Origin of the sequence: Streptomyces zagrosensis (genome assembly GCF_014203645.1) — a bacterium.
GTDB classification, from domain to species: domain Bacteria; phylum Actinomycetota; class Actinomycetes; order Streptomycetales; family Streptomycetaceae; genus Streptomyces; species Streptomyces zagrosensis.
In genome coordinates this window covers 1-115,343 of sequence record NZ_JACHJL010000015.1, presented here as the reverse complement: position 1 = coordinate 115,343, position 115,343 = coordinate 1, and the positions used below count along the sequence as shown (strand labels likewise).

Below are 115,343 nucleotides of genomic sequence, written 5' to 3'. Positions count from 1 at the left end.
GAGCGATGGGCGGAGCGCGCGGCCGAGGCGGCTGGCGCCGCCGCCGTCGAACTGCGCAGCGCAGCGCACCGAGACGCCAAGCTGTGGCGGCGGGAGGCCGTCGCCGAGCTGAAGCAGGCCCGGGAGCGCGCGGAGGCGCTGCGCGCCGAGCAGGAGAAGGAGCACGGCGACCGCTGGGACGCGCTCGGCGTCGAGATCGCCGAACGCGAGGCCGCGCTCGAAGCCCGTATCGCGGAGCGGGAGGCGCTGAGCGAGCGCACCATGGCCGAGTCCAAGCGCGCGTACGCGGTGGCCGATGAGTCCGCCCGGCACGGCCAAGAGGATGCGGAGGCGCGGGCCGCCGAGCTGATCGCCCAGGCCCAGGTCCGGGTGGAGGGCGTGGAGCGCGAAACGGAGCGCGTACTGCGCGAGCACGCGGAGCGGCGCGAAGAGGTCAGGTCGCACATGGAGCACGTCCGCGACAGCCTGGCCGCCCTGACCGGCCGCCGCGTACCGGGCGAGCGCGAGGACGACAGCGCCAGCGACGCGCCAGATGGCGCCCTGACGCCGGGTGGCACCGACACACCGGAAGGCGGCGGGGTGTCGGCGGGCGCCGAGGGCTCGGACGCACCGCAGGGCCCGCAAGGTATGGACCGTGCAGGTGGCGCGGAGGGCGCGAGCGGTGCCGGCGACACGGGGAGCGGCGGCGCTGTGGCTGCCGCAGCCGCGGACGGGCGGCCCTGTGCGGAGAGCGCTACGAGCGACGGTGCGCAGAGCCGCCCCGCCGGTAGCTCGAACGGTGCCGGTAGCTCCAACGGTGCCGGCGGCTCGAACGGTGCCGGCGGCTCGAACGGTGCCGGTGATACCGCCGGCACCAGGAGCGCTACGGGCAGTGGCACGGGCACCGGTACGGGTTTTGCCGTGCCGCGGCCAGCGGCCGGGCCCGGCAAGCGGAAGCTCGGCGATGACGACGACACGATCGAAGTGGAGCTCCCGGCCCTCCCTCCGGCCGAGCACCGCGCCCCCTAGCTTCCGTTGCGCTTCGCTCGCTCCCGCTCGGCGTGCTCCTTCGCGGCAACGGTCCCGGGCCCGGCGTCGGGTGGCGCGGCCGACTCCGGCTCCGGTGCGGGCGCCGCGTGGGGGCGTACGGCCGTATCGGCTTCCGGCGTGGGCGGTGTCGTGCCTCCGACGGGCTCCTCCCCATGGGTGGGGAAGACGCGCGGCGCCAGCAGGATCAGTGCCAACAGGGAGAGCACGGCGGCCAGGGCTGCGCCCAGGTAGACGTAGTCCACTGAGGCGTCCATGGCGCGGCGTAGGTAGTCGGCGGCCTCGGCAGACAGTTCGCCGGGGTGCTCAAGCGCGCGGGAGACCGAGTCGAGGTCTTCCGGGAGGTCACCGGCTATCGCATCGGGGGCGTCGGCGAGCCGGGCGGCCATCGTGGCGTTGGCGACGGCGCCGAACAGGGCCGCCCCCACACTCTGCCCGACCTGGCGGCAGAACAGTATGGAACCGGTCGCCGTACCCCGCTCCGCCCAGCCCACCGACGACTGCACGCCGATGATGAGCGGAAGTTGGAAGAGGCCGAGCGCCGCGCCGAGCAGGAACATGATCAGCGCAGGCTGCCAGGGCGAGCCCGGGTAGGGCAGCAGCGGAAAGGCGAGCAGGATCAGTGCCGCCAGGCCGATGCCGAGCAGTGCGCACTGCCGAAAGCCGACGCGTAGATAGACACGGCTGCTCAGGGCGGCCGATATCGGCCAGCTCAACGTCATCACCGACAGCACGAACCCGGCGGCGGTGGGGGAGAGGCCAAGCACGGACTGCGCGTAGGTGGGCAGGAAGACGGTCGGGGCGATCATCAGCAGGCCGAGGCCGCCGAGGGCGAGATTGACGGCGGCGATGGTGCGGCGGCGCCATACCCATCCCGGAATGATCGGCTCCGCCGCCCGTCGTTCGATGGCCACGGTGATCGCCGCGCAGGCCGCGCTGGCCGCGAGCAGCGACAGCGAGGGTCCCGAAAACCACGGCCAGGCCACGCCGCCTTGCACCAGGGCGGTCAACAGCAGGGCGCCGCAGCTGAAGATGCCGAGTGCACCGGCCCAGTCCACGCGGGGTCGGGCGCGCTCGGTACGTATCGGCTCGTGCAGATGGCGCGCGATGAGCAGCAGCGCGACGAGGCCGACCGGCAGGTTGATGAGGAAGATCCAGCGCCAGTCGGCGTAGCTGGCGATCAGCCCGCCGAGGGCCGGCCCCGCCACCGATGAAGTCGCCCACACGGTGGAGAGCCTGGCCTGTATTTTCGGCCGCTCGCGGTGGGGGTAGAGGTCGGCCGCGACGGTCTGCACGGTGCCCTGGAGCGCGCCGCCGCCCAGGCCCTGGACGATACGGAAGGCGATGAGGCTGGCCATGTTCCAGGCGGTGGCGCACAGCAGCGAGCCGATGAGGAACAGCACGATGCCCACAAGGAGCACCGGCTTGCGGCCGAAGGTGTCCGACAACTTCCCGTACACCGGCAGCGTCACGGTCACCGCGAGGAGATAACCGGAGAAGAGCCAGGAGAAGACCGTGAAGCCGCCGAGGTCACCCACGATCTGGGGGACGGCCGTGGAGATGATCGTGGAGTCCAGCGCGGCGAGCGCCATGGCGAGCATGAGCGCGGCGACAACGGGGCCGCGACGGGCGGGTGGCGGGTCGGTGGCCTTCGATGGTGGGTTCTCGTCCGTATGTCGTGCGGTGCCACCCACCGTGCCCCTCCATCGCTCGTTGTAGGGTCCACCTTTCCACGGGCCGCGGCGCCACGGAACAGCCCATGCCAACCGGCCCGGTGGCCGCACCGCGTCCCGCCTGCGCCTCCCGTACGCCCCAACGCGCCCCCCACCGGCCGGCGCTGACCCCTGCCCGTCTGCCCTCGCTGTCAACCGCAGACAACTGGTCGGGCCCTTACTCCGGCCCCACTGCGCCCTCCATCGCACGAAGTAGCCCCAAGGCCTCCCGTGGTCGTACCGCGGCCTCCCGTGGTCGTACGGGCGGACCCCGCCGCGGCCTCTCGCGGTCGTACGGGCAAGGCCCCGAACCCGGCAGCCTCCGCCCCGTAGGGAACACCCGACCGGAGGGAAGAGTCCCGCGCCCGTACGAGACGTGCGTTCGCGCCCGTTTGAGCCATGGCGTACGAGGCGACTCACTTCGCTCGACAACCCTGATGACCGCGTACGTCGTAGGCCCAAGCCCCTAGGGGACGGCGGGAGCTTCCCCCTACCTCGCGTTCGTCCCGGCGGATGACGAGGTCAGGGGCCTGCATTTCCTAGGCTTGCTGTGGGCGGCACGACCATGAGGGTGGGGTTAGCCCCAGGGCGGATACGGCACTAAGCACCATCGCGATCAGGCCCTCACTCGACCAGTCTTAGGTACGCGGCAACAACCGCGAAAGACACTGACTTAGGAGACTTACCGTGACAACGGCTGTATCAATTCCCAGGACCGGGGGCAGCGGAGGGCATACGGCCGTTGCCGCACGAGCACGTCAGGTAGTCAAGGCGTACGGTTCCGGCGAGACCCGGGTGGTCGCTTTGGACCATGTGGATGTGGACATAGCCAGAAGCCAGTACACCGCGATCATGGGCCCTTCCGGCTCCGGTAAGTCCACGCTGATGCACTGCCTCGCCGGGCTCGACACCGTCACCTCGGGCAACATCTACATCAACGAGACCGAGGTCACCGGCCTCAAGGACAAGAAGCTGACCCAACTGCGCCGGGACCGCATCGGGTTCATCTTCCAGGCGTTCAACCTGCTGCCCACGCTCAACGCCATTGAGAACATCACGCTGCCGATGGACATCGCGGGCCGCAAGCCCGACCGGGCCTGGTTGGACCGGGTGGTGGACACCGTGGGCTTGGCCGGACGGCTCAAGCACCGGCCGAACCAACTCTCCGGCGGCCAGCAGCAGCGCGTAGCCGTGGCCCGTGCGCTCGCCGCTCGCCCCGAGATCATCTTCGGCGACGAGCCCACCGGAAACCTCGACTCGCGGGCCGGCGCCGAGGTCCTCAGCTTCCTGCGGCGATCCGTGGACGAGTTGGGCCAGACCATCGTGATGGTCACCCACGACCCGGTGGCAGCCTCGTACGCCAATCGCGTTCTGTACCTGGCCGATGGCCGGATCGTGGACGAGATGTACAACCCGACCGCCGAACTCGTACTTGAGCGCATGAAGCACTTCGACGCGCGCGGACGTGTGTCGTGACCGTGCTCAAGACTTCCCTGCGCAACTTCCTCGCGCACAAGGGACGCATGGCGCTCTCCGCCATCGCCGTCCTGCTGTCGGTGGCGTTCGTGTGCGGCACGCTCGTCTTCACCGACACCATGAACTCCACGTTCGACAAGATCTTCTCGGCCACCGCGCCCGACGTCAGCGTCAGCCCCAAGGACGCCCCGAGCGGCGACGATATGCAGCGGACCCGCAAGGTGCCGACGATCCCCGCGGCCAAGATCGCCGAGCTGGAGAAGGTCAAGGGCGTCAAGTCGGCTGCTGGCGACACGGTCTCCACATCCATCACGGCCGTGGACAAGAACAACAAAAAGCTCAGCCTGGTCGATGGCGCGCCGTCCGTCGCCACCAACTGGGACAGCGGCGAGCTCAAGTCGGTCGAGGTCACCTCGGGACATGAGCCGCGCGGGCCCACCGATGTCATGGTGGACGCCGACACGGCCAAGAAGAAGAAGCTGAAGATCGGCGACACGGTGCGGATCATCGCCGTGCCCGGCGACTTCACCACCACCATCACCGGCATCGCCACCTTCCAGGTCACCAACCCCGGCTCCGCCATCTTCTACCTGGACGACGAGACCGCCCAGCGCCGACTGCTCGGCGCCACCGGCAAGTACACCTCGATCGCGCTGACCGCCGCGCCCGGCGTCGGCCACGACGAGCTGAAGAAGTCCGTCATTGCCAAGCTCGGCCCGGGCAGCGACCTGAAGGTCAAGACGAAGGCCGAGACGAAGGAAGAGAACAAGGACGATCTGGGCGCGTTCCTGGACGTCATGAAGTACGCGATGCTCGGCTTCGCCGGAATCGCCGTTCTGGTCGGCATCTTCCTCATCGTCAACACCTTCTCCATGCTGGTCGCCCAGCGCACCCGCGAGATCGGCCTGATGCGGGCCATCGGCTCCAGCCGCCGGCAGATCAACCGCTCGGTGCTGCTTGAGGCGCTCCTGCTCGGTGTGGTGGGCTCCATCCTCGGTGTGCTCGGAGGCATCGGCCTCGCGATCGGCCTCATGAAGCTCATGGGCACCATGGGCATGAACCTGGACACCTCGGAACTGACGGTCAAGGCCACCACGCCCATCGTCGGCGTCGTCATCGGCGTACTGACCACCGTCATCGCCGCGTACATTCCGGCCCGCCGGGCAGGCTCGATCTCCCCGATGGCGGCGCTGCGCGACGCGGGCACCCCGGCCGAGGGCCGCGCGGGCAAGATACGAGCCGTGCTCGGCTTCCTGCTGACCGGCAGTGGCGCCGCAGCCCTGGCCGTGACCGCGAACGCCGACAAGGCCGCCGACGGCGCGATGTTCCTGGGCCTCGGTGTGCTGCTGACCCTGATCGGCTTCATCGTCATCGGCCCGCTGCTGGCCAGTGTGGTGGTCCGTGCGCTGAGCGCGGTGCTGCTACGGGCCTTCGGCTCGGTCGGCCGGCTGGCGGAGCGCAACGCGCTACGTAACCCGCGCCGCACGGGCGCCACGGGCGCGGCCCTGATGATCGGCCTGGCGCTGGTCGCCTGCCTGTCGGTGGTCGGCTCGTCGATGGTCGCATCGGCCAGCGACGAACTGGATAAGTCGGTCGGCGCGGACTTCATCATCGAGGCCGACAACGGCCCGATCAAGCCGCAGGTCGAGCGGGCGATCAAGGGCGCCAAGCACCTCAGCCACGTCACCGACTACAAGAGCTTCGAAGACGCCATCCTCACCACCCCCTCCGGGAAGAAGATCAAGGAGGAAGTGAACGCGGCCAGTCCCACTTACGCGCAGGACCTGCGATCGCCGGTGATCGAGGGCAAGTTGGTCGACGGCTTCGCCAAGAACGCCATCGCGATTCCAGAGGGTTTCGCCAAGGATCACAAGGTCGCCATGGGTGACACGCTCAGCGTGGACTTCAAGGAGGGCGGCACGGCCAAGGTCACGGTCCGGGTCATCGCCTCGGAGGACACCGCGTTCAACAAGGGCTCCATCCATATCGGCGTGGAGACGGCCAAGGCACATGTCACCGCCGACAACATGCCGCAGAACCTGATGATGTTCGCGGAGGCCAAGGAAGGCCACGACCGTGAGGCATACGAGTCGATCAAGGCCGGACTGGCCATCGACCCGAGCGTTAACGTTCGCGACCAGGCCGACTACAAGAAGCTGCTTGAGGACCAGATCGGGCAGATGCTCAACCTCGTGTACGGGCTGCTCGGGCTCGCGATCATCGTCGCCATCCTGGGCGTGGTGAACACCCTGGCCCTGTCGGTCGTCGAGCGGACCCGCGAGATCGGCCTGATGCGCGCCATCGGCCTCTCCCGCCGTCAGATGCGCCGCATGATCCGGCTGGAGTCGGTGGTCATCGCCCTCTTCGGTGCCCTACTGGGCCTGGGCCTGGGCATGGCTTGGGGCGCAACAGCCCAAAAGCTGCTGGCACTTGAGGGGCTGAAGACCCTGGAGATCCCCTGGCCGACGATCATCACGGTCTTCATCGGGTCGGCGCTGATCGGCCTGCTCGCGGCCCTGATCCCCGCATTCCGTGCGGGCCGGATGAACGTGCTGAACGCGATCGCGACGGACTAGGCCCGCTGGTGGTGGGGCAGGTTGCTGCCCCACCACGGACGGGGGTTGGACAGGTTGCTGTCCGCTACAGGGGGTTGAGCAGGTTGCTGCTGTCCCCGATACAGGGGGGTACCTCGGGCCACGGCTCTCCCAATGGCCGGGCCCGAGGCGCCTCCAGGGCCCTGGCTCCTCCGCGATCCTGGGCCCGAGGCTCCCCCGGGATCAAGCCTGTACCACCTCTCCCGGGACCCCTCCCGGGCCAAGACCGCCCCGGCCCAGCCCTTCCGAAACCCCCCGCCCTGGCGGCGCTCCTCTCCTCCCCGAGGGGCGCCCGAAGGGGGTGAAGGTTCGAGGAGTGCGGCTCAAAGGGGCGGACGTGCAAGGAAGACGTCCCAAAGGGGCGGACGTGCAAGGGGCCGGCCCTTGCTCCGTCACTTCACACCAGACCAGGCCGTACGGCCCGGCGGAGCCCATGGCTCGGCAGGGCGGACGGCCAGCAGACGGCGGGTGCCATGGGGATGGTCCGCCGCCGCGGCGGTCACCTCGGAGGCCATCCCGGGGTGACCGCCGCACCATGTGAACGCCCTGGCCCGCGCTCTTGGGGGAGCGCTTGGGCCGGGGCTTTGGTGTGTTTGGGAGCGCGTTGACGGCGTGCAGGCCGGGCTGGCGGCGGCGCCTGCGAGGGGGCCCGCCAGGCGGAGCCCCCGACGTGCGCGCCGCGCGTCGCGTTTGTTCTTGAGTACGCTCCAGGCCCTACCGTGCCCCCATGACAGACACGATCTCCGTAGCGGTGCTCGGCACCGGAATCATGGGCGCGCCGATGGCCCGCAACCTGGCCGGCGCCGGCGGGTTCGACGTGCGGGTGTGGAACCGTACGCGGGCCAAGGCGGAACCGCTAGCGGCGGCAGGGGCCCGGGTAGCGGACACCCCCGCAGCCGCGGTGGACGGCGCGGACGTCGTCCTGACGATGCTGCACGACGGGGCCGCCGCGCTCAGCGCCGTCCACAACGCGGCGCCCGCGCTGCGCGACGGCGCCCTGTGGCTCCAGTCGAGCACGGTCGGGGTGGACGCGATCGGTTCGCTGGCCGAGTTCGCCGCCCGGCAGGACCTTGGCTTCGTGGACGCGCCGGTACTCGGCACCAAAGAACCGGCCGAGAACGCCAAGTTGACCATCCTGGCGGCCGGCCCGACCGAGGTGCGCACCCGCGCCGAACGGATCTTCTCGGCGATCGGCCAGCGCACCCTGTGGGTCGGCGAGGACGGCGCGACCGGGGCAGCCAGCGCACTCAAGCTCGTCGTCAACAACTGGGTGCTCACCCTCATCAACGGCACGGGCGAAACCCTGGCTCTGGCCAAGGGACTTGGAGTAGACCCGCGCACCTTCCTGGACGCGGTCGCCGGTGGCCCGCTCGATTCCGGCTACCTCCGCGCAAAGTCCGAACTCATCCTCTCCGACACCTACCCGCCGAGCTTCACCGTCTCCGCCGCCCGCAAGGACGCCGCCCTCATCGCGGAGGCGGCCGAACGCTCCGGCGTACGCATGGACCTGGCCACCGCGGCAGCGGAGCGCTTGTGCCGCGCGGAGGAGCAGGGCCATGGCCAGGAGGACGGCGCGGCGGCGTACTTCGCGAGCTTCGGCCCGGAAGGCGAGGCGGGTCGCTAGGAGGGGCTTGGCCAGCTTCCCGAGGGCACGCCTGAAGCGGGCGCGCCGGCTCGGGGCGGGCAGTTGCGGGGCTGGGAGAGCGCTTGGGGGAAGACGAGCAGGTCGGGTCCTCGACACGGGAGTTAGAGGGTCTTGGCGTACCAGTGCTGGGCGGCGCCGTGGTTGTTGTACGGCGCGGTCTCCTGGTAACCGAGGGCCTCGTACATCGCGCGTGCCTCGGTGAGCTGAGTGTTGGTCTCCAGTACGACCCGGGCCGCCCCCAGCCCGCGGGCGGCGACTTCGGCGGCCCGCAGCAGCTCTTTGCCGAGCCCCATACCGCGCCCGGCAGGACGAACGTACAACCGCTTCACCTCCGCCGTCGCGGAAAGCCCGGCCTCCGCTGCCGCGGGCAGGCCGGCCACAAGCCGCACCCCCGCGTACCCCAGGACTGCGCCACCGTGATCGCGGGCGACGAGGAACACCCCGTGCGGCGGAGCCAAACCGCTGTGCGGGTCGTCCGCGATGGCCTTGCGCAGCTCCACCTCCGTCGCCTGCCGCCCCCACACGCGCCGGCTGACCTCGGTGGCGTACTCCCAGATCGCCTCCTCGATGCCGGCGCCATCAACGGGTGTCGGCTGAATGGTCCACGTCACCATGCCGCCATGGTCACCATCCACCCGAGCACTGTCCACGGATGCCGGGACAGTGGCCGGAACAGGCCCGGCGCGGTCACACGGTTCCAGATTGCTTCAGCGTGCGGTTTCGCCTTGTAGCGGAGCGTCTTCACGCTGCTGAACGTGCCGTCCAGTCGCTCGACCGGGGCGATGAGGCGTGGCGGGCGGCCGTGGACGAGATCCGGGGCATCATGGACGCCGCGCGTGCGCGGGTTACCGGTGGGTGACGGGGGCTGGGAGTACGACCCAGACGCGCATCACGTCATCGGGGAGACACCGAATCTCGTCTTCATCGCCCAGGTAGAGGAACGAGCCGACGAGCTAGTGCGTGCCGCAGCGGCTCTGCACCTTGACGGCACCAGCCACCAGGGCCGGTCGGTGGCGATACAGGAGGAGATCTTGCCAGGGGGCATGTTCCAGTACCTGACCCTTGTGCGACAAGAGCGCCCGCACATCGTTCAGGTTACTGCTTGGCCCTTGTGACCTCCCCGCGCAGCGCCCGGGGGTGCGGTGCTTGCGGTCGTGGGGACCCCCGGAGCCAGCCGGGCTCGCGTCGCGCTGTCACACCACCGTCGTACTCTGAAGACATCCCGGCTCGCTGGGCCTCCGGTGAGCCGGTCGGCCCTCGCCTCAATCCCCATCGAGGCCGTGCCGGGCCGTTCGCGTTGTCCAGCCCCGAGACGGAAGCCCTTCATGAGCCTGCACGGTCTGCTCGATGCCGTCGTCAAAGACTCCGCGCTCGCCGAGGCGGTGCGTGCGGCCTCGGATGGTCACCGCATGCACCTCGACCTCGTCGGGCCGCCTGCCGCGCGGCCCCTGGCCGTCGCCGCGCTCGCCCGCTCCGGGGGGCGGCCGGTGCTCGCGGTCACCGCGACGGGGCGTGAGGCGGAGGACCTGGCCGCCGCGCTGCGCTCGCTGATGCCCGAGGGCGGCGAGCACGCCGTGGCGGAGTTCCCGTCGTGGGAGACACTGCCGCACGAGCGGCTCTCGCCGCGCTCGGACACCGTGGGGCGGCGGCTCGCCGTGCTGCGGCGGCTGACCCACCCCAGCGCCGACGACCCGACCGCTGGGCCCATCAGCGTGGTCGTCGCGCCCATTCGCGCCGTGCTTCAGCCGCAGGTCAAGGGGCTTGGCGAGCTGGAGCCCGTGGCGTTGCGCAGCGGGCAGAGCGCGGATTTGGGCGAGGTGGTGGACGGGCTCGCGGCAGCCGCGTACGCCCGGGTGGAGCTGGTCGAAAAGCGCGGCGAGTTCGCCGTGCGCGGCGGCATTCTGGACGTCTTCCCGCCGACCGAGGAACACCCGCTGCGGGTCGAGTTCTGGGGCGATGAGGTGGAGGAGATCCGCTACTTCAAGGTCGCCGACCAGCGCTCGCTCGAAGTCGCCGAGCATGGGCTGTGGGCGTCGCCGTGTCGTGAGCTGCTGCTGACCGCCGATGTGCGTCACCGCGCCGCCGAGCTGGCCAAGGCCCATCCTGAGCTGGGCGAACTGCTCGGCAAGATCGCCGAAGGCATCGCCGTCGAGGGCATGGAATCGCTCGCGCCGGTCCTGGTGGACGAGATGGAGCTGCTGCTCGACGTGCTGCCCACGGGCGCCATGGCCGTGGTCTGCGACCCGGAGCGGGTACGTACTCGGGCGGCCGACCTGGTGGCCACCAGCCAGGAGTTCTTGCAGGCGTCGTGGGCGGCATCGGCCGTTGGTGGGCAGGCCCCCATCGACCTGGACGCGGCCTCGCTGTGGGGCATCGCCGACGTCCGGGACCGGGCCCGTGAGCTGGGCATGATGTGGTGGTCCATCTCGCCGTTCGCCGCCGAGGAGAGCACGCTGGACACCGCAGGCGAGCTGGCGGGCGACACCCTCACCCTGGGCATGCGCGCCCCCGAGCTCTACCGCGGCGACATCGCCCGCGCGCTAGCCGACACCAAGGGCTGGATCGCCGAGGGCTGGCGCACCGTCTTCCTCACCGAGGGCCACGGCCCCGCCACCCGCACCGTCGAGGTGCTCAGCGGCGAGGGCATCGCGGCCCGGCTCGACCCCGACCTCGCCGAGATCTCCCCCTCACTGGTGCACGTGTCCTGCGGCTCCATCGAGCGCGGCTTCATCGACCCGGGACTCAAGCTCGCGGTGCTCACCGAGACCGACCTCACCGGCCAAAAGGCGGCGGGCAAGGACGGCACCCGGATGCCCGCCAGGCGCCGGAAGACCATCGACCCGCTGACCCTCCAGGCCGGCGACTTCATCGTCCACGAGCAGCACGGCGTGGGCCGCTACATCGAGATGGTGCAGCGCACCGTGCAGGGCGCGACCCGCGAGTATCTGCTGGTTGAGTACGCCCCGGCCAAGCGCGGCCAGCCCGGCGACCGGCTGTTCGTGCCGACCGACCAGTTGGAGCAGGTCACCAAGTACGTCGGTGGCGAGGCCCCCACCTTGCACCGGCTCGGCGGCGCCGACTGGACCAAGACCAAGGCGCGGGCCAAGAAGGCGGTCAAGGAGATCGCCGCCGACCTGATCAAGCTCTACTCGGCCCGGATGGCCGCCCCCGGCTACACCTTCGGCGCCGACACCCCCTGGCAGCGCGAACTGGAGGACGCCTTCCCGTACGTGGAGACGCCCGACCAGCTCACCACCATCGCCGAGGTCAAGGAGGACATGGAGAAGTCGATCCCGATGGACCGGCTGGTCTGCGGCGATGTCGGCTACGGCAAGACCGAGATCGCGGTACGGGCCGCCTTCAAGGCCGTTCAGGACGGCAAACAGGTCGCGGTCCTCGTGCCGACCACGCTGCTGGTCCAGCAGCACTACGGGACGTTCACCGAGCGGTATGGCCAGTTCCCCGTGGTGGTCAAGGCGCTGTCCCGGTTCCAGAGCGACTCGGAGGCCAAGGCCGTACTTGAGGGGCTGCGGGACGGCTCCGTTGACCTTGTCATCGGCACCCACCGGCTGTTCTCATCCGACACCAAGTTCAAGGATCTGGGCCTGGTCATCGTGGACGAGGAGCAGCGGTTCGGCGTCGAGCACAAGGAGCAGCTCAAGAAGTTGCGCGCCAACGTGGACGTACTCACCATGTCCGCCACGCCCATCCCCAGAACGCTGGAGATGGCTGTCACCGGCATCCGTGAGATGTCCACCATCACCACGCCGCCGGAGGAGCGGCACCCGGTGCTGACCTTCGTCGGCCCGTACGAGCAGCGGCAGATCGGCGCCGCCATCCGTCGTGAACTGCTGCGCGAGGGCCAGGTCTTCTACATCCACAACCGCGTCGAGTCCATCGACCGGGCCGCTGCCAAGCTGCGCGAGATCGTGCCGGAGGCGCGCATCGCCACCGCACACGGGCAGATGGGCGAAAGCGCCCTGGAGCAGGTGGTGGTGGACTTTTGGGAGAACAAATTCGACGTGCTGGTCTCCACCACCATCGTCGAATCCGGCATCGACATCTCCAACGCCAACACCCTGATCGTCGAGCGCGGTGACAACTTCGGCCTCTCCCAACTCCACCAGCTCCGCGGCCGGGTGGGGCGTGGCCGCGAGCGCGGATATGCGTACTTCCTCTACCCGCCGGAGAAGCCGCTCACCGAAACGGCGCACGAGCGCCTTGCCACCATCGCCCAGCACACCGAGATGGGCGCCGGCATGTACGTGGCGATGAAGGACCTGGAGATCCGGGGCGCGGGCAACCTGCTCGGTGGCGAGCAGTCGGGGCACATCGCGGGCGTCGGCTTCGATCTGTACGTACGGATGGTCGGCGAGGCCGTCGCCGACTACCGGACGACCCTGGAGGGCGGGGCCGAGGAGGAGCCGCCACTTGAGGTCAAGATCGAACTGCCGGTGGACGCGCACGTTCCGCACGACTACGCGCCCGGTGAGCGGCTGCGCCTCCAGGCGTACCGGTCCATCGCCGCGGTGAGCAACGAGCAGGACATCACGGCCGTCCGTGAGGAGTTGACCGACCGGTACGGGCCGCTGCCCGAGCCCGTGGAAAACCTGCTGCTCGTCGCGGGCCTACGGCTGCTCTCCCGCGCCTGCGGCGTCGGTGATATCACCTTGCAGGGCACCAACGTGCGCTTCGGCCCGGTGGAGCTGCGCGAGTCGCAGGAGTTGCGCCTCAAGCGGCTGCACCCACGCACGGTGTTCAAGCCGGCGACACGCCAGATCCTGGTGCCCCGGCCCACGACGGGCCGGGTGGGCGGCAAGCCGGTGGTGGGGCGCGAACTCCTGGCGTGGACCGGCGAGTTCCTGACGACGATCCTGGGGTCGTAGGCCACGGGCCGCTGAGCCACAGGACCTGAGCCCCCGGTACCCGGTTTTGGCCCGGGCCCGGGGCTTGGGCAGGGGCCCGGTTCCGGTGGTGGTTGTGGTTGTTGGTTGTGTCCCGGGGCCCGGTCTTGGCTCATCAATGACCCAGGCGCCGGACCGAGCGTGACCTCGGATGGTCCGGCGCCTGGGAGCGCTGGCCCGGGCCGCCGATGTGACCTGGGCGCGGGGTGGGGTGGGTTGCGGTGCGGTCTTGGGGCGGGTGTCGTACAGGACGTGTGGGGGCGCCGTACGGGATACCCCCGAGCGGTGTCAGCCCGGCGCTGTCGCTGTGCTCGTCGCCCCTGTCGCCCCCGTCGCCGTTGGTGGTACGGCCAGCAGGCGGCGGAAGCTGATGCGGTCGTGCCCGGGGCCGTCGTAATCGCGGTGCACGGGCACGCCGTTGCTCTCGTAGTCGCCGGCATCGGGCTCGAAGCCCATGGCGCGGTGGAAGGCGATGGACGGCTTGTTCGCCGGGGAGACGATGGCCCGTACCTCCTGCCGGCCTGCCGCGGCGGCTTGGGCGAAGAATCGCTCGTACAACTGTCGGGCGACGCCCTGGTGGCGCAGCTTTGGATGGACGCCGACGAAGTGGATGTACGCGGTGCCGGGCCGATCGGGCGAGTGGAAGCCGACCAGAAACCCGGCGATGCGCTCGGTCGGTTGGGCGCTGCTCGTGCCAGGGCCGGCATCGGTGACGTCAGTGACGAGTGTGACACCTGTGGTACCTGTGGCCCCGCCTGGAGTCGGGTCCTCGGCCTCGGCTTTGACCTCGATCCCGATCCCGACCTCGTTCAGGATCAGGCTCGTCGCCGCGAAGTGCTGGAGGAAGAGTCGGGGGAGCAGCAGGGAGAGTTCGCGGGCCTCATCCGGAGTGCGAGTGTCGCCCCACCAGGTCTGGATGGCCGCCACGATGGGCGCATGGTCCGCTTCATGGGCCTGCCGGAGGGTGAGTTGTGCCATGGGTCCTCTTTTGTACGCCTCGTAGGGTGCGGGGACCGGAATCCGAAAGCGCTGGCTCGCCCCCGTACGGTCAGACGCGGTACGGAACCGTAGGGGTTGACCCGGCGCTGCCAGGCGGGCGCGCCCGCGCGCGTCCCGGCGCGCGCCTGCTCGCCCCAGCCAACGGTCAGCCGAGCAGCGGCGAGCGGGCCGCGGAGGCCGCGCAGCCGCTCCACCGGTGGTGCGCCGGGCCGTAGCGCCCAGGTCAGCCCGTTCCCGGCCACAGCCGCCGCGGGGCCGGGAACGGAGATGAGTGCGCCCTCATCGTGGCACTTCGGGTATCGAGCGGAGGGCAGGGCGCCGAGCCAGGCCGCCACACCGCCGCCGCGGCGGCGGCGGCGACCCCATGGGGTGCGCGCGCCGCCGCGGGCGTGAGGCGCCGGATCACCGCTCCGCCTTTGGCGGAGCCAGATAGGGGAATCCATCGCGCAGCACCCCCGTGGCCGCGCTTGCGTCAAGCCCCAACCTGACCGGTACGCCGAGCACTAGCTCGAACATCACCTCCGAAGTGCAGTCAGTGAGCCCGCGCCCGTTGCGCCGCTTCACCTCGAACGCGGCGTCGGTGCCCACCTCGTAGCGGAGGATGTCGGGTAGCAACAGGTCGTGTACGCGGGCCGCGTGCGCGGCGGGATCGGTGACGGCGCCGGCCGCTGCCGCGCCGCGCTTGATGGCAGCCAGTACCTCGGGCCCGTATCGCTCCCGGTCCTCGGTGGGCACCGTCGCATGGAAGCCGATGTGCTGGTCGGTGTCTGTGGTGTGTGTGGTGTCTTTTGTGTCTTCTGTGTCTGAGGTGTGTGCGGGGTTTGCGAGGTTGAAGAGGGCGTTGAGTAGCGGGGTCGCACAGCGGTTGATCTGTTGCCAGCCGCCCGCTTCGATGGCGAGCACCGTCACGCCCCAAAAACCGATCTCCGGGGCGCCGCCCAGGTCGGCCTCGGGCACCTCAAGGACGATTGCGTACACATCGGTGCCCGTGAACGAGCTGGTGGCCAACTCCCGTTCGAACTGCGCGAGGTCGGGCGCCGTGCCCTGCGCGATGCCGGTCTTGACGGCGGTGACGACCGCGTCTTCGACGCAGAGCGGGTCACCGGCCCGTCCCGCCCAGGCCCGCAGCCCGCCGTCGCGGTCTGCTACGGCTTCGGAGCCCTGCCCCGTGCCCTGCCCCGTGTCCTGTCCTGTGCCCGGCCTCGTGGCCGGCAGCACCAGTTCGGCCGGTTCCCCGGTGATGCCGCGCAGCAGGACCGTGCCATCGGCAGCGCGGTCGCGCGCCGCGTCGCCGTCGAAGCGCCGCAGCTCCCAGCGTTGCGTGCCGCGCGTGCTGAACGGCGCGAACGTGATCGGCGAGAAGGTGAAGCGGTAGGTGATGTCCTCGACCGCGTCACCATTGGTGTCGATCTTGAACTCGTACAGGCTCTCGTCGTCATGGAAGCCGCCCTGGCCGGATAGCGGGTTGACGGTGAGGGCGAAGACGGTGCCCCTGTGGCCCCGGAAGACGTAACCGTCGCTGATGTTGAGCCGAGGGTCCTGACATGCGAGAAGCGAGTCGTGGTGATGGCTCATCAACGGTCCTGTTCTGCTGTGTGGCGCCCGCGCTCCGACCAGGCACCGGCGGGGTTACGCGGACGCGTGAGTGCGACGGCTCAATGGGGAGGAAGCCGCGCTTCGCCTCATCAGGGGGGAGGATGCGGCGTTTCCGGGCCGGCCCGCCGGGGCCTTGTGTGGACAGTAGGGGGCTCGAACATCCGAAGGCGAGGAACAGAATGCACAGTCAGGGCGGTCACTGGTTGCCCACCGACTGGTGATTGAACTCCGTACGTATGTGAGGCGCATGTGTGCTTGACGCATCTGCCAGTTGCCGTGCGGCCTGCGGATGGTCTCCGACTATGCCGAGATCAGCGGGTGGGTGCGGTGAGCGTGGCTAGTGTCTCGTGGTTGCCGTGGTTGCCGTGGTTGCCGTGGTTGCCGTGGTTGCCGTGGTTGCCGTGGTTGCCGTGGTTGCCGTGGTTGCCGTGGTTGCCGTGACCGCTGTGGTTGGTGTGGGTGACTGGTCAGTCCCCGATCACAGGGTGCCGAGCGCCCGCATGGCTAGCCACAGTTCGTGTTTCGCGCTGGGCGCGTGCAGCAATGAGCGTCCCAACACCTCCTCCGCCCTGGTCAGCCGCTTGCGGGCGCCGGGCAGCGAGATCCCCAACTGCGCTGCTGCCAGCGGAAGCTTGGCGTCGGCCCGTAGCCAAGCGCGTACCGTCGCCGTGCCCGATGGCAGGTTGGCCCGTTCCAGCGGCTGGAGCCGGGCCCGGGCCCACACCTCTGTTGCCGGCGTGGCGAGGAGCGCATCCAAGGTGGCGGGCGGTTCCGTCGCTGACACCGGTACGCGCGGAGAGTTGAGCTGCAACGCCAACCAGGCGGCCGACTGGTCGGCGAGCCGGCCCAGATCGAGCCCGAGCAATTCATCGATAAGTCGTACGCGGGCGGCCAGCGTATTGCGGTGAATTTTCAGATGCCGACTGGCCGCACTGCCGAAGGTGAGCCAGGAGCTGAGCGTGCCGAGCAGCTCGTCGCCGCCGGGGTCGGCCCGGCGCGGTGGTGCGTAGTGCACGCACGGCGCCAGCAAGTCCTGGGCCCACCGGAAGCCCTGCGGCACCGCCAACGGCGACAGGTCGGAATCCCGTTGGAAACTGGCCCGCCCGCTGGGGGCGGTGCGGGCCACCGCCAGCGCGTGAAACGCCTGCCCGTAGCCGATAGGGGTCTCGCGTAGCGGCACCTCACTGCTCACGCCGATCAAACACTCGGGGACCCGTTCGGAGATCTTCCGATCGAGCCCGCGCACCCCGGTCGCGTCGTCGTCCATCATCTCAAGGCTGGCGCCAGGCCGTTGCTCGGCTCTGCCGAACGTACGGGCGGCGCCGGGGAGTTCCCCGTGCGGTGCGCGGAAGTCGCTGGCACAGTTCAGTGCTGTGTCGGCGGTCGCCGTCGTGGCCGGGACGAGGGCGATCAGATGGGTGGGGCGTACCGGACAGGGCACGATCCACGCCTTGCCGCGGGCGGCGCGAGTGATCCGGTCTGCGATCTCGTACCGTCGCTGACCAGGACATTCGATCACATACACGTAGGCGAGCTGCGGCAGGGGCGGTTGCAGCGCGGCGGCGATCCGATGCGCGGCCGGGACGCTGCCGACCATCAGCAGGTGCAGCACCGCCTCGCGGCTGTGTGCCTCGGCGGTCTCCACACGAAGCCGGTCACGCTCGGCCTCTTCGAGTCGCCAGCACAGGCTCAGAGTGCGGGCGGTGTCGGCGAGGAGTACGTGGTGCCGCTTGGAGCGGCCGGTCGGGCCGTCGAGGCCGCTGTCCGGGCCGTCCGGGCTGCCTGGACTGTCCGGGGCGATGAGGACCAGATACGGAGGCTGTCGCCGCCCGGGCCTGGGCTCTTTGTGGCCGCCACCGGCGCCGGCGGTCAGCGCCACAAGGAACACCGTGCTCCCGCCGGTGCCACGGCTCGGCTCGGCGCTGCCCGGTGTGGGGCTGCTGAGGTCGTTGCTGTGTGGTGGAGCGCTGCCTGGCCGGTCGAGGATCGCGGAAGGCGTGCCACGCCGATGCAGTGTCACCACCGCGTCCGCCGCCGCTCGCAACGTGGCGCTCGGTGCTGGCGGAGGTACAACGACCGAGGCGCCGTCGGTGTCGAGCAGCGTGGCGATGCCGCCGGTGCGGCGCCCGAGCCAGTCGAGGATGGCCCGCACGGCTCCGCGCTTGGTGGCGAGCCGGGAGAGCGTCAACACGCTGTCAACCCGGTCGTCCTGGTCAGCCCGGCCATCCCGGGGCTCGACCAGGTCCCGCTGTGCCCCCACGTGGGTGCCTGATGACGCCGATCCCATGAAGCAGCAGATTAGTCCGTCAAGGGCCGCGGCGGGACAGTGAGTTGCGCTCGGACAAGCCGATACGGCGCGTCCCCGACGTCAGTTCAGCCCGTATGGCGCAAGCGCCTCGTACTCTCGCCGCGACGAGTGCCACCGCCAGCCGCGGGACGGATCGGTACCAGGCTGTACGGGCCGATAGGGGGCCAGTAGTGAGCGGGTACGGGCTCCCTCGTGACCGAGGGCGTGGTCAGCAAGCTCTGCCCGCGCGCCCCCGCGGCCAACAACGCGCCGGGCAGCAGGGGTTGCACCACCGTGTGCGTTCGTGTTCGATGCGTGCACCGCCAGTTCTGTGAGCCGAAGGGGGAGGAACTCACCGTGACGGCGTGTCTCTCCGTCTTTACCGTGGTGCGCCGTTGCGCGTCCGCGTCTCGGCGCGCACTCCTGGTGCTGTGCGTTCTCGGTGGCTTGCTGATGCTGGCCGCCATCCACGCGGGTCAGGCGCACGCCGGGGAATCCCAGCCGGACAAGCGGGCCAAGCACGTGCCCGCGGCGGTGCCGCCGGATGATCGGGCTGTCAACCGGTCGGGGCATGGCCCCGCGCAGGGCACGCACCGGGCCTCCCACAAGGCTAGGAACCAGGCCGCGAAAGACGTGCACGGGACTTTCGCCGCAGCCGAGCACCGCCCCGCAGGAAAGACGGAACGACAGGTCGCACGCACGTCGGACCGACAGGTAGCCAGCCAAGCAGCCAAGCAGGCAGCCAAGCGTCCAACTAAGGGCGCTGGCCGAAGGGCTGACCGCGCTGACAAGCGAGATGACGGTGCGGCGCACGGCGCCACCGGCGGCCCGCGTGCCGGCCGACCCGGCCAGGGCAAGGGCGGCGCCGGCCAGGCCCAGCACGGCGCGGGCGGCCACGGCCAGGACGGCAAGGACAAGGGCGACCGCGGCCACGGTGAGAGCCAAGGCAAGGGCGATCACGGTCAGAGTAAAGGCAAGGGCGAGGGTGAGCACGATAAGGGCCAGGGCCAGGGCCAAGGCCAAGGCCAAGGTGACGGCAAGGGCGAAGCCCCCGGCAAAGGCAAGGGCGACGACCAGGGCAGGGATCACGACCAGGGCGGGCAGGCGCCTGCACGTCCGTTGCCCGTCGCCCCTGGGCTGACCGGCCCGCCCTTCGGCGCTCCGCAGTCACCTCAGACCTCGCCCGCCCCCGACGCCCCGAAGTCGCCGTCGCGACAGGAGTCGCCGTCGTCTCAGGAGTCCGATGCGTCGCAGTGCCCCGGTGGCCAGAGCCACCGCCCCGGGGACTGCGGGGCTGACGAGAGCGGGGACCGTACACCGTCCGACGCCGCCGAGGGTGCCGGACCGGCCGGACGCCACGGCGTAGCAGCCGGCCCGGGAACGCATATCGGCCCGCCGCCCGCCGTGCCCTTCACGAGCGCCACCACCCCCACTGCCACGACCCCCACTGCCACCACTCCCACCGCCACCGCCAGCATCACCATCGCCCACGCATCGCCCGGTTCCGACAAGCCGTCCTGTGACCGCGGACTGCGAGCCCGACACCCGGGCGACGATTCCGGGTGCGGGCCGAAGCGGCCTTGCCACCATGGGCCGTGCGGCCCGCTGGGGCCGGTCGCGCCGGTTGGCCATTCCGGCTGCGGCCATTCCGGCGGCGATCAGACCAAGCGAGCCGGTGACCCTCCGGGGCTGCCGGCGGCCCACCTCTTCGTTCCGCCGCGCACCACTGACGGTCGGGTGCGGGACACGGACTCTCCCCTCCACGAGCGCCCTCACGACGTCGTCGAACTCCCGGGTTAACGCTGACGCGCCCTCCAGCGCGTCACCGTCACCCTTTCGTTCGAGACAGAGAGCACACGTGATGTCCATGTGCCGTGAGCACTTAACGCCATTCGCCGAAACGCCGAACGGGCACCCGCACCAGCCGAGGTGCGACCTCCCGCACCAGCCGATGCGCGACCTCCTGCACCAGCCGAGGTGCGTACACTCCCGTCCGCCACAGCAGCCTGCGCACACCGCTGGCTCCCCTTACGCCGATGTCTCCCCGCTTGTGGAGCGGCCGGTTCGTTGCGCGGCGGTTCGCCAGGGGGTGGCGTCATGAAGATGACCGACCGGGAGATCATCGAAATCCTGGTGGCGTACGACGCCACCGAGAGCGTGTACTCGGCTGCCAAGATCGTCGGCTGCGATCCGAAGACCGTCCGCCGGTACGTGACGGCCAGGGACGCCGGACGACCGGTGACCGGCCCCTCGCGCCGGTCACGGCTGGCCGACGCGTACTCCGAGAAGATCGAGGAATGGGTGGACCGTTCCGAGGGCCACATCAGTGCCGTACGGGCGCACGAGCGGCTGATAAGGATGGGCTTCAACGGCAGCGAGCGCACGACACGACGCATCCTCGCCGAAGCCAAGGCCCGTTGGCGCAGCGGCAGCCGACGCGTCTACCGGCCGTGGGTGACCGAGCCTGGTCTGTGGCTTCAGTACGATTGGGGGCCGGGGCCCCTGGTCCCGGGCCCGGACGGTGAACCGCGCCGTACCGCGCTGTTCTCGGCCTGGCTGGCCTGGTCACGGTTCCGGCTGGTCATCCCCTGCCGGGACCGCTCGCTGGGCAGCCTGGTGTGTTCCCTGGACGCCACGCTCACGGCGCTGGGTGGCGCCCCGACGTATCTGCTCACCCGACTGCGCCAGGACACCGGAACACGTCATCCGGATGTCGTCGCCGCCGGACGCCACTACGGCATGCAGGTACGCACCTGCGTCCCGCACGACCCGGAAGGTGGTGGCACCCAGGCCGGCGTGCGCGTCGCCGCGGCGGACCTCGCACCCGTCGAGGCGGACCTGCGGGGGGAGTACGCGTCCTTCGCCGAACTCCAGGCGGCATGCCAGGAATTCGGCCAATGGTTCAACAGCCAGGTGCGCCACTGGCGAGGATTCGGAGACGGGCACGCCCGGGAATGCGATGACGGCGCGGGCCAAGGCCGCGAATACGGCCGGGAACACAGCCGGGGGCAGGGTCAGCCGGCGGACGGCGACACGCCCGCCACCCGACTGACGCTGGAGCGCGCCCGGCTGCACCCGCTACCGCCCGCGCCGTGCACCCTCGGGCTCGGTCAGCAGGCGAGAGTGAGCGGGGTGGACGCGGTGGCGTACGACACGGGTACGTACACCGTTCCCGCTGGGTTGGCCGGCGCACAGGTGTGGTTGCGTACCGCGCGCAGCGAACTGGTCGTCGTCACCGACCTCGCCACGCTGCCGCGTCGCCCCGGTCACCTGGCCGGCGTGGACGGCCTGGCGGAGGTGGCCAGGCATCGGATGCCCTCGCGTGCGCTGACGCGCTAGCGCCGCCAGCCGCAGGCCCGTTGAGCGGCGCACCTGGCGCTGCCCCCGAGATGGCCGGCCACCGGACAACCGGTGGCCGGTCGCTCCCGGCTGGCTGTCCTACCCGCTCCGCGCGCTGCGTCGGCTCCGCCGGTCCTGCCGGGTCTCGCTGCTCTGCCTGGTTGGTGGTGGGGGCAATCGACGGCGACCCACCGCCAGGCCATACGGCCATACGGCCATACGGCCATACGGCCATACAGCGATACAGCGATACAGCCGAAGCGACCCCCGTCCCCTAACCCTTGTCCACTGACCGGCGATCTACCAATCAGCCGTCAGAAGGCGTGCGGGTGCCGCCGATGCGGTGTTCTTGCGGGCTGATGCCGCGCACCCGCTTGAAGGCGGCGCTGAGCGCGAACGCGCTCCCGTACCCGACCTGTCGGGCCACCGCGCCGATCGTCACATCGGGCTCGCGCAACGCATCGGCGGCGAGTGCCAGCCGCCAGTTCGTCAGGTACGCCATGGGAGGCTCGCCGACCAGCGCGGTGAAACGGCGAGCCAGCGCGGCACGGGAGACTCCCGCCTTGGCGGCCAACTCGGCCACGGTCCACTGCTGGGCGGGATCGTCGTGGATCAGCCGCAGCGCCCGCCCCACGACGGGGTCACTCTGGGCCAGGTACCAGGGCGGTGCCTTCGCCTCGGGCCGCGAGAACCACGCCCTCAACACCCCGATCAGCAATAGGTCCAACAGCCGATCGAGAACGACCTCTTGGCCCGGCTCATCCTTGACGATCTCGCTCGCCAGCAGCGCGGGCAACGGCGAATCCCAGCTCTGCCCATCCAGGACGAGCTGCGGCGGAAGCGCACGCAACAGCCGCTGGGTGATCTCGCCGTGCATCTGGTACGTGCCACTGATCATGACCGCCGAGCCGTCCGTGCGCTCGCCCCAGGTGCGTACGCCCAGGTCCAGCACCGCACACAACTCCTCGCCTTCCGGCGTCGTGGAGAGCTCACCGGGGTGGATCACGGCACCCGGCGGCGTGGCCGGGTCGTCGGCGATGGTGTACGGATCAGGTCCGCGCACCACTGCGATATCCCCGGTCCGCAGCGGGACCGGCGCGCCATCGTCGGGGACCAGCCAGGCGTCACCGCGGACCATGGACACCAGCGTCAGCGGCGCCCGATCCTCGATGCGTACGGCCCACGGTGGGTCCATGATCGACCGCATCAAGAAGGCGCCCCGAGCGCGCGGTCCGTCCAGCAGATCAGCGAGTGCGTCCACCCAGCCAGCGTAACCGGGTGAGACGCTCGCATATGGAACCGAGCGGCCCGATCATGGCCCGGAAAGTCGCATGGAGCTTTACTGAAGCCATGCACGCACCGAGAGGCTCCGGCCGTACGGGCCATGCGCCGTCGTCTCCAACCAGCCCACCGCCGCCGGCCGCCCACACTCGAATCGGAGGCGAGGAACGATGAACGAGACCCTTCGGACGGCCGTACTCCTTGCGGCAACCGTCACCACCGGTGTGCTGGCCGGCTTGTTCGCCGCGTTCGCCATGGCGGTCATGCCGGGCCTGCGGCGGGTGGACGACCGCACGTTCATCGTGGTGATGCGACGCATCAACGAGGCGATCTTGAACGGTTGGTTCGCCCTGTGCTTCGCCGGTGCCCCGCTGCTCACCCTCCTCGCCGCGCTGCTCCACCTCAGCGGCGACGGCCGCCCGGCCCTGCCATGGATCGCGGCGGCGGGCCTCCTCCACGCCATGGCCCTCGCCATCACCTTCGCCGTCAACATCCCCCTCAACACCGCCCTGGCCACCGCAGGCGACCTTGACCACATCCCTGCCCCGGCGACCGTACGGGCCTCCTTCGCCCCCCGCTGGACCCGCTGGAACACCGCCCGCGCCCTCACCAGCACCGCCGCGCTGGCCCTCCTCGGCTACGCGCTGCACGCCGGCGCGTGAGCGGGGCCCGGTGGGCTCGGTCGCGCCTGCGCCGGCGGACTTGGAAGCGGAAGCCCTGCGGCCGGCACGGCCACAGGTGGACCCGGCGGCAGCGGTTCCCGCCGTGGCCGTGCCATGAGTTCATCGGTGAGGTGGGGACTCACTTGTCGGCGGCCGGAGCCACCCCGATCGGGCAGGAGACTCCCGTGCCGCCTATGCCGCAGTAGCCCGCGGGGTTTTTGTCGAGGTACTGCTGATGGGGGGCCTCCGCCGGATAGAAGGGGCCGGCCGGCAGGAGTTCTGTGGTGATGTCGCCGTAACCGGAGGCGGTGAGGACCGACTGGTAGGCGGCGCGGGACGACTCCGCTTCCGTGCGCTGGGCGTCGGAGTGGGTGTAGATCGCCGAACGGTACTGCGTGCCCACGTCATTGCCCTGCCGGAAGCCCTGGGAGGGGTCGTGGGACTCCCAAAAGAGCTTCAGCAGCGCCCCGTAGGAGGTCACGGAGGGGTCGTAGACGACACGGACCGCCTCGGTGTGCCCGGTCAGACCGCTGCACACCTCTTCGTATGTCGGGTTGACCGTATGCCCGCCCTGGTAGCCGACGAGGGTGGTCCACACGCCCGGGGCCTGCCAGAACACGCGCTCGGCGCCCCAGAAGCAGCCCAGGCCGAAGTCGGCGACCAGGAGGCCGTCGGGGTAGGGGCCGAGCAGCGGGTTGCCGAGGATGGTGTGTCGGTCGGGGACGGAGAACGTCCGCTCGGCTCGACCCGCGAGCGCTTCGTCGGCGGACGGTAGATGGCTTTTGTGGCGGTTGAACAGCATCACGTCTCCAGGCAGGGCGGGCGGTCGGCCGCACCGTACAACGCGCGCCGCCACGGACACATTCCGAGCCCGCCCGCGCCGCGCCCGCAGCCGCGCCCATGCTGCCCGTACAGGCGACGGCGACGTACAGACAGCGGGCGGGCCCCTGCCCGCCTACTGCGGCAGCGTCGCCGGAGTGCCGCCCGTTCCCTCCCAGCCAGCGACCGCCAGCGCGCGGTACGTCGCGTACGCCGCCGCCGGGTCCGGGCCGTAGGACCATGGCAGCGCGCCGACGTGGCCGTCCACCAGGCGGAGCTGGGCGATGGCCTCCGCGTACCGCTCGGCGCGCACCAGGAACCACACCAGCAGATGACGGACGTGTGGCAACATCGGGTGGTCAGCGGGCGCCTCCCGTACCGCATACAGGGCGCCCTCGATGGCGCGGGTGACGACGGCGCTGCGGTAGAGGCCCTGTACCAAATTGGCCTCCGGCAGATGGTCGAAGACCGCGAACAGCGGCAGCGCGGGCAGCAGGCTCTTCTCCGGGGCCGCGCCCGCCGCCTTGTGGGTGAACTCGTCCGCGAGGTCCTGCGAGCCGTGCCACTTCTCGCACCAGTAGTGCAGCGCGGCCAGATGCGCGCCCATGTGCTGCGGGGCCCGGTCGCGGACCTTGGACCACAGCTCTTCGAAGTCCGCCTGGCGGTAGCCGAGGCCGCGGCCGATGCCGAGTTCGATGATGTACGGGACCGGGTCGCCCGGCGCCAGCAGCGCCGCCTCGCCGCACACCGTGCGGGCCTCCTCAAGGATCATGGAGAAGTCCTCGGAGCTGGTGTCCCGCAGCGCCTGGCGAACCAGGAACTCCGCGTGTACCGCGGCGCCACCCGGGTCCTTGGGCGCCTCGACGCGCCACGTGCGCAGCCACACGCCGCCTTGCCCCGGCGTGCGCGCTAGCTCGTGCACGGCCGCGCCCGCCAGCGTCTGCACCCGCTGCCAGCGCAGCTCCGACGACGCGTCGGTGTGCGCCAGCAGCCGCGAGACGGGCCGCCAGTCCTGGGTCCTGGCCACCTCGGTCAGCGTGTCGGTCAGTTCCTCGTCGGGCCCCGGCAGCCGTACGTCAAGCCGTTCGACGGGCACGAAGCCGTACTCGCCGGGGTCGGTGGCCCGCAGCGCGCCCGCCGTGGCCTCTTGGCCGCCGCGCCGTCGTCGCAGCGCCGGCACGATCAGCACCCCGCCGATCGTGACGAGGCCGATAAGGATGAGCAGAAACTCCATGATGCTGTCCCGTGTGATCTCGTCGGGGCCGCACCGTCGTCGGCGCGGTCCGTAAGCCCGTAAACCCGTCTGTCCCGTAAGCCTGTCTGTTCTGAGCCTGTCTGTTCCGTAAGCCCGTCTGTCCCGCCTGCCCCGGAGGCCGTTTGCCGCTGCGGGCCGTACGTCTCCGTGGCCGTGTGCCTCCTGGCCGTCTGTCGCTGGACCCGTGGCCCGCGCGGTGCCGGGTTCACGGCCCGTGCCGGCCGCGAAACCGGTTGCGGCGCTGGCCCAAGCGCCGCTGCGGGCCCGCGGGGCGGTGGGGACCCGTGGCACGGCCTTCGTCATACAGCGTAAGCGCGCCGTTCACGAGCCAAGCCGTGAGATAGCGGCGGCGGCCGGACGCGGACCATTACGCTCGGACTCATGACTGACCAGCACCCTAAGCCGCACGCATCCCAGAGCTTCGAGACGCTTGCCATCCACGCGGGGCAGGCCGCGGACCCGGCCACCGGCGCCGTGGTCCCGCCGATCTATCAGGTCTCCACGTTCAAGCAGGACGGCGTGGGCGGGCTGCGCAACGGCTACGAGTACAGCCGGTCCGCCAACCCGACCCGTACCGCCCTCGAAGAAAACCTGGCGGCGCTAGAGGGCGGCAGCCGCGGCCTGGCCTTCGCCTCCGGCCTTGCGGCCGAGGACTGCCTGCTGCGGGCCCTCCTCACCCCCGGCGACCACGTTGTCATCCCGAACGACGCCTATGGCGGGACGTTTCGCCTGATCTCCAAGGTCGTCGAGCGCTGGGGTGTGCAGTGGTCGGTCGCCGACAGCTCGAACCCGGAATCGGTACGGGCCGAGATCCGTCCGAACACCAAGCTGATCTGGGTCGAGACGCCGACCAATCCGCTGCTCGGCATCACCGACATCGCCGTCATCGCCGACGTCGCACGCACCGCGGGCGTCCGGCTGGTCGTGGACAACACGTTCGCCAGCCCCTACCTCCAGCAGCCGCTGGCCCTCGGCGCGGACATCGTGGTGCACTCCACCACGAAGTACATGGGCGGTCACTCCGACGTCGTCGGCGGCGCGCTCATCACCTCCGACAGCGGCCTGGCCGATGAGTTGGCGTACCACCAAAACGCCATGGGCGCCGTCGCCGGACCGTTCGACGCGTGGCTGGTCATGCGCGGCACCAAGACGCTGGCCGTGCGTATGGACCGGCACTGCGAGAACGCCACCCGGATCACCGAGCTCCTCACCTCCCACCCGAAGGTCGCCCAGGTCTACTACCCGGGCCTTGAGGAGCACCCGGGCCATGAGGTCGCCGTCAAGCAGATGCGTGCTTTCGGTGGCATGGTCTCCTTCCGTGTCGCGGGCGGTGAACAGGCCGCGATTGACGTCTGCAACCGGGCGGAACTCTTCACCCTGGGCGAGTCGTTGGGCGGCGTCGAGTCGCTGATCGAGCACCCGGGCCGGATGACGCACGCGTCCGTAGCCGGCTCCGCACTTGAGGTCCCGGCCGACCTGGTCCGGCTCTCCGTCGGCATCGAGTCGGCGGACGATCTGATCGCGGACCTCAAGCAGGCACTGGGCTAGGACGCAGTCGGCCGACGCGTTGCCTTGGTTGCTCGTTAGTCGGTTGGTTCATGCGGTTCACGTGGTTCATTCGAGTTGCGTGAGTCGCGTGGTTCATGGATTGGCTTGTTGCACCTGCGGGGCAAGGGCCTCGCAGGTGCCAGCGGCCGGTGCCAGTGGTTGGCTAGATCACGCCACGCTACGTTTGGGCACGCCAGGTGCAGGCCAGCCGAGCCAAGCCGCGTTTCGGTACGGCATGGCACGCCTCGCCTCGCGTCCCTCTGGTCACCACCCCTCAAGCGGCGGTGTCGTCGTGCGGGGCGATGCGGCCCACGGTTCGGTGAGCGCCGCCCATACCGTGAAGGTGATGAGCGCGGCGAGCAGGACGGCCCAAACAGCCAGGTGTACGGCCCGGCGCCGCCGCATCGCCCGCTGTCCGCGCACCGCCGCCCGCGCCGCCAGGTCCCACGGCACCACGGGCTGCGGCTGAGCATCCAACAGTTCCCGCACCTCGTCCTCCCTACGATCCCAGGAGCTCATGACACGGGACCGCCCACGGAGTGGCCTGCGGGTGTCGGGGGCGCGGGGGGTGCGATGGGTACGGCCGGTGTCACGGGTGCGGCGGGTGCGGCTGGTGTCGCGGGCACGGCTGGTGTCGTGGGCGTGGCGGGTGCGGCGGGTGCGGTACGGGGCGGCTTCGCCGTCGCGCCCGTTTCGTCGTGGGACCGGGCGCGCATCGTCGAGATGGCCCGGGCGCAGATCGCGCGCACCCGGTCCGCGGGCAGGCCGAGCGTCGCGGCTGTGACCTCCTCGGCCACCCCCTCGTACAGCCGCAGCACCAGCACCAACCGTTCCCGCGGCGTCAGTTGAGCCAGCAGCCCGCGCGCGGGTGGACCCGGGAGGCGGTGCCGCCAGGCCGTGTGCGCGAAGCGAGCGGCGAGCTCTTGGCGCGTACGTTCGTAGGGGTCTTCGCCGCGGAGTTGGTCCCAGTTCGCGTACGTGCCCGCCAGCGCGGCGGTCAGTAGGCGCTCGGCCGCCTCGCAGCGGTCCGGGGGCTCTCCGGTGAGCAGCGTCGCGGCATGCAGCAGCCGACCGCCCGCGCCCGCGACGAATGCTTCGAACTCCCGGGCCCGGCGCTCACCCCGCGCCACTCGTCGTTTCCCCACTGTGCCTCCCGTGTTCGTGAGAACACGTCCTCTTTAGGACACGCTAGCGAGGCCGCCCGGTCAAGGGTTGGCACCGGGATCGGCCAGGAGTGTGCCAGGGAAGTGCCGGGAGGGGCCGGGGCACGGCCCGAGATATGGCCCGGGACGCGGCCCAAGACGCGGCCCGAGGTACGGCGCTGGTGTCCGGCCGGATTGCGGCCAGAGCGTGGCGGGTGCGCCGTAGGGGCGCGGAACGGCGGGTGCGCCGCAGGGGCGCGGAACGGAGAGTGGCCGGATAGCGGCTCCTCCGGTGGGGGGTGCCGACACACGCCGTACGGTCCTTGGATCACGCGGGCCGCAGGTCGAGGGCACCACCAGGGTGCCGGTCGGTCCAGGCCCCGGCATTGGCCGGGGAGGGGCCGGTCAGGAAGGCGTTGCTAGCTGTGGCGGGGCCCCGTGGATGACCGAGAGTGAGGCGTTGAAGCGGGTCAGCAGGGTGCAGAACTGGTCGCGTTCGTCGGGGGACCAGTCTTCGGTCGCCAGCGCCATCAAAGCGCGGCGCGAGGAGCGCACCTCCTCCAGCCGCGCCTTGCCGCGCGGGGAGAGCTGGAGGACGACGGCTCGGCCGTCCTCGGGGTGCGAGGTGCGCTTGACCATGCCGGTATCGACAAGGGGCGCAACCTGGCGGGTAACGGTAGAGGAATCGATGCCCATGCTGAGCGCGAGTTTCTTGACTCCCATCTCTCCTTCCTGATCAAGTCGGTTGAGAAGAAGGTAGGCGGCGCGGTCCATGGAGTTGCGGGCCTGTCCGACGCCGCCGAGACGGGTCTGCTCCGCGCGTCGGGCGAAGACCGCTACTTGGTGTTGGAGAGAATCGAGGACGCCGGTCTCCTCCGGCTCTGGACCGGGGGTTGTCCCCCGGGCCGTCGTCGCAGTCGTCATGTCCGAATGGGTGGGCATGGCCTGGGGCTCACTTCGTGCGGTGGTCTGAAGGATGGGGGACAGAGTACGCGGCCCTGGCGCCACACGTACCTGCCCTGCGTAAAGCCGTGCGAATGGGGCCCGTGAGTCACGTGGGACGGCCACCGACGAGAAGAACTGGAAGACTTGGGGCCATGGCTGCACGAGTTGACGATGAGGACGGGGAGACGGGACCCTCCTCCGGGCCAAGGCTCCCCGAGCGAGGCACAGCCCCGGACGGCGAACCGACGCCTTCGGCGACTGGCGAACCGATCCCTTCCGCGGCTGATGGGCCCGCACCCCCCGTGGCCAGGTGGCCCGAACCGTCCGCGGCCGGGCGGCCGGCCACTTCGACGTCCGATGCCCCGGGGCCGGTCACCCCGGCATCGGCGACTCCGGCATCAGTGACTCCGGCATCAGTGACTCCGGTACCGGTGATCGCGGGGCCCGTCACCCTGGAGGCCGTGCGCGAGGCTCAGAAGACCCTGTCCGGCGTGGCCCGCGTCACCGCGCTGGAAGGCAGCCGGTTCCTGAGCGGTCTCATCGGATCGCCGGTGCACTTCAAGTGCGAGAACCTCCAGCGCACCGGGTCATTCAAGGTACGTGGTGGGTACGTACGGATCGCCGGCCTCTCCGCATCCGAGCGTGCGGTCGGAGTAGTCGCGGCCAGCGCGGGCAATCACGCACAGGGCGTCGCACTCGCGGCGACACTGCTTGGCGTGCGCTCAACCGTGTTCATGCCGGAGGGCGCGCCGCTGCCCAAGGTCGCGGCGACCCGGGACTACGGCGCCGAGGTGCGGCTCTGCGGTGCGGTGGTAGACGAGACGCTGCGGGCGGCCGAGGAGTACGCCCGCGAGACTGGCGCGGTGTTCATCCACCCCTTTGACCATCCGGACATCATTGCAGGTCAGGGCACAGTGGGCTTGGAAATTCTGGAGCAGTGCCCCGAGGTACGGACCATTGTTGTGGGCGTCGGTGGCGGGGGCCTGGCGGCGGGGATCGCCGTCGCGGTCAAGGCGCTGCGGCCCGACGTCCGGGTGGTGGGCGTGCAAGCGGCGGGTTCAGCCGCATTTCCGCCCTCACTCGCGGCCGGGTATCCGATCGCGCTGGAGGCGCCGACCACGATGGCCGATGGGATCAAGGTCGGCCGCCCCGGCGATGTGACGTTCAAAATCGTTGGCGATCTTGTCGATGAGATCCGTACGGTGTCCGAAGACGCTCTCTCCAGCGCCTTGTTGCTTTGCCTGGAGCGGGCGAAACTGGTGGTGGAGCCAGCCGGGGCCAGCCCCGTGGCTGCCCTGCTCGCCGAGCCGGACTCCTTCGTGGGTCCGGTGGTGGCGGTGCTGTCGGGGGGCAATGTGGACCCGCTGCTGATGCAGCGGACTCTGCGCCATGGCATGGCTGCGGCGGGCCGCTATCTCTCGCTACGCGTCCGGCTCACCGACCACCCGGGGGCGCTCGCCTCGATCCTGCGGGTGTTGTCGGTGGTGGACGCTAACGTGCTTGACGTAAGCCATGTGAGGACCGATCCACGGCTGGGACTCACCGAGGCGGAGGTGGAGTTGCACTTGGAGACAAAGGGGCCAGGCCACTGCGCCGACGTTGCATCAGCACTACGCGAGGCCGGTTACACGGTTAGCCCGTAGCCGTAGCCGTAGCCGTAGCCGTAGCCGTAGCCGTAGCCGTAGCCGTAGCCCGTGGGCTGTTGGCTGTTGGCGTGCATTGTGGGGGACCGCGTGAGTCGAGCCGTGGGGGGCGTACGGCGGGACGGAGCGCGCGCCGTGTGGCGCATGCGTTGGCTCGTCAGGGCCGTGACATGCGGCTTGCCAGGGCCATGACATGTTCGCGTCCTACGCATGTCCGCGTCCTACCCCCATCGAGTGGGTGCTGGCCGTGACAACGTAAGACAGGCGAGACGTATGTGATCCAGGGTTCGCGGTGGGAACCCGGGTCGGGATGTGTACGCCGGGTACGGGGCGCGAAGCGGCGGGGCGCGGTGGCGCGTACCCGGGTGAGGTGCTCGGTCGGGGCGACCCGGGCGCCATGCGGCGCGGTACCGCGTGCGGGCGGGGCGATGCGGACGTACGGTGGGCACTTGACGCGACACTGTCGCAAGGATTGACGCGATATATCGCGTATAGCTATAACGGTGAGCACCGGCCTCCAGCGGGCAGCGCGGATCGTGTGCCATGTGCCATGTGCCATGTGCCATGTGCCATGTGCCATGTGCCGTGTGCCATGGGCCGGGCGTTGGCTGGCGCCGCGCTCCGCCGTTGCTTCATCGGTCCCGTGTGCCGCACGGGCTGGCACGGCCGTACGCGAACCGTCCACGCGGGAACTGTGGCCAGCTGCCCGCCACGGCGGTACGCACCCCACTCGCTGCCAGCCCTACCGAACCTCACCCCCACACTCCTTACCTCCCTCTCACTCCCTCACTCCCTCTCCTCCTCGCTTCTCCGTCCTCCCGGCCGCTCTCTCCCTGCGACTCCCCCTCCTGTCGCCATCACCCGTTTTGCCCCACACCCCCGTTCCATCCATTGCTCCGACCCTCCAGCTTCATCACGTACACCGATCTACTGACCAGCCACTCTGGGAGAAACCTCATGCCAGGTGCCATCTACGCCGAAGGACTGGTGAAGACCTTCGGCAAGGTAAGGGCTCTGGACGGCGTTGACCTTGACGTCCCCGAAGGAACCGTGCTCGGTTTGCTCGGCCCCAACGGCGCGGGCAAGACCACCGCGGTCCGGGTGCTCACCACCCTGCTCCGCCCCGACAGCGGCAAGGCCGTCGTCGCGGGTATCGATGTGCTCAAGCGACCCAATGACGTACGGCATGTGATCGGCCTGTCGGGCCAGTTCGCCGCCGTAGACGAATACCTGACCGGCCGCGAGAACCTGCATATGGTCGGTCAGCTCTACCAGTTGAGCTCGCGCGACGCGAAGACGCGTGCGGCGGAACTGCTGGAGCGCTTCGACCTCGCCGAAGCGGCCGACCGCACCACCAAGACCTACTCCGGCGGCATGCGACGGCGCCTCGACCTCGCGGCGGCCCTGGTCGTCAGTCCACCCGTGATGTTCATGGACGAGCCGACCACCGGACTTGATCCGCGCAACCGGCAGGCGCTGTGGGGCATCATGCAAGAACTCGTCGCAGGCGGCACCACATTGCTGCTGACCACGCAGTATCTGGAAGAGGCCGACCAACTGGCGCACGACATCTGCGTCGTTGACCATGGCCGGGTCATCGCGCGCGGCACCTCTGACCAGCTCAAAGCGCAAACCGGCGGCGAGCGGGTCGAGGTCGTCGTACACGACCACGAGCGCATCGCTACGGCCGCCGAGGTGCTGCGCGGCTTCGGCAAGGGCGAGGCCAGCGTGGACAACCACACCCGCAAGATCACCGTCCCGGTCAGCGGCGGCGCCAAGTTGTTGGCCGAGGCGATTCGTGAACTCGACGCACGCGGCGTCGAAATCGACGACATCGGCCTGCGCCGCCCGACCCTGGACGACGTCTTCATCTCGCTCACCGGTCATGCGGCAGAGGCACAGCCCGACAACGGCCCCGATGACACGACGAGCACGAAGAACGAGAAGAACACGAAGAACACGAAGAACGCCACGAACGCCACGAACGCCACGAAGGACGACGGTGCTAGGTCGAGCCTGGGCCGCAATGCCGGTGAGAGCAGTGGGGAGGCCGCGAAGTGAATACCACCGTCACCAGCGCAGCTCGTAAGACGGCGCCACCGCCCGCGCGGGGCGGCCTCGTACAGCCGATGCGCGATTCCCTGGTCATTGCCAGGCGCAACCTCATCCGGATGGTCCGCATCCCCGAGGTCGTGATCTTCGCGGTCATCCAACCGATCATGTTCGTGGTGCTGTTCGCGTACGTCTTCGGCGGCGCCATCCCCGTGCCGGGGGAGCCGGGCAACAACGCCGCCGACTACCGTGAGTATCTGATGGCGGGCATCTTCGCGCAGACGGTCACGTTCGCCACGGCGGGCGCGGGCGCCGGCATTGCGGAGGACATGCACAAGGGGCTGGTCGATCGGTTCCGCTCGCTGCCCATGTCGCGTGGCGCGGTGCTCACCGGGCGCACGCTCGCCGACCTGGTGCAGACGACGCTGACCGTGGTCGTGCTGACCATCGTCGCGCTGATCATCGGTTGGCGGGCGCACGACGGCATTTTGAAGGCCATCGCGGCGATCGGCCTGCTGCTGCTCCTGGGATACGCCTTCTCGTGGATCGGCGCCCTGATCGGGCTGTCCGTACGTACCCCGGAGGCGGCGACATCCGGCGGTCTGATCTGGCTCTTTCCGCTGACATTTGTCTCGAACGCGTTCGTGCCGACCGCGAACATGCCGACGTTCCTCCAGCATGTGGCGGACTGGAACCCGTTCAGCTCCACCGTGCTCGCCTGCCGCCAGTTGTTCGGCAATCCGGACGGGCTGCCATCCGACGCCTGGCCGATGGAGCACCCAGTGCTGGCCTCGGTCCTGTGGTCGATCGTGATCATCGTGCTCTTCCGCACCCTCGCGGTACGCAAATACCGCTCGGCCACGGCCTAGCTCTACGCAACTGGGCCTGCCCGCCGGCTACGGCCTCGCCACGAGCTCCCCGGCCACGACCTCGCTACGGACCCCACCACTGCGGCCTTGCTCGTGAGCCGTTTGCCTTGTGGGCCTTGTGCGCTTCGCGGGCCCTTGTGGGCGTCGTGGGCGCTGCGGTTGTCGCCGACACGGCATAGCGGCTACGGAACGACTGAACCCCCGACGTCGTGCGTCGGGGGCTTCGTCGTCAGGGCCGCGGCGCGGGCGCGAGGGAGTCGTGCCCGCCGCGATGGCTTGGCCCTCGGGGCCGGCCTCCGCACTCCGCAAGTGCGGGCCCGTCGCGGCGGCTCAGCTCTGATAGGGCTTTGCCGCGAGAATCTTCACGGCCGCCTTACGGCCGTTGGGTAGCTCGTACTGCGCCTTGTCGCCCACCCTCTTGCCGGTCACGCCCTTGCCCAGAGGCGACTGCGGCGAGTAGGTCTCAACGTCCGCGCTCGCGTACTCGCGTGAGGCCATCAGGAAGGTGAGCGTGTCGTCGGGGTCACCGTCGAACGCGATGGTGACGACCATGCCGGGCTCGACGACGCCATCGTCCGCAGGGGCCTCGCCGACCTTCGCGTGCTGGAGGAGCTGAGTGAGCTGACGCACGCGGAGTTCCTGCTTGCCCTGCTCTTCCTTGGCGGCGTGATAGCCACCGTTCTCCCGCAGATCACCCTCTTCGCGGGCGGCCTCGATCTTCTTCGCGATCTCGACACGTGCGGGACCCGACAGGTAGTCCAGCTCGGCCTTGAGCTGGTTGTACGCCTCCTGGGTCAGCCAGGTGACGTTGTCGCTGGTCTGGGTCACAGGTGCTCCTCGTCGGTGCTGGGATATACAAATGAACGCCCTCCTCCAAAGGGTGCGCCTTCAAAGGTGGGCGAAACCACGAGCCTAACAATTCCGCGCGGAAACGGGGAGGAGGGAAGGGCCCGAATGCGTAGGAATCCCGTCAGAAAAGGGGGCGAACGGGGTCCAGTCGGGCCGTCGTGCCCCTGAATCACGCCCCCACCTGGTCGCAGGGCCTCCCCACCTGGCAAAAGTGCCTCCGCGGCCTACTGGTGGGCCTCCGCGGCTTGGTGTCTTGCCGCTGTACCCCCCGCGCCAGAGCCAGCGCGCCGCCGCGCGCCTTGGCGGTGCGCCTTCGTGCCCGGGCGGCGCGGCGCGGCGGTGATGGTGATGGTGCCGGTGCCGGTGCGAGATCAGCCGTCGGACGCCTTGCACTCGACCAGCTCGGCACTGGTCGCACGCTCTGTCGTACGCAACGTGACCACCGTGTCCACCTGCTTCTGGCGCTGGTCGAACCTGAAGTCCTTCCGTCCGACCTCAACGCCTTCCTCGGACTGCGAGCGCACGGTGCACACCCCCGTACCGTCGCGATCCTTGAGGACCTCCAGGTGCACCTCGACGGCGTCGTTCGACACCACCTTGAAGGCGATCACCCGACCGCTGACGTCCTGATCGGAGACGTAGGAGATGCCGACCCAGGCGATCACGCCGAGCAACCCCGCGCCGAGCACCGCTCCAACGATCTTCAGCTTCCGGTCCGCGCGCTCGTCAGCGGAGCGCCCATAGCGACCATCCGGCCGCGCGTCGCGCACCGTTGCCATGATCAATTCCTCCTGGTCCGGTCGCTGGTTGGAAATCCCGGAATTATTCCAGCCCAGCTTCGGTCACTATAGGAGGCGTCTTCTTTGACCAAGGACTGAGGATCGAGTCTTGACTGAGCAGCTACGGCTGATGGCCGTTCACGCCCACCCCGACGATGAGTCGAGCAAGGGTGCGGCCACCATGGCCAGGTACGTATCCGAGGGGGTGGACGTGCTGGTCGCCACTTGCACGGGCGGTGAGCGAGGCTCCATCCTCAACCCAAAGCTCCAGGGCGACCCCTACATCGAGGCAAACATCCACGAGGTGCGCGCCAAAGAGATGGATGAGGCGCGCGAGATCCTGGGCGTTAAACAAGAGTGGCTTGGCTTCGTCGATTCCGGGCTGCCCGAGGGTGACCCGTTGCCGCCGCTGCCTGAGGGTTGCTTCGCGCTGGAGGATGTTGATGAAGCGGCCGGTGCGCTGGTGAAGTTGATCCGTTCGTTCAAGCCGCAGGTGATCACCACCTACGACGAAAACGGCGGATACCCGCACCCCGATCACATCATGACCCACAAGATCAGCATGGTGGCGTTCGAAGCCGCGGGTGACCCCTCCAGGTATCCGGAGGCTGGCGAGCCCTGGCAGCCGCTGAAGCTTTACTACAACCAGGGCTTCAACCGGCCGCGTACCGTCGCGCTCCATGAGGCGCTGCTGGAACGCGGCCTTGAGTCGCCGTACGGGGAGTGGCTGGAGCGGTGGAAGGAGTTCCAAAAGCACGAACGGGAGCTGACCACCTATGTTCCCTGCGGCGAATTCTTCGAAATCCGGGACAAGGCGCTGATCGCGCACCGTACGCAGATCGACCCCGACGGTGGTTGGTTCCGGGTCCCGATGGAGATCCAGAGGGAGGTCTGGCCGACGGAGGAATACGAGCTGGCGAAGTCAAAGGTGGCGACATCCCTCCCCGAGGACGACCTCTTCGCGGGCATCCGCAACAATTGACAGCATGATGACCGCGACTAGCACCCTCGCCCTGACCCACGCGTCCCCGGTGTTCGAGCTCGCCAAGGAAGTGGACGACAACAAGGTCACCCCTGGCGTTCTCGGCTTCATCGTGTTCGCGGTCATCGGCGCCGCCGTCTGGCTGCTGATGAAAAGCATGACAAAGCACATGAAGAAGGTGGACTTCGACGAGGGCCCGGCCGACGCGAGCCTGGACATCGTTGAGCAGGGCCGCGCGGCCCAGCCGTCGAGCAAGTAGCGAGCGCGAGCGCGCACGGGTACCCGCAGGGACATCGCGTTTCCTAGCGGGAACCTCTTCGGTTCCCTGACAGGTGCCTCTCCGAAGGGCTCCCGCGCGCTCACCTTGATCGCTGCCCGCTTTTTCCACCGTCGCCGTTCCTTGCGCGCATCCTCACGGGTCGCCGGACGGTGAAGGCGCCTGTCTGCGTCTGACATCGGCCTGCCGCTACTGGGTGCTGTGGCGGGCCGATGTCGGCGACAGCCGAAAGCGCCAGGCTTCGGTGCGCCAGGCTGTGGCGTACGGGGCTTCGGTGCGCCAGCGGTGTGTGAGGCTTCAGTGCGCCGGACGTGCTGGACGGGACTCCAGTGCGCAAGAGTCCGGTGTGCGAGGCTGCGGCGCGCTGGACGCGGTTTCGGTGTAGCCAGGCCCCGGTGGTCGGATTTCGGTGTGTGAGGTGCCTCACTCGGCGATGGGGCAGGCCTCCCGCGGGCAACATGACCCACCACGGTGGCGCGGCCCGCTCTGTAGTTGGCCTTACGCCGTGTCCGGCTGTATTCGGCGGGGGAGCACGGCCATGATCTCGCGGGCGTGACGACCTGGCACCATGCCCAGCCGCCACGCCTGCCAGCCAGTCTCTGGCTCCACTCCCCGCTCAAGGATGAGGGCGAACGCCTCCGCGTAGCCCTCAAGCGCTGGGTCACCGACCCAGTCCCCTTCCCGGAGTTCCCTCGCCAGCCCCGCTAGTTCTTCCTGGGCCACCGCCACGCCGATGACCGAGCCGCCCGCCGAGGCGAACGGCAGCAGCGTGCAACGCAGGAACCTGGCCCATGTCTCCCCGCGCCGGTCGCCGTATTCCGTGAAGAGGCGCACCGCCTCATCTACCAGCTCAAGCGCCTGCCGCGCCCTGCAGTTGCCGGCGTCGATCACCGCGAGCTCCACGCACGACCACGCCTCACCGTGCGGCACCCCCACCCGGCGGAAGTCCTGCCGAGCGTCCTGCAACAACTGGCGGGCGAAGCCGCTGTTGCGCAGTGACCCGGTCTGTGTCGCCCGCAGATCGCGGGTCACTCGCGCCGAGTGGTGCCGGGCGCATGCCAATCCGTACACATCGCGCATCCGGCTGAACATGGTCCGGGCCCGCTCCAAGTCGCGCAGCGCCGCGTCATGGTCACCGTGTTCCTCAAGCGCCTGGCCCAGGTAATAAAGGGTCCACGCCTCACCTCGCGCATCCTCGTTGTCCCGATGCTTGGCCAAAGCCTGGCGAAGCTGCTCGACGGCCGCGCCGGCATCGCGGTCCACCAGCCGTGCCCGGGCTAGCTGAGTGAGAGCCCACGCCTCGCCTCGGGCATCATGCGTGCGCCCGTACGCCGCCAGGGCGTCCTGCAACTCGCGTTCGGCGTCCGTGACGTCACCCATGCGCAGGCAGACCTGGCCTAGTTGAAAGTGCGCCCACGCCTGACCGTGCACACTCTCGCCTTCGCGATGCAGCTCAAGCGCCTCGTCCAGCAACTCAAGGGCCTGCGCTATGTGAGCCCTGTCGCGCTCGACGGCCGCGAGGGCGTGCAAGGTCCAGGCCCGGTCCGCGCGCAACTCCTCACCGGTCTGTAGGGCCAGCGCCTCGTGCAGCTTCGTCGCCGCGTCGGGCAGATTGCCCTGCTGCTGCAAGGTGATGCCCAGATCCCGCAGCGCACGGGCAGCGCCCGCCGGGTGGTGCGCCTCGAAGTAGAGGTTGACCACCGACGCAAGCGTCGTGCGTGCCTTGTCGAGCTCGCCGAGCTGCCGGGCGGCGACGCCCGTACGCCACTGCACGGACCGTACGAGAAGTCCCTGGTTCGCCGCCTTCGACAACTCGCTCAGCTCGCCGAGCCGGTACAGGTCGCCGCGCAACAGGCAGTAGTCGCACAACGCGCCCAGCAGGTGCAGCACCGCCGCCTGGTCCACCCCCTCGTCGGCCTGCCGCAGCGTGGCTGTGATGAAGCTGGATTCGTCATCCAGCCAGCGCAGTGCCGCATCCAACGAACTGAAGCCATGCCCCGCTGCGGCGCCTGCGGTGAAGGCGTGGTCGGCACGGGTGGAGGTGTTGCCATCGACCAGCCGAATCACCGAGTCCGCCAGCTCCGCGTAGCTGCGGATCAACCGCTCCTGGGCAGCGCTGCGCTCACTCGGCTCCTCCTCGTCAAGTAGCCGCGCGTGGGCAAAGGACCGCACCTGGTCATGCAGGCGATAGCGGTTGCCGCGCACATACTGGATGAGGCCGGCACGGCTGAGGACGTCCAGATATCGGCTCGCCGTGGGGTCGTCGGTCGCGAGCAGAGCCGCCGCGGCGGCCGCGCCCAGGCTTCCCCGTCCGGCCAACGCCAGCCGCCGCAACAGCCTCCGGGCGCCCTCCGGCTGGTCGGCGTAACGCAACCGCAGCACCCGCTCCACCGGGTCCGCGTGCCCGGAGCCCGCCAGGTCGGCGACGAGCGCATCGCAGGAGCGGGAGCCGAGGGCGGAGCCCGCGACGCGCAACGCGAGCGGCAGCCCACCGCACAGCTCCGCCAGCCGGTCCGTGGCCAGCGCGTCATAGGGCTCGGGCCCCTTGCCGGCCTCGGCCTCCGGGGCCTGCTGAGCGGCGGCCCGTAGCAACTCCTCGGCTCCCGCCGCCTCCAGCGGTCCGACCGGTAGTTGATGCACCCAAGCGGCCACGTCGGGCGGCAGGGTGAGCGGGGTTCGAGAGGTGACCAGGACCAGGCTGTCGGACCGCTCGGGAATGAGCGCACACACCTGCTCGGCGTCGGACGCGTCGTCCAGGACGATGGTGACCGGCACCGCCGTCAGATGCTGGTGGTACAGCTCGATCAACCGCCGCAGATGCTGATCGTGCGTGGTGCGTTCGCGAAACAGCAACTGGTCGCGTGGTGCGCCGAGCCGGTTGAGCAGGTGCAGCAGGGCGTCCCGGGTCGGCAAGGGCGGCCCGCCGGCGGAGCCGGGCGCCGCAGGGCCGTGGCCGTCACCGCGCAGATCCACCAGGCAGGCGCCCCGGAACTGGTCCCGCAACTGATGTGCCGCGTGGACAGCCAGCGTGGTGCGGCCCGAGCCGGGCTGGCCGTGCAGCAGCACCACGGTCGCCTTGGTCTCCGTACTCGCCCGGGCCTGATGTACCCATTGCGCGATCTGGCCGAGCTGGGCGCGCCGGCCGACGAGCAGGCCGCGTGCCTCCGGCAGATGCTGGAAAGACTGCTCCAGCACGCTGCGACGGCGGGCCGCCGCGCTGCGGTCGGCGCCCCGCAACTGAGGGGCCCGCGAGCCGGGGGCCAGTTTGCCCGAGGCTCGCCGCCGAGCGCTGCCCGTGTCGCCGAGGCCGCTGCTGCCGCGTGCCGCGGCGGTCGTCATACGATGCTGGTCGAGGAAGGGGCGGATGCCGCGCACCTCAAGCGCCGTCAGCCACTGCAACCGCAGCTGCTCGGGCCCGCCGGGCTGGTTCCGCAGGCCGGCGCGACGGTGGGACGCCGGCCAGTGACCGGCGGTCAGCTTGGCGACGGTGGCGGCAAGGCCGGCCACCGCCACGGTCACCCCGGCCCCCAGGGCGGTCGTCACCGAAGTGCCGTAGCCGAGGTCGGCGCCGAAGGCGGTCGCCGCTGCCACCGCCGTCACCAGCGCCGGGGTGCCCCAATGCCTACGAGAGAGCCGGGCCGCGAGCGGAAGCTGGCCGGCCTCTGCCTCGTCCAACGCGCGAATATAGGCGTCATACTCCTCGGCCGCGGCGGCCATGATGTCCTCCAGCGCGGCCCGCGCACGGTTGAGCAGGACACTGCCGTCCGTACGTCCACCCGAACGCCGCACCTCTTCCTCCACCGCGCGCGCGAGGAGCCGCTCGGCCTCCGCTCGATGGTCGTTGCGCAGTACGGTCGCTGATCCCGGCATGTGTTCCCCCTTCGGCAGAGACCGTGCCCTGCCTCATGTTGTGTCCTCGATGACTTATCGCGTCTTGTGTCCCGTGGTCGATGCCCCGTGGCTTCTTCTCCGCACGACTGTCCGCTGCCCGCCTCGCCTTTTGCGATCGGTGTCCCAAGTCTTCCTCGTCTTCGACACATTCGGCAGCCCTGTGGATAACTCCAGCGCGGACCTGTGGATAACTTCCACGGCGGCCGGATTGGGGAAGGATGACCCCATGTTGAAACGCCTGGCGCGCAAGACGTCCCCGTACCTTCAGCTCGCCGACCACCCCGTCACCTGGCGGCCTAGGGCCGACACCGCCTGTGGTGAGGGCGCGGCGCCGCGAGGGGTCCGTATTGCTCAGCGCCGGATATGTCAGTTGCCACTGGTGTCAGTGGCTGACCATCACTAGGTAGCTCTGGACTGAGCTCATTTCGCGGGGGTGTCGATGGCTATGCGGACGATGAGCGGCTAGGTGAGGTAACAGGGCTTGCCCACGCGCACGCGCAGCCATAGAGGGCGGTGTCCGACGTACGCGGCAATCGGGGTGGGTCGCAGTCAGTCGTGCGAACCAGGTCCACCAACAGCAGCAGTTGGGGCGGCACCGGCCATTGCCGCCGTTTCTCCCGGACTCGTGGGACTGACCAGGTGCGTTGGGCTGAGGAACGTACACCCAGCAGCCTGCCTTAGGTGACGGCTGAGGTAAGTGCACGAGTGAGGGATGAGCAAGGCTCAGTCTGGCGAGGTCGCCGACCACTTCACTCTGGATGGCGACAACGCGCAGTGGTTGCGCGACAAGTCCGACACCATCCTCTTCGCGGCGCGGCGCGGCGCGGCGCGGCCAAGGCTCCGGCTCCGGCTCTGGTGTGGCCGGTTCTCCAAGATGCGACCGGAGCCGCCTGGTGGCGCCGTCGAAGACCTACCCGCCCGATCGACCCACCCGCCGGATCGATGTACATGCCACCGAGCAGGCCCCGCACGCTGGGCACCTCGCGGCGGGCGACTGGTACAGCTGGGCTAGCCATGCGGACCTCGCCCCACAGATCGCCAAGGACCTGCAAGGTGTCGTCCTCAAGCCGTCAGAGCCACCGGTACTTCCGTCTCGTACCGTATCTCTGAAAGGAGCATCCCGCGCTGAGGGACCTTTTCTAGATGGGCTGTGACATGACGAGCCATTAGTGGTGAGCGCCAGTGACCCATATCAGATGTGATCAAAGGCGGGGGGACTCCGCTGTGTGAGGGCGCGGGCCAGCGAGGGCAGCGGAATAGTTGGGTTTCGTCATCTGATCTCGCCGTCTATCCGGACGTGTGGACCCGCGTCGTCGGCGACGGCACCTGGCCCCGGAGGACCGCCCTCTGCGAGGTCCCGTGGCCCGTACTCGTCAGAGGGCCCGTGACGAGGAGGCCAGGTCTGGCCGTAGGGGGGCAGGCTCACCAGGTGAGGCGGGGTCGATTGGCTTGCCTCGGAGGCCCAGATCGCTCGAGCCTGTCTCGAAAGCCGAAGCCGCTTGGGCCCTTCTCCCGTCGGTCGGTGTGGGGTCCACAGGCCCCTGATCACGTGATATGCGGACTTCGTACTCCTGGTGTCGGCCTCGCAAGCTGGGCTGGACGGTCCCGATCGTGCGACGATGCCGACATGAACCGACTGGCCAACTCCCGGTCGCCTTATCTCCTCCAGCACGCCGGCAATCCCGTCGACTGGTGGCCTTGGGCCGATGCCGCCTTCGACGAGGCCCGCCGCCGTGAGGTGCCCGTACTGCTCAGCGTCGGCTATTCCAGTTGCCACTGGTGCCATGTCATGGCGCACGAATCCTTTTCCGACGAGACGGTCGCCGCCTATCTCAACGAGCATTTCGTCTCGGTCAAAGTGGACCGCGAAGAGCGGCCCGATATTGACGCCGTATATATGGAGGCGGTGCAGGCCGCCACCGGCCACGGCGGCTGGCCGATGACGGTGTTTCTCACTCCGGAGGCGGAGCCATTCTATTTCGGCACCTATTTCCCGCCTCAGCCGCGGCATGGGATGCCCAGCTTCCAGCAGGTGCTCGAAGGCGTAACCAGTGCCTGGGTGGATCGCCGCGACGAGGTCGGTGAGGTCGCCGGTCGGATCGTTCGGGAGCTATCCGGGCGCTCCCTCGCCTACGATGCGCCCCGACCGCCCGGCGCACAAGAACTGCACGCCGCGCTGATGGGGCTCACCCGCGACTTCGACGCGGTGCGCGGCGGCTTCGGCGGCGCCCCCAAGTTCCCGCCGTCCATGACCCTGGAGTTCCTGCTCAGGCACCATGCGCGTACCGGCTCGGCAGCTGCACTACAAATGGTGCAGGCCACCTGCGAGGCGATGGCTCGCGGCGGAATCTACGACCAACTCGGTGGCGGCTTCGCGCGGTACGCCGTGGACGCCGAGTGGATCGTGCCGCACTTCGAGAAAATGCTGTACGACAACGCGTTGCTGTGCCGCGTCTACGCCCACCTGTGGCGGGCCACCGGCTCCGATCTCGCTCGCCGGATCGCCCTGGAGACCGCGGACTTCCTCCTTCGGGAACTGCGCACAGAGCACGGCGGTTTCGCCTCAGCGCTCGACGCCGACAGCCCCGTTCACGAACCGGCGGACCAGTCCCCGGCGCGCGCCGCGGACGGCAAGCAGCACGGTGAGGACGCTCATGGGGCAAGCGCCGGGCACGGTGGGACAGGCGGCAGACGGCACGCCGAGGGCGCCTTCTATGTGTGGACACCACAGCAGTTGAGCCAGGTACTCGGTGACGCGGACGCGGAGTTGGCCGCCGGATACTTCGGGGTGACCGACGAGGGGACCTTCGAAGAGGGCGCGTCCGTGCTGCGGCTCCCTGACGGGCAGCCCCTGCTGGACGCGCAGGCCCTCGACTCCGTACGGAGGCGGTTGCTGACCGCACGCGAGGAGCGGCCCCGCCCCGAGCGTGACGACAAGATCGTCGCCGCTTGGAACGGCCTGGCGATCGCCGCACTCGCCGAGACAGGCGCCTACTTCGAACGACCGGATCTCACAGAGGCGGCGGTCGCGGCGGCCGACCTGTTGGTACGAGTGCATATGGACTACCACGGCCGACTGGTCCGCACCTCGCGCGATGGCATCCCCGGCGAGAGCGCAGGCGTGCTTGAGGACTACGCGGACGTGGCCGAGGGCTTCCTCAGCCTGGCATCGGTGACCGGCGAGGGCGTGTGGGTGGAGTTCGCCGGGCTGTTGCTCGACACGGTGCTGCACCACTTCGCCGCCGATGATGGAACGCTGTTCGACACTGCCGACGACGCCGAGACGCTCATCCGGCGCCCGCAGGACCCGACCGACAACGCCGTTCCCTCTGGTTGGACGGCGGCAGCGGGCGCACTCCTGAGTTACTCCGCTGCGACCGGCAACGGTGTGCATCGGGAAGCCGCGGAGCGCGCGCTCGGCGTGGTGACGGCGCTTGCGCCCAAAGCGCCCCGGTTCATCGGCTGGGGCCTCGCCGCCGGGGAAGCCCTCCTTGACGGGCCGCGCGAGGTGGCGATCGTCGGCCCGCATGACGACCCGGCAACCCACCAGTTGCACAGGACCGCACTGCTGGCGACCGCACCGGGCGCGGTGGTCGCGGTCGGCGAGCCGGGCGGGGACGAGGTGCCGCTGTTGGCAGACCGACCACTTGTTGCTGGCCGCCCGGCGGCGTACGTGTGCCGGAACTTCACCTGCGACGCCCCGACAACCGACCCGGAGGCCCTCGCTGCTGCGCTGCGCGGCGCGGAAGGGGAAGCGAAGGCGGAACGGGAGGACTAGGGCCTGTCCGGCGGATCTTGTGACTGTCGCGGCTTCGGCTCGTTGGCATGAGCATGGGGCGGGGAGATCTAACGGCTGATGAGTGGGCACGACTGAAACCGCATCTGCCCAAGACAGGGCAGCGAGGCGGGCGTTGGGTGAGCCACCGCAGGGTGATCAACGGAATTGTGTTCCGGGAACGGACGGGGGTGCCATGGCGTGACCTGCCTGCGCGTTTCGGTCCGTGGAAGACCGTCTACGAGCGGCACAGACGCTGGTCGGCGGACGGCACCTGGGACAAAATTCTGGCGGCCGTGCTTGCCGACGCGGACGCCGACGGCCGCATCGACTGGTCGATGGTGAGCGTGGACTCGACCTCGTGCCGAGCCCACCAGCACGCCGCCGGAGCACGCAAGAAGCCGCCGCGAGTGCCGGGAAAAGACGCACGCCCCAGGAGCACCGCCCCGACGAGGGACTCGGACGCTCCCGGGGCGGACTGACCTGCAAAATCCACCTAGCCGGCGAGGGAGGCCGTCGTCCGCTCGCGTTCTTGCTCACACCGGGTCAGTGGGGCGACGCCCCGCAGCTCATCCCCGTTATGGAACGTGTCCGGGTCGCCCGCCGGGACGGCGGGCGTTCTCGCACTCGGCCCGATCACCTAGGCGGCGACAAGGCGTACTCATCGCGCCGAAATCGCCGCTACCTGCGAAGACGCCAGATCAAGCACACCATCCCCGAGCCGAGGGACCAGCGGGCCAACCGCAAGCGCCGCGGCAGCCAAGGCGGCCGGCCCACCGGCTTCGACACGACGGTCTACAAGCGCCGCAACGAAGTCGAGCGAACGATCAATGCCCTCAAAAACTCCCGTGCCATCGCCACGAGATACGACAACTGGGCCTACATCTTCCACGGCACCGTCACCGTCGCAACAATCCGACTCTGGCTACGACCATGATCCGCCGGACAGGCCCTAGTGGGTCGGCTGCTTGATATGAGCAGCCGGCGCAGGTCTGAGCGCCCGCGGCCAGCGCAACAGGCCTGACGTGCGCGGCCGGCCCACTGTCTGACCACCTACCGTCTGACCACCTACCGTCTGACCACTTACCGTCTGACCACCTGTCACCGTCTGACCACCTACCGCCTGGCTACCCACCGTCTGACCACCCACAGCGAGCGCAACAGATCACCAAGGGTTAAGGGGATAAGGGGGATAGGGGACAAGGGGGAGAGGAGAGACGAGACGGCCAAGTCATCAAATGAGGACAGGGCTTGACCCTGACGTGGGCGTCAAGCTCTAACGTTGCAGAGTGTTGTTCACAGGCCACGTGCGGAGTTGCTCGGCGCGTGGCCCGATGTGCCAAGGAGCACCATGTCTGCCGACGCCGCCGCGGGTATCTCCGCCGCCCCTCCCAGCTCGCACCGCGAGGTGCACCTCACCACACGCCCCACGTCGGCGCTGAGTGAGGATCACTTCACGGTCCTTGAAGTGCCAGTACCGGCGCCAGGCCCAGGCCAACTCCTCGTGCGCAATCGCTATATGGCCATCGTCGCCGTCATGCGCACACTGATGAGCGGTGCGGACCTCCCCATGCCCGCTTACGAGCTGAAGCAGCCGCTGTGGGGTCCCGTGATTGGCGAGGTCATCGCCGCTCCGGACGTTTCCGGAGGCGGCATAGGCGTTGGTGACCTGGTGGAGCACTACGCCTCCTGGCGGGAGTACGCGGTCGTGGACGCCGACTCGGCCAAGCTACTCGACCTGCAAGCGTTGCCGGACCCTGTGGCTCACCTCTCACAGGCCCTTACTGCCTGGGCGGGGGTGACGTGTGCGGGCGAGGTGCGGCAGGGCGACACCGTGTTCGTCAGCGGCGCGGCGGGAGGCGTCGGCTCCATGGCTGGGCAGATCGCTCGGCTGCACGGGGCGGGACGGGTGATCGGCAGCACCAGTTCCCAGCGCAAGGCCGACTACCTCATCGGGGAACTTGGTTACGACGCTGCCGTGATCAGGGGTGCGGGCCCCATTGAAGACCAGTTGCGGGAATTGGCCCCGGACGGGCTCGACGTCGTCTTCGACAACGTGGGCGGCGAACAGTTGCAGGCCGCCCTGGCGGTGGCCAACCGCAAGGCCAGATTCGCCATTGTTGGGGCGCTGTCCGGTCAGCTCGATGGGGACGGCACGAAGGCCTTTGTGGAGATCGACACCTTGCAACTGCTGGCCCGCAGCATTGAGTTGCGCGGCATCACACTCCTTGACCACATAGCCAAGGTGCCGGAGTGGACGCGCCAGATAGGCAGGGCAATGGCCGAGGGCAAGCTCACCTTCCCGCATGTGCGATTCACCGGTCTGGAGCGGGCGCCGGGCGCTCTGGTGGAACTGATCGAGGGCCAACACATCGGGGCCGTCATCGTGGAGTTGTGACTGTCAGAGCAGGATGGGGGCCCGGCGTTACGTCCGGGTGGGGGTGGCGTCTCACCTGAGACAGGGGGCCATGGGACCAGGCTGGCAATGGAGCCGTGCGCCACGGGGGCAGGACTCACCACGGAGCGGGACCCACCACAGCGCGGGGCCCACCACGGCGCGGGGGCCCATCGCGAAAGAGGGCCCATGAGTTGGAAGCCCAGGGGACAGGCTCCCACGGGCTGCGCCCCGACAGGCCGGCCTCAATAGCGGCCCCCCTTAACGGCCCCCATGGACGGGTCTCTGCGGCATGGGCCTAACGGGGGCGGGCCTCATGAACGGAGGAAGGAGGCCCCACGGGACGGAGGTGGAACTGGCAGTACGAGAATTCGGGTTACGCAACTGGCGAACCCGGGAGCGGGCGTTGGGGTTGCAGGGGAGGGCCGCACGGTTGGGGGCCGGCTGTGACGAGGGACCTGCCCACCGCCTTGGACTAGTCGTAACCCGGGCTGTACCTGGAGGCCAGGCGCGACACGTTCCCGGCCACGCCCTGGAATCGGCTGTATCCCGGGCCGACCGTTATTCGGGGGGCCGGCTGTGCCTCGGGCCGGCCGTAACCCTGAATCGGCCGTAACTCGGGTCCGACCGTAATCCGGTCTGCGCCGAGACACAGGGAGCTGCTGCGATCCCGCTGCACCCCGGGATCGGCCGCAGTCCGGGCCAGCCGTAACGCGGCGCCGGCCGCCTCCCTGGGCCAACCACCTCCCCGAGCCACCTGCGCCCTGGGGCGGCTGTGTCCTGTACTGGCTGCGCCCTGTACCGGCTGCGCCTTGGACTACCCGCGCCCTGGGCCAACCGCGCCCCGGGCCGGCCGTCCCCCAAGGTCGGTTGCGCCCGGGGCGGGGCCAACTGCACCGGGACGCGGCCCACTTCTGGTTGGCACCCGATGTTGGTCGGTTACGCCCTGGACCGGCTGCGCCCCGAGGTCGGTCGTGAACCGGGTCGGTCGGGCGGCTGGTCGGTGAGCGTAAGCGATGTGATCGAGGACGACAGGCCGACTGTTGAGGGGTGGAGGTGCGACGTGGAGGATCGGGGGAGTGACACGGGATGAGGCGCGAGGTGAGATGTGTTGAGCAGTGGGGGGAATGGGGGAGGACATCATGCGCATCGGCGACGCGGCGGCGGCAGCGGGGCTGACGCCACGGGCGCTGCGTTACTACGAACAACAGGGGCTGATCTCGGCAGCCCGGACGCCGTCAGGCTACCGGGAGTACGGGCCGCGTGAGGTGCGGCGGCTGCGAGCGGTGCGCGAGCTGCTCGATGCGGGGCTAACCATCGGTGACGTGCGGAGCTTTGCACATCTGCTGGATACCGCGTCGGTGGGCGAGACGCTGCCGGAGCACCCGGGAGTCGGCGGTCCGGCGTTGTGTGCGGCGGCCGAGACGGTCATACGGCGACGGCTCGCGGAGCTCGATGAGCGCATCGTGCGACTGTCGGAGCTGCGGGACCGACTCGCGGAGCGGGTGGGGGAGCCACTGCGTGGTCTGCGGGCTTCGCTGGGGCGAGGGCCCGATCGCGCGGCAAGGACGGTGATGCGCACTGCGGCGGTGCGCGGTGCTGGGCGTCGAGTCGGAGGGTGAGGGGGCGGCGGTCGATGAGGGGGCGGTGGTGAGAGACGTACAGGCGTAGGTGGGTGGCACGGGCGCGTTCTCGCTGTCGGGCGGGGCGAATTGAAGCGAGGGCGGACGGGCCTGTGCTCGCTGTCGGTCGCGGTACTGGGGGCGCGAGCGGTCGGGGCGTGGACGGTGTGTGATCGGCGGCGTGGTCGGGCGGGCCGGTCGGGGCGTGCCGGTTCGGGCGACCGCGCCGCGTATCGGCCGGCTACTGCTGGTGAGGCTTCAGCGCGGTGTCACTGAGTGCGCTGAGGGTCAGACCGCGGATCAGGATGTCCAGGGTGGTGTGCATGAGTTGTTCCAGGTCGTCGTTCTGCCCCGTGTCTACCCAGTACATGATCGTTTCGTGGAGGGCATTGAGGATGGAGGAGGCGATAACTCGAAGTTCCAGGTCGTCGTCGGGCTTGCCGGTGCGTTCGGCCAGGACGGAGCGGACGATTCGGCTCGACTCTTCCTGTGCCTCGGCCATGCGGCCACGGATCGCGGGCACGTCTCGGAGCAGCTTCGTACGGAGCGCGATGTCGTCCCCCTCCGAACGTGCGAGGTCGTGCAGCGAGGCGACCAGGGCCTGCCGGATGGACTCCACCGGGTGTTCGTCCGCTGGGCGATCGCGTAGCACCTCCTCGATGACCGGGTCGTACTCGTCGGTGAGGACGATGTCTTCCTTGGCGGGGAAATAGCGGAAGACGGTGCTTGGGGAGACCTCGGCCATCTCGGCGATCTGGTCGATGGGGGTCGCGTCGTACCCCTGCTCGGCGAAGAGCCGGTACGCGGCGTGCCGAATTGCCTGTCGGGTCTGGATCTTCTTCCGCTCGCGGAGCCCGAGTTTGCGCTCGCGCTCGGCGCTGAGCAAGGGCACTGCCCCGTGCTCGGTTGCGGAAGTGGTACGTGCTGAGGCCATGACGTCTATTGTCGGCCATCGTCCGGGGCACCGGCCGAGGCTGAGGTCGTGGCCGAAGAGGCGTCGGCCGCGACCGGCGATGTTCCGTCGTCGCGGTGGTCAACGGTTGCTTCGTCGGCCGTGCTGTTCGCGCCGGCTGAGCCTCCCGTGCCTGCCGCGCCTGTCGTGCCCGCCGTGTTGGCTGAGCCTGCCGTGCCCGCCGTGTCGGCTGTGCTTCCCGTGCCGGTCATGCCGGCTGAGCCAGCTGCGCGGTTCGTGCCCGCCGGGGAGCCGGTCGTGCCCGCTGAACCCGCCGGGCCGGTCGTGCTTGCCGTCGCGAGGGTGCTTGCCGTTACGGTCGCTTCTGCTGTCGCTTCCGACGCGTTGGGCCTCGATATGGGTGTGGCTGGTGGCCGGGGGGTGCTCGTCTTCGGGTGGTTGATGCCGCTGGTCTCGGGATCATCCGATTCCGCGTCCTTCGGGTGCGGGGCTCCTTCGGGTGCCGGGCGAGGGACGCGGTGGTCGGGCAGGAAGAAGGCGATCAGGACGGCGGCGGCCAGGGCCGTGGCGCCGCAGACCGTGAGGACGAGGTTCATGCCGTGGACGTACGCCGAGTTCGCTGACTCCGCGAGTTGCGGGTCTTTCATCGCATCGGCGACTTGATGGGCGGCGACGACCGAGTCACCAGCCTTGTCGGCGGCTGCGTGCGGCAGGCCGTCCGTACGCAACCGGTCTCGGTATGCGTCGGCGAGCAGGCTACCGAGCAGGGCTACGCCGATTGCGCCGCCGAATTGGCGCAGCGTCATCAGTAGGCCGGAGCCGCTGCCCGCACGGTCGCGCGGGAGGGTGCCGAGGGCGGCATCCATCGCGGGCACGATCGCAAAGCCGAATCCGAAGCCGACAATGCTTAACCAGAGCGCGGTGTGTCCGTAGCCGTCGTGGGTGTCCGTAGTGGCGCCGACGAAGGCGGCACAGGCCAGTGTGGCTAGCCCGGCGGCGATGACCGGGCGGGGGCCGAACCGTGCGACGAGCGGACCGCTGCCTCGGGCGGCGAAGATGAGGCCGGCCATCATCGGCAGCATGCGTACGCCGGTACCGAGCGCGTCATGGCCGAGAACGGCCTGTAGGTACTGGGGCAGGATGAACAGCAGCCCGGACAGGACGAGGGTTACCAGCGTGGCGGCGACGGCGTTCCACAGGAAGTTGCGGTGGCGCAGCAGTTCAAGGTCGAGCATGGGGCGTGACTGCCGCCGTTCCCGTAGTACCAGCCCTGTGATCATGGTTACCGCCCCGAAGAGGGCGAGCAAGACCAGTGGGTCGCTCCAGCCGCGCTCGGGTCCCTCGATGATGCCGAAGACCAGCGACCCGAGGCCGACGACGGTGAGCAGGGTGCTCCCCATGTCCACGGTCGGCGCGGCGGGGTCGCGGGTCTCGGGCAGGAACAGGACGCAGCAGATGATGCCGATCGCGGCCAGCGGCACATTGACGAGGAAGACCGAGCCCCACCAGAAGTGGTCCAGCAGCCACCCACCGATGATCGGGCCGAGCGGCATTCCGATCGCCGACGCGGCGGATATGGCACCGACCGCCTTGGCGCGCTCGTCGGGGCCGAACAGCGAGGGCACCACCGAGATCGCCAACGGCATGATCAGCGCGGCGCCAACGCCCATCACCACCCGGGCGGAGATCACCCAGTTCGGGGTGTCCACCACGGTGCCCACGAGCGAACCGAGCAGGAAGATGACCAGCCCCGTGATGAGCATCTTGCGACGCCCGAACCGGTCGCCGAGCAGCCCCGCCGGGAGCATCGTGGCCGCAAACACGACGATGTAGGCGTCGGCGATCCACTGCTGTTCCCCCGTGTCGGCGCCGAGTTCGGATGCCATGGTCGGCAACGCCACGTTGAGGATCGTCATGTCGAAGCCCAAGACGAGCATGCAAGCGATCAGCGCGCCCAGGGCCCACCAGCGGCGGGGATCGGGTCGGTCCGTCACAGCGAGCCTCCGAGAGTTAGCGTCAAATGAAAGTAACTCTCAAAGGGTTGTAGCTGTCAATCTGTACTGGGTGAGGCTTTCGGAGGAGTGGCGCGTACGCGCGTCACGTGCGCAGGTCGTACGCGGTTGTGCCGGGGGTCGTACGAGGGCGTCGTCGTGCGTACCTGGTGCTCCGCCGCCGCACGGACCTCCGCAACTTGCACGGAACGCGCGCGAAACCGCACCTCCGCACAAGCACCCCGCCCCGCATCGCACCGCACTGCATCGCCCCGCACCGCCCCGCATCGCACCGCCCCGCACAAGCCGAAACGGCCGCGACCAGAAGGTCGCGGCCGTTGGACTGGTAGCTGGGCTGGTAGTTGACCTGGCGCAGGGTGGGCAAGGCGGGGATCAGGCGGAGGGGTAGGGGCGGGGGCCGGCTATCCGTGCCGGTAGGCGACGAGTGAGATGCCGACGTAGTGCACGATGAAGGCCGCGAGGGTGAGGGAGTGGAAGACCTCGTGGAAGCCGAACCAGCGCGGAGAAGGGTTGGGGCGCTTGATTCCGTAAATCACGCCGCCCGCGCTGTAGAGGAGGCCGCCGACGATGACGCAGACCAGGACGGAGATGCCGCCGGCGCGCAGGAAGTCGGGCAGGAAGAAGACCGCGGCCCAGCCCATGGCGATGTAGCAGGGGGTGTAGAGCCAGCGCGGGGCGCCGACCCAAAAGACCCGGAACGCTATGCCGGCGAGTGCCGCCGCCCAGATGCCCCACAGCAGGTACTGCTGTCGGCTGCCGTCGATGAGCAGCAGGGTCAGCGGGGTGTATGTGCCGGCGATGATCAGGAAGATGTTGGCATGGTCGAGGCGGCGCAGTACGCCCTCGGCGCGTGGGCCCCAGTTGCCGCGGTGGTAGAGCGCGCTCACCCCGAATAGCAGACAGGCCGTCAGCGTGTAGATCGCACACGCTATCCGGCCTCGGCTGCTGTCGGCCAAGGCGCTCAGCATGACACCGGAAACGAGCACCGCGGGGAACATTCCGGCGTGCAGCCAGCCGCGTAGTCGCGGCTTCATAGGGGGCGGGACCGTCGTCTTCCGCTCGCTGGCGGTATCGACAGAGTCGGGCGCGGCGGCAGTCATGCCCGTAATGCTACCTACGCCACCGTAAGTCACGGCGCGATGTCGAGTGGTGATGGTCACGGGGGCGCCCTCTGGACAGATCCTCCAACGGGTCGGATGATCAAATGAGCGCGGTCGGCACCGGATGAGCTGAGCATTCGGGTCGCAGCCCCCAAGGGGTAGCTGTCTCCATCACCGGATATGCGGATGTGCACATCTGCGTCCGCTTAAAACCCTCAATTTTACGCCGAAGCAGTCGGGTTTCGGCGGAACGGAGCGATCGTGGCGCGCAGCGCTGAATCCTCCGGGGCCAACAGCCCCGTGGCTCAGAACACCACCCCCACAAACCATCAGGAATTGGTCTCCTGGGTCAAGGAGATCGCCGACCTCACCGAGCCCGCCGCGATCGTGTGGTGCGACGGTTCGGAGGCGGAGTACGAGCGACTGGCTGAAGAGCTCGTCGCCAAGGGCACCTTCAAACGGCTCGACCCGATCAAGCGCCCCAACTCGTACTACGCGGCTTCCGACCCGAGCGACGTCGCCCGTGTCGAGGACCGCACCTTCATCTGCTCCGCGAAGGAGGAGGACGCGGGGCCGACGAACCACTGGAAGCACCCGGACGAGATGCGCGACCTCTTCACCGGGGACCAGGGCATCTTCCGGGGCGCGATGCGCGGGCGCACCATGTACGTGGTCCCGTTCTGCATGGGCCCGGTCGGCTCACCGCTGTCCGCCATCGGCGTGGAGATCACCGACTCGGCGTACGTCGCCGCCTCGATGCGCACCATGACGCGGATGGGCCAGCGAGTGCTGGACGAACTCGGCGAGGACGGGTTCTTCGTCAAGGCCGTGCACACCCTGGGCGCGCCGCTGGAGCCGGGGCAGGCCGATGTGCCGTGGCCGTGCAACTCCACGAAGTACATCTCGCACTTCCCCGAGACACGCGAGATTTGGTCGTACGGCTCCGGCTACGGCGGCAACGCGCTGCTCGGCAAGAAGTGCTACGCGCTGCGCATCGCCTCCGTCATGGCACGCGACGAGGGCTGGCTCGCCGAGCACATGCTCATCCTCAAGCTCACCCCGCCGCAGGGCGAGGCGAAGTACGTGGCCGCCGCGTTCCCCTCCGCCTGCGGCAAGACCAACCTCGCCATGCTGGAGCCCACCGTCTCCGGCTGGACCGTAGAGACCATCGGCGACGACATCGCCTGGATGCGCTTCGGTGAGGATGGTCGGCTGTACGCGATCAACCCGGAGGCGGGGTTCTTCGGCGTCGCACCGGGCACCGGCGAGCACACCAACGCCAACGCCATGAAGACCCTGTGGGGCAACTCGGTCTTCACCAACGTGGCGCTGACCGACGACGGCGACGTGTGGTGGGAGGGCATGACCGAGGAGAAGCCCGCGCACCTCACCGACTGGAAGGGCAACGACTGGACTCCCCAGTCCGGGTCCCCGGCCGCGCACCCCAACGCCCGGTTCACCGTGCCGGCCGGGCAGTGCCCGATCATCGCGCCCGAGTGGGAGGACCCCAAGGGCGTGCCGATCTCGGCCATCCTCTTCGGCGGTCGCCGCGCCAGCGCGGTCCCCCTGGTCACCGAGTCCTTCACCTGGCAGCACGGCGTCTTCCTCGGCGCCAACGTTGCCTCCGAGAAGACCGCTGCGGCCGAGGGCAAGGTCGGCGAGCTGCGCCGCGACCCGTTCGCCATGCTGCCGTTCTGCGGCTACAACATGGGCGACTACATGGGGCACTGGATCAAGGTCGGCAAAAACGCCGACCAGGCCAAGCTGCCGAAGATCTACTACGTCAACTGGTTCCGCAAGAACGACGCGGGCCAGTTCGTGTGGCCGGGCTTCGGCGAGAACAGCCGGGTCCTGAAGTGGATCGTGGAGCGGCTCGACGGCAAGGCGGAGGGCGTCGAGAGCCCCATCGGCGTGCTGCCGACGAAGGAGGCGCTGGACACGGAAGGGCTCGACCTCACCGATGCCGAGCTGGACTTCCTGCTCACCGTTGACCCGGAGGTCTGGCGACAGGAGGCGGCTCTGGTGCCCGAGCACCTGAACACCTTCGGGGACCACACGCCGAAGGAGCTGTGGGACGAGTACCGAGCCCTGGTGGAGCGGCTCGGCTGATGCGAGAAGGGGCGCCCTCACGGGCAGGAGGGCGCCCCACCACGAAGTCCCGCACCGTCACGGACTCTTGAAGCCCCGCACCGCCGCGGACGCTGGAAGTCCCGCCCCACCACGAAGTCCCGCGCCCCCCAGACCCTAGAAGCCCCGCACCGCCGCGGACGCTGGAAGCTCTGCCCCACCACAGATCCTCGAAGCTCCGCCCCACCACAGACCCTCGAAGCTCCGCCCCCCCCCACGGACTTGCAGCCCCGCCCCAGCAACAAGCCCCCGGCCATCACCCCGCTCCGCAACCCCGCTCCGTCACCCCGCTCCGTCACCCCGCTACGCCGTCCCGCCCTCCGGCGGTTCGAGCCCGGCACCGGGGAGCCCCGGGCGCGTGGCGTGCCCTTCGGCCTGGTCGCCCGGCCGTTCCGTAGCTCGCCTCGGGTCCCGCGCAAGCCGACCCGGCCCCTCCAAGAGGTGCCCCGGCTCACCCCGCAGCGGCCCCGCGCCTCCCGACAGAGCCCCCGGCCCGCCCGACAGCGGCCTCCCGCCATCCAACAGCGGCCCCGCGCCCCCCAAAAGCGGCCCCGCGCCCCCCGACACAGCCCCCGTGCCGCCCGCCGGCACACCCCGCTCGCCTACGCCGTCCCGTCCATCCGGGGTCGCGCGGTCCTCGTAATACTGGGTCAGGGCCTGCTGGCGCCATGCCTCCGCGTCACGCAGTTCCGCAGCCAACTGCGCCCCCTCCTCCACCAGCAGCCCCAACTGGCGCCGCAGATGGTCGTCGGGCGGCGATGCGCCCGGGGTCAGCCGGGACCACCAGCGCGTTCGTAGGTACGCGTCCACGCTCTGCGGGGCGTCCTGGCGGATAATCCGGGTCAGCCGGTGCAATGCCTCGCCGTCCGCCGCGAGCGCTTCCGCGCCGCCCCGTTCCGGGTCGAGCAGCGCGGACAGCAGCTCCGCCAACTCGTCCAGGAGCCGTTCCGCCTCGTCGGGCAGCCGGTCCCGGGACCGTACGCCGGCCAGGTAGTCGTCCAGCGTCACCAGGTCCGCGCGCAGTGCCTCCACCTGCTCGCCTGGCGCCGGGAAGTCCGGCGAGTGCGGGCGTTCGGGCGGGGCGAGTAGCGCCCCCGCCCCGTACAGGCCGACGATGACCACGGGCCAGTACGCGCCCGCGACGCCCACCGCGTACAGGCCGAGCCCCAGCAGTCCGAGCGCGCAGCCGGTCAGGTTCTTGCGGGATTCCAGGTACCGCAGCACCCCGCTCCCGTCGCCTCGCTTACTGGTAGCCACGGATCTCCTCAAACGCCCCGTCCAGCGAACCCTTCACCGCGTCGAAAAGCTGACCGCCCGTCAGGTCGGCGATGTGGTCGAGCTCCGCGCGGTCCGAGTCGCCGAAGAGGATCGGGAAGACGGGAATGGTGCGCTGCTCCGAGGACAGACCGGCGTAAAAGGCGTTGAAGTCGGCCGCCTTGGCACCCGCGGTGTTCTCCCCGTCCGTCATCAGCACGATCGAGGTGAACCGGTCGTCCCCGGTCTTCGACGCGCGCCGTCCCAGATGCCGGTACGCCTCCTGGAGGCTGCTGTAGATCGCGGTCCCGCCGCCGGAGGCGAGCCCGTCCACGTCCGTGCGGATGCGGTCCAGGGCGTCCGCGGGGTGCTCGTCGGGGACGGTATGCGTGTTGACCTCCTTGACCTGGTCGGCGAACGGCATCAACGTCACCTCCTCACGGTCGCGGAACCGCTGGCCCGTCGCGGAGTCGTCGGAGCCGGTCAGCCGCCGCAGCGCCGCCTTCAACCGCCCCAGCCGCGCCTCGTCCATCGAGCCGGAGGTGTCGAGGACGTACACCGTGCGCGAGGGGCGGCGCAGCTCGTTCTCGTACGCGTCGAGCAGCCGATCGGCGACCGCGCGGGTGCCGGGGAAGGGCAGTTCGCGACGCGGCTCGCGGGAGATGCCGGGCGCGGGTGGTACGGAGGCGACGACGGGGCGCCGGAAGGTCTCCTTGGTCAGGGCCTGCTGGGCGCCCGGGGTTCGCAGATGCCGGGTGAGCGAGGCGAAGGAGTCCCGGGCATCGCGGTTCGCCGATGACAGCAGGCTCAGCGGATAGTCCGCGGTGACCACGCCATCGGTCGGCCGGATGATGGTCAGGTCCGGGATGCCGTCCACGGCAGTGCCCGCGCCATCCTGTCCCTGCGCCCCGCCCCCTTCTTGGCCCGTGTCCTCCTGGCCCGTGTCCCCCTGGCTCTTGTCAGTGGACCCGCCGTCCTTCGGGTCCTGGCTGAGCAGCTTGCCGCGCTTGAGTGAGAGCAGTACGGACTCGTAGTTGATCAGCGCGTCCACCGGTGGCTGCTGGGTGGCCCTGCGGGCGAACGCCTCCGCCAGCCAGCCCGATGAGCCGGACGTCAGCCGCTGCCCGGTGAAGAACTCCCGCAGCTTGGGAGAGGCGGCCTTGACATCGGCGTCCGTCAGTGCGGACTGCGCTTTCGACAGGGCCGAGGTGAGGGCGATCAGCGCGGAGTAGCCGGAGTTGGAGCGGACCGGGTCGGTCATGCCGTAGGTGAGCTTGCCGGCGGTGACCGCCTGGTGCACCTGCGACCAGGTGACCTGCTGCGGATTCCAGCCGAGCCGCTTGACGGCGGCGGAGCGCACACCGATGGACACCGGGGACGACACGATCGGAGTTTCCGTCCTGATCTTCTTGCCGTCTCCGATGAGTAGCCGCAGATAGTCGTTGGACGCCAGCCATACGGCGTCGTACTTCCCATCGGCCTTGCCCGACGCCACCATCTGCGCGCCGTCCAGGGTGCCGGTCCAGGTGGGTTCGATCTTTACGCCGGTGGCCTTCTCGGCGTCCTTGAGCACGTACCACAGGTCGGACAGTTCGCTGCTGGCCAGCACCCGCAGCGTCCCCGGCGCTCGGCGCCCGCCACCGTCACCGCCTCCTCCGCCGTCGTCCCCGTCCGCACCGGAGCTGGAGCACCCCGCCACGAGGGAGAGCGCCAGTACGGCGGCGGTGACGGCGGTGACCGTGGTGAACACCCGGCTGCCCCGGGGGCGTTCGTCACCGGACCGCGCGCCCTTGGGACCATCGACGCGCGGAGCGCCAGTGCCCGCGCCGGCGTGTGTGGTGACGGTGGTGCCGGCGGACCAAGGCGCGCGCCGAGCACCCAGCGTGCGCCGTGTGAGCCGCGTGCCCAGCCCGTGCCGCATGCTTCGGTTGCGTCTCATCGTGCGTCCCCGCCCAACTCGGGCTTGCTGCGGGAGCGCTCCATATAGGCGCTGGCCTGCTGGAGTTCGCTGGTCAGCGACTCGACGGTGGCGGCCATCGACTCGGTCGCGCGGGCCTTGTACGTGTCGATGGTGTCCAGCGTCCGGTAGATCTGCTGGAACGCGTTACGCAGCGTCTCCGCGCCCACCGCCGGATCGGCGGCGATCCGCTGAATCTCGCCGCTCTGCGTGGCGAGCATCTCCGCGTTGCCTCGGATCAACTCCTCCGTCGTCCCGCGCAGCGCGTTGACCTGCTCGACCACCTTGCGCTGGTTCTCCAGCGCGGCGGCGAGCATGACGGCGATCCGTAGCGCCGACACCGTCGTGGTCGCGGCCCGCTCCACGCCCTTGATCAGCTCGTCGTTGTTGCGCCGCACCACATCCATCGCCAAATAGCCCTGGGCGCACACCGCGAGCTGAGTCAGCAGGTCCTGGTGCTTTTGCCGTACGGGAAAGAGCACGTCGGCGCGTAGCGCGTCGGCCCGCTCCGGGTCGGTTGCCTCGGCCGCGGCGACCCGCTGGGTGACGGTCGTGTCCAGGGCCTCGGTCAATACCGCGTACTCCTGGAGCTTGCCCATCGTCTCCCAGAGCCTGACCCGCTCGGTGTGCAGCGAGGCGTTGTCCCTGCGTAGTTCGTCCTGGCCCGAACGCAGGCTCCCGACGATCTTGTTGAGGGTGCCCTGCGCCGAGGCGTACTTGGCGACGTGGTCGCGCAGCTTGTTACCGCCGGGCAGCTTGGCCAGCAGCCGCCGCGCGCCGCGGCCCGGAGTGTCGCGCGGATCGAGGTCTTCGACGGTGCGCCGCAGCTCGACCAGGCTGGAGGAGACCCGGCTCTGTACGTCGCCGCCCTGCCCGCCGGGGCCGCCCTTGCCGTCGGACATGGCGCGTACGGTGCGCTCCAGCATCCGGTTGGACTGCTGGGCCGCGCCGCGGATCTCGCCGGAGCCGAGATCGGTGATCTCACTGATGCGCTGGGTGAACTCGGGGGAGCGGGCATCGAGATCGGCGATCGAGCCGACGTACTCGGCGGCCCTGGCCGCCATCTCGGCCGAGACCGCGGCACCGAGCGGCACCAGACCGGCCGCTGACTCCTTCGGCACGGCCGCCACCGGCTCGGGCGGCGTGAGGACCAGGGGCGACTCGACGCCCGGGTCGGGCGGTGACAGTGGCTGCATGATGGTGCGTCCCTCACTTCTCGGCACGGGAACGGCGGGCGATGTCACGCATCACCTCGACCGTGGGAACCGGGGCCTGTTGAACCGTCCCGGTCAGCTTCTGGCGCAGATACGCGCCGTGCCCGGCGGTTGCGGCGGCGAACTCGGAGGTGTCGCCCGCGGGCCGGAAGCCGTGCCGGACGGCCAACTTCCGCAACTCCGGGTCCGTGCGCAGCAGTTCCCCGAACTTCTTCCCCTCCGCGGTCAACGGCACCAACGAGTGATCGCTGTACACGGTGGTGTCCGGGTACAGGACGACGAGGTCTTCGACCGTGTCGCCGCGTACGAGGAGAGAGGCGATCTGAGATTCGTACGCGAGCACCAGCGGAGTGCCGACACCGCTGACGAAGTCGCGGAACGGGGCGTCGCTGTTGGTCTGTTGCCTGCCCTGAACGACGGTCAGCTTGCGGGTCAGCGGGGTGCTGGCCGCTACGCCCTTGTCGTCGGTGACGAGCCGGTTGCCGTTCGCCACGTAGGAGGCGGTGGCGAGGTAGAGCGCGCCGGAGTTGGAGGCGAGCGGGTCCGTACTGGTGACGAAGACCGTGCCGCTCAGGTCGGCGTGCCCCTTGGTGCCCTTGAGGTCCTGCCAGGTGGTGTCCTTGGCCGCGGCTTTGAGAAACGGCTCCATCCGTAGCGTGCCGCTGCCCTGTTGGCTGGTTCCACTGGTTCCACTGGTTCCACTGGTCTTGCCGGCCGTGCCGGTGAGGGTGGCGAGGCCGTTCGCGGCGAGCGCTTCGGCGGCGGAGCGGCGGGTGAGGACCACCAGCGGGGAGTAGAAGGGGCGCAGCGGGGCGCCGGTCGTCTTGTGCGCCCGCTGGAGCGCGTCGGCGGGGGCTGAGCTGCCGGGGAAGGCGAAGTCGTCACCCGCCAGGTCGAGCCCTTCCATGTCCCAGGAGCCGGCGGACTCGGTCTCCACGATGTAGCCCTTGTCCGCGAGGGCGTCGCGGACCTTTTCGTCCTCGAAGAATTCGGCCTTCTCCGACCCGATGACGCCGCGTACCGTCGTCGTGTCGTTCGCCTCGGAGTCGCCCCGGCCCAGGACGACTGCCGTGATGACGCCGCCGATGAGGACGAACGCCAGCACGATGCCGAGGATGCGTCTCACACGCCTCACTCCCCCCGTGCACCGCCGCCGAGCGGCGGTGCGTATGTAGGGGAGCAGCATCGCGCCGGAAACCCACATTCCGGGCGCTGTCCGGTGAATGGGGGGTGAATGAGGGATCGCAGTACGTCAACCGTTGAGCGGTGCGCAGGAGTTGCGCGGGAGTGGCGGCGGTACGCGACGCTGCGGCGCCCCCCGCCGCCCCGGGCCGTAATCCGCCCCCGCCCCCGCCCCGGCACCGGCCCGCCGCCGGTGCCGGGCCGCAGGCCACCCCGCTACGGCTGGGCGTAACCCGCGAGGAACGTGCCGATGCGGGTGACCGCGTCGGCCAGGTCCTTGGCGTTGGGCAGGGTGACCAGGCGGAAGTGGTCGGGCTCGGGCCAGTTGAAGCCCGAGCCGTGCACGATCATGATCTTCTCGGCGCGCAGCAGGTCGAGCACCATCTGCCGATCGTCCTTGATCTTGTAGACCTTGGGGTCGAGCCGCGGGAACGCGTACAGCGCACCCTTGGGCTTTACGCAGGTCACACCCGGGATCTGGGTCAGCATCTCGTACGCCACATCGCGCTGTTCGAGCAATCGGCCGCCGGGCCGTACGAGTTCGTTGACCGACTGCCGGCCGCCGAGTGCGGTGGCCACCGCGTGCTGCACGGGCATGTTCGCGCACAGCCGCATGTTGGCGAGGATGGTGAGGCCCTCGATGTAGCTGGCCGCATGGGACTTGGGGCCGCAGACCGCCATCCAGCCGCTGCGGTAGCCGGCGATGCGGTAGTTCTTAGAGAGCCCGTTGAAGGTGAGTGTCAGCAGGTCGGGGGCGATGGCGGCGGTCGGGGTGTGGGTGACACCGTCGTAGATGATCTTGTCGTAGATCTCGTCGGAGCAGACCATCAGGTTGTGGCGGCGGGCGATCTCGGTCAGGCCGCGCAGCATCGCGTCGTCGTACACCGCGCCCGTGGGGTTGTTCGGGTTGATCACGACCAGCGCCTTGGTGCGGTCGGTGATCTTGCGCTCGATGTCGGCGAGGTCTGGCATCCAGTCCGCCTGCTCGTCGCAGCGGTAGTGCACGGCGGTGCCGCCCGCCAGCGAGACGGCCGCTGTCCACAGCGGATAGTCAGGCGCAGGGACAAGCACCTCGTCGCCGTCGTCGAGCAGCGCCTGCATGGACATCTGGATCAGTTCGGAGACGCCGTTGCCGAGGTAGACGTCCTCGACGTCCAGCTCGATGCCCTTGGTCTCGTAGTGCTGCACGACCGCACGCCTGGCCGAAAGCAGCCCCTTGGCGTCGCCGTAACCGTGGGAGCTGCCGAGCGAGCGCAGCATGTCCTCAAGGATCTCCGGCGGACATTCGAACCCGAAAAGTGCCGGGTTGCCGGTGTTGAGCTTGAGGACGCGGTGTCCTGCCGCCTCAAGCCGCATGGCCTCCTCAAGCACCGGGCCACGAATTTCGTAGCAAACATTTGCGAGCTTGGTTGACTGGATCACCTGCATGCCCGCCACCCTACGGGCGCATTTCGGGGCCCGCTCGGTGTTTCACACCACGTCGAGCGGGGGAACCGGCGGCGAACAGGAGCGTGTCAGGAGGCGGCGGTACGGCGAACAGAGCGGCCCGCGAGGACGTCCGTGCGGTGTCCGTCTTTGATGACGAAGCGGCCATCGATCAGCACATGCGGAATACCGGTCGGAAGGGTGCGTGGGGCTTCGAATGTCGATCCGGCGGCGACCGTGTCGGGATCGAAGATCACCAGGTCGGCGCGGTATCCGGTCCGTACCAAGCCCCGGTCGGGCAGCCGAAGACGGGCCGCGGGGCGCGAGGTGAGATGCGCCACGCACTCCTCCAGAGGGAGTACGCCGAGCTCGCGCGCGTAGCGTCCGAGGTAGTGCGGGAAGGTCCCGTACGCCCGCGGGTGAGGCTTGTCGCCCTGCAAGATGCCGTCGCTGCCGCCAGTGTGCACGCGGTGTCGCATGATGGTGCGCACATTCTCCTCGTGGCCGACGTGCTGGAGGATCGTGGAGCCCAGGCTGTCCTCGATGAGCAGCCGGCGGGCCGTGGTGAAGGGTTCTTCGTCGCGTTCGGCGGCGCTCGCGGCGATGGTCTTGCCGACGTAGCCGGCCAGCTCCGGTCGGGTGACCCCGGAGATCTCGATGGTGTCCCAGTCGATCGGCACGCCGTGGCAGCCGTCCGCCCCGTCGATCTCCATCACGCGCCGGATGCGCGCGGCGCTCGCATCGTCGCCCAGCCGGGCCTTGATCGCCTCGGGGCCGCCCTCGCTCGCCCAACTCGGCAGCATCGCGGCGAGCGTGGTGCAGCCGGGGGTGTACGGGTACGTGTCGAGGCTGATGTCGGCGTCATCGGCTAGCGCCCGGTCGAGGAGGGCGAGCAGTTCGGGGGCGCGGCCCTCGTTGACGCCGAAGTTCATCGTGGCGTGCGCCAGGTGCAGCGCGCAGCCGGCCTCACGGGTGAGGGCGACCATCTCCTCGTACGCCTCAAGGGCGCCGGCGCCGTATGAGCGGTGGTGCGGGCAGTAGTAGCCGTCGTACGCGGCGACCACCCGGCACAGCTCGGTGAGCTCCGCGTCCGACGCGTACATCCCCGGCGTGTAGGTGAGTCCGGAGGAGAGCCCCACGGCGCCCTCTTCCAGACCGCGGGCCACCAACTCCCGCATGCGCGCGACCTCGGCCGCGGTCGCGGGCCTGTCGTCCCAGCCGACCGCGAGCATCCGCACGGTGCCCTGTGGGATGAGGTACGCGGCGTTGACCGCGATGCCCTGCCCGTCGAAGCCGCGGTCGAGCCGGTCCAGGTAGTCGCCGACGCTTCGCCAGTCGAAGTCGATGCCGCTCGTACCGGGCCCGCCGCCGTTCCATCCGGCGATCTGCGCCCGCACCTCGGCCAGCGTGCGATCGTCCACGGGTGCGTACGACAGGCCGTCTTGCCCGATGACTTCGAGCGTGACGCCCTGCGCGGCCTTGGCCTCGTGCGCGGGGTCGCGCAGCAGGGCGAGGTCGCTGTGCGCGTGCATGTCGATGAACCCGGGGGCCAGGGCGAGGCCGTGCGCCTCGATGGCACTGCGCCCGGTCGGCCGCTGGCCGCCCGTGTCCTCCCGGTGGATGGCGGCGATCCGGCCGCCTTCGATGGCCACATCGGCCCGGTAGGAGGCATCCCCGGTGCCGTCGATGACGCGAACGTCGCGAATGACCAGGTCCATGAGGGCTCTCCTTGGGGGCCGCAGCAGCGGGGCGGGCTGGTTGGCTGGGCGGGCTGGGGTGGGGCAGAAAAACGTGCGGGTTAGAAGAACGTGCGGGTTAGGAAAACGTGCGGGTCAGAAGAACGTGCGGATCAGGTCCGTGACCGTGCCGTCCGACTCGACCAGGGGGATGAGCTGCCACTTGTCGAAGGATGTGCACGGGTGGGAGAGGCCAAGGCCGACCCAGTCGCCCACCTCCAGTCGGGTGCCCGGCTCGGTGTGCAGCCAGCCGTGCTGGTCGGAGAGGCCGGTGAGGGTGATCCCGGCGGCCGGGCGGATTTCGCCGGTACGAGCGTCCCTGACCACCTGCGGCATCGGCAGATGCAGGTCGTACGCCGCGTCCCGCTTTCCCGCGTTGATGAACGCCTGCTCGGCCGTGGGCCGTGAGATGACCTGTGTCCACAGCCGAAAGGCGGGTTGCAGCGCGCCCTCGTCGGGGACGCGGTTGAACGGTGTCAGCTCGCGGTAGTGGCCGTCGTCGTGCGAGACGTACGCCCCCGAGCGCAGCAGCTTGAGCACCGGGCCCGACAGCTCCGGCACCTCCGCGAAGACCTCGGCCACCGCATCGAACCAGGCGCTGCCGCCCGCGCTCACCACGATCTCCGAAGGGTCGGCACCGAAGCGCCCGGCCCGGTCGAACTCGGCTACCAGCGCGATGAGTTGGCGCAGCCAGGCCCGTACGGAAGCATCGTCGGCCTTGGGTACCTCGCCCTCGTAGCCGGCGACGCCGACCAGCCGCAGCGTGCCCACCTCCGCGACCGCGTCGGCGATCGCGAAGCACTCGGCCTCGGTGCGCGCGCCGGTGCGCGCTCCCGCGCCCGCGCCCAGTTCCACGACCACATCGATGGGGCGCCCGGTGCCGGCCGCGCGCAACGCGGCGTCCATCAGCTCCACGCCGCGCACCGAGTCCACGTAACAGATGAGCCGGAAGTCCGGGTCGGCGGTGAGTTCGGCGGCCAGCCAGCGCAGCGCCGCCGGGTCCACGACCTCGTTGGCGAGGAAGATGCGCTGGATGCCGAAGGCGCGGTAGACACGGACGTGGGAGGGGAGGGCGGCGGTGATGCCCCAGGCGCCGTGGGCGAGCTGCTGCTCGAACAGGCGCGGTGCCATGGAGGTCTTGCCGTGCGGGGCGAACGCGAGCCGGTGGCGCTGCGCGTACGTTTCCATGAGGCGCACGTTGTGCTCGACTGACTCGGCCGAAAGGGCGAGCACGGGGGTGGTGAACCCGCCGGTGAACAGGGACCTGCGCGCGGCGGCGAGCGCGCCCACGGTGTCGCCGTCCGCGTCCGGCGGGAGTCCCTTGAACCGGTAGTCGATCCGCTCGTCCGCCAATCGCGCCACGGCGGCCGAGACGCGGCGCAGCCGCGCGGCGGCGGCGTCCGCTCCCGGGGTCGTCACGGCGCGTGCGCCCGGGGTGGGAACGGCGTCCGCGCCCGGGGTTACGGCGTCCGCTTCCGGGGTTGGCGCGGCGCGGCTTGCGGGCGCCGGGTCCAGGTCCTTGCTGTGCTTGGTGGCCATTGAGCCCCCCACAATCTGTTGCATATACTGCAACACTCATTGCGTATATCGCTTACAGCTGTCTAACATCCCGGCAAGCACTGGGTCAACGGTGCGAACCCGCCCATTGAACCGCCCAGCGAACCAGTGAAGACCGCGCGACAGGAGCGAGAGCGATCGTGACCGCAGCCCCGAGCAGCCCGGACGTCGATGTCGTGTGCCTCGGCGAATCCATGGTCACGTTCGCGCCCCAGCGGCCCGGCAGACTCGCCGACGTACCCTCCTTCGACCGTGGAATCGGCGGCGCCGAATCAAACGTCGCCTGCTGCCTGGCCCGCTCCGGGCACTCCGCACGCTGGGTGAGCCGGGTCGGCGCGGACGGCTTCGGTGACCATCTGGTGGCGGCCATCGCCGCGACCGGAGTCGATACCTCCGCCGTCCAGCGCGACCCGGCCCGGCCCACCGGCATCTACTTCCGTACGGCGGGGGAGCGCGCGGTTTCCACCGCCGCGCCCGCCGGCGGCTCCGAGGTCATCTACTACCGCGCCGGGTCCGCCGCCGCCGCGATGGCCCCCGGCGTCGTCAGCCGCGCGACGCTGTGGAGCGGCCGGGTGCTGCATCTGTCCGGCATCACCGCCGCGCTCTCCGCCGACTGCCTCGCCCTGATGCGCGAACTCACCGCCCCGGCCCCCGGCCGCCCGCTCATCTCCTTCGATGTGAACTATCGGGTCGCGCTGTGGCGAAACCAGGGCGAGGCCGGCGCCCCCTCGACTGGCCCGGCCGTGCTTGCCGACCTCGCGCGCGGCTGCGACCTGGTGTTCGTCGGCGAGGACGAGGCGGAAGCCGCCTGGGGCGTGCACGGCCCGGCCGCCATCCGGGCCACCCTGCCCGAGCCCGCGGTGCTCGTGGTCAAGCACGGGGCGCAGGGCGTCACGGTGTACGCGCGGGGGGACGGCGAAGACACCGTTACGCACGCGCCCGCGCTGCGGGTCGAGGTCATCGCCTCCGTGGGCGCCGGCGATGCGTTCGCCGCCGGGTTCCTCTCCGCCACCCTGCGTGGCCTGCCGATCTTCGCCCGGATACGGCACGGCCATCTGATGGCCGCCGCCGCCCTCACCGTCCCCGGCGACCTCGGTACGCCGCCCACCCGGGCCCTCGCGGACCGGCTGGCCGCCCTGGATCAGAACGCGTGGGGCGCACTGCGCCTCGCCCCCGGCTGGACGGCGGCGGCAGCAGAAACGGCCGTAACAGAAACGGCCGCAACAAGGACAGCCGCAACAAGGACAGCCGCAACAAGGACAGCCGCAGCAAAGACGACCGCAGCGGCGAAGACGGTTGCAGCAGATACGACCGCAGCAGATACGGCGATGGCGGCAGCGGCAGACGTGGAGGCGGGGCCAGCCCTGGAGGTACCTACCGTAGAGACATCTAACGCGGAGGTACGTAACCGATGAGTCAGACCGTTGACCGTGCACTGAGCATTCTGCCGCTGCTGGCGGAGGGCCCGGCCAACCTGGAACAGGTCGCGACCCGGCTTGGTGTCCACAAGTCCACCGCCTTGCGGCTGCTGCGCACGCTGCACGAGCACGGCATGGTCTACCGCCAGCAAGACCAGCGGTACCGGCTCGGGGCGCGGCTGTTCGCGCTCGCGCAGGAAGCCGTCGAGAACCTGGATGTGCGCGAGATCGCCCACCCCCACCTAGTCGGACTCAACGAGAAGTGCGGGCACACCGTGCACCTGGCGGTGTACGAGGAGAACGAGGTGCTCTACATCGACAAGGTGGAGAGCCGCTATCCGGTCCGGATGTACTCCCGGATCGGAAAGCCGGTCGCGATCACCGTGGCCGCCGTGGCGAAGCTGCTCCTTGCCGACCTGCCCGAACCGGAGCGGCGCACCGTCGTCGAACGGCTCGACTACCCGCTCTACACCTCCCGTTCGACCTCGGGCCCGGCAGCCTTCCTGACAGAGCTGGCCACGGTGCGCGAACAAGGGTGGGCCAGCGACCTCGGCGGACACGAGGAGTCCATCAACTGCATCGGTGCGCCCATTCGGGGCGCCGATGGGCGGGTGATCGCCGCGTGTTCGGTGTCCGCGCCGAATGTCGTGGTCACCAGCGAGGAGCTGCTCACCCTGCTCCCGCTGGTGCGGCACACCGCCGACGCCATCAGCCGCGAATACTCGGGAAAGCACCACTGATCGAACTGCAAGGAACATCCAAACCCCAGCACGAGTCCAAACCAGCACGAGTCCAAACCAGCACGAGTCCAAACCCAGTACGAGTCCGAACCTCCAGCAGTGTCCGGACCTTCGGAAGTGAGGAAGCCCCGCATGAGTGACAAGCTCCACAAGACGGCCATCACGCCATCCACCCACACCGCGCCGCCCGCGAAGTTCTCGCACGGCGTCCGCAAGGGGAACATCCTCCAGGTCGCGGGGCAGGTCGGTTTTCTGCCCGCTACCCCAGGGCACTCCCCGACCCCCGCCGGGCCAACGCTGCGCGAGCAGACCGTGCAAACCCTGGCCAACGTCAAGGCGATTCTTGAGGAGGGTGGGGCGAGCTGGGAGGACGTGGTGATGCTGCGCGTCTACCTCACCGACGTTGAGCACTTCGCCGAGCTGAACGAGATTTACAACGAGTATTTCGCCGACCTGAAGGAGGCCCCGTCCGCCCGTACGACGGTGTACGTCGGCCTCCCGGCCGGACTGCTCATCGAGATCGACGCCCTCGCCGTACTCGGCTGAGCCCCTGAGCCGCCCCGGGGCGCGCGGCCCCTCCGGAACCACCCCGCCGGAGGGCTCTGCGTCCCGGGGCCCCAACTCCCGCCCCATACGTCGGCCTCGCAAGCTGCCGGCCGACACGCCGCGCACGCCCCAACACAGCGCCCTATCCTGGCAGTTGGGGGTGCGCGTTCCAGGGCCACCTGGAGTGGCTCGCCGGCCCGTGACCGTACGCCGGTCCAGGTCCGAAACCCACGGGCAGCGCCCTCTGAGGTCCCTCCGATGGCCAGCCAACTACTGAGCTACGCGGCCGAGTTCACGCACCACAGCCGGCACCCCCAGCACCACCAGCAACAAGCCGACCCAGTCCAGCTCAGCCCAGCCCTACCCGTTGCCGCTCGGCGGGCAGCCGGTGGCCGGCGCACCACCCCTCGCGTACGGCACGGACTCCAGGCTCCGGACGGACCCGGCACCACCCGCGCCCCGCACCAAACGCACCTCCCGCACCAACCGCACCTCCCGTACCAACCGCACCTCCCGTCACCCATACCCCCACCACCCGCGCTGGAGCGTGAACCGGCCCCCATGACGAACCCCACGGCGCACACCCCAGGCACGTGACACCACACCCCACCGCACGCCTCACCCCTACCCGCTCGGCACGCGGCGCGCAGCCGCCGTGCCGCGGTCCCCCCTACCCATAAATTCCCCTGGAAACAACGGAGTTCCCATGCTTCTCGCAGCCGCTCCCGTTGCCGAGATACCACCGCACACCGGTGGCCTCTTGCTGCTCATCGACGGCACCGCCGGTTTGCTGACCGTCGCCGCCCTCGGCATTGCGCTTCTGCTCTTCCTGATCATCAAGGTGCGGCTCCAGCCGTTCGTCGCGCTGCTCGCCGTGTCCATCGCGGTGGGTCTGGCCGCAGGGCTCTCGGTCACCGAACTCTTCGGCACCGTGCAGAAGTCCGACGCCGTCTCGCTCATCGAGACCGGAATGGGTGGCATCCTCGGCCACATCGCGATCATCATCGGCCTGGGCACCATGCTCGGCGCGATACTCGAAGTCTCCGGTGGTGCCGAGGCGCTCAGCGCCCGGTTGCTCGCCCTCTTCGGCGAGCGCAGAGCCCCGCTCGCCATGGGCCTGACCGGCCTGATCTTCGGCATTCCGGTCTTCTTCGACGTCGGCATCTTCGTCCTCGCGCCGATCGTCTACGCCGCGGCCAAGCGCAGCGGGAAGTCGATTCTGCTGTACTGCATGCCGCTGCTGGCCGGCCTGTCCATGACGCACGCGTTCTTGCCGCCGCACCCAGGCCCGGTGGCCGCCGCCGGCATGCTGCACGTGGATCTCGGTTGGGTCATCTTGATGGGCGTGGTCTGCGGGGTGCCCGCGGTGCTCGCGGCCTGGGTGTACGCGGCGTGGATCGGGCATCGCGTCTTCGTCCCCGTACCGCAGGACATGGTGGAGGCGGCCGAGGAGGCCAAGGCCGCCGTCGCGGCCGAACAGCGCGCGAGCGCCGCAGCCCGCGCCACGACAGGTGGCCTCACCGGTGGCGCTGAAGCCGGTGCCGGGCCAGGCGCCGGTACGGGCGGTGCGGGCGGCAAGAAAGGCGCGGGGGGCGCGGGGGGCGCGGGGGGCGCCGGAACGTCGGCTATCCCGGCCGCTACCCCGGCCGCGGAGAAGCCGGTGGCGGTCGGCACCGTACTCGCCATCATCGGCACCCCGCTGTTGCTCATCCTGTGCGCGACGTTCTCCTCCATCGCCTTCGAGCCCAGCACGGGCCGCTCCGTCGTGGAGTTCTTCGGCCACCCCTTCGTGGCGCTGACCATCGCGCTGCTGCTCGCCTACTACGTACTGGGCCTGCGCCGCGGCTGGTCGCGCAAGTCCCTGGAGACCGTGTCCACCGCGTCCCTCAAGCCGGTCGGCAACATCCTGCTCGTGGTCGGCGCCGGTGGCGTCTTCGGTGCGGTGCTCAAGGGCAGCGGTGTCGCGCAGGCGCTGGCCGACGCGTTCGACAGCGCCGGGCTGCCGGTCATCGTGCTGGCCTGGCTGATCTCCCTGGTGCTGCGGGTCGCCCAGGGTTCGGCGACGGTCGCGATCGTCACCACGGCGGGCATCGTCTCCCCGCTGCTGGCCGGCGGTGACTACTCGCAGGCACACCTGGCGCTCGTGATCATGGCCATCTCCGCGGGTTCCATCTTCGCCTCGCACGTCAACGATGGCGGCTTTTGGATGGTGGCCAAGTATTTCGGCATCTCCGAGCGCGACACCCTCAAGTCCTGGACGGTCTTGGAGTCGGTGCTCTCGGTGGCGGGCTTCGTGATGGCGGCGGCGCTGAGTGTGGTGATCTAGCGCCGGAGCGTACGGAGCGTGCGCGCTCCTCAGCGCGCACCCCCGCACGATCGCAGGCGGGCCCGGCAGCGGCCCGTTCCGTGGCGCAACGCGGCCCCGAAGCGGAAGTTAATCCCCGCCTCGGGGCCACGCGCCGTCGCTGAGTGGCCGATACCAGCACCAGCACCAGCACTTACGCAAGCACCAGCGTCCACGTAAGCATCAGCACGTAGCACCAGCACGTAAGACCAGCACCAGCATCAGCACCAGTGGAACGCGCCAGTCCCGCACCACTCGCTCACGCACTGCTACAGCTTCGCAACATCCGGCGCGCCGAGCGCTTACCGCCCGTATCAACGTCTTCATGGCCGCTATACCGTCCCGCCGCTCCGGCCGCGCTGCCCGTCTGCGCCGCGTTGCCCGCCGCCGCACCCGTACCGCGCCCCGCCGCGCGTCCGCTCCGATCGGCTCCCGCCCGGCAGGGCGACGCCGCCGCACCCCCGAGCCCACGCCCTCTACCCCGCAGACGGTGGTTGCCGCACCAACGGACGGGTGGACGCGCCTTCAGCAGGCTGCGGGCACCCTGGCCGCCCTGGGCACCCTCGCCGTGATCGTCTTCACTTGGCTGTCGCTCCAGCAGGTCGACAACGAGCACGCCCTCACCCGCGAAGGGCAAGTCACCGACCGTTACAACAACGCCGTTGGCAACATCGGCGAAGACGCCCTGGAGGTGCGCCTGGGCGGCATCTACGCCCTGCAACGCATCATGGAGGACTCCCCCCGCGACCAGCCCTCCATCGTCAACGTTCTGTCCACCTACATCCGCAACCACGCCAAGAAACCCAAACAAGCCGCAGGCGCCGCCAACCAGGAACCGGCCAGTGACGTCCAAGCGGCCCTCACCGCACTCGACAGTCGGGACCGAGCCCACGACGGCACCGAAAACGTGAACCTGACCCACGCGTACCTGGCTGGCGCGCACCTGGAAGGCGCGGACCTGACCGATGCGAAACTGGCCGGCGCGGACCTGACCGACGCGAACTTGAACTTCGCGGACCTGACCAATGCGAACCTGGAAGGCGCGCACCTGACCCGCGCATACCTGGCTGACGCGAACCTGACCGACGCGAACCTGGAAGGCGCGCACCTGACCGAGACGAACCTGTCCGAGGCATCTCTGACCGCGGCGTCTCTGACTGACGCGAACCTGACCGACGCGAACCTGGACTTCGCGGACCTGGCCGGCGCGTACCTGCCTGGCGCGAACCTGGAAGGCGCGTACCTGGAAGGCGCGGACCTGACCGACGCAGACTTGCCTGGCGCGGACCTGACCGATGCGGACCTGACCGACGCGGACCTGACTGGCACAGATCTGACCGGCGCGAAGTGGTAGTGCACCGCCCTTCAGGCGTGACGACGACGACCAAACAAGGGCCCGGTGACAGGTGAACCACTGCCCTGACCAGTACGGACACGCCTGTACCCGTAGATGAGTGGCGGGCCCGGCAGCGGCCCGTTCCGTGGCGCAACGCGGCCCCGAGGCGGGAGTCAATCCCCGCCTCGGGGCCGCGCGCCGTCGCTGAGTGGCCGGTATCAGCACCAGCACCAGCACTTACGCAGGCACCAGCGTCCACGTAAGCATCAGCACGTAGCACCAGCACGTAAGACCAGCACCAGCATCAGCGCCAGTCCCGCACCGCTGACTCATCCGCACCGCTCAGCTACCCGAACTGCTCAGCCGCCCAAACCGTTCAGCCACCTGAACCGCTCAGCCACCCAAGCCGCTCGGCCATGCGCACCGCTCAGCTACCCGAGCAATACTGCTGCTCCTTGCCGATGGACCGATACATGCAGTCCGAGTTCTCCAGAAGTTGGAGCACCGCGTCGCGGTTACGGCTGGTTTCCCGCTCGATGACCTCGTCGGGCGGGTAGAAGCCGCCACCACCGCTGGGGCCCGGGTACATCTCGAAGGTGTAGCCGAAGATCTTCTGGTTGCCCCACAGCCAGTCGTCGATCGACCCGTCAGTGACGTACAGGTCGCTGGACTGCTCCGGCGTGTAGCGGTTGCTGGTGGCCATCTTGCGGCCGACCGTGGCGAACGCGTCCCGGTCGTCCTGGGTCAGGCCGGGCGCGGTGTCGGCGCTGGTGTAGCCGTAGGGCCACAGGATGAGCTCGCTGTAGGTGTGGAAGTCGATGGCTGCCTTGATCTGCTGCTTGCCGCCGACGATCCGGCTGCGCACGAAGTCGGCGACGACCCGCACCTCGGGCGACGACTCGGCGCGCGGTCCGCGGTAGGTCTCCGAGCTCGGGTTACCGGAGGAGCCGTTACAGCAGCCGAACTTGAAGTCCCAGTTGCGGTTCTCGTCCGTGCCGACCGCGGTTGAGCCGGAGTTGGGCTGCCGGTTCTTGCGCCAGCTGCGGTACGAGCCGGAGGCGATGTCGTACTCGCCGCCGTCCGGGTTCAGATCCGGCACGATCCATATCTCACGGCTGTCGACCATCTTCTTGATCCGCGCGTCGGTCGTGTAGTCCTCACCGAACTCACGGATCAGGTACAGCGCCATCTCGACGGTCAGGTGCTCGCGGGCGTGCTGGTGGTGCGTGAACAGCACCTCGGGCTCGGCCTCGTCGGTGCCGACATTGTCGCTGATCTTGATCGCGATGATGTCTCGGCCCTGGTAGGACTTGCCGATGACCCGCTTGCTCATGATGTTCGAGTATTTGGCGACCTTGTCGTTGATGTCCGACGTGGCCTCCGCGTAGTTGTGGTAGCGCGAGTCGGCGGGCGGGAAGTCACGCGGGGTGGCTTCCTTGCCGTTGGCACGGGCGGGCGGCCCCGCCAGTTGCTTGACCGGGTAGCCAAGGGCGCGCACGCGCTTGAGTTCTGCGGCGTCCGCGGTGATGGTCACGGACTTTTCTTGTACGGCGTCGATGGCGACGCCGGTACCGGCGATCTTGGTGCGCTTGGCCGCGGTGTCCGGGCCTGTCACCTCGTACTGCCGGGCAACGTCGGTGGCCTCGGCCGCGGACGTGTCCTCGCGGGAGCCGGACGCTGAGTCATCGGCGTTGGCCGCCAATGGCGCAGAGAGGGCGATGGCGAGCAGGGCGGCGAGGACGGCGGTCCTCTTGCCCCTGGTTCGTAGTCGCATGAGGGGTCTCCTGGGTGGGGGTGGGTCCAGTAGTGCGACGTGCGAGTGCCGTGCCCGCCGGGGATACGGGCGGACACGGGAGCCGGCCGCGAGGTACGGCGGAGGCGCCGGGGACAGTCTTGGGTTCTGGCATGCTCGGGTCAACATGTGGAGCTGATGTGAACCCGCCAATTTTTTGGGTTTCCGACTCCTTGATTGCTCAAGGGGGTCGATGCACTCAGAATGCGCATGACAAACGCATGGTGCACACACCACATCCGAAGGGAAGGACCCCCCACGTGAACCGAACCGTCATAGGTGCCCTGTCGGCCCTGGCGTTGAGCAGCTTGGTGGCCGGCGGGCTCGGCGTCACCTCCGCTGCGGCAACCGACAACGGCGCGACCGACACGAGCGTGACCAGCACGAGTGCCAGCGACAGAGACGCGATACACACCGGCACGACCAAGCTGAGGCCCAAGGTCAAGGCCGTGACCTACGAGGGCACGGTGGCCCTCAGCAACTGCTCGGGCTCGGTGGTGAAGCTGCCGACCTCCACCGACCAGGACCCGGCCTTGGTCTTGACCAATGGGCACTGCCTCGAAGGCGGCATGCCGGCAGCCGGCACTGTGATCGTGGACAAGCCCTCCAGTCGAAGCTTCACGCTGCTGAACGCGACCGCGGGCAACGCGGGCACGGTGCGGGCCACGAAGGTCGCGTACGGGACGATGACCGACACCGATGCCGCGCTGTACGAGGTGAACGCGACCTACGCGCAGATCAAGCAGCGCTACAACGTCAACCCGCTTGACCTCCAGGCCGAGCGCCCCTCGTCGGGCGCCAGCATCAAGGTGGTCTCGGGTTACTGGAAGCGGACGTACACCTGCAACATCAACGGTTTCGTTCCCCAGCTGAAAGAGGGCAGCTGGACCTGGAAGGACTCGGTCCGCTACACCTCGCCGTGCAACGTCATCGGGGGCACATCCGGCTCGCCGGTGATCGACGCCGCCAGCGGCAAGGTGGTGGCCGTCAACAACACCATCAACGAGTCCGGCCAGCGCTGCACCATGAACAACCCGTGCGAGGTGGCTGAGAACGGTCAGGTCACCGTCCGCCGGGGCATCGGCTACGCGCAGCAGACGTACCAGATCACCCGCTGCGTGGGCGCCGGCAACAAGGTCAACCTGAACCTGCCGGGCTGCACCCTGCCCAAGCCGCGCGCCGCGCACGCGGGCGTCACGAGCCCGCTCGTGACCGCCGCCGCACCGGGGCTCCCGGCCGTTCGATAGTCCGCCGCGGCGGGCCGGTGTCGAGCCGGCCCGCCGACTGACTGGCCCGTTGGCCCGTTAGCGCCTTCGGCGCGCGGCGTGTTCAGGCCAAGTTGCCTGATGGGGGCGGTGGCGGTTTGCCGCCGCCCCACACCTCCGTACCGGCCGGTGCATTGCCGGGAGGAGCCGCGGAGCCTGACAATGCGCACGTCAAATTCCCATGCATGCCGGTATGGAGGAACCCCCCACATGAACAGAACCCTGATAGGCGCCCTCTCGGCCCTGGCCCTCAGCGCGGGCGCCATCGGTGTCGGAGCCACCACGGCCACGGCGGCGGACGCGAACTCGCGCGCCATCGCCGCGCAGAGCGTCAACACGACCGTGGCGGCCAAGCCCAAGGCCGTCACCTTCGAGGGCGCGGTGGCGCTGAGCAACTGCTCGGGCTCCGTGGTGAAGCTGCCGAACTCCACGGACCAGGACCGCGCGCTGGTCATGTCCAACGGCCACTGTCTGGACGAGGGCTTCCCCGCCCCCGGCAAGGTCGTGGTGAACAAGCCGTCGAGCCGCAGCTTCACGCTCCTGAACGCGACGGCGGGCAACGCGGGCAAGATCAAGGCCACGAAGATCGCGTACGCGACGATGACGGACACCGATGTCTCGCTGTACGAGACGGACACCACCTACGCCGGCATCAAGCAGAAGTTCGGCGTCAAGGCGCTGGAACTGTCGGGCGAGCACCCGAAGGCGGGCGCGGCCATCAGCGTGGTGTCGGGCTACTGGAAGAAGCAGTACACCTGCAACATCGATGGTTTTGTGCACCAGTTGAGGGAGGGCAAGTGGACCTGGAAGGACTCGGTCCGCTACACCCCGCAGTGCCAGACCATCGGCGGCACATCGGGCTCGCCCGTAGTGGACACCGCGACCGGCAAGGTGATCGCGGTCAACAACACCGGCAACGAGTCCGGCGAGCGCTGCACGGACAACAACCCGTGCGAGGTGGACCAGAACGGCAAGATCACGGTCCGCAAGGGCATCAACTACGCGCAGCAGTCCTACCAGATCACGCAGTGCGTGGCCAAGGGCAACAAGGTGGACCTGAGCCTGCCGGGCTGCACCCTGCCGAAGCCGTAGCGGTAACCGCGGGCGCATGAAGTGAGCGCCCCTTGAGTGGAGTTCGGCGGTCACTCAAGGGGCGTTTTCTTGTCGTACGAGGCTGTGTCGTACGAGGTTGTTGTGCGGGGGCTTAGCCCTGGAAGTGGCCTGCTTTGATGCTGGTGATGAAGGCGTTCCAGGCTGCTGGTTCGAAGGTGAGGGCGGGGCCGCTCGGGTTCTTGCTGTCGCGTACGGGGACGGTGCCGCGCTCGTGTGCGTGGGTGGGGCACCACTCGACGCACGCATTCTCTAGGCCGCCGCTGTAGCTGGACTTCACCCATCGATGCATGTGTGTTCCCTCCGGATCTTGATGTTGGACGCGGTGGGTGCATGAAGTGAGCGCCCCTTAAGCGAAGTTCGACGGCCACTTGAGGGGCGCTCTCTTGTCGTTCGCGGCTGTCGTGTGGGGGCTTAGCCCTGGAAGTGGCCGGCTTTAAGGCTGGTGATGAACGCGTTCCAGGCTGCCGGCTGGAAGGTGAGGGCGGGGCCGCTCGGGTTCTTGCTGTCGCGTACGGGGACGGTGCCAGAGGTGGTGGCGTGGTCCGGGGCCCATTCCACGCACTGGCCTCCCTGGGCGTCGCTGTAGCTGGACTTCACCCATCGGTGCATTCGTGTTCCCTCCGCTTCTGGTGGACGGGGTGCAGCGAGTGAATGAAGGGAACGCCCCTTGTGTGCCGTTCAGCGGTCACTCAAGGGGCGCTCTCTGCCGTACAAGGGGGTCAGCGCTGGAAGTCGCCGCTCTTGATGCTGGTGATGAACGCGTTCCAGGCTGCCGGTTCGAAGGTGAGAGCCGGGCCGCCCGGGTTTTTGCTGTCACGTACGGGGACGGTGCCAGAGGTGGTGGCGTGGTCCGGGGCCCATTCCACGCACTGGCCTCCGTCGCCGTTGCTGTAGCTGGACTTCACCCATCGGTGCATTCGTGTTCCCTCCGGATCTTGTGGATGAGGCGCAACGAGTCCGCTTCTGACGCCGCGGATGCACGCATGTGATCAAACCTACCCGCCCACCGGCGCACGGCCTCCTGTGAGTCGTTGACGTGCCCCGTCCCCGTGGTCTCCGAATAGAGAACGGGCCCCTCGTCGCTCGCTGTTGGGGACAGCATGGTGAAGGGCATGTCTGTCGTTGGGGCACCGGCCCGGAACGGAAGAACCTGCACCGTGATGTGCGGTTCCACCGCCCTCTCTAGCACGTAGTCGAGTTGCGCCGCCATGACTTTGGCGCCCCCGACCGGAACTTGGAGCGCGGCCTCGTGCACGATGAGCCAGAACTGCGGGGGTGACTGTCGTTGCGTTACCTCGCGTCGGGCCATGCGTGCATCGACGCGTGTCTTGATCGCCTCATTGCCTTCGTACGGCCTGCTAGCGCGGAAGACCGCTTCCGCATACTCAGGCGTCTGCACCGCGCCCATCAGGAAGATGGTCGAGTAGTCCGAGATGGCCGACGCTTCCTTCTCCAGCGCAACGTACGGTCGGAACCAGTCCGGATGACCGTGCTCGCGGATACGGGTGGCCAGTCGTGTGAAGTACCCGCTGGTCGCGAACACGCGGTCGCACGATTCCGCGAACTGCTCGGAGCCGAGCAGGCTTCCGTTCTCGACGCGGGAGACGTACGTGCGGTCATACGCGGCTGCTAGCGCGAGCTGCGCCTGGGTCATCCCCGCGTGCTCGCGCGCGTGGCGTACTTCGCTTCCGAAGAAGGCGATGCCGCCAACAGGCGCGGCGGGGTCCTTGGTTGTTTGGTGCGGCATCATGCGCGGCCACCCCTCTCGGCTGAGTGTGTGTTCGGGTGACCGCCTGGCAGTCACGCCATGAGCCCTATCGAGAGTACGCACTTTGAGCCGACTCTGTGAGGGATCGATCACACTCGGTGATCCGTAAGTACGGCAAGGACCGAAGCCATGCCCCACATGATGACCATCAGGGTCTACCGCAAGCGCCCCGGCGAACAGCCGGTCCCGCTCACCTCCACGACCACCGTCCACGTCGATCCGGACGACCTCACCCACGGGGAGCTTGAGTCCCAGCACCTCCCCAACGCCTGGGGCCCGTGCCGGTGCCCGCGGCACCGTGCGGAGGGGGGCGGTGAATGAGCCCCCTCTGCGCCGCGTACTGACGGGCCGGCACGAGGTCATCACCGTCTCCGGCATCGTGCTGCGGTTCTTCCTCGCCGACGCCGAACTGTCCGATCCGGACTGCGGCTGGGAACCCGCGTGCGACTGGGACTTCCAACGGGCCTACGAGAACGCGCTGTTCGACCCGGAAGCCATGGAACGGGGCGACCTGCGCACCAACACCTCCCGCATCCAGTTCGCCTTGGACGCGCTCGCCGGGCCCGGCAGCTACTTCTGGTCGGACGGGGGTGCGAAGGCCGGCATCATGACCACGAACGGCAAGACGCCCGAGGACTGCGGCCTCGGCCTGGCGACAGCCCGTAAGAACCGCGAGGGCGTGGCGTGAGCACGGTGCACCGCTGTCGATCGCCTCCTACGCGCCCCGCGGCACGAGGTGCGTCAGGGCATGGCGCACCTCAATCCGTTGCGCGCCCCCTTGTGCGATCAGGTCGCGAACGGTCTCATGATCCGCACACATCAGGGGGCGAGTGCGGAGGCGACGCATGACGCACACCAGTGCAAGCGGCGAGGAACGGACCAGCGCACCCAAGGCGTCCCGTTGGCGCTATGTCGGCCCCGGCATCGTCGTCGCGGCGACCGGGGTGGGCGCGGGCGATCTGGTGGCGACGCTGATCGCGGGCAGCAAGTACGGCTACACGCTGATGTGGGCCGCGGTGATCGGGTGCCTCGTCAAGATCTCCCTCGCGGAGGCGGTCGGCCGCTGGCACCTGGCCACCGGCCAGACCCTGTTCCAGGGTTGGCGCACCCTCGGTTCCTGGACGACCTACTATTTTGTCGGTTACGTGGTGATCTGGGGCTTCGTCTACGGGGCGACCGCCATGTCATCGAGCGCCCTGCCGCTGGTGGCGCTGTTCCCCGACTTTCTGGGACTGAAGACCTGGGGAGTGATCACCGGCCTGGTGGGCTTGGTGTTCGTCTGGTTCAACCGGTACGCGGTCTTCGAGAAGGTCATGACCGTGCTGGTCGGCCTGATGTTCGTGGTCGTGGTGTACGTCGCGATCCGGGTCGGCCCGGACATCGGGGCCTCCTTCGCGGGGCTCGTCCCCGCACTGCCGGACGGCTCACTGCTCTACACCCTCGGCCTGGTCGGCGGCGTCGGCGGAACGATCACCATGGCCGCGTACGGCTACTGGGTCAACGCCAAGGGCTGGACGGACACCCGCTGGATGCGCGTCATGCGGCTCGACAACCGGGTCGCCTACATCACCACCGGCATCTTCGTCGTCGCGATGCTGATCGTCGGTGCGGAGTTGCTGCACTCGGCGGACGTGGCCCTGACCAAGGGCGACAAGGGGCTGCTCGACCTCGGCAACGTCCTGGAGGACCGCTACGGCACCACCACCGCCAAGTTGTTCCTCGTCGGCTTCTTCGCGACGTCCTTCTCCTCGCTGATCGGGGTGTGGCACGGCGTCAGCGTCATGGTGGCTGACTTCGTGGAGAACCACCGGGCAAGCCGCCACACCCTACGGGGGAGCGAGCCGGGCCAACCGGCCGGTGCGGGCTTCGCGACAGGGGCTACGGATGGGGCGAGCCCGGCGGAAGAAGCGGACGTGGTGGACCCGGCCGCGCCCGCAGGCCCCCGCACCATCGGCCGCCACGAGCGCTCGCTGCCCTTCCGGCTCTACCTGCTGTGGCTGACCTTCCCGCCGATCAGCCTGCTCTTCCTGGACCAGCCCTTCGGCCTGGTGATCGTGTACGGCGTACTCGGCGCCTTCTTCATGCCGTTCCTCGCCCTCACCCTGCTGTGGCTGCTCAACACCAGCCGCACACCCCAGGAGTGGCGCAACGGCATCCTCAGCAACGTCATGCTGGTCACCTCCGGGCTGCTGTTCATCGTGCTGTGCGTACAGCAGGTGCGCGAGCTGCCGTGGTAGCCCAGGGCTGATGCCTCGGGCGCTGCCGGGCCTCGGGAGCCGGTCATGGTGCAGGCCGTGCCGGGGGTAGGGCGGTGCTTGGTGGTGAGGGCGGGTGTCTCGTGAGCGGAGGCTTGACAGCTAATGAGGGCCTTTGAGGTTGAAACGCCCATGTGAAGCAGAGCGCTCATAGCACTCACCATCGCCGAAATCGCGCCATCTGGCTGCCCATCGAGCCCCCGGCGCACTTTGCTCTCCGTAGTGATATCAACACGAACAGTAGTAGGCTGGTGACCTCATGGTGATCATTTGGTTGAAGGAGCCCGCAGTAGTGCAGAACTCGGTACCCAATAGGCCAATTTATCACATTACGCACATGGGGAATCTACGCGGCATTCTCCAGCGTGGAGGGTTGGTTAGCGATAAAACTGCTGCGCTATACGGCCTTACCGACACAGAAATCGGTATGCCAAGCATTAAACAGCGCCGTCGAGTGACGAACATCAGATGTGGCCCCGGGGGTACGCCGGCTGATTATGTACCTTTCTATTTCGGTTACCGCTCGCCTATGCTCTACGTCATCCATAAAGGAGGATTTCCCACCTACCGCGAAGGGCAAGAGCCGGTCATCTATCTAGTCTCAAGCCTGACGGCAGTGCGACAGGCCGGGCTTTCAGCTGTTTTCAGCGAAGGGAACGCGGGAGCGGTCTTTGTGGATTTTCATGCCGACGACCCCGAACTTTGCGAGAAGCTGATTGACTGGCCGCTTATGGGGGAGAAATGGTGGCATGACATACCGGAAGATCCAAATCGGGCAAGCCGGCGACAAGCTGAATATCTGGTGCATGAATGGTATCCGCTACGGCTCGTAGCGTCGATTGCCACGCATAATGCCCGCCGTGCAAGCGAGGTCCGCGGCATTCTCGCCGAACATGGCATTTCCATTCCTGTGATGGTGTACCCTCAGTGGTACTACTAGGGAGCGAAGAGGTGGAGACGGTGATCCAAGAGTCGCAAGGCAACTTGCTTGAGGCGGACGTGGAAGCCATCGTCAACACCGTAAACACTGTTGGCGTGATGGGGAAGGGGATTGCTTTGCAGATCAAGCAGGCATTCCCCGAAAACTTCAAGCAGTACAAGGCGGCCTGCGACCGTGGTGAGGTGAAGATCGGAGAGGTCTTTGTTCACGACGCGCATCACCTTGGCCCCCGACGGTACATTCTGAATTTCCCTACCAAGCGCCATTGGCGCGGTAAATCGCGGATCGAGGATGTCGAAGCGGGGCTCAACGGTCTGGTTGAGGTAGTGCGGAGGCACAAAATCAAGTCCGTAGCTGTTCCGGCACTGGGATGCGGGAATGGCGGGCTCAGTTGGGACGATGTCCGGCCGATGATTTACTCAGCCTTTGAGGCATTGCCGACAACTGAAGTGCTGCTTTTCCCTCCGACGGGTGCTCCGGCGCCTAGCTCCATGCCTGTGCGTACTAGCGCGCCAAATATGACACGAGGTAGGGCAGCCGTTGTGGCCCTGTTGGGTGGCTATGTGGAGCAGGCTAAATCTGAGCGAGTAGAGGCTTCTGACGGGGCCTCGCTGCTTGAGTTGCAAAAGCTGATGTACCTGCTGCAGGCCGTAGGGATGCCGATGCGGCTCAACTTCGAAAAGGCGCGGTATGGGCCTTATGCCGAGAATCTCAACCATCAATTGCAACGTATGGAAGGTCACCTGGTTCGAGGGTACGGAGATCGTACTCAGCGTGTCCTTGACTTTCATCCGATCAAACTCACAGCCGAAGCCAAGGACCTGACGGCGCTTTGGTTCGAGCAGAACCGCGACGCGGAACTCGAAAATGCTGTCCATGCGGTTCTTGAGCTAATTGATGGTTTTTCTTCGCCTTACGGCCTTGAGTTGTTGTGCACAACGCACTGGATCATGCACCAACTCGGCCCACAAGCGTCACAGGACGATGTAATCGCTGCACTCCAGAAGTGGAGCCGCCGCAAGGCTGAGATTTTTACGGATCGTCACATCGCGGTCGCCTGGCAACGGCTGCAGACGAAGCACTTGGCCGCTCTGCCTGCTTAACGGCTTCGTCGCAGCTTCATTGGCCCTTAAGGGTGTTGGCGCAGGGGAGCCCGAACTTCACCTGTCCTGGAGTTGTTCAGCGCAGTAGCTAGCCATGGACAGACGTGGGACAGGGAATGCAGCACTCGCTCTCGCCCGCGCTCGGACTGCTCATCGCTCGCCTTTCGATGCATGCGGTGCGGCTGCAAGCGGCCCCTGGAAGGCATCGATCCTGACAACGACGGCCTGCACCACCCCAGCGGGTCCGTACAAGCCGTCGTCAGGCTCACTCCGGATTCATCCACAACACCCGGGCCCAACGGTCGGGAGCTTCCCGCTTCATCGTGCTGTGCGTACAGCAGGTGCGCGAGCTGCCGTGGTAGCCCAGGGCTGAAGCAAGCCACGAGCGCCCCGTGCCCCGGGAACCGGTCACAGTGCTGGCCGTGCCGGGCTTGGGCGGCGTTTGGTGGTGCCGTGCTGGAGTGTGAGCTGTGAGCCATCGCCGCATTTCAGCGGCACACTCGCGCTGTTCCGCCAGCGGTGAACACCGGCCCGACCAGGCTCGACGATCACTACAGTCCAGCCTCATGACGACGGTTACCACGCGCACGGTCGAGTACCCGGCCGATGGTCTGACGATGACCGCGCACCTCGCGCTCCCGGCCGGTGTCGGCCGCCGGCCCGCGGTGCTGCTCGGACCAGAGGGTACGGGGCTCAGCGACGTTGAGCGCCGCCGGGCCGATGCTCTCGCCGAGCTGGGATACGTAGCGCTGGCCTTCGACCTTCACGGCGGGCGCTATTTGAGTGACCCCGAGGAGATGCTGGCCCGTTGCATGCCGCTGCTCGCCGACCCCGACCGGATGCGCGCAATCGGCCACGCGGCGCTCGACGTGTTGCGCGCCGAACCGCGGACCGACCCGGACAGGATCGCCGCCATCGGCTACGGCACCGGGGGCGCCATCGCGCTGGAGCTCGGGCGCGAGGGCGTCAACCTGCGCGCGATCGGGACAGTCAACGCAACTACCACGGGCCGACCGGGCGAGGCGGCTCGCATTCGCTGCCCGGTGTGGGCCGGGGTCGGGTCGGAAGACCCGATCATGTCGCCCGCGCAGCGGGACGCGTTCACCGCCGAGATGCAGGCCGCGGGGCGTGACTGGCGCCTCACGGTCTACGGCGGCGCCTTGCACGCCTTCCACCACCCGACGGTCGACCACCCCACGGTCCCCGGCGTCGGCTACCACCCACAGCACGCGCAGCGCGCCTGGCGCGACATCGTCGACCTGCTCGCCGAGTGCCTGCCCATAACGGAGTGAGCTGGTCAGCAACCGCGTTTTCGGGCCGTGAGCCAGGCCGGTGGACCGCCGCCGGCCCCGGTTCCCCTATCGCGTACGCCGATCAAGCCACTGGCCGTGCCACCCGCCACGGATGGCGGGCGGCACGGCCAGTGGGGGGCGGACGCCGCACGGTGTGCGGTCCGTGCGGCGTGGCGCCGCCGAGGAGAGGCACCGCTGGGGAACGGCGCCCGAACGATCGAGCCTCAGCCAGCCAAGCCAGCCACGCCGGCCAAGCCAGCCACGCCAGCTAGCCAATTCGGCGAGCCAGCCGGCCAGTCAGGCGGTGTTACGGAAGGCCGTGCACGTGCGGGCCGACCGCGTTGGACCAGGCGTTGCCGGCGCTGGCGTCCCAGTTGGTGGACCAGGTCATCGCGCCCCGCAGGTCCGGGTAGGTGGTGGACGGCTTGAAGCGCCCGCAGTTCGTGCCCTTGGTCAGGCAGTCGAGCGCGTTGTTGACGATGGTCGGCGACACATAACCGCTGCCAGCGCCACGCGTGGAAGCCGGCAGGCCGAGGCCGACCTGGGAGGGCTTGAGGCCGCCCTGGAGCTGGATGCAGGCGAGTCCGGTGAGGAAGTCCACCGAGCCCTGGGAGTAGACGTTGCCGTCACAGCCCAGCATGGAACCGCTGTTGTAGAACTGGGTGTTGACGACGGTCAGGATGTCCTTGATGTTCAGCGCGGTCTGGAAGTAGCCACTGGAGGTGGACTGCATGTCCAGGGTCTGGGGTGCCATCGTGATGACCAGATTCGGGCCCGCCTTTGCCGACAGGGCGCGCAGCGCCTGCGTCATGTACGTGGCGTTGATCCCGTTCTCCAGGTCAATGTCCACGCCGTCGAAGCCGAATTCCTGCATCTGCGCGTACACGCTGTTGGCGAAGTTGGTCGCCGCGGTCGGGCTGTTCACGGCGACGGTGCCCAGCTCTCCGCCGACCGACAGGATGACGGACTTGCCCGCCGCCTGCTTGGCCCGCACGTCCGCCTTGAACTGGGCCTCGCTGTAGTTCAGCGCCGGATCGACCGCAAAGTCCACCGTGCCTGGCGCACCCGTCGCATTGGCGAAGGCGACCGCGATGATGTCGTACTGGTTCTGCACGTCGCTGATCTTCTGCACGGTTGCGCCGTTGTTGAAGTTCTGCCAGTAGCCGGTGACCGCGTGCTTGGGCACCTTGCCGCCGTCCCCGCCGCCCGCGGTCGTGGTGCCGGTGACCGTGGCCGACTTGGCCGACTCACCGGCGGCGTTCGTCGCGGTGACCTGGAACTGGTACGAGGTGGCGGGCGTAAGACCGGTCACCGTGGCCGATGTCCCGTTCACGGCTTGCACCTTGCTGCCGTTTTGGTAAACGTTGTAGCCGGTTGCCCCCTTTACCGGGTTCCAGCTCAGGGTGACGGACGAGGAGGTGGGCGCCGATGGGGCCAGCCCGGCAGGTGTCGCGGGCACCTCGTCACCGGGGATGTCGCCGCCGGGCCCGGTGAGGGTCAGGTCGTCGGCGTGGTAGGCGGGCTGCCCGTACCAGCCGTGCGTGTAGACGGTCACCGAGGTGGTGCTGGGGCCGGTGTTGAAGCTGGTGTTGAGCTGCTTCCAGTCGGTCGCCGCTGGGCTCCACGTCGAGACGTCCGTGGTGCCGGTGCCGCTCGCGCCCAGATATACGTAACCGCCCTGCACCCAGGCGCTCAGCTTGTAGGCGGAGTTCGGCTTGACGCTCACGGTCTGCGAACACTTGGCGTGGTCCGAACCGGCCGGAGTCGCCTTGAGCGCGGCGGCTCCGCCGTGTACGGGGCTGGCGGCGGCGCTGCCACTGCCGCCCGAACAGGTCCAGCCGCTGATCCCGGTCTCGAAGCCGGGATTCTGTACGAGGTTGGGTTCGGCGGCGGCCTGGGCGCTGCCGCCGCCGATAGCGACGAGCGCTGTGGCGGTGAGGGCGGACGCGGCTGCCGTCGCCAGCCCCCGGGTCATCAGCCCGCGGCCGGTGGGCCATCGCCTGCCTCTGGCGTACCTGCTGCGTAGTGCACGGTCCACGACTGCCTCCGTGGGGAAAGTGTGGGAGGAGGGGCTTGGGACGGTGGCCACCGTTGGGCGTGAGACTGGTCCAGACCAATACCATTGTCAAGGGTGCGCGCGAAGACCTCGAAGGGTGCGCCATCGTGCACGGAGCGGCACGAGAAAGCCAGCACCCGGGCACGGCCGATCCATGACGCCCACGGCGGCCCCGCGTGAACTCCCGATGCCAAGCCCCTCGATAACCCCGGTGAACTGTTCTCAGCCGCCGCATTCGTGGATAAAGTGCTGAGGCATCTGTACGGGGAAGAAGCAGACGGTGTCAGACCGTGACGAACGCGCCGCGCCAAAAAGCGGTGGCCGAGGCGCCGGGAAGCGGTAGCCGAAGTGGATGGGTGGGGGCCCGGAGTGGACGGGAGCTGACGTGACCACCGCGATTGCCGTCACCAGCCCCGAGTTGGTGCTGCCACCTCCCGATGGGCAGACGCCGTCCGCCGTGGTCTTCAAACACCCCGGCAGCCAGCCACTCGAAGCGGCCATCGGTGACGCCGCCGCCCTCCTTGACCAGCAGGGTTATCTCGTAGCGCTCTATCCGGCGGCATCGCCACCCGCCCTGATCCGCCGACTGCACACCGTACGAGCGGTGTTGGAAAGCGATCGAATCGCGCTCGTCCCGCTCGATCTCCCGCCGCTGGCCGTCGCCGTGTTGGCCCGCCAGTTACGGCAGCTCTCCGTGGCCGACTTCAGCCCCGGCGTGCTGGCCTGCGCCGCCCGGCTGCTGATGCACTACGTCTACGCGGGGGCCCAACTCAGCAGCGTCACCCGGCTGGAAAAGGTCCCGGTCAGCATGGGCGCCCATCTGCGGTCCTGGGTGCCGGGCACCCAGTTCGGGGTGCTCGTCCACCCGACACCGCAGCTGGTGGTCGTCGGCCGCGACGCCGACCCGCCCGGCCCCGGCTTCGCCACCCACCTCACCATCGCCCGGGGCCAGGCACACGCGGAGTGGGCCACCAGCACCCTGGCGACCGCCTGGCGCGTACACGGCGTGCAGGAAGTGCCGCTGCCCACCGAGTCGGCCCGTTGGTGGGGAACCCCGCGGGTCACCGAGTTCGCGGCGGCCATCCCCGACCCCTCGGTCCTCTACCAACTCGTCGCCTCCGTAAGGAGAGAGGAATGCCACTGGTGCGGGCTCGAACTCATCGGTGACCGGTGCGCCTTCTGCTCGGCCCCCCTGCTGCGCGACGACGAGCCCCGCGCGCTGACCGCGCCGATCCGACCCGCCCTGGCCGCGCGTTGAGCCGCGTACCTGACAGCCGCGTACCTGACAGCCACGTATGCGGCTTTCGGATACGCATCGGCCCGCCTGCGCCGCACCACCGTCTGCCGCGTGCGCCTGCGCCTGCGCCGGCACGTTCCCGCCCTCATGTCCCCGTCCGCACGTTCCCGTTCCCGTCCCCTGAACGAGGTCCCAGGTCTTCATGAATTCACGCCAGCGCCGCGGAGTCATCCTCCTGGTCCTGTCGGTCCTGTGCGCCGTCGGTGCGTTCATCGGAGTGCTCTCCGTCATCAACGACGTGGAGTCCAAGGTCGGCCCCGAGACCACGGCGTACCGCCTCAAGTCGAACGTACCGGCCTATCAGGCGCTGGATTCCGGCTCGTTCGAGAAGATCTCGATGCCAGAGCGCTGGCTCCCGGACACCGCCGTCACCGATTTGGGTGATGTGCGCGGCAAGATAGCCGTCACCCCGCTACGCAAGGGCTCGCTGCTCCAGGCAGACATGATCGTGGAGCGGCCCGCGCTCAAGCCCGGACAGCAGGAGATCGCCATCATGATCGACGCGGCCACCGGCGTAGCCGGAAAGATCAACCCGGGCGCGCGGGTCAACATTTACGCCACCTTCGACGGCGAGCGGGAGGGTGCCAAACCGGTCTCGAAGGTGATCGTTTCCGGTGCCCGCGTCATCGACGTCGGCAAGCTGACCGCGCTGGAGCCAAACGATGACGACAGGGACCGCCGGCGCCGCGAGACCGAGGCCGTGCCGATCACCTTCGCCCTGGACACCGGGGACACGCAGCGCGTCGCGTACGCGGAGTCCTTCGCCTCGCACGTACGGCTCGCCCTCATCGCGCCCGGCAGCGAACCGGACATCGCGCCGGGCGACCGCACCTACACCCTCGACGGCGACCAGTAGGAGCCAGCAGAAGTTGGAGGCGGTGGCTGGATGACGATCAGAATTCTCCCAACGGTCGGCGACGTGGATCTGGCCAGATCCCTGAGCGGGCTGCTCAGCCAACTGCCAGGCGTCGAGCCCTTCCCCGCGCTCGGCGACTCGACCGCGCTGCTCGACACGCTGGCCACGCTCGCGGGCGCTTCGATCGAGGAACTGCCCGAGGTCGTCCTGGTCTATGAGCGGATCGGCCCGCTACCGGCCCTGGAGGTGGTCAGGGAGATCGCCCTGCGCTTCCCCGCGGTCGGTGTCGTCCTGGTGACCGCGGATGCGGGGCCCGCGCTGTACTCGGCGGCGATGGACGCGGGCGCCAGGGGCATCTGCGCGCTGCCGCCGTCCTACGACGAACTCGCGACCCGCACCCAGGCCGCCGCCCAGTGGGCGATGGGCGTACGACGCCACCTCGGCGGCGCGAGCGCGGCGCTGACTCCCGGACCAGGCGGCAGGCTGGTGGCCGTCGCTGGTGCCAAGGGCGGCGTCGGTACGACGCTCACGGCCGTGCAACTCGCGCTCGCCGCGCGGGCCGCCGGGCAGGGCGTCGTCCTGGTCGATATGGACCTACAGGCCGGCGATGTGGCCTCGTATCTGGACGTGCAGTTTCGGCGCTCCATCGCCGACCTGGCCCAGATCAGTGACATCACCCCGCGGGTGCTTCAGGAAGCGGTGTTCCCCCACCCCAGCGGGCTCGGGCTGCTGCTCGCGCCGGGTGAGGGGGAGCGGGGTGAGGAGGTCACCGATCTGGTGTCGCGGCAGGCCATTGCCGCCCTGCGGGCCCGATACGACCTGGTCATCATCGACTGCGGCACCCAGATGTCCGCCGCGAACACCGTCGCCATCGAGACGGCGGACCTCGCACTCCTCATCACCACGCCGGACGTGGTCACGGTGCGGGCCGCCAAGCGGATGGTGCGGCTGTGGGACCGGCTACAGATCCGCAAGGCGGAGGAGACGACGACAGTCGTCAACCGGTACACGCGCAGCGGCGAAATCCAACCCTCCCTGGTCGAGCGGGCGACCGGCACCAAAACCGCGCGCACCACGGTGCCCGCCGCCTACAAGGAACTCCAACCCGCCATCGACTCCGGCCGGATGCAGGACCTCGACTCCAAGTCCACGATCCGGCAGGCGCTATGGGCCCTCGCCGGTGAGATCGGCCTGATCGAGGGCTCGCCGGCGGCGGCCGGCCCGCCGCAGCGCGGCGGCCGAGGCAGCCACGCGGACCGCTCGGTCTCCGGGCTGCGCCGCCGCCGTGCCCTCGGGGGCGGCAGCGGTACGGGCGGACGCGCCGGCGCCGATACGAGCACGGGGCAGCCATCCGGCGGGGCCGGCGGCCACGGTACGGGCGGCTACGGTACGGGCGGCCGGGCGGGCCTTGGACCGGGTGGAGCCGAGGGCGCGGGCGGCGGCGTGGGTCACATAGGGCCGCCCGGGTCCCCGCAGCAGGGCGGTGGGGACCCGGGCGGCACCGGGCCCGATGCGCTGACACAGGTACCAACCAGCAGATTCCGTAAGCGCGGTGGGGGCGACCGGGGTCAGGTGACGATCGAGTTCCTCGGCATGGTGCCGCTCATCCTCATCGTGCTCGTCGTGCTTTGGCAGTGCGTCCTCATCGGCTACACCTACTCGCTCGCCGGCAACTCGGCCGACCGAGGCGCCCGCGCGGCCACCGCGACCGACACCGGAGGAGCCGCCGCGTGCGAGGAAGCGGCGCTACAGGACCTGCCGGACGCCTGGCGGGGCGACGCGTCGATTTCCTGCCCCACGGCGGGCGGTGTGGTGAGGGCCACGGTCAGGATCAAGGTCCCGGTGCTCTTCCCCGGCGCGGGGGACTTCCCCTGGACCGTCACCGGTACGGCGGGCGCGGCGGAGGAGGAGTGAGCGATGCGCAGCGGCAGGAGCGCCTTCGGCAGCGACGGGAAAACCTCTGGCGGACGTACGAAAAGTAGGGGCAGGCGGCGGGACGCCGGGTCGATGGCCATCGAGTTCCTCGGGTTCCTGCCGATCCTGCTCGCTGTCGCGCTCTCGGTGGTGCAGTTGGGGATCGCCGCGTACACCGTGCAGCAGGCGGGCACGGCGGCCCGCGCGGCGGCGCGTACGGCCACCGCAGACGACCCCAAGACCAGCCCGGAAAGCGCGGGCCAGGCATCGATCAGTGGTTGGCTCGCGGACGGTGCGGACATCTCGGTGAGTGCGGGCGACGAGGCGCACGCCACCGCCAGCATTGAGATCCCTTCGGTCATCCCGGGCGTGAGCTTCGGCGACGCCCGACGCAGCGCGACGATGCGGCGACCGGAGACCGGCGATGAGTAAGCGAACCGTACCGAGTGCCGTTCAACCGGCCCTGCCGCCCCACAACGTACGGAGCACCCCATGAGCCTGCGGGCGCGCATCGCGGCACCCGAGCCGTCCGGTGAGCACCGGGAGAACGGCCACCTGGTCACCAGTTACCGCACCAAGTTGCTGGAGGAGATCGACCTCGCGGAGATGTCCGCGCTCGCGGCGGCCGAGCGGCGCTCCCGGCTCGAACGCGTCCTCGGACACATCATCAGCCGCGAGGGCCCGGTGCTGTCCACCGCCGAGCGCGCGCAGCTCATTCGCCGGGTGGTGGACGAGGCGCTGGGCCTTGGCGTACTCGAACCGCTTCTCGAAGACGCCTCCATCACCGAAATCATGGTCAACGGTCCTGACCAGATCTTCGTGGAGCGCGCGGGCCGGGTCGAGCAGGTGCCGGTACGGTTCGCCTCGCACGAGCAGTTGATGCAGACCATCGAGCGCATCGTGTCCACGGTCAACCGCCGCGTTGACGAGTCGAACCCGATGGTGGACGCCCGGCTGCCGTCCGGGGAGCGGGTCAACGTCATCATTCCGCCACTCGCTCTCGACGGCGCCACGCTCACCATCCGCCGCTTCCCCCGCGCCTACACCCTGCACGAGCTGATCACCATGGGCACGCTCGACGAGCAGATGTTGATGCTGCTCGCGGCGCTGGTACGGGCCAAGTTCAACGTGGTGGTCTCCGGACCCACCGGCTCCGGAAAGACGACGCTGCTCAACGCGTTGTCCGGGCTGATCCCGGACGGCGAGCGCATCATCACCGTCGAGGACGCCGCCGAACTCCAACTCCAGCAGTCGCACGTGATCCGGCTGGAGTCCCGGCCACCCAACGTGGAGGGCAACGGCCAGATCACCATCCGCGACCTGGTGCGTAACTCCCTGCGCATGCGTCCCGATCGCATCATCGTCGGCGAGGTACGAGGCGGCGAGACGCTGGACATGCTCCAGGCCATGTCCACCGGACACGACGGCTCGCTCGCCACCGTGCACGCCAACAGCGCCGAGGACGCGCTGATGCGGCTCCAGACGCTCGCGTCGATGTCCGATGTGTCCATCCCGTACGAGGCACTGCACGACCAGATCAACAGCGCGGTGGACTGCATCGTGCAACTCGTACGGAACGCGGACGGCTCCCGCCGAGTGAGTGAGATCGCGCTGCTCGACTCCCACGGCCACGAGGATTACCGGATCACCACCGTCTGCCGCTTCGAGGCCGACCCGATGAGCGCGGACCGGGTGGTACGCGGCCGGTTCGGCTACGGTCCGATGCCCGAGCGGGTCGCGGAGCGGCTGCGGTTGGCGAACGAGGCGGTGCCGCCCGCGTTCGGCGTCGCGGCCTTCCCCACCGAGCTCAACACCCGGGACGGCCGCCGCCGATGACGACACTGCCACCCGCCACGGCCGGCCACGCCACCGCTGACGGTGCCACCACCACCAGCCAAGCCACCACCAGCCGAGCCGCCGCTAGCCGAGCCGCCGCGACAAGAGCACGAAAGGGGAGCGGGCACCGATGGATGACCTCGCCACGCTGACGGCCGGCACGACGCTGCTCTGCGGCCTGCTCGGAGTCGCGGGAGCGCAGACTTACGCGGCGGGCCGGGCCAGGCACCAGTCACTGGTCCAACGGCTCGCAGAGACGGAAGGCTCTCTTCCGCTGACCGATGGCCGGCGCCGCTTCGCGAGCGTGGACCGCAGGCTGCGAGGGACCCGGTTGGGCCGCGGGCTCGAACTGCGCCTCGCGGCGACGGGCCTGGTCATCACTCCGGGTGAATTCTTCGTCTATACCGCGGGAACGGCCGCCGGCCTTTGGCTTATCGCCCAGGCCACGCTGGCCAGCTTCTTCGGCCCCATTGCCGCCGTCGTCACCGTCTGGGGAGCGTTCGCTTTCCTGAACTGGCAACGCCAAAAGCGCATTGAGAGGTTCATCAACCAACTTCCCGAACTGGCCCGCATACTGGCCAACGCCACGCAGGCCGGCCTCGCGCTGCGTACCGCGCTGGGGCTTGCGGCCGACGAGATGGAGGCCCCGGCGGGTGAGGAACTGGCCAAGGTAGCGGACAAACTCGCGGTCGGGCACTCCATCGATGACGCCCTGGACGAGCTCGCCGACCGGCTGCCCTCCCGCGAACTCGTCGTCCTGGTCACCACCTTGGTGCTCTCCAACCGCGCCGGCGGCTCGGTCGTCAGCTCGCTGCGCAACCTCACCCAGACCCTGGAGGAGCGCAAGGAGACCCGCCGCGAGGTGCGCACCCAGCTGTCCCAGGTCACCGTCACCGCCTATGTGGTGCCGCTGCTCGGGGTGGGCACGCTGCTGCTGATGGACAGGGTCGCGGCCGGCTCCATCGAGCGCATGACCTCCTCGTTTTGGGGTCAGGCCGCGGTCGTGGTCGCCTTCGGCCTCTACGGGATCGGGTTCTTCCTCATCCGTCGCATGTCGAAGATCGCCGTATGACACGAGAGCCCTGAGGGAGGAGAGCAAGACATGGACATCGGCCTGTTGCTCGCGTTGGCCGTTGGCCTGTCCACCGCTGGCGCCTGCTACGGCATCGCGCTCTACCGCCGCGAGGCCAAGCTGCCGAGTGACCTGGCCGTGGCCCTGGAGGTCGGCGCGACGCGTACCACCGTGGTCGGTTCCGCCGTGGACCGCCTCGGCATGCGGTACGCGCCGCTGGTGCTGCGGCTGATGGGTGACAAGCGCGTCGCGAAGGTCCGGCGCCGCATTGACCTGGCGGGCAACCCGGGTGGCCTGACCGTGGACCGGTACGCGGCCCGCCGAGCCGTCTATGGATTCCTCGGCTTCGGCGGAGCGCTGGTGATGCTGCTGCGCGGGGAATTCCTGTTGGCCGTCATGCTCGCGGCCTTCGGTCTGTTCTGGATCGAGGTGGGGATATGGGCCGCCGTGCGTGAGCGCAAGGACGCCATCGAACGCACGCTGCCGGACTTCCTTGATGTGCTGGCCGTCGTTGTCAGCGCGGGGCTCAGCTTCCGTCAGGCGCTGGATCGAGTGGCCGAGAAGTACGAGGGGCCCTGGGCGGATGAACTGCGGATCACCCTGCGTCAAATGGACATGGGAGTGAGCCGCCGACAGGCGTTCGAGGAGCTGCGAAAACGCAATGACTCAGAACAGGTCGCCCAATTCGTCACCGCACTTCAGCAGGGCGAGGAGCTGGGATCACCGATCGTGGAAACCTTGATCGCGATCGCTAACGACATGCGCCGCACCGATGCACAGAACGCCCGCCGCCGCGCCGCCCGTGCCGTCCCCAAGGCGACGCTCGTCATCACCACCTTTATGGTGCCCGGCACGATGGTGTTGCTTGTGGCGGGCTTCTTCATCGGCTCGGGCACCGACTTCGGCTCGGTGACAGGAGACTGACCATGACGTCCCAACTAGAGTGCTACAGCGGCGAGTTACGTGCATGCGCGCCGCCCACCCGCCCCGCCTTGGTCACTCCGCGGCGAGCCGTACGCTGTCCCTCGTCCCAGGCGTTGCCGCACGTCTCGCTGGGCAGATTCGCCCGATCCGTATCGCCATCCCCAACAGCCCCACCAGGGTGTTTCGGCCTCCATATCGGCTGTGTCTCAAACGCGTTTCGGCTAGCCCGTAACTCTTCGCAAATGCAATGTGTTATGGGACAGTCATCCTTCGGGGACCGTGCATTCAAGGGGCGCGGTGCCGGGCGGCCGTGCCGGAGTGGGGGTGAGAGTCATGGGCCGCGTGGGTTGTTGGCGACGGAAACGACCTGAGAGGTTTCAACTCAGGCCGTGCGGAAGAGAATGCTTCGGGACGCCCTGTTCCGGTGCCTGCGTTTCGGCGTACTTTCCTCGTGTCGCGAGCAGCATCACGGGGACCGATACGCCGGACCGCAGCGGAACGGCCGCCCATGAAGGAGAAAACGATGGTGAAGCGCTTTGTGGGAAACGACCGCGGACAGACCGCGGTCGAGTATCTCGGGATCATCGCCGTGGTCGTGGCGATCGTGATCGCGATCTCCGGAACGGATATCGGCAGCGAGATTTTCAGTGCGATCACCGACAAGATTTCCGAGGTCACTGGCATGTGAGACGCGGTCAAGGCAGCGCGCGATACGGGGATTCGGGCCAGGCATTCCCGATCTACATCACCGCCGTAGCCGGCCTTCTCTTTCTCGGCCTCGCCCTTTTCGCCGTGGGGCAGGCGGGCGCCACCCGTAACGGAGCGCAGACCGCCGCCGACGCCGCTGCCCTCGCCGCTGCCCAGGACCACCGCGATGCGCTGCGCGATGAACTGCTCACGGCCATCGGTGCCGGCGAGGCGTGGGAGGACATCCTCGACGGAAACGGCATCGGCAGCACGCAGGCGTGTGCCGAGGCGCAATGGTTCGCGAGCGAGAACGACGCGGACGTGACCGACTGCGAGATCTTCGGCAGTGTGCCACCGAGCTTCCGGGTGAATGTGCGGACCCGGTACACGGTGGGCGATTCCATCGTTCCCGGTACGGAGTCCCAGCACGCGGCGGCCGACGCGACGGCCGAGATCGAACCTCGCTGCTTGCGCAAACCCCCCGACCCCGCCGATCCGCCCGTACCCGAAGAGAGCTCCCCAGCTCCCAGCCCCCGTCCCAGCGATACCGACGGTGACGACGGTGACGAGGGGGAGGACGACAAGCCGGAAGAGGACCCCAAGAAGCCGCCTGTGGAGTTTGTCTGCGACGGCGAGGAATGGTCCATCGATCCGGAGCGTCCCGGCGTGCTTCCCGACGCCGCGGACCTATTCTCCGTGCATCTCGCCGACTGACCAGTGAAGGGCTGCGACTCATGAGCATTCGGTTCACCGCCAAGGCGCGTGGGGCGCTGGCCGTTGGAGCGGTCGCGGTCAGCGCCTCCCTGCTCATGACGGGCTGCGGAGGCGGCGGAGACGCGGATGACAAGCCCGCCAAGGAACAGTCGGCCGGTGCCGGGAACGCGCCCAAGGGCGAGGGCGGCAAGAGCGACACACCGGAGCCGATCGGCGAGCCGATCGCCGAACTGCGCGGCGAGAAGGGCATGGTCCTCACGCTGACCGAAGCCAAGCGTGACGCCGGCGGCTTCCTCACCGTCAACGGCCAAGTCGAGAACACCAGCGACAAGATCTACACGGGCGCCAACAAATGGCGAGGCGATGAGACCGAGATCCTCAAGCACGGCTCGTCGATCGCCGGCGCCACCCTCATCGACTCCGGCGGCAAGAAGCGTTACTACGTGCTGCGTGACACCGAGGGGCGGTGTCTGTGCACCATGTCGCTGGTCACCATCAAGGCGGGGGTCACGGTTCCGGTCTTCATGCAGTTCCCCGCCCCACCGGAAGAGGTGGACGAGGTGCAGTTCCAACTGCCGACGTTTCCGTCCGCCACGATCAAGATCGCCGGGTGACGGGCCATGACCACCGCACACACCCTCCGCACGGCTCTGCTTGTGCTCGCCGCCGCCACCGCCGTAGCCCTGCCCGCCCCGGCCGTGCACGCCGACGAGGGCCCGGGCGCGTCGCAGGTCGCCGCCCCGCCGGTCGAGGTGGACCCCGACGACGCGGACCTCAAGCTGGCCAGCGGTGCGAAGCTCGGCGAGGTCAAGGTGCTCAACATCAAGTCGATCGTGGAGACCGACAACGGGGAGGAGCGGCGCGAGGACACCAACGAGGACGTCACCTTCGCCCTCCAGTCGGAGGTGCTGTTCGGCAAGGACAGCGCCAAGCTCAGCCCCCAGGCCACCGCCCGGATCACCATCATCGCCCGGGAGATCGACGCGCAACGCGCCCGCGAGGTGCGCATCTTCGGATTCACCGACGACCTCGGCGCCACCGACCACGGCGAGGACCTGTCCAAGGAGCGGGCGGACGCCGTGCAGCAGCGACTGGCCGGGGAACTGGGGTCCGGCGTGCAGTACGAGATCCGCGGCTACGGCGAGGACTATCCGATCGCGGACAACTCGACCGAGGCAGGCCGCAAGAAGAACCGCCGTGTGGAAGTCAGCTTCGCCCGCGAAGCCTCGTAGCGAAGCTGCGGATGAGCAGCCGGCCCAGGCTCCGCACCACGGGGGAAAGGGCAGTGCCGGGGCCGCTGTAGGGCGGGGAACCTGCCGAGACAGCCGCAGATTCCAGTTGCTGGCGCCCCGGTCGCCTCATGGCGCACCAGTGCCGGGGCGGGTAGGTCTCAGGAGCCGGTCGGCTGGCTCAACAGGGCCATGGGCTCACCCTGGCAGGGTGCTCACCTGTTGACCTGTGCGCCGACGAAGACAGCGCCGATCTCCACCAGCCGCTCGACCGCGTAGGCCGGGTCGATCAATGTTTCCGGGGTGTGGATGCCCGGTGGGACGGCTTCGCCGCGCAGACCCAGCAATCGCTCGACACCGAGGGCGATGCCGAGTGCGGTCAGGGGGCGCTGCCCTGCCGGGTGGACGAGGTAGCGGCTGGTGCTGAACGGTGCGCCGGCTGGACCGGCTCCTTCGAGGTCGATCCGGACCTCGAAGGAAGCGGCTTCGCCGCGGCGCCGGCCTGCGGATTCACCGACCGCGAAGTCGAAGCGGACGTTCGGTGCGCCCGTCGCGTGGGCGAGGCTCGGTACGTCGAGGATGGCGATGCTCTGGCCGGGTAGGACGGTGCCGTCGGTGCTGGTCACGTCCGCCTGGACGGCGGAGCCGTCGATCCAGGTGAAGACGCCGTCACGGCGTACCAGTCCCGCCGAGGTGGCGGTGGACCACCGCTCTAGATCCGCTCTTCCCGCGGGTCCGCCGGTGTCCAATTCGTCCAGTACGGCGCTGATCCGGATGGTGTCGATCCGGTCGAGTGCCCGGGCCGCGTCCAGTGTCGCGAGGACCGTGGCACCGGCGCAGTAGTGGCTGGCCAACAGGACCGGTGTGGCGTGCGCTCGCTGGGCGCTCGCGACGACCTCCGGTGCGATCTCCACCAGACCGCTGGAGATGCTGAGGTAGGGCAATCCGCGGTGCTGCGCGTAGTGCAGCCCGTTCAGGTGGTCATCCCACAGCGCGGCGACCACTGCCGAGTAGTGGTGATCGGCCGGGAGGCCGAGATCGCTGCGCCGCAGGTCAATGGTTACGGCCGTCGCGGCGCCGAGTTCGTCGGCCATCCGCTGCGCGCGGTCGATGTCACGGCCCGCGATGGTCAGCGGCAGCGCCGGGTGCCATCGACGCAGGAGGGCTGCGGCGTCCCCGCCCGCCTGGCCCGAACCGCCCAAGATCAGTACCGATGTCGACTGCTCCACCGTGGGTTCCTCTCGTATCCCTGAACCTACATTTTGTAACTTACTTTTTGTAGCTTAATCTGTGGCGCGACGCAAGGGAGGGCAATGGCCACCACACCGACCCGCTTGTCCAGGCAGGCCAGGCGGGAGCAACTGCTCGACGTCGCCGTGGCGATCGTGTGCACCCAAGGCGCCGACGGCCTGACTCTGGTCACCCTCGCGGAGGCGGCCGGGGTGAGCAGGCCGATCACGTACGACCACTTCGGCACTCGCCCCGGCCTGTTGCTCGCGCTCTATCGACGACTCGACGACCGCCACCGAGCCGCGGTCGCGCAGGCGTTGGAGGCTGCCGCGCCCACCGCTGACGAGGTCGCCCGCGTCATCAGCGCTGCCTATTTCGCCTGCGCCACCGACATGCCCGAGTTCGCCGCTGTTTCCGCCGCGGTGAAGGGAAATCCGGAAATGGAAGCGATCCAGCGCGAGACGCTCGACAGCTATACGGACCTGATGGTCGCCGCACTGCGGCCATACTCCGGCCTTACGCCCGAGGCCCTTCGGTTGCGCTGTGTCGGCGTGCTGGGTGCGGCCGAAGCGATGGCCGCCGAGCTGAACCGAGAGCGGGTCGCCGCCGACGATGCAGTCATCGCACTGACCGACCTGATCGTGGGCGGCCTCGCCATCAAGGCCGACCGCTAGGTCAGCCCGGATTCGGTGAGCCCCTCCTACGCAGGCGGCAGCAGGAACGGAACCGGAACCGGCGTAGCTGTCAGAAGTTCTGACAGGCGGGCTCGAAGGGGACCTCAGCGGTGCCGGGGTCGTTCGCCGCAAGTCGCTTCGTCGCGTGCTCTGCGCCAGCGGTGGCCGCGGCCGTTTGCTCGTCGTGCTCGCGCGGCATCCGCATCACGGTCGCCGGGGAGTGTTCGCCCTTCCCAGCACCCGTGACGATGACGAGGCGCTTGGCCAGGACGCGCAGGACAGCCGTGCGCTTCGACGCGCTCGACGTCGTCGCTCACAGCCAGGACCCCCGGCTCTATGGCGCTGACCTGCGTGCGTCGTACGAAACATGAACCCATACGCCGTACGTCCGTTACGAGGCGAAATGAACGCGTAATACATGCCTCGCCCTAAAAGGTAGTTCGGCCGGCCGTAGGTGGCCTACAGTCGCTTACGCACTGCTCACACGCGACGAGCTGGAAGTGCATCGCGCGGGCCTGCCCACATCCTCCTGCCCTGGGAGGGGCGTGTCCGCGTCAGGGAGACGAGCCACCAGCCGTCGCAGTGGTGCCGCAGCCAGTGGGCGGGTCGATGGTGACGCACACCCCTTGGCGCAGCCCCCAGCGCTCCATCGCGCCCGCCTCGGCTTCTACAACGTGGCGCGCGCGCAGTCGCGGCAGGCCGAGTCGTCCGGGCCGCATGGTGCGTACGGCCAGCACGGTCAGCGCGCGGTCGAGATAGGCGACGTCGATGGCGAACCGCATCCCAAAGGTGTGCACCCCGCTCGCCGGGCTGAGCAACAGCGCGCCCTCTATACCCTCCCGACCCAGCAACCCCCGGGAGCGCGCACGATAGGACGCGGCTATTTCTAACGGCACGTTCAGTGGCACGTTCAGTGGCGCGTTCAGTGGCGCGTTGAGCAACTCGTTCGGCAACTCGTCCAGCGGCGCGTCCCCGGACGCCGACCGGGTGTCCAGCGGCGCGCAGTGCGGCGCCTGGACGTGCGGCGCGCGCTCCCTCGCGGGTGGCGCTGCCTGCGCCCGCGTGCGGGGTACGCGCAACGTGCCCCGACCATCCCGCCAACGCCCCATCTTCCGCCGCCTTTCCCGGTCCGACATCCCCTGCCCCCTGCCCCACGCCACCGTCTGCTGCCCACCCCCGACCTTCGTGGACAAGACAGCTAGCCGAGGCCACGGGCCGGTGGGGTGCGCGCCGTGCGGCCCGCTCAGGGTTGTATCAGCCCCGCGGGGCCGCGCGCGGCCTTTCCGTAGGCTCGGGTCGTGCATGTGCTGCTGATAGCTCTCGCCGCCGGGTACGGCGTAATCGCCGGGCTCCTGGTCGGCCGCCCGCTGTTTCGGCTCACCGTCCAGCCCGACGAACCCTGGCGCGCCGCCTGCCCGGGTGGCCATCCGCTCACCGGCCCCGCCGCCGGCTGGCTCGGCCTCGCCCGATGTGCCCCCTGCGGACACGGCGGGCATGACGGGCCCAGCGGCGGGTGGCGTACGGGCCTTGGCGCGTACGGGCCGAGCGTTCCGCTGGTGGCCGGCGTGTGCGCGCTCGTTTGCGCGGGCCTTGCCGCGGCCGTTGGGGCCCGGCCGGAGTTGGTCGTTTGGCTGCTACTCGTCCCGTTGTGCGTGCTGCTCGCCGGGGTGGACCTGGCCGTGCACCGGCTGCCCGACGTGCTGACCCTGCCGATGGCCGGCGGGTCGGTGGCGCTGTTGGGGGGCGCGGCGCTGCTGCCCGGCACGGCCGGCTCATGGTCACGCGCCGTGTTCGGCGGGCTGGCGCTGGGCGGCGCGTACTTTGTGCTTTTTCTCATCAACCCGAACGGCATGGGCTTCGGCGACGTCAAGCTGGCGCTGACCGCCGGGGTCGCCCTTGGGTGGTACGGCTGGGACGTGCTCTTCCTCGGGGCGTTTACCGGCCTTTTGCTGGGGGCCTTCTACGGTGTAGCCCTTGTGTTGACAAGGCGAGCAGGGCGTAAGGCGGCGATGGCGTTCGGGCCATTCATGATCATTGGCGCCGGTGCCGGAATACTGCTGGGCGGTCTCGCCGCGGGCTGACGACGCCCCGCAGCGCGCCCGTGGTTTCGAGGTTGCACGCAGCATCCCTCACGAAGGGTTATGGTGGAAACCCCCCCTCGGGCCGGTCCGTATCCCCCCCACGGACCGGCCCGCTTTTATGTCCTGCACCACCCAGCCCCGGCGCCCACGCCCGCGCGCACCGCGGCTCGCACGCCCGACGAACCGCAGCCCCCGCCCGCCTGCCGGCCCTGACTCGCCGGCAAGCGGCCCGGCGCCGAACACGGGCAAGCCCGGTACGCCGATGCGCCGCTACGGCCTAGCGGCGCGCCCAGATGTTCACGCCCTCAGTGCTCTGTGCGTACGTGTCGATCTCCACCAGCTCCTGCGCGGTCAGCGGCGGGGCACCCAGCGCCGCCACATTGGCCTCAAGCTGGCGCACGCTCGACGCGCCGATCAGCGCCGAGGTCATGCGCGGGTCCCGCAGCACCCAGCCCAGCGCGAGCTGAGCCAGCGACTGGCCACGCCGCGCCGCGAGCTCGTTCAGCCCCCGCAGCCGCCGTACCACCTCGTCGGTCAGCAGCTCCGGCTGGAGCGACTTGCCCTGCGCGGCGCGCGAGCCCTCCGGGATGCCGTGCAGGTACTTATCGGTCAGCAGACCCTGCGCCAACGGAGCGAAGGCGATGCAGCCCATCCCCTCCGCTTCCAGCGTGTCGAGCAGCGCGTTGTCCTCGGTCCACCGGTTGATCATCGAGTACGAGGGCTGGTGGATCAGCGCGGGAACACCCATGTCGCGCAGCAGTCCGGCCGCCTGCGCGGTCTGCTCCGCGTTGTACGAGGACACGCCCGCGTACAGCGCCTTGCCCTGCTGGACGGCGGACGCCAGCGCACCCATCGTCTCGGCAAGAGGCGTGTCGGGGTCGTAGCGGTGGGAGTAGAAGATGTCCACGTAATCGACGCCCATGCGCCGCAGCGACGCGTCGAGCGAGGACAGCAGGTACTTGCGCGAACCCCACTCCCCGTAGGGCCCCGGGTGCATCAGGTAGCCCGCCTTGGTGGACAGGATCATCTCGTCCCGGTACGGGCGGAAGTCTTGCGCGAAGATCGTGCCGAAGTTCCGTTCGGCCGCGCCGGGCGGCGGGCCGTAGTTGTTGGCCAGATCGAAGTGGGTGACGCCGAGGTCGAATGCGCGGCGCAAAATGGCGCGCTGGGACTCCAGGCCGCGGTCATCACCGAAGTTGTGCCATAGGCCGAGGGAGATCGCGGGCAGTTTGAGGCCGCTGTGGCCGGTTCGCCGGTACTCCATGGAGTCGTAGCGGTCGTCGGCGGCACGGTGTGGGGAGTTGTCGTTCACGGAGGTTCCTGTTCCGGCTTCGCGTGGTCGCTTCCCGGGTCCGGGGGCTGTCCCCACCGACGCTATACGCACGTGACCGGCCCAGCTTCGCGCTACCCCCGCGGCGGCAGTAGGGTGGCTGCCCTTGGAGCGGCCCCACGGATGGGCAGGCCGCGGCATGGAGGGCTGGAAAACGTGAATCTGCGCGACCTGGTGTACGGGCTCTACGCACGCCGGGTGGAATGGCGCCTCGATCACGACCAGGTGCCCAAGCACATCGGCGTCATCCTCGACGGCAACAGGCGCTGGGCGCGCGCCGCCGGCGGCACCACGGCCGAGGGGCACATCGCGGGAGCCAACAAGATCCGCGAACTGCTCGGCTGGTGTACCGAAACCGACGTCAAGGTCGTCACGCTGTGGATGCTGTCCACGGACAACCTCAACCGCCCTGATGATCAGCTGCTGCCGCTGCTGCGCATCATCGAGGGCGCCGTGCGTGATCTCGCCGCCGATGGCCGCTGGCGTGTCCACCACGTCGGCACCCTCGACCTGCTGCCGCCGGAAACGCAGCGGGTGATGAAGGAGGCCGAGGAAGCCACCCGGCATGCGAGCGACATACTCGTCAACGTCGCCGTCGGCTACGGCGGGCGGCAGGAGATCGCGGACGCGGTGCGTTCGCTGTTGCTCGATCACGCCAGCCGGGGCACCACGTTCGAGGAGCTGGCCGAGATCGTGGACGTCGAGTCGATCGCCGAACACCTCTACACCCGCGGCCAACCCGACCCCGACCTGGTCATCCGCACCAGCGGCGAGCAGCGCCTGTCCGGCTTCATGCTCTGGCAGAGCGCGCACTCCGAGTACTACTTCTGCGAGGTCTTTTGGCCCGCGTTCCGCAAGGTTGACTTCTTGCGAGCGCTGCGTGACTACGCGGCACGACACCGGCGATACGGCGGTTAACGCGAGGTAACGGCAGGGAACGGCAGACGACGAAACGCCGACGTTGTCATATGCCGGGGCATGGGCCGACCACTTGGCGGGAATATCCCTGACACGTCGGCGGCCCACCCTTGGGGCGCCGGAATGCCAGCGGGCGGCATGGGGCCGCCCGCCCGGGAGGCCCCTTGCACCAGGATGACCGTCCCAACGGGATGGCGCAGCCCCGGCTTTCGCCACCATGTCGCGGACGGCTGTCGCGGAGGGCCCAAGCACGGTCCCCGCAGGGTCCGAGCCCGGCCCGTCCCGTGCTGCCGGACGGGGCGCTCGCCCCGCCGTCGTCAGGGACATCCCACTCCCGCGACGCCGTCGCACCCCAACCTCTCCCGAGGGGGTTCGTCCACCCGTGGTGACCAGCAAGAAACGCCGCGAGCACGACCGGCGCACCTATGTCCTCGACACCAGCGTCCTGTTGGCCGACCCAGGCGCCATGGCCCGTTTCGACGAGCACGAAGTTGTGCTACCCGTCGTCGTGGTCACGGAACTTGAGGCCAAGCGGGCTCATCCCGAGCTGGGCTATTTCGCCCGCCAGGCGCTGCGTCTGCTGGACGATTACCGCATCCGCTTCGGCAGGCTCGACGCGCCGATCCCGATCGGAGAACTCGGCGGCACACTGCGCGTCGAGCTCAACCACTCCGACCCGGGCATCCTTCCGGCGGGCTTCCGACTCGGGGACAACGATTCCCGCATCCTGGCCGTCGCCCGAAACCTCCAGGCCGAGGGGTACGACGTCACTGTCGTCTCCAAGGACCTTCCGCTGCGCATCAAGGCGTCAGCGGTGGGCCTGCTGGCGGAGGAGTATCGGGCAGAGCTGGCGATTACGGACTCGGGCTGGACCGGCATGGCCGAGCTGACCGTGCCCCCGGACCAGGTGGACGAGTTGTTCGCCGCCGAGACCGCGTATCTGCCCGAGGCGGCGGAACTGCCCGTCCACACCGGCCTCGTGCTCCAGTCGACGCGCGGCAAGGCCCTTGGCCGAGTCGCCGCGGACGGTGGGGTACGGCTGGTGCGCGGCGACCGGGAAGCGTTCGGCATCCACGGGCGCAGCGCCGAGCAGCGGATCGCACTTGACCTGTTGCTCGACCCGGAGGTCGGCATCATGTCGATGGGCGGCCGGGCCGGCACGGGCAAATCGGCGCTTGCGCTGTGCGCCGGGCTTGAGGCCGTCTTGGAGAGACGTCAGCACCGCAAGGTGATGATCTTCCGCCCGCTGTACGCGGTGGGCGGGCAGGAGCTCGGCTATCTGCCGGGCAGCGAGGCCGAGAAGATGAGCCCTTGGGCTCAGGCGGTCTTCGACACCCTGTCAGCCGTCACCTCGGCAGAGGTCATTGAGGAGATCGTGGGCAGAGGCATGCTGGAAGTGCTGCCGCTCACGCACATTCGGGGCCGCTCGCTGCATGACGCTTTTGTGATTGTCGATGAGGCGCAATCACTCGAACGGAACGTTCTGCTGACCGTTCTTTCGCGGATCGGGGCCAACTCGCGTGTCGTACTCACCCACGATGTGGCGCAACGCGACAACCTACGGGTTGGCCGGTACGACGGAGTGGTCGCCGTGGTCGAGAAGCTGAAGGGGCATCCGCTCTTCGCGCATGTCACGCTCACCCGTTCGGAGCGCTCGCCCATTGCTGCCCTGGTGACCGAGATGCTGGAGGAGGGGCGGGTTTAGTCCCTCTCGTCACCCTGTGACCACCACGCCGCGCGGCAAAGCCGAGGAGCTTAGCCGCGCGGCGTCTTGTCATGCTTGCGTTTCCTCGAATAGGTGCCGCCAAACGCCGTGTGAGCTTTACCACGTAGCGGAGAATTGCGTCCGCGGCGTGGCTCCGGCAGGGTGTGGGTCCTGTCAGGCCCCGCATACGGCACAACCACAACCCCAGCGTTGTGGCACCACATGAGCACCAGAACTAAACAGCGTGAGCCGTATGCCGCCCGAGCACCACGCGCACCTTCGCGAAGGGCGCACCGGGCCAGTGCCTCCCGTGACCAGCCGTTCCCAGCACCATCGGGGCCGGAACAAGGGGAGGACAGCGGTAAGGGGACACGATTGGCGCCCGCGAGGTCACCTATGTGGGCGAGGCTGGAAGGAAACCGTGTGAGCCGGATCTCGGTCCGGGGATTCGCAGTGGCCTCGGCCACCGCGGTCACCACCGTTGGCGCCGTCGTTGGCGTCGCCGCAGGCAGCGACAAGAGCTCGACTGAACCGGTCGAGACCGTCGCAGCCGACGCGACCCTCCTCGCGGAGATTCCCGCCGGGCACCAGGCCCAGGCGCAGACCGCGTCCCTGACGCAGCAGGCAGCCGCCCAGTCCACCGCCGCCGACGCGGAGGCCAAGAAGTCCGCCGAGGAAGCAGCCCGCAAGCAGGCGGCCAAGGACGCGTCGGCCAAGAAGTCCGCCGCTGAACAGGCCAAGAAGGACAAGGAAAAAGCCGAGGCGGAGAAGAAGGCCGCCAAGGAGCGGGAGAAGGAGAAGGAGCAGACCGCCAGTCGCTCCGCTGAGCGCGACTCCAGCCCCAGTTCCCTTGCCCCGAAGAGCTCGTACTCGGTCGCCGATGTGCAGGCGATCGCGCGTCAAATGGTGCCGGCAGACCAGTTCCAGTGCTTCAGCAACATCGTGAACCACGAGAGCACCTGGAACTACAAGGCCTCCAACCCTTCCTCGGGCGCGTACGGCCTGGTGCAGGCGCTTCCCGCGTCCAAGATGTCCTCCGCGGGTGCCGACTGGCAGACCAACCCGGCCACACAGATCAAGTGGGGCCTGGGCTACATGAACGAGAAGTACGACAGCCCCTGTGGCGCCTGGGCGTTCTGGCAGGCCAACTCCTGGTACTAGGACGGCAGGTCCCCTTCCAGGATCATGCAACTCCCGAAGCCCCCGACCGTCGCCGGTCGGGGGCTTTGTGTGTGTAACGTCGTCCCGGACGGCCTTGGGGAGTGGGGGTAGGAAAAGAAAGATGTCCAGATTGCCACGGTGGGTCGGCGGTCTCGGCGCCGGCCTGACCCGGCTCGCTGAGCGGCTCGACGCGAAACGGGACGCTGCGGAAGCGGCCGATCCCGACGAGCCACGCGATGCCATACGTACGTTCGACCCGGGTACGCCAGGACCCGGCGCGCCCGACACCCCCGACGCCGGGCGGGCGCGCGCGCCGGGGCACTCCCCACCCGGCGCCGCCGCGCGCGCCCCCGGCGCTGCGGATCAGGCCCATCCCAGCCCGCAGCCGGTCGCGTCCGCTTCGGTGCCTGCTTCCGCGCCCGCTCTCGCCGGGGCGCCCCAGGCCGCCGCGTCAGTCGGCGGACAGGGCGGCGCTGGGAGCTCGCAGGCGGCGGAAGCCTCGCAGACACCCGCCGTACCCGCGCCCCCGCTGTACGCGCCGGCCATAGCGCCCCGCCCCGACCCGGTGGCCGCCGTCCCCTGGGGGGTACGGGTCGCTGCCGAGGTCGGGTGGCGGTTGCTGGTCCTCGCGGGCACGGTCTGGGTGCTGATGCGCGTCATCAGCGCGGTGCAACTCGTCGTCCTCGCCTTCGTGGCGGCGCTGCTGATCACGGCACTCCTGGAGCCAACGGTCTCCCGCCTCCGCCGTCGAGGCGTGCCCCGCGGTCTGGCCACCGCCATCGTCTTTATCGCCGGCTTCGTCATCATGGGCCTGGTGGGCTGGTTCGTGGTCTGGCAGGTGATGGAGAACTTGGACTCGCTCTCCGACCGGGTCCAAGACGGCATCGACGAGCTACGCCGCTGGCTGCTGAACAGCCCGTTCCATGTAACCGAAGACCAGATCAACGACATCGCCAAGAACTTGCGCGAGTCGGTCGGGGACAACACCGAGGAAATCACCTCGGCGGGCCTCGAAGGCGTGACCTTCATCGTCGAACTGCTGACCGGCATCATGCTCGCCATGTTCAGCACCCTGTTCCTGCTCTACGACGGGCCGAAGATTTGGAACTGGGTCCTCAAGCTGTTCCCCGCATCCGCCCGGGAGGGCGTCGCCGGAGCGGGGCCGCGTGCCTGGCGCACCCTCACCGGCTATGTGCGGGGCACGGTCATAGTGGCTCTGATCGATGCCATCTTCATCGGCGTCGGCATCTTCTTCCTCGATGTGCCGATGGCGGTGCCGCTGGCCGTCTTCATCTTCCTGTTCGCCTTCATCCCCCTGATCGGGGCCGTCGTCTCGGGCGCGCTCGCGGTCGTGGTGGCGCTGGTGACCCAGGACGTCTTCACGGCGGCCATGGTGCTGCTCGTGGTCCTGGCGGTGCAGCAGATCGAGGGCCATGTGCTGCAACCGTTCATTTTGGGCCGGGCGGTACGGGTACACCCACTGGCCGTGGTGCTCTCGGTCGCCGCCGGGTCGCTGATCGCGGGGATCGGTGGCGCGGTGGTCGCCGTGCCGCTGGTGGCCGTCACCAACACGGTGGTCGGCTATCTGCGGGCACACGCCAAGGAACACGCGCTACGTCAGACGCCGGGGCCGCACGGCGCGACGGTGGTCGAGGTGGCGCCGGTCAGCAACCCCGCGCCCCCGGCCGCTTCGACACACCCGCATCCCACGCCTGCGCCCACGCCTGCGCCTACGTCTGCGCCCGCATCGGCGTCGGCGCCCGCATCGGCCGAGGCCGGGCCACCCGCCTCGGTGGCCCCGCCGACTCCTCCCGAGGCGCCGGGCCCGCCGCCGGCCGCACCGGAAAAGGGCTCGCCGGACTCGCCGGGCTCGCCGGACTCGCCGGACTCGCCGGGCAAGGGCTCACCGGCAGGCGACTGACGGCTCGCTGCCGCGCTCGTCCCGGGCCCTCGCCGACCAACGGCGGGGGCCCGCCGCCGTTCCACTGGAGGCCCGCTGGAGGCCCGTACGCGAAAGGGTTGGCCTTCGTACGTTCACGGCCTCCCGCACGCGATGGGCCCCGGGCCCCGAGGGGAGCCGTACACGGGCGAGGCCCGGGCCACGGCAGTCCGGGCAGCCGGCGAACCCCGAGGGCAGCCGAAAGCCCCGCGGACAGCGAACTGTCCGCGGGGCTTGTGATGCTGGGCTCGTGAGGCGGGGTGGCGCGTGCGTACCAGCGGCGTGCGCCGCGCCAACTCGCCGTGCTTGCCGGCCTATTCGGCCTATTCGGCCAGGATGGCCTCGGCGTCGAGCGTGGCGCCAACCGCCTGGAGCACGGAGGCGATCTTGAATGCTTCCTGGATCGTCTCTCGGTCCACGCCGGCCTTGCGGAGCACCTGCTCGTGCGAGTCCAGGCACATGCCGCAGCCGTTGATCGCGGAGACCGCGAGCGACCAGAGCTCGAAGTCGATTTTGTCCACGCCCGGGTTGCCGATGACGTTCATCCGCAGGCCCGCGCGCAGGTTGCCGTACTCCGGGTCCGACAGCAAGTGCCGGGTGCGGTAGTAGACGTTGTTCATCGCCATGATGGCGGCGGCCGACTTGGCCGCGGTGTACGCCTCGGGGGACAGGTTGGCCTTGGCCTCCGGCTCCAACTCCCGCAGGACGCGCGGCGAACGGGAGGCGATGGCGCAGGCGAGCACCGTGCCCCACAGCTGCTGCTGCGGCAGGTTGGAGTTGCCGATCACCGAACCGAGGTTCAGCTTCAGGTCCTTGGCGTAGTTCGGTACGGCGGACTTCAGTTCATCGAGTGCCACGGGTGTTCCTCAGTCTCGTTCGTTCACTCGCCCGCGAGGAGCGCGACCGGGTCAAGGGTCTCGTCGCCCTGGCTCCAGTTGCACGGGCACAGCTCGTCGGTCTGTAGGGCGTCGAGGACCCGCAGGACCTCCTTGGGGTTACGGCCCACGGAACCAGCGGTCACCATGGTGAACTGGATCTCGTTGTTCTGGTCCACGATGAAGACGGCACGCTGGGCGAAGCCGTCAGCACCCTCGACGCCGCAGGCGCGCATCAGGTCGTGCTTGGAGTCGGCCAGCATCGGGAAGGGCAGGTCGCGCAGGTCGGCGTGGTCCTTGCGCCAGGCGTGGTGCACGAACTCGGAGTCACCGGAAACGCCCAGGATCTGCGCGTCACGGTCGGCGAACTCGCTGTTCAGCTTGCCGAAGGCGGCGATCTCGGTGGGGCACACGAACGTGAAGTCCTTGGGCCAGAAGAAGACGACCTTCCACTTGCCCTCGTAGGTCTTGTGGTCGATCTGGGTGAACGCCTTGTCCGCGTCCAGGTCCACACAGGCGGTCAGGTCGAACTCGGGGAACTTGTCACCAACAGTGAGCACGAGGGTCTCCCTTGGATCGGGATGGGCTGGACGTGATCACCTTGGCATGGGGGGCATTGATCAGGGAAATAGGCTCGACGGCGTTCGCTGATAGGTAATCCTGATCAGTCCGGGTGGGTAGCGGCGCCGCTCGCGGGCTTCGCTGTCCCCGCTGCACGTACGCGGCAGCCCATGCCTAGCGACCCACCCTCGCCGGCTACGGGGGCCGAGCCGTTGGCGCCCCCGCGTGCGCTACGCCCGTGGCCCCGCCCCGTGGCCGCGGCCGGGGGGATGTCGCAATCTACGCCAAGGCGGGTAGCCCGGGATGATGGCGGTCGCGATCCCTGCTTATCTGAGGTGCTGACGAGACGTGGCAGAGAGGCAACCGATGCAGTGGAAAACCCATGGTGAGCGGCGGATCTACACCAATTCTTGACCAGCGCGAACTTCTGATGATGTGGCGTCATCGATTCATTACAATTTCCTGGGTCGGGTTACCAGATTCCCCAATAGGCCATGAGCAAAAACAAACTGTCAGCACAGCGAAGATCCTGCACGGCAAGCGGGGTGGTACATCGTGACAGGGGGCGTGTGTGCCCTACGTGGCGAGCCGTTGACGAGACCGGCGACGTGAAGAAGGGCACCCGCACCGTCGGGGTCCACCGCCAGTACACCGGCACCGCCGGCCGGGTGCGGCCACCGTCTCTTCGTAAGTCCACACGGCTCACGATGAGCAACGGTGACCGCACCCGTCTTCGCACCGACCCCGACCAGCAAGCCCACGGTCTACAGCGGGACTATTAGGGCAGATTGACCCAGCGATGCGAGGCGATGTTGTTGTCCAGTCGCTCGTTGGCTCCCGAGCCGGCATTCTCATAGCGCCAGTCGTAAAGGTTCGAGATGGCTACACCGTTGTAAATTCCACGCCGGGCACCTGAGTGGTTTCGGCCCCAGTACACGTAGACATCGTCGAGGTTGCCGGGATATCCGTTGTTGTGGAGGGAAGACACCTTGTTGCGGCAGTCTCCCCAGTCGGATGAGTGGCCGTCGTAGTCGGCGCACCAGGACTGGTATCCAGTCTCTTCCCAGAGGTGCAAAATTCCCGTGGCGTGGGCGGTGGTCGGGGCCGGTTCCGCTGCGGAAGTGCGCTGCGGTGCCGGGGTGGCTTGGGCCGTCGGGGCCGTGGTGATCGTGACGGCGGCCAGAGCCGTAGCGGCCAGCAGTATGCGTTTCGCGTTCAAGGTGTCTCCTTCGGTGGTGTTGCTGCCTCGCGTGGGGTTCGCTGAGCAACCCCTGCGTGTGTTGCCTTCCCTGCGGTGATCTTGCGGGCCCTGGGGAGAGCGCCCAGCTGCAATTGAGCGCTGGTATGGACCGCGGTCCGGTACTGCCGGCGCAGTTCCTTCTCGTAGTGCCTGTCCAGTCCCGCAATGGTTTTGCTGAAACCCGATTCGGCTGCGCAGCGTGCCTCCGCGAGAGCAAGGCGGACTTCCTGGTGCGACGGAGCCGGCTGGCGCGGCGCAGATGACGTCAGCGCCGCGCGCGCATTGTCGGGTGTGGCGTAGGGGTGCCCGGCGGTATGCATGCACCCGCTCCACTTGCGCACTGCCGTAGTGAAGCGGCGGTCTGCGCGGACGCGTTGGTGGCGCAGGCCGGGCAACGAATCGACTGTCACCTGTGTTTGGAACCATCCCTTGAGGTCGCCGTACAGAGTGCGCTCCGCCTCCGACTGGCAGCCTTGGTCGCTGCGACTGAGCACCATTCCGTCCGGCGACCTGGCGGTCAGGCCCTTCGGACGCGGGCCGTTGGCGGCGGTGAGCGCGGCGGTCCTGCGCTCGGGTGGCAGGCTGCGGAAGTAGCGTTGGTTGGGGTCGTTCTCTTTGATCTTTTCCAACGCTCGCTGCAACCCGCTCCCGTATCCGTGCTCAGCCGCCCACGCCAGGTCATCGACGACGTACGGGAACTCCCGTGCTTCGGGAAGCGGATTCTCGCTCGTCACCTGGTACTTGAACCCTTGTCTGCGCATGCAGTCACGGAGCAGGACCTGCTCCGCCGCATGCAGAACCGTCTTCTCCTCGGCCGACAGCGGGTGAGCCTCGGAAACTGGCACCGGTCGGGAGCCGGAAGCAGGAGAGGCGTCTCGCTGTGGGGAGTCGCCCGCCACATGGACAGCAACCACACCGGCAAGGACGATGCTGCCGAGCATGGCGGCGGTGACGCGGTGCCGCCTGGTGCTCCTTCCTTTCAACCCTTCGGGCACGGCGCTCCCTCTCCTGCGAAGGTTGTTTTCTTGGCAGCCATGACCGTTCCTGTTCGGCTGTGCCGATGCGGGACGAACCGCGCTGCGGCACGCTCGGTTCTCTGTGTTAGATCCTTGCTGGTAGCGGGCTTCGCCACCACGATTCGCCGATGTCAAGCTGCGCGCGATCCATAGACTTCTGGTTATGACGGACCCGAAGGACGAAGCCGGTGGGAGGGACCTGCCTCCCGTCCCCTCACCCCGCTCGGAGCCGACGGTGCATCAGCTGCGGCTGCTTCTTGCGGTCGCGGAGGAGCTGCACTTCGGCAGGGCGGCGGCCCGGCTGTTCATCACACAGCCAGCACTCAGTCGGCAGGTCGCCGTACTCGAACGGCGGCTGGGAGTAGGGCTGTTCGTGCGGACCAGCCGCACCGTGGAGCCCACTGCAGCGTGCCGGGCGCTCCTGCCGGGGGTTCGCGAGGTCGTCGAGGCGATGGAACGGCTGCGCAGGTCCGCGGACGCACAACACGGCGAGCTCACCGGGCGGCTCGTCATCGGGTCCATCGGTGCCGAGTCGTCGATGCGGCACGCGCGTGCCGTCCTGGCTGAGCTGAGATCTCGGCACCCCGAACTCACCGTGGAGCTGCACAACCAGCACATCGCGGACCACATGCGGGAACTGCTCGACGGTGTGGTGGATGTGGCTTTTCTCCGCCCGCCGGTTCCTCCGGGCATCCAGACCCAGCACCTTGCCACCACACCGCGCCTGGCCTGTCTGCCCGCCGGCGACCCGCTGGCCTCCCGGTCGGAGATCGCCCTGGCTGACCTCGCCGGCCGCCCGGTCGTGGACCTACCCGGGGAACTACCGCGCGTGTGGTGGAACTTCTGGGCTGTTGATCCCCGCCCGGACGGCTCGCCCGTCCGCTACGGACCGGTCGTGTCCGATATGGAGGCTCTGCTGCACGTCGTCGCGGAAGGCGTGGCCATGGCGTTTCTGCCGGCCGCAGCACGCGACTTCTTCCCTCGCCCCGGAGTGTGCTACATCGACGTCATCGACCTGCCGCCCAGCACCTCGGCCCTCGCTTGGGCGGCTGCACACCGCGACCGCCCAGCCGTCGCCGCGATTCGCCATGCCGCAGCCGCGGCCTGGCCACCTCGCTGACCGGGCTGCACGTCAGGCGGTCCGCACTTCACGAGGCGGGAGGCGCCGCGTGTATGAGGCAATCGCACGATGGGGCAGAGGAGTTGTACCGCTGGTACTCCAACTGTAGATCGTGATCCTCATGCCCGGGCTGCGGCTCGGCGGCGGTAATGGCTGGCCTGTGCTCGTGCTGGGTGGCGGCGTCGCCAGCCGGACCAGCCGAGCCGGTGCGCGAGGCCGTGCAGCCAACGGTGGCCGCACCCGTCTCCGCACCGGCTCCGACCAGCAAGAGCACGGTCTACAGCTGAGGTACTAGCCAGGGACGAGGAACGGGCAAGCTGTCTTTCGAGTACGGCTAGCGGCGGCTACCTGCTGGGGCTGGACGGGGTCGTGATCGCGGTGTTTGGCGCGCTGATCCCGGCCGGCTGGGCGGCCAGGCCCTAATCGAGGCATGGATGGAGATGGACGTCATGGTCCCGCCCCGCTGCGAGGGCGAGCTGTCTGCCGGAAGACGCCCGCGTTTCAGTGCGTCAGGTGTTCGAAGTGCTCGTTTCCCACCGGGGTGCAAGACCGGTCCGGTCCCTGCGGAGCGGTCCTGAGGCCAACCCCAGCAGCCCGGTGCCGACGAGCATGGTGGCGCAGGCGACAGTTACGACTGTCGGACCTTCGAGGTCGGCAAGCGTGCCGAGCAGGTTGTTCATGAGTAGCAGAGCAAGGCTCTGTACGAGTACGAGTACGGCCTGCACACGGGACAGGTGGCTGCCAGGAGTTGCTGTGAGGATCAGCGGTGCAATATGAGCAGAGAACATGCCGTTTCCCATGCCGATGACCAGGGCGGCGGCTGTCGCTTCCGCCACACCGGGGGCGAGTGCGAGTGCGAGTACCCCCAGCCCGGCAAGCGCCAGCGCGCCTGCCGACAAAAGCCCTGGTCGGCCCAGCGGACCACGCTTTACGACAACCGCGGTGACAGCCACCATGCCAACCCCTTGCGCTGCTATCACGAGCCCTGTGGCTTCCGCGTTCCACTCCTCTTGGCGTGCGAGCAGGGGGAGGAGCAGCGGGAGTACGGGCAGCAGAAGGCCGGCTGCGGCCCCGGTGAGGCACAGTCCCGGGCGCAGCACGGGGTGGGAGAAGGCCACACGCACACCGTCCACGGCGTCCTTGAGGAGACTGGACGTTCCCGAGGGCGGCACGTGGCGTCGTGACCGCACGGCGACGAGCACGAGGAGAGTAAAAGCGAAGGTAGCGGCGTTGACCAGAGCGGCGCCCGCTAATCCGGCGAGGCCGACGAGTACGCCGCCGAGTGGGCCGCCTCCCATGTTGACGACCTGGCCACCGATCTGCCGCAGCGATAGAGCGCGAGGAAGCTGATCTTCTTCCACCAAGCGGCGAGGCATGGAACCGGAAGCCGGTAGGTAGAAGGCGTCAACGACACCGACGGCTATGCCCGCTGTGATGAGCAGGATGGGTGGGGCCCCCGCGTGATAGGCGACCGCGGCTAGGACGAGAGAGAAGACCAGCATTGCCGCGTCACCCGTGATCAGTACGCGGCGCGCGCTGAATCGGTCGCTGACCGCACCCCCGATGAGCAGGAGAAGGACGCGGGGAAGCGTGATGGCGCTCAGAGTCAGTCCTGCAACCGTGCCGCCGTGCTCGCTGGCGGCCCAGCCGAGGGCGAAGTAGAAGATCGAGTTGCCTGCCAGGGACACCAGGATTCCGGCCAACCACAGCGTGTAGGAGCGGGGCAGCCGGTTCTTGTCTCGCACCTCGCTGGTTGGTTGGTGCGAGACGACTTCTTGGGCCGTGGTGGCCGGGCTCGGCAGCTTCTCGTCAGGTGCTGACACTGAGCACCCGGGGCTTGGTCCAACTGGGGATTGAGATCACACAGCGCACGGTCTCAGACGGCACTGACAATGGAGCTGTTGTGTTTGCCGCCCAGCGCTGCTTGGAGGACTGCCTTCCACTTGCCCTGCCGACAAGGTCACCTGGATCGGACTTCTTGCGCGATACGGAGTGCCGATCGCGGTAGCGGGAGGCGGCCATCGGATGGGTAGCCAAGACCTGCCGCTTGTCGGTCCGCAGTGCCGCGGCGGTATAGATCGCCGCGGGGATCGGATTCTTCTCGCTGTCGCCGTACTCAGCGAGGAGGTCGAGCAGGAGACGATAGCCGGCCGAATCGTTGGTGATGTGCCGTTTGGCCAGTACCTGGCCGCTTCCTCGCCCTGATGCGGCCTACCGACTCCTCCCGCACGGACAAGCTCCTGAAGTGGCAGTACGGGATGCTCGCCGATCGGCCCGAGTGCTACATCTACTCCCCGCCCTGGGGTGCGTCATCACCGGCGTGCCCCGGGCATTTTCTGCGGGCCAGACCGCCCCCACCAGGTAACAAGAGGCATTGATCGAGGGAATAGCTAAACTGGGAGCAGCTGATGGGAGGCGGTTATCAGTGGTGTCGCCCGTTACGTCCGCGAGCAGGCCCCGGCAGCCCAGCCTGGCGCAGCTTCGCGCCTTCGTTGCGGTGGCCGAACATCTGCACTTTCGCGATGCCGCCGCAGCCATCGGCATGAGCCAGCCCGCGCTGTCCGGAGCTGTTGCCGCGTTGGAAGAGTCGCTCGATGTGCAGCTTCTTGAGCGTACGACGCGGAAAGTGCTGCTCTCACCGGCGGGGGAGCGGTTGGCTGAGCGTGCTCGTACGGTGCTGGAGGCGGTCGGCGAGCTGATGGAAGAGGCGGAGGCGGCGCGGGCGCCGTTCACCGGGGTGCTGCGGCTGGGCGTGATTCCCACCGTCGCCCCGTATCTGCTGCCGACCGTGTTGCGGTTGACGCGGGAGCGCTACCCCCGACTCGACCTTCAGGTGCACGAGGAACAGACCGGCTCGCTGCTCGACGGGCTCGCCCACGGGCGACTTGACCTGCTGCTGCTCGCGGTGCCTCTGGGCGTTCCGCAGGTGATCGAACTGCCGCTGTTCGAGGAGGACTTCGTGCTCGTGATGCCGAAGGACCACTGGCTCGGCGGGCGCGGCGATGTGCCCCGCGAGGCGCTGCGGGAGCTGGATCTGCTGCTGCTCGATGAGGGGCACTGCATGCGGGACCAGGCGCTCGACATCTGCCGGGAGGCCGGGCGCGTGGATGGGGCGCCGGTGACCACCAGCGCGGCGGGGCTGTCCACGCTGGTGCAGCTCGTGGCCGGCGGGCTTGGGGTGACGCTGCTGCCGCGCACCGCGCTACGGGTCGAGACTGCGCGCAACGACCAGCTCACGACCGGCTACTTCGCCGACCCGGCGCCCTCGCGGCGTGTCGCGCTGGCGATGCGCTCGGGCGCGGCGCGGCAACGGGAGTTCGAGGTGTTCGCGGAGGCACTACGGGAGGCGATGCGCTCGTTGCCGGTGCGGGTGGCGGACGCGGCGTGAGTGGTGGGGCCGGACTGCGCTGGATGGTGCGTAGGTCTTACGGACGGGCCGCGGTGGACGCTACGTAAGCGTCAGGGGCGAGCCGCGCCCAGGACCGCCGCCACATCGAGGACGATCTCCGCGCCGGCGGGGACCGGCAGGGTGGCGTGCTGGCCCGGGGCGAGAACGCGGTGCTCGTCGTACTCGTTGGCGACTGGGTTCCGCAGCAGGTGCAGGCGATCGTGGATGCGGTCCACGATCACGTACACCGGCACCTTGGCGATGGCGTACGCGGCGACCTTCTTCCGGAGGTCGTTGCCATAGTTGGCCGAGGTGACCTCCAGGACCAGATGGAAGACGGCCGGGTCGTAGCAATTGGCCTCGGTCAGGTGGTCCCGGTAGTCGGCGTCCACGACCGACAGGTCCGGGACGGCGTAGTCGTCAGGCCCGTCGGGGAGCCAGAGGCCGATGCCCTGAATGACACGTGTCGGGCCGCGGTGCACAGGGGCGAAGGCGAGCAGGAGATCCGTCAGAACCTCCCCGTGCGGTCCGTCTGGTGGTGGTGTCACGGTGAGCTCGCCCCCGATGATCTCGACACGGTAGCCCGGGAGCTTCGCGGTCAGTCGCTCGGCCTCGCGAAGCAGGTCAGACGCGCCGTCGCAGGGAGGTTCAACCGCTGCGGCAGACATGGTGCCTCCGTAAGTTGTTAGGCGGCCCGGGAGGGCCGGATGTGGCTGATGGTGGCTTGCCGTTTGTGGCTCCCCAGGAGTGGCCGTCCGGCTCTCCGG

At 69.0% G+C, this 115,343-nt stretch carries 90 protein-coding genes and 4 pseudogenes (1 of these 94 running past the window's edge); 53 read left to right on the top strand and 41 right to left on the bottom strand.

Annotated elements, in window-relative coordinates; all coding sequences use genetic code 11:
• A protein-coding gene (locus FHS42_RS25635; protein ID WP_184575889.1) for a cellulose-binding protein crosses the window boundary here: on the top strand, window positions 1-1,008 show its 3' portion. The gene continues 390 nt to the left of window position 1, outside the view; 1,008 of the gene's 1,398 nt are visible here — the last part of the coding sequence; the start codon falls outside the window, past its left edge; the stop codon is at window positions 1,006-1,008.
• Here the strand turns inward: FHS42_RS25635 and FHS42_RS25630 are convergent.
• The gene (locus tag FHS42_RS25630) at window positions 1,005-2,720 is read right to left on the bottom strand and encodes an MDR family MFS transporter (RefSeq protein WP_512700943.1); all 1,716 of its coding nucleotides are present in this window, start codon (window positions 2,718-2,720) and stop codon (window positions 1,005-1,007) included. The genes FHS42_RS25635 and FHS42_RS25630 overlap by 4 nt on opposite strands.
• A 705-nt stretch (window positions 2,721-3,425) precedes the next feature.
• Here FHS42_RS25630 and FHS42_RS25625 point away from each other — a divergent pair.
• The 3 genes from FHS42_RS25625 (at window position 3,426) to FHS42_RS25615 (ending at window position 8,432) form a co-directional block, all read left to right on the top strand.
• Entirely contained in the window at window positions 3,426-4,214 is a 789-nt protein-coding gene (locus FHS42_RS25625) for an ABC transporter ATP-binding protein (RefSeq protein ID WP_184575887.1), read from the top strand.
• Complete coding sequence (locus tag FHS42_RS25620; protein ID WP_184575885.1) at window positions 4,211-6,790, top strand: ABC transporter permease; 2,580 nt, start codon at window positions 4,211-4,213, stop codon at window positions 6,788-6,790. The genes FHS42_RS25625 and FHS42_RS25620 overlap by 4 nt, the downstream gene beginning before the upstream one ends.
• A gap of 745 nt (window positions 6,791-7,535) precedes the next feature.
• A complete protein-coding gene (locus FHS42_RS25615) occupies window positions 7,536-8,432 on the top strand; it encodes an NAD(P)-dependent oxidoreductase (RefSeq protein WP_184575883.1) in 897 nt (298 codons plus the stop codon).
• Between the two features lie 122 nt (window positions 8,433-8,554).
• Here the strand turns inward: FHS42_RS25615 and FHS42_RS25610 are convergent, their stop codons facing one another.
• Window positions 8,555-9,067 carry a GNAT family N-acetyltransferase gene (locus FHS42_RS25610; RefSeq protein ID WP_184575881.1) on the bottom strand — a complete coding sequence of 171 codons (513 nt, stop codon included), beginning with the start codon at window positions 9,065-9,067 and terminating at the stop codon, window positions 8,555-8,557.
• Window positions 9,068-9,289: 222 nt separating this feature from the next.
• Between FHS42_RS25610 and FHS42_RS25605 the strand changes: the two genes are divergently transcribed.
• A complete protein-coding gene (locus FHS42_RS25605; protein WP_246495398.1) occupies window positions 9,290-9,568 on the top strand; it encodes a hypothetical protein in 279 nt (92 codons plus the stop codon).
• A gap of 210 nt (window positions 9,569-9,778) precedes the next feature.
• Entirely contained in the window at window positions 9,779-13,339 is a 3,561-nt protein-coding gene (mfd, locus tag FHS42_RS25600; RefSeq protein WP_184575879.1) for a transcription-repair coupling factor, read from the top strand.
• A gap of 306 nt (window positions 13,340-13,645) precedes the next feature.
• Here mfd and FHS42_RS25595 read toward each other — a convergent pair whose 3' ends face one another.
• From FHS42_RS25595 to FHS42_RS25580, 3 genes are all read right to left on the bottom strand, one after another.
• Window positions 13,646-14,335, bottom strand: coding sequence for a GNAT family N-acetyltransferase (locus FHS42_RS25595; protein ID WP_246495397.1), 690 nt, complete (start codon window positions 14,333-14,335; stop codon window positions 13,646-13,648).
• Window positions 14,336-14,758: 423 nt separating this feature from the next.
• Entirely contained in the window at window positions 14,759-15,931 is a 1,173-nt protein-coding gene (locus FHS42_RS25585) for a DUF4331 family protein (RefSeq protein ID WP_184575877.1), read from the bottom strand.
• Window positions 15,932-16,430: 499 nt separating this feature from the next.
• On the bottom strand, window positions 16,431-18,239 hold the full coding sequence (locus FHS42_RS25580; protein WP_184575875.1) for a PucR family transcriptional regulator: 1,809 nt from the start codon (window positions 18,237-18,239) through the stop codon (window positions 16,431-16,433).
• A gap of 357 nt (window positions 18,240-18,596) precedes the next feature.
• Between FHS42_RS25580 and FHS42_RS25575 the strand changes: the two genes are divergently transcribed.
• A complete protein-coding gene (locus FHS42_RS25575; RefSeq protein ID WP_184575873.1) occupies window positions 18,597-20,039 on the top strand; it encodes a hypothetical protein in 1,443 nt (480 codons plus the stop codon).
• Between the two features lie 297 nt (window positions 20,040-20,336).
• Window positions 20,337-21,578, top strand: a complete 1,242-nt coding sequence (locus FHS42_RS25570) for an IS21 family transposase (RefSeq protein WP_184575871.1) — start codon at window positions 20,337-20,339, stop codon at window positions 21,576-21,578.
• 307 nt (window positions 21,579-21,885) lie between these two features.
• Here FHS42_RS25570 and FHS42_RS25565 read toward each other — a convergent pair whose 3' ends face one another.
• Window positions 21,886-22,839, bottom strand: coding sequence for an AraC family transcriptional regulator (locus tag FHS42_RS25565; RefSeq protein ID WP_184575870.1), 954 nt, complete (start codon window positions 22,837-22,839; stop codon window positions 21,886-21,888).
• A 190-nt stretch (window positions 22,840-23,029) separates the two neighbouring features.
• On the opposite strand from FHS42_RS25565, the gene FHS42_RS25560 reads away from it, so the two are divergent.
• Window positions 23,030-23,521, top strand: a complete 492-nt coding sequence (locus tag FHS42_RS25560) for an anthrone oxygenase family protein (RefSeq protein ID WP_184575868.1) — start codon at window positions 23,030-23,032, stop codon at window positions 23,519-23,521.
• A gap of 139 nt (window positions 23,522-23,660) precedes the next feature.
• Here FHS42_RS25560 and msrA read toward each other — a convergent pair whose 3' ends face one another.
• Both msrA and FHS42_RS25550 read right to left on the bottom strand, forming a co-directional pair.
• Complete coding sequence (gene msrA, locus FHS42_RS25555) at window positions 23,661-24,323, bottom strand: peptide-methionine (S)-S-oxide reductase MsrA (protein ID WP_184575866.1); 663 nt, start codon at window positions 24,321-24,323, stop codon at window positions 23,661-23,663.
• Between the two features lie 153 nt (window positions 24,324-24,476).
• A complete protein-coding gene (locus FHS42_RS25550) occupies window positions 24,477-25,574 on the bottom strand; it encodes a hypothetical protein (protein WP_184575864.1) in 1,098 nt (365 codons plus the stop codon).
• Between the two features lie 402 nt (window positions 25,575-25,976).
• Here FHS42_RS25550 and FHS42_RS25545 point away from each other — a divergent pair, with 402 nt between their 5' ends.
• Complete coding sequence (locus tag FHS42_RS25545) at window positions 25,977-27,143, top strand: cystathionine gamma-synthase (protein WP_184575862.1); 1,167 nt, start codon at window positions 25,977-25,979, stop codon at window positions 27,141-27,143.
• A gap of 264 nt (window positions 27,144-27,407) precedes the next feature.
• Here the strand turns inward: FHS42_RS25545 and FHS42_RS25540 are convergent, their stop codons facing one another.
• The 3 genes and pseudogenes from FHS42_RS25540 to FHS42_RS25530 form a co-directional block, all read right to left on the bottom strand.
• The gene (locus tag FHS42_RS25540; RefSeq protein WP_184575859.1) at window positions 27,408-27,662 is read right to left on the bottom strand and encodes a hypothetical protein; all 255 of its coding nucleotides are present in this window, start codon (window positions 27,660-27,662) and stop codon (window positions 27,408-27,410) included.
• A gap of 116 nt (window positions 27,663-27,778) precedes the next feature.
• A pseudogene (locus FHS42_RS37450) lies at window positions 27,779-28,288 on the bottom strand (sigma factor-like helix-turn-helix DNA-binding protein); the annotation flags it as partial.
• 402 nt (window positions 28,289-28,690) lie between these two features.
• Window positions 28,691-29,227: a MarR family winged helix-turn-helix transcriptional regulator gene (locus FHS42_RS25530; protein ID WP_184575857.1), complete on the bottom strand. Its 537-nt coding sequence runs from the start codon at window positions 29,225-29,227 to the stop codon at window positions 28,691-28,693.
• 155 nt (window positions 29,228-29,382) lie between these two features.
• On the opposite strand from FHS42_RS25530, the gene ilvA reads away from it, so the two are divergent.
• The 3 genes from ilvA (at window position 29,383) to FHS42_RS25515 (ending at window position 33,794) form a co-directional block, all read left to right on the top strand.
• On the top strand, window positions 29,383-30,873 hold the full coding sequence (gene ilvA, locus FHS42_RS25525) for a threonine ammonia-lyase (RefSeq protein WP_376772690.1): 1,491 nt from the start codon (window positions 29,383-29,385) through the stop codon (window positions 30,871-30,873).
• Between the two features lie 957 nt (window positions 30,874-31,830).
• Window positions 31,831-32,934 carry an ATP-binding cassette domain-containing protein gene (locus FHS42_RS25520; protein WP_184575853.1) on the top strand — a complete coding sequence of 368 codons (1,104 nt, stop codon included), beginning with the start codon at window positions 31,831-31,833 and terminating at the stop codon, window positions 32,932-32,934.
• Window positions 32,931-33,794, top strand: coding sequence for an ABC transporter permease (locus FHS42_RS25515; RefSeq protein WP_376772689.1), 864 nt, complete (start codon window positions 32,931-32,933; stop codon window positions 33,792-33,794). The genes FHS42_RS25520 and FHS42_RS25515 overlap by 4 nt, the downstream gene beginning before the upstream one ends.
• 330 nt (window positions 33,795-34,124) lie before the next feature.
• Here FHS42_RS25515 and greA read toward each other — a convergent pair whose 3' ends face one another.
• Window positions 34,125-34,622: a transcription elongation factor GreA gene (greA, locus tag FHS42_RS25510; RefSeq protein WP_184575851.1), complete on the bottom strand. Its 498-nt coding sequence runs from the start codon at window positions 34,620-34,622 to the stop codon at window positions 34,125-34,127.
• Window positions 34,623-35,014: 392 nt separating this feature from the next.
• Window positions 35,015-35,422, bottom strand: coding sequence for a DUF4307 domain-containing protein (locus FHS42_RS25505; RefSeq protein ID WP_184575849.1), 408 nt, complete (start codon window positions 35,420-35,422; stop codon window positions 35,015-35,017).
• Between the two features lie 109 nt (window positions 35,423-35,531).
• Here FHS42_RS25505 and mca point away from each other — a divergent pair, with 109 nt between their 5' ends.
• Together mca and FHS42_RS25495 are read left to right on the top strand one after the other, a co-directional pair.
• The gene (gene mca / locus FHS42_RS25500) at window positions 35,532-36,404 is read left to right on the top strand and encodes a mycothiol conjugate amidase Mca (RefSeq protein ID WP_184575847.1); all 873 of its coding nucleotides are present in this window, start codon (window positions 35,532-35,534) and stop codon (window positions 36,402-36,404) included.
• Between the two features lie 4 nt (window positions 36,405-36,408).
• Window positions 36,409-36,663: an RAMP4 family protein gene (locus FHS42_RS25495; RefSeq protein WP_184575845.1), complete on the top strand. Its 255-nt coding sequence runs from the start codon at window positions 36,409-36,411 to the stop codon at window positions 36,661-36,663.
• A gap of 516 nt (window positions 36,664-37,179) precedes the next feature.
• Here the strand turns inward: FHS42_RS25495 and FHS42_RS25490 are convergent.
• Window positions 37,180-40,551: a tetratricopeptide repeat protein gene (locus FHS42_RS25490; protein WP_184575844.1), complete on the bottom strand. Its 3,372-nt coding sequence runs from the start codon at window positions 40,549-40,551 to the stop codon at window positions 37,180-37,182.
• A 1,648-nt stretch (window positions 40,552-42,199) separates the two neighbouring features.
• Between FHS42_RS25490 and FHS42_RS25480 the strand changes: the two genes are divergently transcribed.
• The 4 genes from FHS42_RS25480 (at window position 42,200) to FHS42_RS25465 (ending at window position 48,364) form a co-directional block, all read left to right on the top strand.
• Complete coding sequence (locus FHS42_RS25480; RefSeq protein WP_184575842.1) at window positions 42,200-44,350, top strand: thioredoxin domain-containing protein; 2,151 nt, start codon at window positions 42,200-42,202, stop codon at window positions 44,348-44,350.
• Window positions 44,351-44,403: 53 nt separating this feature from the next.
• A protein-coding gene (locus tag FHS42_RS25475) for an IS5 family transposase (RefSeq protein WP_184576031.1) occupies window positions 44,404-45,284 on the top strand; the annotation gives its coding sequence in 2 pieces (ribosomal slippage) (window positions 44,404-44,767 and window positions 44,767-45,284; 882 coding nt in all).
• 414 nt (window positions 45,285-45,698) lie between these two features.
• A complete protein-coding gene (locus FHS42_RS25470) occupies window positions 45,699-46,745 on the top strand; it encodes an MDR family NADP-dependent oxidoreductase (RefSeq protein WP_184575840.1) in 1,047 nt (348 codons plus the stop codon).
• 1,139 nt (window positions 46,746-47,884) lie between these two features.
• A complete protein-coding gene (locus tag FHS42_RS25465) occupies window positions 47,885-48,364 on the top strand; it encodes a MerR family transcriptional regulator (RefSeq protein WP_184576029.1) in 480 nt (159 codons plus the stop codon).
• A 241-nt stretch (window positions 48,365-48,605) separates the two neighbouring features.
• Here FHS42_RS25465 and FHS42_RS25460 read toward each other — a convergent pair whose 3' ends face one another.
• The 3 genes from FHS42_RS25460 to trhA all read right to left on the bottom strand — a co-directional run bounded on the left by FHS42_RS25460 (window position 48,606) and on the right by trhA (window position 52,389).
• Window positions 48,606-49,298 carry a TetR/AcrR family transcriptional regulator gene (locus tag FHS42_RS25460; RefSeq protein WP_184575838.1) on the bottom strand — a complete coding sequence of 231 codons (693 nt, stop codon included), beginning with the start codon at window positions 49,296-49,298 and terminating at the stop codon, window positions 48,606-48,608.
• 5 nt (window positions 49,299-49,303) lie between these two features.
• Window positions 49,304-51,271, bottom strand: a complete 1,968-nt coding sequence (locus FHS42_RS25455) for an MFS transporter (protein ID WP_312867034.1) — start codon at window positions 51,269-51,271, stop codon at window positions 49,304-49,306.
• Between the two features lie 419 nt (window positions 51,272-51,690).
• On the bottom strand, window positions 51,691-52,389 hold the full coding sequence (gene trhA / locus FHS42_RS25450; protein ID WP_184575837.1) for a PAQR family membrane homeostasis protein TrhA: 699 nt from the start codon (window positions 52,387-52,389) through the stop codon (window positions 51,691-51,693).
• A 261-nt stretch (window positions 52,390-52,650) separates the two neighbouring features.
• On the opposite strand from trhA, the gene FHS42_RS25445 reads away from it, so the two are divergent.
• Window positions 52,651-54,498, top strand: coding sequence for a phosphoenolpyruvate carboxykinase (GTP) (locus FHS42_RS25445; protein WP_312867033.1), 1,848 nt, complete (start codon window positions 52,651-52,653; stop codon window positions 54,496-54,498).
• A gap of 321 nt (window positions 54,499-54,819) precedes the next feature.
• Here the strand turns inward: FHS42_RS25445 and FHS42_RS38720 are convergent, their stop codons facing one another.
• The 7 genes from FHS42_RS38720 to FHS42_RS25410 all read right to left on the bottom strand — a co-directional run bounded on the left by FHS42_RS38720 (window position 54,820) and on the right by FHS42_RS25410 (window position 64,646).
• A complete protein-coding gene (locus tag FHS42_RS38720; protein ID WP_312867032.1) occupies window positions 54,820-55,773 on the bottom strand; it encodes a hypothetical protein in 954 nt (317 codons plus the stop codon).
• Window positions 55,760-57,709: a vWA domain-containing protein gene (locus FHS42_RS25435; protein ID WP_184575835.1), complete on the bottom strand. Its 1,950-nt coding sequence runs from the start codon at window positions 57,707-57,709 to the stop codon at window positions 55,760-55,762. Before FHS42_RS25435 ends, FHS42_RS38720 begins: the two co-directional genes overlap by 14 nt.
• Complete coding sequence (locus FHS42_RS25430; RefSeq protein ID WP_184575833.1) at window positions 57,706-58,923, bottom strand: toxic anion resistance protein; 1,218 nt, start codon at window positions 58,921-58,923, stop codon at window positions 57,706-57,708. Before FHS42_RS25430 ends, FHS42_RS25435 begins: the two co-directional genes overlap by 4 nt.
• A 13-nt stretch (window positions 58,924-58,936) precedes the next feature.
• Entirely contained in the window at window positions 58,937-60,067 is a 1,131-nt protein-coding gene (locus FHS42_RS25425; protein ID WP_184575831.1) for a hypothetical protein, read from the bottom strand.
• Between the two features lie 272 nt (window positions 60,068-60,339).
• Complete coding sequence (locus FHS42_RS25420) at window positions 60,340-61,551, bottom strand: pyridoxal phosphate-dependent aminotransferase (protein WP_184575829.1); 1,212 nt, start codon at window positions 61,549-61,551, stop codon at window positions 60,340-60,342.
• A gap of 86 nt (window positions 61,552-61,637) precedes the next feature.
• Window positions 61,638-63,266, bottom strand: a complete 1,629-nt coding sequence (locus FHS42_RS25415) for an N-acyl-D-amino-acid deacylase family protein (RefSeq protein WP_184575827.1) — start codon at window positions 63,264-63,266, stop codon at window positions 61,638-61,640.
• A gap of 114 nt (window positions 63,267-63,380) precedes the next feature.
• Complete coding sequence (locus FHS42_RS25410; RefSeq protein WP_312867040.1) at window positions 63,381-64,646, bottom strand: alanine racemase; 1,266 nt, start codon at window positions 64,644-64,646, stop codon at window positions 63,381-63,383.
• A gap of 389 nt (window positions 64,647-65,035) precedes the next feature.
• On the opposite strand from FHS42_RS25410, the pseudogene FHS42_RS25405 reads away from it, so the two are divergent.
• The 5 genes and pseudogenes from FHS42_RS25405 to FHS42_RS25385 all read left to right on the top strand — a co-directional run.
• Window positions 65,036-66,034, top strand: a pseudogene (locus FHS42_RS25405) (sugar kinase); the annotation flags it as partial.
• A 218-nt stretch (window positions 66,035-66,252) separates the two neighbouring features.
• Window positions 66,253-66,999 carry an IclR family transcriptional regulator gene (locus FHS42_RS25400; RefSeq protein ID WP_184575825.1) on the top strand — a complete coding sequence of 249 codons (747 nt, stop codon included), beginning with the start codon at window positions 66,253-66,255 and terminating at the stop codon, window positions 66,997-66,999.
• A 132-nt stretch (window positions 67,000-67,131) separates the two neighbouring features.
• A complete protein-coding gene (locus FHS42_RS25395; protein ID WP_184575823.1) occupies window positions 67,132-67,545 on the top strand; it encodes a RidA family protein in 414 nt (137 codons plus the stop codon).
• Window positions 67,546-68,251: 706 nt separating this feature from the next.
• The gene (locus FHS42_RS25390; protein ID WP_184575821.1) at window positions 68,252-69,871 is read left to right on the top strand and encodes a GntP family permease; all 1,620 of its coding nucleotides are present in this window, start codon (window positions 68,252-68,254) and stop codon (window positions 69,869-69,871) included.
• Between the two features lie 343 nt (window positions 69,872-70,214).
• Window positions 70,215-71,243 carry a pentapeptide repeat-containing protein gene (locus FHS42_RS25385; RefSeq protein WP_184575819.1) on the top strand — a complete coding sequence of 343 codons (1,029 nt, stop codon included), beginning with the start codon at window positions 70,215-70,217 and terminating at the stop codon, window positions 71,241-71,243.
• Between the two features lie 409 nt (window positions 71,244-71,652).
• On the opposite strand, the gene FHS42_RS25380 is transcribed toward FHS42_RS25385, so the two are convergent.
• Entirely contained in the window at window positions 71,653-72,999 is a 1,347-nt protein-coding gene (locus FHS42_RS25380; RefSeq protein WP_184575817.1) for a M14 family metallopeptidase, read from the bottom strand.
• A gap of 278 nt (window positions 73,000-73,277) precedes the next feature.
• Here FHS42_RS25380 and FHS42_RS25375 point away from each other — a divergent pair, with 278 nt between their 5' ends.
• Both FHS42_RS25375 and FHS42_RS25370 read left to right on the top strand, forming a co-directional pair.
• Window positions 73,278-74,264 (top strand): S1 family peptidase, encoded by a 987-nt coding sequence (locus FHS42_RS25375; RefSeq protein WP_184575815.1) that lies wholly within the window; start codon window positions 73,278-73,280, stop codon window positions 74,262-74,264.
• 228 nt (window positions 74,265-74,492) lie between these two features.
• The gene (locus tag FHS42_RS25370; RefSeq protein ID WP_184575813.1) at window positions 74,493-75,374 is read left to right on the top strand and encodes a S1 family peptidase; all 882 of its coding nucleotides are present in this window, start codon (window positions 74,493-74,495) and stop codon (window positions 75,372-75,374) included.
• A 112-nt stretch (window positions 75,375-75,486) separates the two neighbouring features.
• Here the strand turns inward: FHS42_RS25370 and FHS42_RS25365 are convergent, their stop codons facing one another.
• From FHS42_RS25365 to FHS42_RS25350, 4 genes are all read right to left on the bottom strand, one after another.
• Entirely contained in the window at window positions 75,487-75,684 is a 198-nt protein-coding gene (locus tag FHS42_RS25365; protein WP_184575811.1) for a DUF397 domain-containing protein, read from the bottom strand.
• 122 nt (window positions 75,685-75,806) lie between these two features.
• On the bottom strand, window positions 75,807-76,004 hold the full coding sequence (locus FHS42_RS25360; protein WP_184575809.1) for a DUF397 domain-containing protein: 198 nt from the start codon (window positions 76,002-76,004) through the stop codon (window positions 75,807-75,809).
• Between the two features lie 110 nt (window positions 76,005-76,114).
• Window positions 76,115-76,312, bottom strand: a complete 198-nt coding sequence (locus FHS42_RS25355; protein WP_184575807.1) for a DUF397 domain-containing protein — start codon at window positions 76,310-76,312, stop codon at window positions 76,115-76,117.
• Window positions 76,297-77,145, bottom strand: a complete 849-nt coding sequence (locus tag FHS42_RS25350) for a helix-turn-helix domain-containing protein (RefSeq protein ID WP_246495393.1) — start codon at window positions 77,143-77,145, stop codon at window positions 76,297-76,299. Before FHS42_RS25350 ends, FHS42_RS25355 begins: the two co-directional genes overlap by 16 nt.
• 147 nt (window positions 77,146-77,292) lie before the next feature.
• On the opposite strand from FHS42_RS25350, the gene FHS42_RS25345 reads away from it, so the two are divergent.
• From FHS42_RS25345 to FHS42_RS25320, 6 genes are all read left to right on the top strand, one after another.
• Window positions 77,293-77,484, top strand: a complete 192-nt coding sequence (locus FHS42_RS25345; RefSeq protein ID WP_184575805.1) for a hypothetical protein — start codon at window positions 77,293-77,295, stop codon at window positions 77,482-77,484.
• Complete coding sequence (locus tag FHS42_RS25340; RefSeq protein ID WP_184575802.1) at window positions 77,477-77,851, top strand: hypothetical protein; 375 nt, start codon at window positions 77,477-77,479, stop codon at window positions 77,849-77,851. Before FHS42_RS25345 ends, FHS42_RS25340 begins: the two co-directional genes overlap by 8 nt.
• Window positions 77,852-78,008: 157 nt before the next feature.
• A complete protein-coding gene (locus FHS42_RS25335) occupies window positions 78,009-79,400 on the top strand; it encodes an Nramp family divalent metal transporter (protein WP_184575800.1) in 1,392 nt (463 codons plus the stop codon).
• A 310-nt stretch (window positions 79,401-79,710) separates the two neighbouring features.
• Window positions 79,711-80,358 carry a type II toxin-antitoxin system toxin DNA ADP-ribosyl transferase DarT gene (gene darT, locus FHS42_RS25330; RefSeq protein ID WP_184575798.1) on the top strand — a complete coding sequence of 216 codons (648 nt, stop codon included), beginning with the start codon at window positions 79,711-79,713 and terminating at the stop codon, window positions 80,356-80,358.
• A gap of 11 nt (window positions 80,359-80,369) precedes the next feature.
• Window positions 80,370-81,461, top strand: coding sequence for a type II toxin-antitoxin system antitoxin DNA ADP-ribosyl glycohydrolase DarG (darG, locus tag FHS42_RS25325; protein WP_221476862.1), 1,092 nt, complete (start codon window positions 80,370-80,372; stop codon window positions 81,459-81,461).
• Between the two features lie 566 nt (window positions 81,462-82,027).
• A complete protein-coding gene (locus FHS42_RS25320) occupies window positions 82,028-82,753 on the top strand; it encodes a dienelactone hydrolase family protein (protein WP_184575796.1) in 726 nt (241 codons plus the stop codon).
• A gap of 307 nt (window positions 82,754-83,060) precedes the next feature.
• On the opposite strand, the gene FHS42_RS25315 is transcribed toward FHS42_RS25320, so the two are convergent.
• Window positions 83,061-84,728 carry a chitinase gene (locus FHS42_RS25315; protein ID WP_184576018.1) on the bottom strand — a complete coding sequence of 556 codons (1,668 nt, stop codon included), beginning with the start codon at window positions 84,726-84,728 and terminating at the stop codon, window positions 83,061-83,063.
• A 466-nt stretch (window positions 84,729-85,194) separates the two neighbouring features.
• Between FHS42_RS25315 and FHS42_RS25310 the strand changes: the two genes are divergently transcribed.
• From FHS42_RS25310 to FHS42_RS25260, 11 genes are all read left to right on the top strand, one after another.
• A complete protein-coding gene (locus FHS42_RS25310) occupies window positions 85,195-86,067 on the top strand; it encodes a hypothetical protein (protein ID WP_184575793.1) in 873 nt (290 codons plus the stop codon).
• A gap of 181 nt (window positions 86,068-86,248) precedes the next feature.
• Window positions 86,249-86,962, top strand: a complete 714-nt coding sequence (cpaB, locus tag FHS42_RS25305) for a Flp pilus assembly protein CpaB (RefSeq protein ID WP_184575792.1) — start codon at window positions 86,249-86,251, stop codon at window positions 86,960-86,962.
• A 30-nt stretch (window positions 86,963-86,992) separates the two neighbouring features.
• A complete protein-coding gene (locus tag FHS42_RS25300; RefSeq protein ID WP_184575790.1) occupies window positions 86,993-88,876 on the top strand; it encodes an AAA family ATPase in 1,884 nt (627 codons plus the stop codon).
• A 3-nt stretch (window positions 88,877-88,879) separates the two neighbouring features.
• Entirely contained in the window at window positions 88,880-89,308 is a 429-nt protein-coding gene (locus FHS42_RS25295; protein WP_184575788.1) for a TadE/TadG family type IV pilus assembly protein, read from the top strand.
• 60 nt (window positions 89,309-89,368) lie between these two features.
• Entirely contained in the window at window positions 89,369-90,712 is a 1,344-nt protein-coding gene (locus FHS42_RS25290; RefSeq protein WP_184575786.1) for a TadA family conjugal transfer-associated ATPase, read from the top strand.
• A 130-nt stretch (window positions 90,713-90,842) separates the two neighbouring features.
• Entirely contained in the window at window positions 90,843-91,784 is a 942-nt protein-coding gene (locus FHS42_RS25285; RefSeq protein ID WP_184575784.1) for a type II secretion system F family protein, read from the top strand.
• A 30-nt stretch (window positions 91,785-91,814) separates the two neighbouring features.
• Entirely contained in the window at window positions 91,815-92,708 is an 894-nt protein-coding gene (locus FHS42_RS25280; protein ID WP_184575782.1) for a DUF5936 domain-containing protein, read from the top strand.
• Between the two features lie 523 nt (window positions 92,709-93,231).
• Window positions 93,232-93,396, top strand: a complete 165-nt coding sequence (locus tag FHS42_RS25275) for a hypothetical protein (protein ID WP_184575780.1) — start codon at window positions 93,232-93,234, stop codon at window positions 93,394-93,396.
• A complete protein-coding gene (locus FHS42_RS25270; RefSeq protein ID WP_184575778.1) occupies window positions 93,393-94,109 on the top strand; it encodes a pilus assembly protein TadG-related protein in 717 nt (238 codons plus the stop codon). The genes FHS42_RS25275 and FHS42_RS25270 overlap by 4 nt, the downstream gene beginning before the upstream one ends.
• Before the next feature lie 20 nt (window positions 94,110-94,129).
• Window positions 94,130-94,723, top strand: a complete 594-nt coding sequence (locus FHS42_RS25265) for a hypothetical protein (RefSeq protein WP_184575776.1) — start codon at window positions 94,130-94,132, stop codon at window positions 94,721-94,723.
• 6 nt (window positions 94,724-94,729) lie between these two features.
• The gene (locus tag FHS42_RS25260) at window positions 94,730-95,341 is read left to right on the top strand and encodes an OmpA family protein (protein WP_184575774.1); all 612 of its coding nucleotides are present in this window, start codon (window positions 94,730-94,732) and stop codon (window positions 95,339-95,341) included.
• 212 nt (window positions 95,342-95,553) lie between these two features.
• Here the strand turns inward: FHS42_RS25260 and FHS42_RS25255 are convergent, their stop codons facing one another.
• Entirely contained in the window at window positions 95,554-96,567 is a 1,014-nt protein-coding gene (locus FHS42_RS25255) for a Rossmann-fold NAD(P)-binding domain-containing protein (RefSeq protein ID WP_184575773.1), read from the bottom strand.
• 84 nt (window positions 96,568-96,651) lie between these two features.
• Here FHS42_RS25255 and FHS42_RS25250 point away from each other — a divergent pair, with 84 nt between their 5' ends.
• Window positions 96,652-97,242, top strand: a complete 591-nt coding sequence (locus FHS42_RS25250) for a TetR/AcrR family transcriptional regulator (RefSeq protein ID WP_184575771.1) — start codon at window positions 96,652-96,654, stop codon at window positions 97,240-97,242.
• 70 nt (window positions 97,243-97,312) lie between these two features.
• On the opposite strand, the gene FHS42_RS38295 is transcribed toward FHS42_RS25250, so the two are convergent.
• Complete coding sequence (locus FHS42_RS38295; RefSeq protein WP_281392862.1) at window positions 97,313-97,441, bottom strand: hypothetical protein; 129 nt, start codon at window positions 97,439-97,441, stop codon at window positions 97,313-97,315.
• 355 nt (window positions 97,442-97,796) lie between these two features.
• Complete coding sequence (locus FHS42_RS25240) at window positions 97,797-98,195, bottom strand: DUF192 domain-containing protein (protein WP_246495407.1); 399 nt, start codon at window positions 98,193-98,195, stop codon at window positions 97,797-97,799.
• A 345-nt stretch (window positions 98,196-98,540) separates the two neighbouring features.
• Between FHS42_RS25240 and FHS42_RS25235 the strand changes: the two genes are divergently transcribed.
• Window positions 98,541-99,323, top strand: a complete 783-nt coding sequence (locus tag FHS42_RS25235) for a prepilin peptidase (protein WP_184575769.1) — start codon at window positions 98,541-98,543, stop codon at window positions 99,321-99,323.
• 277 nt (window positions 99,324-99,600) lie between these two features.
• Here the strand turns inward: FHS42_RS25235 and mgrA are convergent, their stop codons facing one another.
• Window positions 99,601-100,635 (bottom strand): L-glyceraldehyde 3-phosphate reductase, encoded by a 1,035-nt coding sequence (gene mgrA, locus FHS42_RS25230; protein WP_312867031.1) that lies wholly within the window; start codon window positions 100,633-100,635, stop codon window positions 99,601-99,603.
• A gap of 174 nt (window positions 100,636-100,809) precedes the next feature.
• Between mgrA and FHS42_RS25225 the strand changes: the two genes are divergently transcribed.
• The 4 genes from FHS42_RS25225 (at window position 100,810) to FHS42_RS25210 (ending at window position 106,358) form a co-directional block, all read left to right on the top strand.
• Window positions 100,810-101,571 carry an isoprenyl transferase gene (locus tag FHS42_RS25225; protein WP_184575765.1) on the top strand — a complete coding sequence of 254 codons (762 nt, stop codon included), beginning with the start codon at window positions 100,810-100,812 and terminating at the stop codon, window positions 101,569-101,571.
• 382 nt (window positions 101,572-101,953) lie between these two features.
• Window positions 101,954-103,276, top strand: coding sequence for an RNA 5'-3' helicase PhoH2 (phoH2, locus tag FHS42_RS25220; RefSeq protein ID WP_184575763.1), 1,323 nt, complete (start codon window positions 101,954-101,956; stop codon window positions 103,274-103,276).
• Between the two features lie 423 nt (window positions 103,277-103,699).
• Window positions 103,700-104,437 carry an aggregation-promoting factor C-terminal-like domain-containing protein gene (locus FHS42_RS25215; protein ID WP_446696884.1) on the top strand — a complete coding sequence of 246 codons (738 nt, stop codon included), beginning with the start codon at window positions 103,700-103,702 and terminating at the stop codon, window positions 104,435-104,437.
• Between the two features lie 121 nt (window positions 104,438-104,558).
• Window positions 104,559-106,358, top strand: coding sequence for an AI-2E family transporter (locus FHS42_RS25210; protein WP_246495391.1), 1,800 nt, complete (start codon window positions 104,559-104,561; stop codon window positions 106,356-106,358).
• Window positions 106,359-106,699: 341 nt separating this feature from the next.
• On the opposite strand, the gene FHS42_RS25205 is transcribed toward FHS42_RS25210, so the two are convergent.
• A complete protein-coding gene (locus FHS42_RS25205) occupies window positions 106,700-107,233 on the bottom strand; it encodes an alkyl hydroperoxide reductase (RefSeq protein WP_184575759.1) in 534 nt (177 codons plus the stop codon).
• A 23-nt stretch (window positions 107,234-107,256) separates the two neighbouring features.
• On the bottom strand, window positions 107,257-107,811 hold the full coding sequence (locus FHS42_RS25200; RefSeq protein WP_184575758.1) for a peroxiredoxin: 555 nt from the start codon (window positions 107,809-107,811) through the stop codon (window positions 107,257-107,259).
• A gap of 591 nt (window positions 107,812-108,402) precedes the next feature.
• On the opposite strand from FHS42_RS25200, the pseudogene FHS42_RS25195 reads away from it, so the two are divergent.
• Window positions 108,403-108,483: pseudogene (locus tag FHS42_RS25195) on the top strand (hypothetical protein); the annotation flags it as partial.
• 107 nt (window positions 108,484-108,590) lie between these two features.
• Here FHS42_RS25195 and FHS42_RS25190 read toward each other — a convergent pair.
• On the bottom strand, window positions 108,591-109,031 hold the full coding sequence (locus FHS42_RS25190; protein ID WP_184575756.1) for a hypothetical protein: 441 nt from the start codon (window positions 109,029-109,031) through the stop codon (window positions 108,591-108,593).
• Window positions 109,028-110,047, bottom strand: coding sequence for a hypothetical protein (locus FHS42_RS25185; RefSeq protein ID WP_184575754.1), 1,020 nt, complete (start codon window positions 110,045-110,047; stop codon window positions 109,028-109,030). Before FHS42_RS25185 ends, FHS42_RS25190 begins: the two co-directional genes overlap by 4 nt.
• Before the next feature lie 184 nt (window positions 110,048-110,231).
• Between FHS42_RS25185 and FHS42_RS25180 the strand changes: the two genes are divergently transcribed.
• Entirely contained in the window at window positions 110,232-111,188 is a 957-nt protein-coding gene (locus tag FHS42_RS25180; RefSeq protein WP_184575752.1) for a LysR family transcriptional regulator, read from the top strand.
• A gap of 509 nt (window positions 111,189-111,697) precedes the next feature.
• Here the strand turns inward: FHS42_RS25180 and FHS42_RS25175 are convergent.
• On the bottom strand, window positions 111,698-113,011 hold the full coding sequence (locus tag FHS42_RS25175; RefSeq protein WP_312867030.1) for an MFS transporter: 1,314 nt from the start codon (window positions 113,009-113,011) through the stop codon (window positions 111,698-111,700).
• Window positions 113,012-113,147: 136 nt separating this feature from the next.
• Window positions 113,148-113,381: pseudogene (locus FHS42_RS39195) on the bottom strand (IS110 family transposase); the annotation flags it as partial.
• A 232-nt stretch (window positions 113,382-113,613) separates the two neighbouring features.
• Here FHS42_RS39195 and FHS42_RS25165 point away from each other — a divergent pair.
• Window positions 113,614-114,576: a hydrogen peroxide-inducible genes activator gene (locus FHS42_RS25165; RefSeq protein WP_184575748.1), complete on the top strand. Its 963-nt coding sequence runs from the start codon at window positions 113,614-113,616 to the stop codon at window positions 114,574-114,576.
• Between the two features lie 71 nt (window positions 114,577-114,647).
• On the opposite strand, the gene FHS42_RS25160 is transcribed toward FHS42_RS25165, so the two are convergent.
• Complete coding sequence (locus FHS42_RS25160; protein ID WP_184575746.1) at window positions 114,648-115,244, bottom strand: Uma2 family endonuclease; 597 nt, start codon at window positions 115,242-115,244, stop codon at window positions 114,648-114,650.
• Window positions 115,245-115,343: the final 99 nt, after the last annotated feature.

Coding starts and splice junctions, on each gene's coding strand:
- FHS42_RS25615 (WP_184575883.1), top strand. CDS start 7,536: ATGACAGACACGATCTCCGTAGCGGTGCTCGGCACCGGAATCATGGGC.
- FHS42_RS25610 (WP_184575881.1), bottom strand. CDS start 9,067: ATGGTGACGTGGACCATTCAGCCGACACCCGTTGATGGCGCCGGCATC.
- mfd (WP_184575879.1), top strand. CDS start 9,779: ATGAGCCTGCACGGTCTGCTCGATGCCGTCGTCAAAGACTCCGCGCTC.
- FHS42_RS25595 (WP_246495397.1), bottom strand. CDS start 14,335: ATGGCACAACTCACCCTCCGGCAGGCCCATGAAGCGGACCATGCGCCC.
- FHS42_RS25585 (WP_184575877.1), bottom strand. CDS start 15,931: ATGAGCCATCACCACGACTCGCTTCTCGCATGTCAGGACCCTCGGCTC.
- FHS42_RS25580 (WP_184575875.1), bottom strand. CDS start 18,239: ATGGGATCGGCGTCATCAGGCACCCACGTGGGGGCACAGCGGGACCTG.
- FHS42_RS25570 (WP_184575871.1), top strand. CDS start 20,337: ATGAAGATGACCGACCGGGAGATCATCGAAATCCTGGTGGCGTACGAC.
- FHS42_RS25560 (WP_184575868.1), top strand. CDS start 23,030: ATGAACGAGACCCTTCGGACGGCCGTACTCCTTGCGGCAACCGTCACC.
- msrA (WP_184575866.1), bottom strand. CDS start 24,323: ATGCTGTTCAACCGCCACAAAAGCCATCTACCGTCCGCCGACGAAGCG.
- FHS42_RS25550 (WP_184575864.1), bottom strand. CDS start 25,574: ATGGAGTTTCTGCTCATCCTTATCGGCCTCGTCACGATCGGCGGGGTG.
- FHS42_RS25545 (WP_184575862.1), top strand. CDS start 25,977: ATGACTGACCAGCACCCTAAGCCGCACGCATCCCAGAGCTTCGAGACG.
- FHS42_RS25540 (WP_184575859.1), bottom strand. CDS start 27,662: ATGAGCTCCTGGGATCGTAGGGAGGACGAGGTGCGGGAACTGTTGGAT.
- FHS42_RS25530 (WP_184575857.1), bottom strand. CDS start 29,227: ATGCCCACCCATTCGGACATGACGACTGCGACGACGGCCCGGGGGACA.
- ilvA (WP_376772690.1), top strand. CDS start 29,383: ATGGCTGCACGAGTTGACGATGAGGACGGGGAGACGGGACCCTCCTCC.
- FHS42_RS25520 (WP_184575853.1), top strand. CDS start 31,831: ATGCCAGGTGCCATCTACGCCGAAGGACTGGTGAAGACCTTCGGCAAG.
- FHS42_RS25505 (WP_184575849.1), bottom strand. CDS start 35,422: ATGGCAACGGTGCGCGACGCGCGGCCGGATGGTCGCTATGGGCGCTCC.
- FHS42_RS25495 (WP_184575845.1), top strand. CDS start 36,409: ATGATGACCGCGACTAGCACCCTCGCCCTGACCCACGCGTCCCCGGTG.
- FHS42_RS25490 (WP_184575844.1), bottom strand. CDS start 40,551: ATGCCGGGATCAGCGACCGTACTGCGCAACGACCATCGAGCGGAGGCC.
- FHS42_RS25480 (WP_184575842.1), top strand. CDS start 42,200: ATGAACCGACTGGCCAACTCCCGGTCGCCTTATCTCCTCCAGCACGCC.
- FHS42_RS25470 (WP_184575840.1), top strand. CDS start 45,699: ATGTCTGCCGACGCCGCCGCGGGTATCTCCGCCGCCCCTCCCAGCTCG.
- FHS42_RS25465 (WP_184576029.1), top strand. CDS start 47,885: ATGCGCATCGGCGACGCGGCGGCGGCAGCGGGGCTGACGCCACGGGCG.
- FHS42_RS25460 (WP_184575838.1), bottom strand. CDS start 49,298: ATGGCCTCAGCACGTACCACTTCCGCAACCGAGCACGGGGCAGTGCCC.
- trhA (WP_184575837.1), bottom strand. CDS start 52,389: ATGACTGCCGCCGCGCCCGACTCTGTCGATACCGCCAGCGAGCGGAAG.
- FHS42_RS25435 (WP_184575835.1), bottom strand. CDS start 57,709: ATGAGACGCAACCGAAGCATGCGGCACGGGCTGGGCACGCGGCTCACA.
- FHS42_RS25430 (WP_184575833.1), bottom strand. CDS start 58,923: ATGCAGCCACTGTCACCGCCCGACCCGGGCGTCGAGTCGCCCCTGGTC.
- FHS42_RS25420 (WP_184575829.1), bottom strand. CDS start 61,551: ATGCAGGTGATCCAGTCAACCAAGCTCGCAAATGTTTGCTACGAAATT.
- FHS42_RS25415 (WP_184575827.1), bottom strand. CDS start 63,266: ATGGACCTGGTCATTCGCGACGTTCGCGTCATCGACGGCACCGGGGAT.
- FHS42_RS25400 (WP_184575825.1), top strand. CDS start 66,253: ATGAGTCAGACCGTTGACCGTGCACTGAGCATTCTGCCGCTGCTGGCG.
- FHS42_RS25395 (WP_184575823.1), top strand. CDS start 67,132: ATGAGTGACAAGCTCCACAAGACGGCCATCACGCCATCCACCCACACC.
- FHS42_RS25390 (WP_184575821.1), top strand. CDS start 68,252: ATGCTTCTCGCAGCCGCTCCCGTTGCCGAGATACCACCGCACACCGGT.
- FHS42_RS25385 (WP_184575819.1), top strand. CDS start 70,215: ATGGCCGCTATACCGTCCCGCCGCTCCGGCCGCGCTGCCCGTCTGCGC.
- FHS42_RS25380 (WP_184575817.1), bottom strand. CDS start 72,999: ATGCGACTACGAACCAGGGGCAAGAGGACCGCCGTCCTCGCCGCCCTG.
- FHS42_RS25370 (WP_184575813.1), top strand. CDS start 74,493: ATGAACAGAACCCTGATAGGCGCCCTCTCGGCCCTGGCCCTCAGCGCG.
- FHS42_RS25365 (WP_184575811.1), bottom strand. CDS start 75,684: ATGCATCGATGGGTGAAGTCCAGCTACAGCGGCGGCCTAGAGAATGCG.
- FHS42_RS25360 (WP_184575809.1), bottom strand. CDS start 76,004: ATGCACCGATGGGTGAAGTCCAGCTACAGCGACGCCCAGGGAGGCCAG.
- FHS42_RS25355 (WP_184575807.1), bottom strand. CDS start 76,312: ATGCACCGATGGGTGAAGTCCAGCTACAGCAACGGCGACGGAGGCCAG.
- FHS42_RS25350 (WP_246495393.1), bottom strand. CDS start 77,145: ATGATGCCGCACCAAACAACCAAGGACCCCGCCGCGCCTGTTGGCGGC.
- FHS42_RS25345 (WP_184575805.1), top strand. CDS start 77,293: ATGCCCCACATGATGACCATCAGGGTCTACCGCAAGCGCCCCGGCGAA.
- FHS42_RS25335 (WP_184575800.1), top strand. CDS start 78,009: ATGACGCACACCAGTGCAAGCGGCGAGGAACGGACCAGCGCACCCAAG.
- FHS42_RS25320 (WP_184575796.1), top strand. CDS start 82,028: ATGACGACGGTTACCACGCGCACGGTCGAGTACCCGGCCGATGGTCTG.
- FHS42_RS25315 (WP_184576018.1), bottom strand. CDS start 84,728: ATGACCCGGGGGCTGGCGACGGCAGCCGCGTCCGCCCTCACCGCCACA.
- cpaB (WP_184575792.1), top strand. CDS start 86,249: ATGAATTCACGCCAGCGCCGCGGAGTCATCCTCCTGGTCCTGTCGGTC.
- FHS42_RS25300 (WP_184575790.1), top strand. CDS start 86,993: ATGACGATCAGAATTCTCCCAACGGTCGGCGACGTGGATCTGGCCAGA.
- FHS42_RS25295 (WP_184575788.1), top strand. CDS start 88,880: ATGCGCAGCGGCAGGAGCGCCTTCGGCAGCGACGGGAAAACCTCTGGC.
- FHS42_RS25290 (WP_184575786.1), top strand. CDS start 89,369: ATGAGCCTGCGGGCGCGCATCGCGGCACCCGAGCCGTCCGGTGAGCAC.
- FHS42_RS25285 (WP_184575784.1), top strand. CDS start 90,843: ATGGATGACCTCGCCACGCTGACGGCCGGCACGACGCTGCTCTGCGGC.
- FHS42_RS25280 (WP_184575782.1), top strand. CDS start 91,815: ATGGACATCGGCCTGTTGCTCGCGTTGGCCGTTGGCCTGTCCACCGCT.
- FHS42_RS25275 (WP_184575780.1), top strand. CDS start 93,232: ATGGTGAAGCGCTTTGTGGGAAACGACCGCGGACAGACCGCGGTCGAG.
- FHS42_RS25265 (WP_184575776.1), top strand. CDS start 94,130: ATGAGCATTCGGTTCACCGCCAAGGCGCGTGGGGCGCTGGCCGTTGGA.
- FHS42_RS25260 (WP_184575774.1), top strand. CDS start 94,730: ATGACCACCGCACACACCCTCCGCACGGCTCTGCTTGTGCTCGCCGCC.
- FHS42_RS25250 (WP_184575771.1), top strand. CDS start 96,652: ATGGCCACCACACCGACCCGCTTGTCCAGGCAGGCCAGGCGGGAGCAA.
- FHS42_RS38295 (WP_281392862.1), bottom strand. CDS start 97,441: ATGCCGCGCGAGCACGACGAGCAAACGGCCGCGGCCACCGCTGGCGCA.
- FHS42_RS25210 (WP_246495391.1), top strand. CDS start 104,559: ATGTCCAGATTGCCACGGTGGGTCGGCGGTCTCGGCGCCGGCCTGACC.
- FHS42_RS25180 (WP_184575752.1), top strand. CDS start 110,232: ATGACGGACCCGAAGGACGAAGCCGGTGGGAGGGACCTGCCTCCCGTC.
- FHS42_RS25160 (WP_184575746.1), bottom strand. CDS start 115,244: ATGTCTGCCGCAGCGGTTGAACCTCCCTGCGACGGCGCGTCTGACCTG.